Here is a 91970-nt window from a genome sequence, read left to right on the forward strand (position 1 = left end):
AGTAAAGAAAAACGTCACTTGAAAAAAAAATTGCAGCGGGAATTAGAATCAGCAGGGATTGACGGCGCCGACAGCATTGCCTGTACGTTATTAGATATTGGCATCTGCAAAAACCTTGAAACTTTGTTACCTTTGTTGCAAGACAGCACAAGTTCAAATATTTTACAAACTGCCTACGAATTTGCTACGGTACAAAAAAGCACTAAAAATATTACTACTGCGACCGATCGGGCAGCAAAAATCGTTTTTGCTTTGAAAAGCTACTCTCGTTACGACCAGTCTGGCTCCAAGGCGATCGCAAATATTACCGACGGCATTGATACTGTTTTAACACTTTATCAATACCAAATTAAACACGGTGTGGAAGTAGTCAGAAACTATGGTAATGATTTACCCTCTGTGCTATGCTATCCTGATGAACTTAATCAAGTTTGGACAAATTTGCTTCACAATGCTTTACAAGCAATGGGCAACAAAGGAGTGTTAAAAATTGATGTCAAATACCAAGATCGTGCAATATCAGTCATTATTACCGACAGCGGAAAAGGAATTCCCCCTGAGATTATGCCGAGAATTTTTGAGCCTTTTTTCACGACTAAACCTCCAGGAGAAGGCAGCGGTTTGGGATTGGATATAGTTAATAAAATCATTGAAAAACACCAAGGAAAACTACAAGTAGAAAGCGTGCCAGGGGAAACCAAATTTACCGTATGCCTGCCAGTATAACCAGATTTTTTGAGCGTTATTGGCCTCGATCCATTTTTTATCAATTAAATAGGAGTCAAATTTTATGCCGAAGCCAGTAATTTTGTGCGTTGATGATGAAATGGTAATTTTAAACAGTTTGAAGATTCAACTCAAAAAGGAATTTGGCGATGATTACCTCTACGAAGTCGCAGAAAATGCCGAGGAAGCTCTAGAAATTATCGAGGAAATTCAAGCAGAAGAGGAAAGCGATATTTTGGTCATAGTATCTGACTGGTTAATGCCTGGTCTTAAAGGAGATGAATTTTTGATTGGGGTTCACAAAAAATATCCTAAGATTGTGAAAGTCATGCTAACGGGGCAAGCCGACGAACTAGCAATAGAACGGGTGAAACAGCAAGCCAACTTGCACCGCTGCTTGTACAAGCCGTGGGATGGCCAAGAATTAGTAGAAACGATAAAATCGGGTTTGGCAAAAATATGAGTAATAAACCTGTAATTATTTGCGTGGATGACGAACCGATCATCCTGGAAAGTTTGAAGATTGAGTTAAAAAAAGCCCTGGGTGAAGAACACTTATTAGAAACTGCTGAAGGCGGCGAAGATGCTTTAGAGTTAATCGATGAGTTGCTGGCGGAGGGCTGCGAAATCGTGGCGGTGATTTCCGACTATCTGATGCCTCATATTAGAGGCGACGAATTGCTGAAGGAGATTCACAGAATTTCGCCAAAAACTATCAAAATTATGCTGACTGGGCAAGCAGACCTCGAAGCGGTGGCAAATACTATTAAATATGCTAAATTGTACCGCTACATATCGAAGCCTTGGCAGTCAGAAGATTTGAAATTGACTGTGAAAGAAGCTGTCAACAGTTATTTTATGGAGAAGCAATTAGCGGAACAAAATGCTCAACTCCAAAACCTGAATCAAGAATTGGAAACTTTAGTTGAGGAACGGACTGCACAACTGCGTTTGTCTGAGGAAAAATTTGCTAAAGCTTTTCGTTCTTCTCCCAATCCGATTACTATTATCAGGCTTAAAGACGGTCGTTATTTAGAAGTTAATGAGGCTTTCTGCAAGACAATCGGTTATTCGGCGCCAGAAATTCTCGATCGCACGGCGCTGGATCTGAATCTGTGGGAAAGCACGCCAGCCCGCACCAACTTGTTTGCAATGTTAGACGAAAAAAAATTTGTTCGCAACTACGAATTTGATTGGCGCACTAAAACTGGGGAACTCAGAACCGGACTGCTGTCTGCTGAAATTATTGACATTCACGGCGAAACCTGCGTGATTTCGGTGATTCAAGATATTAGCGATCGCAAATTAGCTGAAGAAAAACTCCGGGCGGTAGCGGCTTCTTTAGCAGCAGCGCAAAGAATCGCCCGCGTCGGTAATTGGGAATACGATTTCTCTGCCGATACAACTACTTGGTCGGAAGAATTATCTCATATTTTCGGTCTCGATGCCGCCCAGGCTGCGCCCACACTAACTGAGTTTCCGCAATACGTGCATCCCGACGACAGACAAAAATGGCAAACCGCGATCGACGCTGCTATTGCTAGCGGGCAATCCTACAGTTTAGAATATCGCATCCTGCGCCCGGAATCGACAATTGCCGCCGATAATTGCCCGTCACAGACAAGTGAAGGCGGCTTCATCCGTTACATCGAATCCAGAGGAGAAGCAGTTGTCAACGAGCAAGGGCAACTGATCAAACTGTTTACAACTTTGATGGATATTACGCCCCGCAAGCTGGCAGAAATAGGCTTAGCAGAGAGCGAAGAAAAATACCGCCATTTAGTGGAAACTTCTCAAGATATTATCTGGTCTTGCGATGCTGAGGGACACATTACTTTTATCAACCAAGCAGTAAAACAAATCTACGGTTACGAACCTGAAGAAATGATCGGCTGTTCTTTTAGCGACTTTTTGGCGCCAGCACAAATAGACCACAACCTGGAACTTCAGCAGCGGTTGCTGACGGGAGATGCTGTGCTTCAGTACGAAAGTATCGTCTTAGGAAAAGACGGCCGACAGATTGATGTCAACACGAAGGCGATCGCGCGCTTGGACGCATTCGGAAATATTACCGTCACCACCGGCACAACTAGCGATATTACCGAGCGCAAACAAGCAGAGATCGCCCTGCAAAAAGCTAAAGAAGAAGCCGACAGAGCCAACAGGGCTAAAAGCGAATTTCTCTCGAACATGAGCCACGAATTGCGAACTCCCCTCAACGCAATTTTGGGTTTCAGTCAACTGTTGTCCCGCGACGCCGCCCAGGGTAGCGACCAACAGCAATATTTAGGAATCATTAGCCGTAGCGGGGAACATTTGCTCGATTTGATCAATAATATTCTGCAAATGTCAAAAATTGAAGTCGGGCTGGTGACACTGAATAACAGCACCTTCGACTTGCACAAAATGCTGATGAATACGGAAGATATGCTGAAGCTGCAAGCAGAAAAAAAAGGGTTGCAGTTAATTTTTGATGCCACTCCCGACGTACCTCAATATGTAGAAACAGACGAAAGCAAGTTACGTCAGGTATTGATTAATGTGGTGGGAAATGCAATTAAATTTACCGCGGAAGGCGGTGTAAATTTAAGAATAAAACATGAGCTGTTGGCAAACACAAAAAATCTCGACATTTCGCTGAGCGACACTTGCTGCTTGTTCTTTGAAGTTGAAGACACGGGGGCGGGAATTTTGCCGGAAGAAATGGACAATGTGTTTAAACCTTTTGCTCAGACAGAAATCGGGAGAAAAGCTCAAGAAGGAACTGGTTTAGGTTTGCCGATCAGCAAACAGTTTGTGCAGTTGATGGGAGGAGAAATGACTGTGACTAGCAGCGTCGGTAGCGGCAGCATTTTTAGATTTGATGTGAAAGTTTCGCTCCCTAATGCACTGGAAATTCAGGTAGCTCAAACTGCTCGCCGCGTTGTGGGGATTGAGCCGGGACAGCCGGAATACCGCATTTTAGCTGTGGACGATCGCCTGGAAAGCCGTTTGCTGTTGGTGAGAATGCTGTCATCCCTCGGTTTTGTGGTGCGAGAGGCCGAAAATGGCGTTGAAGCTTTGGAAATTTGGTCGAGTTGGGAACCTAATTTGATTTGGATGGATATGCGGATGCCGGTGATGGACGGCTATGAAGCTACTAAACGGATTAAAGCGCATTTGAAAGGTCAAGCAACGGTGATTATTGCTCTGACGGCGAGTGCTTTTGATGAGGAGCGATCGGTGATTTTGTCTGCTGGGTGCGATGATTTTGTCGCCAAGCCTTTTCGGGAACAAGTGATTCTCGAAAAGATCGCTAAGTATCTGGGAGTACGCTATGTTTACGATCGAGAAGCTTCACTGAGTTCTGATGCTGTAACGGACGGTGATGTTTCTGCGATCGCCCAAACGGCCCCTTTGCCTTTGATGCTGAATGCTTCATTTTTTGCAGCTATGCCGGCGCCATGGGTGGATGAGTTGTACGCTGCGGCGGATGCGGTTGATAATGAGGAGATTTTTCGGCTGCTGTTGTCGATTTCTCCTGTGGATGCTGGTTTCCGCAGGGCGATCGCGGATTTGGTGAATAACTTTCGGTGCGATCGGATTATTGATTTGATTGAAGAGTTTAGAAATGTTTGAGAGAGTAGGGAGACGGGCGGGTAGGGGATGATTGATGCTTCAGCTCGATCGGCTGTTGGTAAATGCGCCTGCGGGCGATCGATTTATCCTGGATTATGATTGAAATCAGGACTTACCAAAGAACTGGGTAAAAGCCCCGTCTTTCAAGACGGCTTTTCTTGATTCTGGATATAGCGCTTGAGCACTTCTAGCGATGCACCTCCAACAGAAGTGGCAAAATAGCTTGGACTCCATAAAGCCTCTTTCCCGTAGGGCTTCGGGAAACCCCCTTGTCCGTATTTCCTGCTAGAAACGCCCTTAAGCGCATTCACTATGGCAGAAATAGATAGCTTGGGCGGATATTCAATTAAAACGTGAATGTGGTCAGACTCCCCGTTAAACTCTCTCGATCTGAAAATTCATCTTCTGAGCCACATCCTTAAACGAAGTCTCAATCACCGCAAGGCTTTCGCTAGTGAGTACAGACCTACGGTACTTAGTCACGCAGACCAAGTGAATCTTTAAGTCGGTAACACTATGCCTTTCTTTTCGCAAAAATTTGTCATTTTGAGCCAACTAATATATGATCGAGTAACAGACCAATTATATATTAGAAAGTGAAAGCTAGATACCAATTCGTGCGATTCGTTGATTAGTAAATCCCGGTAATCAGTCCGCAAATAACTAATCCAGTAAAACTTGACCCCTTGGTTAAGTGCTGAACTCTCAGATTGATGAAGGTGCAAGTCCTTCCCGCAAGATTCATGCGTGACTCCTGATCTGCCCACACCGACCAAGCTCAATTCTTGGAGAGTGAAGCTGGGAACAGGGCGCAATCAGACGGCTGTTATGGGCTGACACTGGCGCTAATAGGAAGTTCCTACGGTGAAACCGAGTCTAGAAAAGCAACCTATATCTAAGCAGGGCATAACGTAAAACCCTGACTTCATCAGAGATTAATCCCGCAGCATATGAATTGAATAGCTGCAAGAATCTAGGGAGTCTGATGGTTGAAGTGACTACACCTAACGGAACAATCAATCATCTGAGGGAACGAATAAAAACGACCTGAGAGTCATGGACACGTCGATTTCCATGTAGGTAAGATGAGATACGGAACTCTCTCAAGTCGGGTAGGATGCAAAGTAATTTTTGCAAGGTATTCAGAAAATATTCAACGGAGCAGAGCATGATTAGACACGGTGGCAACACCAGTGAATCTTGGAAAAATCTACCTTGGAAGAAATTCCGCAAAGATTTATTCCGCCTACAAAGAAGAATATTCAAAGCAGTTCGAGCAGGAGACAAGCGGAAAGCGAAGTTTTTGCAGAAGCTTATACTGAAGTCAAAAGCTGCTAGATTCTTAGCAATTCGACAAGTAACTCAGCTAAACGCGGGGAAAAGAACGGCAGGTATTGATGGTAAAAAATCCCTCGACTTTTTAGAAAGATTTCAATTAGAAACCCTACTAAAAGACCACGCAGGAAATTGGAAAGATCAAGGATTAAGAGAAATTCCAATCCCCAAAAAGGACGGAACAACTCGAAAACTCAAAATACCCACCATAGCGGATAGAGTTTGGCAGTGCCTAGCAAAATATGCTTTAGAACCCGCACATGAAGCAACTTTCCACAAAAGAAGCTATGGATTCAGAACAGGACGGTCAGCACACGATGCCCAACAATTCCTGTTCTCAAACCTAAACTCAAATGTAAATGGAATAGATAAAAGAGTCTTAGAACTCGATATCGAAAAATGCTTCGATAGGATAAATCACACCGCCATAATGGATAGACTTATAGCTCCTAAGAGCATAAGACAAGGAATATTCCGATGTCTCAAAGCCGGAGTCAATCCAGAGTTTCCCGAACAAGGAACACCTCAAGGTGGTGTGGTGAGTCCTTTACTAGCAAACATCGCCTTAAACGGAATTGAAAGTATTCACAGATTCCATGTAAATGGAACTAGGATTACCAGCAGAACCTCAGAGAGACACATTAATAGCCCTTCCGTTCGGTACGCCGACGATATGGTTATAATGCTACGACCTCAAGACGATGCAAACGAGATACTTGAAAGAATTGACAAATTTCTAGCAGAAAGAGGAATGAAGATAAGTGAAAACAAAACCAAGATAACCGCTACGACAGATGGATTCGACTTTCTCGGCTGGCACTTCAAGGTGCTAAGCGATGGAAGATTTAAAAGTTACCCCTCAGTGGATAACTACAAAAAATTCCGTTTGAAGGTAAAGAACATCGTAAATTGCTCGAACTATGGTTCTAAGGTAAAAGCCGAAAAGCTAGCACCAATAGTTAGAGGATGGAGAAAGTACCATAGGTTCTGCGATATGTCAGGAGCAAGGTTTTCACTTTGGTTCCTAAACCACAGGGCGCACACGGTATTTAATAAGGAAACAAAGAACACCCGCGAATCAAGTCTAAAACTTGTCAAACAGGCTTTCCCAGCAATTCCTTACTCCGAAAACAAACACATCATGGTCAAAGGTGAAAAATCACCCTACGACGGAGATTTAACTTACTGGAGTGAACGCAATAGTAAGTTATACAATGGTATAACCTCTAAAGCTCTCAAAAAGCAAAACCATTCATGTGGTCATTGTGGAATGAAATTTATAAGTGATGAACCTGTACATCTTCACCACATAGACAAAAATCATGATAACTGGAAGCCTAAAAATCTTCTAGCAATCCATGAAAGCTGTCACGACTATTTACACATGGGCAAAAGGGTAACTCCCTAAGAATATCGGGAGCCGTGTACACAGAAATGCGTACGCACGGTTCTAACAGAGAGGTGCTGGGGATAATACCCCACATCGACTCTACCCGCTTCTACCCCACAATTCAACAACAACAAAGCCTAGCTCAATTGTTTGGATGCTGTCGGGTAGTTTGGAATGATGCGCTAGCGTTGTGTAAAAACTCGCTAAAGCTGCCTAGCAGTGGGGACTTGCAAAAACTATTCATCACCCAAGCAAAAAAGACCGAAGAGCGACACTGGTTGTCCGAAGTCTCAGCAATCCCATTGCAGCAGTCAATTGCTGACCTAGGGATTGCCTACAAAAACTTTTTCAACTCTCTCAAGGGAAAGCGAAAAGGAAAAAAACTAGGTAGCCCTAGGTTCAAGAAAAAGACCAGCCAGCAATCAGCAAGGCTGACTCGCGGCGGTTTTTCCATCAACAGAGAAACAGTCTACTTAGCTCATATTGGAAACGTAAATCCAATCTGGTCAAGGAGTCTGCCTTCGGAACCTAGTTCTGTAACTGTAGTTAAAGACTGTGCCAACCGCTATTTCTTGAGTTTTGTAGTTGATGTCGAACCAGTCAGTCTTGAAGCTAAGAACCAAAGTATTGGGATTGACTTGGGAATCAAGACTTTTGCTTTCATGAGCGATGGCACGAAAGCTGAAAGTCCAAGCTATGTGAAGCTTGACCGTAAAGTCAGGAAGCTGCAACGGAAACTAGCCCGACAAGAAAAAGATTCTAAACGTCGGCATAGAACCCGAATTAAAATAGCAAAAACGCATAACAAGATTGCGGATACGCGCAAAGACTTTCTGCACAAGCTATCAACTAAGGTGGTAAGCGAAAACCAAGCCATCATTTTAGAAGACTTGAATGTGTCAGGAATGATGAAAAACCGCAAACTTTCTAGAGCAATTAGCCTTCAAGGTTGGCGACAGTTTAGAGTATTTTGCTCCGTCAAGTCCGTCAAGTACGACAGAGAATTTGTTGTAATTAGCCGCTGGGAACCTACTAGCCAAGTGTGCTCTGAATGTGGATACAAGTGGGGCAAGCTAGACTTAAAAGTGCGGTCAGTGCAGTGCATAAATTGCGGGGCCACACACGACCGTGATCAGAATGCCGCAAAAAACATAAATAAAGTCGGGATGGGGAATCGCCACGACTCTAAATGCACGTCGAGACGGAAGAAGACTACTTCGGTAGCATCTGTCGATGAAGCGTGAAGAATCCCCGTGCCTTTAGGCCGGGGAGTATTTCAAGAAGCAATAGTTTTTTATTCACTTATCGCCTAAGCTGTAGCGCATTTAAATTGTATATTCGGGACGGGCTAGAAGCCCATCCCACAAGAGTGTTTAAGCGATTTTTGACATACAATTTAAATGTAGGACAGCTTAGTCTCAAAAATCTGACCTATTGACTAATTAATTAACAATTCCTCAATCCTTACCCTCGCCCGCGACTTGTCCGAAGATCGTAGCCGAAGGAAGCCATTATAGCTCAATACGGTTTACTTAGGATTGTCATTGCGAGGAACGTTAGCGAAGCGATCTTTTATGAAAGCAATCGCAGAGTTGATTTTTCATAGCGCTCTACCCCCAAGGCGGTCTTAAGTAAACCGTATTGCATTATAGCCAATCTCAAATTTAAAAATGGAAAAATAGAAAATCTCAAATTCTTCATAAATCTCAGAAAGGCTATAAATACTTAGTTAAGGCTCTCTCTGCGGGTAGATTAACTAGGCTTTTTGGGTTGGTATGCCTAAGTTATGTAAATATAAAAGTAGTTAATTTGGGAGCGAGTGCTATAATGACGATTTGACAGGTTTTTTCACAATTTCTGCAATTTCCCAGTTAACAAAAAACAGCTAGTGATGACCAGCAATCAAACAGAAGAGAATAAGGGCAACATATTAATTGTTGACGACACTCCCGAAAATTTGCAAGTTTTATCAGCAACACTGTCGGATCGGGGTTACAAAATCCGGGGCGTAATTAACGGCAAAATGGCAATCAGAGCCGCGCGATCGGGTTCTCCAGATTTGATTTTACTAGATATCAAAATGCCAGAAATGGACGGCTACGAAGTTTGCACGCAACTCAAGGCAGATCCGAAAACATCAGAAATTCCAGTTATTTTCATCAGCGCTTTAGATGAAGTATTGGACAAAGTAACAGCCTTTCAAGTTGGAGGAGTAGATTATGTCACAAAACCGTTTCATGTGGCAGAAGTTTTAGCGAGAATCGAACACCAACTGACTATCCAAAGACTGAAAAAAGAATTGATGGATCGCAATACCCAATTGCAAAAAGAAATCATTGAACGCAAAAAAGCCGAAGAAGTCGCAGCCGCTGCATCGCTGGCAAAAAGTCAATTTGTTGCCAACATGAGCCACGAATTGCGGACTCCCTTGAACGCGATCCTCGGTTTTACCCAAGTCATGAGCCGCGACTCTTTGCTCAACAACGAAAATATCGAAAATCTCCGAATTATCAACCGCAGCGGTCAACATTTGCTGGAACTAATTAACGATGTTTTAGATTTGTCGAAAATAGAAGCAGGGATAATTGGGTTAGACGAACGCAGCTTTGACCTTTATCAACTGCTCGATACTCTCGAAGAGATGTTTCAAATCAAAGCTGAAATTACAAATTTGCAACTGAGATTTTTCGTGCAGGCGAATGTTCCCCAATATATAAAAAATGACGAAAAAAAGCTGCGCGTCTGCTTGATTAACCTGCTGGCAAATGCCATAAAATTCACTCCTGAAGGCGGCAGCATTTGGTTGCGTGCGAGCCTTGAAAGCAACCAGCAGCAACATGAATCAGCAATCAATCTTAACTCAAGGTCACCTGAAGAATGTGGAATTATTTTTGAAGTTGAAGACACAGGAGTTGGCATAGCAGCAGCAGAAATTGACAATTTATTTGATGCTTTTGTGCAAACAGAAGCTGGAAAAAAAGCGGCTGACGGTACGGGATTGGGTTTGACTATTACTAGAAAATACGTGCAGATAATGGGCGGAAATATTGGGGTGGAAAGTGTTTTAGATCAGGGGAGCAGTTTTAAATTTAATATTCGGGCATTTCCCGCTATTGAGTCTGAAATCAAAGTCACGACATTGCAGCGGGTAATTGGATTAGAAGCAGAGCAACCGGTTTATCGAATTTTAGCCGTTGACGACAACCAAGAAAATCGGCTGCTGCTAGTAAAAATGCTGCAACCAATTGGTTTTGAAGTCCTAGAAGCAGAAAACGGTCTCCAAGCTGTTGAACTGTGGGAAAGTTGGCAGCCTGATTTAATTTGGCTGGATACGCGAATGCCAGTAATGGACGGTTTGGAAGCTGTCAGACAAATTAGAGTTAAGGAGAAAGCAACTCAGGGCAGAACTGTAATTATTGCTCTGACTGCTAGCACTTTTGAGGAAAGAAAAGGCGAAATTATTGCCGCAGGTTGCGACGATTTTGTGCGGAAACCTTTTCAAGAACAAATCCTGTTTGATAAGATGGCTTGTTATTTGGGAGTGCGCTATATTTGTGAACAATTACCGGGAGTCCCGGTGGGGGCTTTACGGCGTTATTTTGTGGCGGAAAAACCAGATTCATTTTTTCTGTCGCTGCTGGCCGAGATGCCTCGATATTGGGTGCAGGAACTCTACGAGGCAGTTAATGATGTTAATGAAGAGCTGGCAATTGAAATTGTCGATCGCATTTCTGAAACAAATCCAATTTTAGCTGATGCTTTAAAAGATTTGCTGGCAGATTACCGACTCGATAGGATTCTGGCTTTAACTCAATTAATTTTAAAATAAATGGATAATAGGGAAATTAAAATATTGGTGGTTGACGACCAACCCAGCAATCTGCGGTTTTTGTCCGAGCTGCTAACAGCCGAGGGATATCAGGTTTACCGAGCTATTTGCGGTCAACTGGCGTTGAATGCTGCAATAGTTCACTGCCCCGATTTAATTTTGCTAGACATTAGAATGCCGCAAATGAACGGTTATGAAGTTTGTCAGAGGCTGAAAGCGACGGCCCAAACAGAACAAATTCCGGTGATTTTTTTAAGCGTATTAGATAATATTAATGATAAATTACAAGCTTTTCGAGTGGGCGGGGTAGACTATATTGCTAAACCTTTTCAAGTAGAAGAAGTTTTGGCGCGCATCGACAAGCAAGTCTGCTTGCAAAAACTGCAACAGCAATTAAAGGAGCAGAACGCTCAACTGCAACAGTCGCAATCGCTGCTGGCTAGTATTTTAAATAGTTCTTTAGACGGTGTGGTGGCTTATTCTGCTGTCCGCAACAGTCAGGGAAATATTGTAGATTTCCAATGGCTGTTAGTCAACCCTGCTGCCGAAAAAATTTCAGGTGACGCATTTAAAGCGCTCGTTGGCAAGCGTTTGTTGGTAGAAATTCCTCAAGTTCGTAACAATGGGTTATTTGATTTGTACGTTTCTGTAGTAGAGACCGGAGAAACTTTAGACCAAGAATTTTATTACCAACACGATCGAGTTACAAGTGCTTGGCTGCATATTGTCGCGGTCAAATTAAATGACGGTCTGGCCGTAACATTTCGCAATATCACCGATCGCAAATTAGGAGAAATTGCCCTGCGCGAAAGCGAAGAACGGTTCCGGGCGATCTTCGAGCAAACGGCAGTCGGCATCGCTAAAACCGCGCTCTGCGGTCGATTTTTGCGGGTCAATCCCGGCTTTTGTCAAATTGTCCGCTATGCAGCATCGGAATTGTTGCAGCTTGATTGGCAGGTAATTACTCACCCGGATGATATGGAAGCTGACAGAGAATACGTGCGCTTGTTGTTATCGGGAGAGATTGAAACTTTTTCTCGGGAAAAGCGTTTGCTGTGCAAAGATCGGGAAGTGTGCTGGGCGAATGTTACGGTTTCGGCAATGCGCGATGCTGAGGGGACGGCGCAGTATTTGATTTGTGCGATCGAGGATATTTCCGAGCGCAAGCTGGTACAAGAACTGCTGCAAGCGAGTTTAGAAACTCAAACCCGCTACTCTCAAGAATTAACTCGCTCTAATGCCGAACTAGAACAGTTTGCCTATGTGGCTTCTCACGATTTGCAGGCGCCTTTGGGCACGATTGCCGGCTACGCTCAACTATTAGAAAGGCGCTATCACAACCAACTTGATGCCGAAGGAAATAGATTTCTGGGCAATATTGTTAATTCTTGCGTGCGGATGCAGGGGCTGATTGATGATTTGCTGGAGTATTCGCGGGTAGGTCGCAGTCAGAAACGTTTCGATCTGATAGATTGCAATCAGCTTTTTGATGATGCTTGCGCTAATTTGCAGTTGGCGATCGCTAAAAATCAAGCTTCTGTTACTAGGGGCGATTTGCCAAGGGTAACAGGTGACAGTTTTCAAATGCTGCAACTGTTTCAAAATTTAATTGGTAATGCCATTAAGTACCGCAGTAGCCTGCCGCCACTCGTCCGGGCCCACGCCCAGCGTCAGGGGGATAACTGGGTGTTTTCGGTTCAGGACAACGGTATTGGCATTGCCCAACAGCACCACGGGCAAATTTTTCAGATTTTTCAGCGCTTGCACACTCAAAAAGAGTATTCGGGCACTGGTATCGGCTTAGCGATTTGTCAAAGGATTGTCGATCGCCACGGCGGCCGCCTTTGGATAGAATCAGAACCTGGTAGAGGCTCGATTTTTTATTTTTCTCTTCCGGTTCCCGAGTAAACTCAGCAGTTGGTCGGAGCAGTCATCAGTGATTTACTTTAACTATAAATATATTTATCGTTTCTTTACACAAATCCTCAAAAACTGTAGCATATTCACTGATGACAGTGAGCTAAAAATCCATCACGATCGATATATTAGCTCGCTCCTTTTACAACTTAAGAATCTGTGGTGCGTGCCAAATTTTTCAGTTTGTTTCAACTGCATCCAGAGCATCTGGCTTTGGTATGCAGCACTTTCTCTAGTAGTTTTCCCACAAGTAGTTGTGATGTGTTTGCAGCAAGCTGGTTCTCAGATAGACTGTCAAGTGAAACTAGCATGATTAGCAAATACCAGCAAATGATGCACAATCGCAAATTGCTGCAACACAAATTCAGCGCGGCCAGATGTGCCGCCCTATGGCAACAGATGCTTTGCAGGCGATCGGACACCCCTCCAAGTCCCGCCACCTCACAAAATCCTTTGGTAGTGAGACAAAGCCGTGAATTATAAACAGAAAAAGTTTACTATTTTAATCGCCAACGATGACGAGGACACGCGCTTTTTGGTGGCGGAATCACTGCGAGAAGTTCGATATTCAGTTAGAAGCGAATTTGTGGAAAATGGAGAACAGGTGCTAGACTATTTGTACCGTCGCGGTCAATATGCTGCAAGCAGCAACTGGCATCGGCCAGACCTCATACTTTTGGATCTGAATATGCCGAGGCTTGACGGGCGAGAAGCACTAAGCGCGATCAGATATGACCCCGATCTGCAACAAATTCCGGTGGTGATTTTAACCACGTCGCACAGCAGCGGAGATATCTCGCTGTGCTACAGATTGGGAGCAAATTCTTTTATATCCAAACCAGTCACTTTTGAGGGATTGGTTGAAGTAATGAAGACTTTATGTCACTATTGGTTTGAAATCGTTTCGCTCCCGTCCCCGGAGCTGTAAGCTTGAATGGAGGGCGAGAGCGAGAGGACAGAGTGTAGGGTGAATTTGAGAGAGGACATATCGCTCGGCTCGCAAGTATCGGTTTTTCAACTAAAAAGTTTGATTCAACTCGCTCGGAACGCTATTGTTCAATAGGGTTGGTTAGAGGCTTTTTTGTGAGGGCGAACCAATGCGAATTAATAATATCTTTATCTTTTGTTGCCTCTCGTTTTGAATTCCAGACTGTCTTATCCCAAGGGTATTGCGCTATAGTTGTGTTAACACGTAACCAATCTCTGAAAATTTTGTTGGTTGAGGATGACCTCGCAGATGCGACGCTGATCGAAGACCTTTTAGGGTCATTCAGCGACTCTCTGTTTCGCCTCCAAACTGTTAAGTGCCTAGAGATAGGACTCGCGTGTCTGGAAGCAGAAAATTTTGATGCGGTACTGTTAGATTTGTCAGTTGCAGACAGCTTGGGGGGAAGTGAGGCTCTGGCAATTTTGAAAGCCCGATCGCCCACGGTGCCGGTGGTGGTGCTGACGGATATTAATGATGAAAATACGGCGCTGTCGGTATTGCGATCGGGCGCTCAAGATTGTTTGGTAAAAGGCAGATTTCACAGAACTCTGCTGGTGCGCGCTATCCATTACGCGATCGAGCGCCAGCGCATCGAAGAACAATTGCGGCAGCAGGCTCTGCGAGAGCGGCTGTTGGGACAAATGATCGAACACATTCGATCGTCCATAGATGCCACCAGCATTCTCCAGAATACCGTCGCCGAAGTGCGCCAATTCCTCAAAACCGATCGCGTTTTAGTTTATCGCTGTCAGGATTGGGCGTCTCCACTGGATGGGGAACAGCAAAAAGGTGCGATCGTCGCAGGTGACGGTTTGCCAGACGGTTATATTGAAAACCAAAATATTAATGCTGCTTTGGCAGTGTCATGCTTTTTTTTGGTGGAATCTCAGTCAGTACAAGCAATAGCAGATATCAGCGCAGCCCCGTTGGCTGACAGTTGCAAAGAGTTGCTGGTAGATTGTGAAATTGCAGCGGTTTTAAGCGTGCCAATTTGGCAGTCTGGCGACTGGGAAACGGCAAACCAAAGACTAGAAGAAACTGTTTGGGAATCAGAAAAAATAGAAGATACAGCGGAAAATTATATCTTGCTGCCGGCTGTTGGTAAACCGCAGGTGCAGAGTTCAAGTGCGCCGGATGCTGCGGGTAAAAATGGCAATATTTTGTGGGGAATGCTGACGGCATATAATTGCAGCGGTGTCAGGGAATGGCAGGAGTGGGAAATAGATTTTTTACAGCACTTGGCGAATCAAGTGGCGATCGCGATCGAACAATCTCAACTTTACCGCCAGCTAGCAATAGCCAATCAAAAATTGCAGCAACTGGCAACTACTGACGGACTGACGGGGATTGCCAACCGCCGCCAGTTCGATCGCGTTTTGATGTTAGAGTGGCGCAGGTTGGCAAGAGAGGAAATGCCGCTGTCTTTAATTATGTTTGACATCGACTTTTTTAAACTTTACAACGACTTTTACGGGCACCTCGGCGGGGATGATTGTTTGCGTCAAGTTGCCGGGGCGATCGCCAGTTGTGCCAAGCGGGCTGGGGATTTGCCTGCCCGCTACGGTGGCGAAGAATTTGCTGTAGTGCTGCCCAACACCAGCGCTGCTGGCGCCAACGTTGTCGCCCGGAAAATTTGCGACACCATCGCCGACTTGAAACTGCCCCACGCGCGATCGTCGATCGGCCCCTACGTTACCCTCAGTTGCGGCATTGCGACGGTGATTCCTGCTGCCGAAGCATCTCCCGACACCCTAATTAGCAGCGCTGACAGCGCCCTTTATCAAGCCAAAAGCGCTGGCAAAAATCGCATTTGTCACGCCAGCAGCCAGTCGGAATCTTGCCCTTTAACCGCTTTAGGTTTGTAGTGAGGAATGCAAATCCTCTGATTTATGCGGACTAAAGTCCTCCGCTTTAGGTTTGTAGTTAGGAATGCAAATCCTCTGATTTATGCGGACTAAAGTCCTCACTACGAACCTTATCAATCACAAATTTTATTCTGCTGGCAATTGGCGGATCGGGATTTCGATCGCAAACTCCGTACCGCTTCCTAATTCTGAATTGCACCGCAATGTTCCTTGGTGTTTTTTAACTACAATTTCGTAACTAATAGCCAATCCCAATCCCGTGCCTTTGCCGACGGGTTTTGTAGTAAAAAACGGGTCGAACAGCCGCTGCTGCACTGACTCGGGAATGCCAGTACCGCTGTCGGCGATGCTAATTTTCACTCGTTCCCCAGCCACAACTTCCGTGCGAATATTAATTGTAGAAATTGACGAACTATCCCCGGCAGATTGATAATTTTTTGCTTTTTCTTCCATAGCATCGATCGCATTAATTAACAAATTCATAAACACCTGATTCAATTGACCAGAGTAACATTCAATGGGGGGTAAATTGCCGTACTCTTTAATTATGGCAATACCTGGTTTATCTCCGTGCGGTTTCAAACGGTGAGCTACAATCATCAAAGTGCTGTCAATTCCTTCGTGCAAATTAACTTGTTTAAAAGCTGCTTCGTCCAGCCGTGAAAAAGTCCGCAAAGACTTGACAATCTCCTGAATGCGATGCGCTCCTACAGCCATAGACTCCAGCAGGTTCGGCAAATCTTCTTGAATAAAATCTAAATCAATTTCCTCAAGTTCAGCCTGAATTTCCGAGCTAGGTTCAGGGTACGCTGTTCGGTAAAGTTCGAGGATTCTTAACAAATCAGTTGTGTAATCTTTGGCATAGCTGATATTGCCAAAAATAAAGCTGACAGGATTGTTAATCTCGTGAGCAACTCCCGCAACTAATTGACCCAAAGAAGACATTTTTTCACTTTGCACGAGCTGTGCTTGCGTATTTTCGAGGGCGTGATAAGCTATTTCTAATTGCGCTGCTTGTTCTCTCAGTTGCGCTTCCGATGTTCGCAGCGCCAATTCTGCTGCTGTTCGCTCCGTAACATCGACACCGATTCCCCAAAAATCCCAGCCGGGAACGGAAAAATCAGCAGAAACATTAGACCAAGCAATTGTTTTGACGCTGCCGTCATCCGCGATCATTTCTACTTCTAAATCTCGAAAATTGTGACCGAATTCGACAACTTTTCTAAAGATTTTTTGACGGTAGTTAAGATCGGGGACGAGGACTTGTATTGCTTGCAGGTTGCCGACAAGTTCTGGGGCGCTGTAACCCAGTACCTGCTCGCATTCTCGGTTCCAGACGATGATATTGCGATCGGCATCTACAGCGCTCAGCATTACTGGCATATTTTCGAGAATTAAGCGCAGCTTTGCTTCGCTTTGTCTCAAAGCTTCTTCCACCCGCGCCCTTTCTGTAATGTCAACGGAAACAGCAATTAATCCTACAACTTCTCCTTTTTCATCTAATATTGGCGTGCCGCGAGTTTCGTAAATGACCCGGTTTAATTCAGCACGCCAGGTTCTTTCCTCCCCTGCAAAAACCAAGTTAATATTTTCGATAATTTGCGGAAAATCTTTGTAAAGTTCGTAAACCGATAAGCCTACGGCTTCCCCCGCCTTAAATCCTAAAGGTTCTAAAGCTTTTCCTTCGGAAAGTGTAAATATACCGCGACGGTCAATGCAAGCCAAAACTATGGGTGCATTTTTGACAACGGCGCGGAGGCGTTTTTGGCTGACTTGTAGCGCTAATTCTGCTTGTTTGCGATCGGTAATATCGATGGAGGCTCCGAATATTTTTACAACTTCGCCTTCCTGGTTTTCCAAGACTTGTCCCCAACTAATCACATACCTCAGTTGTCCGTCGGAACGGTAAAGGCGGTGGTCAATTTCGTAGGGTTGACGGAGTGCGATCGCTTCGTCTATTGTTTGTTGAAAGCCTTCTCTATCATTGGGATGAATTTGCTGCCTAAATTCTGGATAACTTGGTGCTGGTTGTTCTGGTTGTAAACCCAAAATTCGTTTCAATTCATCTGACAAAGTAATCTCGCCCGTAGCCATGTCAAATTCCCAGTTTCCGATATGAGCAATTCTTTGACTTTCTTCTAATTTTCGCTGGTATTCTAATAGTTGATCTGCGGCTTGTTTGCGCTCGGTAATTTCTTTAGAATTGCAGATTATTCGATAAATTTTGCCTGTTTCGTCGGGCAGCGGCGTCAGGGTAACTAGCCACCAAGTATCTGCTCCTTGGAACTTCAGGCATCGTTCCCAAACAACTGAATTTTGCGATCGCACGCAATTGATATAACTTTCCCGCATTACGGCTCCGAGTTCGTCGCCAAATACGGCTTCGGGAGTTTTGCCGTACCACTCGCTCTCGTCTGGTAGCCCCAGAACTAGCTGGCCGAGAGGGTTGAAACCGGCATACTGAAATTCGCCGTCAGTACCGACATCCACAGCAAAAATTATTTGGTCAATACCGTCATAAATACTACGCAAAAATTGTTCTTGAGCGCGGAGTTGTTCTTGTACTTTTTTGCGATCGCTAACGTCTCGAATTGAACCAGCAAATCTCAGCGGCCTGCCATTTTCGTCCCAAAGTGCTTGTCCGCGAACGGCCAACCAAATGTATTCGCCGCTTTTTTTTTGCATCCGATATTCTATATCTTTGAACGGAATCTTTTGTTCTAAATGACCTGATATTGCTGCAAATACCCGCTCTAAATCTTCGGGATGAACTCGCGAGATCCAGGCGCCTAAAACATTTTCAAACTCGCTGCTTTCATAACCGAGCAATTCTTTGAATCGGGGCGACCAATACACCGCATTTTCTGGATTTAACGCGTCTTCGGGATTAATTGGCGCATCCCAAATGCCGTCAAAAGCAGCGCTGACTGCTAAGTCAAACCGATTTAAACTCGCTTCGAGAATTTTATGTGCTTGTTGCAGGGCGATTTCGGCTTTTTTGCGTTGCGTAGCTGCCGCCACGGCATCGCTAATATCTGTCGCCGTGCCGATAAATCCTGCCAATTCTCCAGCAGGCGTCAATTTAGCAACTGCTGTCTCCTCAATCCACCGATACTCGCCGTCAGCTCTTTTCAGGCGATATTCTCGCTTAAAATTAGAGCTGAAATTCCAAGCATTCAGATAGATTTGCTCCCAACAATCTAAATCGTCAGGGTGAATGTTTGTCCTCCAGCCCCGATCGCAAATTTCGGCTTCACTCAGCCCAGTAAATTCTGTCCACTGCAAATTAAAGTAATTGCAACCGCTCTCTGCATCTGCTATCCACAGCATGACTGGGACGCGATCTGCCCAGTCGCGCCAGCAATTTTCGCTCGCACCCGAGAAAGCGGCGATCGGCGCTTGTTTTGGCAGTTGAGTTTCACCTGTAGAATCGGTCATAACTTTACAAATGGTAAGTTGATAGTTGCTATTTTTGATATTATATTGCGCCGCAATTCAATATCAAAAAATTTCAGCTTTTCCAGACTAATATATCAAGCTGAGATTGATTTTTGCAAACGCCACTAAATTCACGCACAATCAACATAGGGCGGGCATTGCGCGCATAATAGATAGACCTGTACAAGCGCGAGCAGACTTGTTGGCGGCTCAATGTCGGGTGCGCGTTGAGTAGGTAAGGTGGCGATGAAAAGAGATGAAAATCACTGGGTTTAATCTGGTGCGTACCCTACACCCTAGGGGTGATAGATTGTTGACAATTTTGTTGCCAATTACCCATTACCAATTACCAATTACCGCACATTTGAAGTTGTAACAGTTACATTCGATCGCACTGGAATTTCAATCACAAACTCCGCTCCCTCTCCCAGTGTCGAAACACAGCTCAATCGGCCGCCGTGGCGATCGACTACAATCGAGTGAGAAATCGACAATCCCAAGCCCGTCCCCTTACCCACAGGTTTAGTCGTGAAAAACGGGTCAAATAGCCTCGATCGCACCGACTCCGGTATCCCCCACCCGTTGTCCGCAATAGATACCCTTACGAAGCCCGCAGCAGCCTCATAAGTCCGAATCGCGATCGTACTCGGATGCCGATCGCACTCCTCGATCGTCCGCCCCTTGTCCCGTTCCTCCAAAGCATCGATCGCATTAATCAAAATATTCATAAATACCTGATTCAACTCACCCGGAAAACATTCAACGTGCGACAATAGCTGGTAATCTTTAACTATCTCAATCGCCGGACGGCTGCTGTGAGATTTCAACCGATTTTGCAAAATCATCAAAGTGCTGTCAATTCCCTCGTGAATGTTCACCGACTTACTAGCGGACTCGTCCAACCGGGAAAAGTTTCGCAATGATTTGACAATCTCAACAATTCGCTCGGTTCCTACCTGCATCGAACTAAACAATTTCGGCATATCCTCAGCAATATAATCCAAGTCAATTTCATCAATTTTATCCAAAACTTCACGCGGAGCATCAGGACAGTAATGTTGGTAAACTTTAATCAATTCCAACAAATCTAAAGTGTAACGGCGAGCCGGACTGAGATTTCCGTGAATAAAGCTGACTGGGTTATTAATTTCGTGAGCAACACCAGCAACTAACTGACCTAAACTTACCATTTTTTCATTTTGAACGAGGTGAGCTTGAGTAGTTCTGAGTTTGTTAATCGCTGCTTCCAACTCTAGCGCTTTTGAACGTTCTCGCGCTTCCGATTCCTGCAACGCTGACTCGGCTTGTTTGCGATCGGCAATTTCAGTTTCTGCTTGATCGAGCAGCGTCGATTGCTGGATCGCGATCGCTAATTGCACGCTAATTTGTTTGAGACACTCCACCTCAATTTCCAGCCAGCGGCGGCGCCCCACGCACTCATGAGCAATCAACAGCCCCCACAACTTCTCGCCTTGCAAAATCGGCACCACCAAATTCGCTCGCACCTGAAATTGACTTAATAAATTAATGTAGCACTCGGAAAGACCAGCTTTAAAAATATCATCAATAGCTACAGTACGACCTTGTTGGTAACTAGAAGCATAGCCGTCTTCAAAACAGGTATCGTTAATACTCATTCCCTGAAGCGACAGCCAATTATCATCCACAGACTCAACAGCTACAAAACCGCTCCTATCAAGATTAAAACGATAAATAACTGTCCGATCGGTTTGCAAGAAATGCCGTACTTCAGCAACAGTTTTTGTCAAGATTTCTTCTAAATTGAGAGTAGAGCGAATGCGTTCCAGCATCCCTACCACCAGCCGTTCTCGCTTTAATTGCTGGCGCAATATCGCCTCGGCAAGTTTGCGATCGCTAATATCTTCAATCACACCAATTAAGTAGCTCGGTTCCCCAAACCCATCCCGCACCAAAGATACAGCAACATTAGTCCAAACAAACGAAGCATCTTGGCGAATAAAGCGTTTCTCAATTGAATAATTTAAAATTTCCCCAGCTAACAGTCGCTCGCTAGACTCGACATCTGCTCCTACATCTTCCGGGTGCGAAATATCCCAAACATTTCGCGCTTTTAGTTCCAATTCAGAGTATCCGACAATATTACAAAAGCCTTGATTTGCCTTCAAAATGTGACCGTCTGGCCACACTTTAACAATGCCGATCGCCGCTTGTTCAAATACAGCTCGAAATCGCTGTTCGCTTTCTTGCAAAGCAATTTCTGCTTTTTTGCGATCGGTAATATCCATTTCCGTACCAAACAGCCGCACCACTTTGCCCGACTCGTTTTTAACAGCTTGACCTTTACAATTAACGTGCCGGATATCTGCTGGTAAAAAATAGATGCGGTAGTCGATGTCGAAAGCTATCCCTTCATTCACGGCTTTTTGCAAAGCTCTTGTAACCCTTTCTCGGTCATCGACATGAACTTGCTCTAAAATTTCTGCCATAGTCGGCAGTTGATTCAATTCTCTACCGTAAATTAGAAACACTTGGGCCGACCAATTAACAATTTCGGTCTCAATATCAAATTCCCAATTCCCCATGCGGGCAATTTTTTGCGCGTATTGCAACTCCAGGGTAAGTTGTTGCAAAGATGCGATCAACTGCGTTTTTTCGGCTTCGGCCCCCACGCGGGCGCTGATATCTTTGTGGGTGCCTGTCATCCGCAACGGCGCACCCCACTCGTCGTGCTCCACTACCTTGCCCATCCCCAGAATCCACTGCCAATTTCCGGATTTATTGAGCATCCGAAATTCAAATTCATAAATCTCGATGTCACCATCAAAATATAAATTCAAAGATTCTCTTGCCTTGATTTTGTCTTCGGGATGCAGTAAATTTTCCCAAGCTTGGAAGTTGTTTTCAATTTCATTTTCTGCGTAACCGAGCATTGATTTCCACTGGTCGTCAAAATAAGTTTCGCCAGTAGCTATATTCCAATCCCACAGTCCCAAGGAGCTGGCTGAAACTGCCAACTGCAATCGCTCTTGACTGAATTTTAATGCGGATTCGGCGCGCTTGAGTTCTGTGAAGTCGGCGATAATTGCCATCATTCCTATGGGTTGACTGGCGCTATCTTTGATGCAGTCAGCTCGCAACAGAACTTCTTTTTTTTCGCCCTTTTTAGCCTTGATTTCAATTTCACCGCTCCATGACAAACCTTTCCTGAGTACCTTAAATAACTTTCTCAACTCTTGAGATTTGGCGTACATGACTCCCGGGCCGCCGACATTATTTAGTTCTTCAACTGTATAGCCGTAGCGCTGAATAAATGCTCGATTGTGATAAATAGAATAGCCGTCTAAATCTGCGATCGCGATCGCATCGCTAGCGCTGTCTACAGCTTGAGTTATCAAGCACAGAGTCATTTCGGCGTTTTTGCGATCGGTAATATCAAAAATCGCTCCATCCAACCACAAAACCAACCCTTCTCGATTGTAAGTCGCCCGACCTCTTTCCGACACCCAGCGCACCGCTCCGTCAGCCCGTACAATCCGGTATTCTAGATAGTACGGCTGTTTCGACTCTACCGCTGCTCGGCAGAGTCGATCGACCCGATCGCGATCGCCCTGATGAATAATGCTCGCAAAACTCAAGCCATTGTTGTGCAGAAAATCCCCAGCCCGATAGCCGCTAATCGCCTCAATTTCATCGCTAACAAACACCATCGTCCAATCAGCATCGTACAGACTGCGGCAGATAGCACCGGGAATATTCTCAATTAGCGATCGAAATCTGGCTTCGCTCTCCCGCAAAGCTGCTTCAGTCTGTTTTAAATCAGTAATATCCAGCACTATGCCTTCCCAAACAATATCCCCTTCCTGCCCTATTAGCGTCGGACGATCGACTCGTTCCGGTCTCGAAACCCCTCGCATCCACTTAAGTTTTCCCGACGGCACAATCGCGCGCCATTCATACTGCCACGGCTGCATAGTTGCCGCCGAAACAGCAACAGATTCCTCGAATTTTTGGCGGTCGTCTCGATGAAGCAAATTGAACATAATTTCGGGATTTTGCTGAACATCTTCAGGTGCCAATTCATATAAATCGCAAATCCCAGAAGAAACGTAAGGAAAAGACATTTGACCGTCAAGTGAGAGCCGAAATTGATAAATTATTCCCGGCAGATTGGCAGCAAGTTGTGCCACTCTAGCTTCGCTTTCCTGTAAAGCTAACTGTTTCCGCTTGTCCTGAGTAATATCTCGAATTATCCCCACCAGACTTTTACTGCCGTCAGTATTTTCAAACACAGTTTTTTTAGTAGACAAAATGTGCTTGGCAGCGCTGGCGTCCGTAAATACTTCCTCGCTCTCATTTTCTTGCCCCGTCGCAAACACTTGTTGGTCATTTTGCCAAAAAATCTCAGCTTCTTCTTTTGAAAAAAAGTCGTAATCTGACTTACCCAGCAGTTGCTCGCGCTGCTTGCCGATCAGCTTGCAAAAAGCATCATTTAAAAGTATCCAGCGGTGCTGTTCGTCCTTGACAAAAATTGGGTCAGCAACTGCATCGATCGTATAATTCAAAAAAACTTTACTAGCTTCTAGTTCTGAAACTGCTAAAACTTTCTCCGTAATATCGTTAATAGTTCCTGTCGTTCCCAGTGCCTCGCTGTTAGCGCCAACCCTCAAAACTTCCTGGACTTCCACCCAGCGAATTGTGCCATGTTTCGTAAGATATCGAATTTGATAGCAGCAGGATAATGCTGGATTTTTCCTCAGATTCCTAGAGCAATTTAAATATTGGTATTTGTCGTCAGCATGAATGTAACTCAAACAGGAAGTTCCTAAACTTTCCTCAACAGTAAATCCAGTAATTCTCGTCCAAGCCGGATTGAGAAAAGTCCAATCGCCCGCAATATTAGTTTCAAAAACAACTTCTTGGATATTGTCAACAACCTGCTGGTATTTTTCTAGACTTTTGTGACATTCGGTTTGCCGTTTGTGGCGGGCGATCGCACACTCGATCGCCCGCAGCAGCAGCCGACTGTCTGTCTCTGTTTTCACCAGATAATCTTGAGCGCCAGCCGCAATTAACTCCACAGCCAATTCTTCCTCGTCGGCGACTGTCAGAATCACGATCGGAATATTTATCCCGCAATCTTGCAGCCGGAAAAAAGTATGATTTTTGGGGCTATCAGGAAGTGAAAGGTCTAATAAAATTAGATCAAAAATTTGGCAGCTTAAAATTTCTCTAGCTTCCCGGAGGCAAACTACATTAGTCGTCTCAATAGATTTTCCCAGTCGGCTATCGGAGAGCAGTGCTTGAATTAGTTCTGCATCTTCCGCACAGTCTTCTACTAACATAATTTTCAAGCAACTAGGCGTTAAACTTGACTCAAAAACAAAGGTCATTTGGTTGTTTTTTATTATAAAAAAATTCAGCAGCCGATACAGCTATCTAGCTGATTTTGGGCGAACTTGAAACGCAGGCGAAGGAGTGCGCTGGATACTTGCAGAGCCTCCAGATTTATTTGTAGAATTGAGTTGTTGGTGGTAAGTTGCCGGCCTCGCCCCAAACCTACTGGCCCAAAATTATGACACTCTTACCGATATTACAAATCAACTCTGTTTTAAATCTACAACATTTGGCAGAAAAATAGCAAGGGGCAAGGCAAAACAGCGCGGATCGAGAATGACTAAAGTCCTGACTGCGAACCTAGGGAAATTACAGTGAATTTACGGAACAGGAGATTGTATCCGTTGAATTACTGAGAATTAACGCCAGTTTGTAGTGAGGACTTTAGTCCTTGCTTTGAGATAAAGAAGGACTAAAGTCCTCACTACAAACCTAATTATGAACTTAATTATAGTTGTACAACCCGACATGATTTTACTCAGTTAAGCCGATCGACTTTTCTGCTGTTTGGGAAGCACAACTGTAAATACACTACCTTGTCCGACATTGCTGCTAATGGCAATTTCGCCGTCAAAAGGTTTTAAAAGTTCAATGCAAGTATAAAGTCCGAGGCCTGTTCCTGTCGGTTCACCTTCGATTTTTTCCTCGCCTTTAGGTGGCTTTGAGGTGTAAAAAGGGTCAAAAAGTTTTGAGAAATTTTCAGGTGCTATGCCGCAGCCCGTATCTGCAATATCCATGTATATGCTCGATTCGTCTTGCCGAGTTACGATAGTTAGTTCCCGGCTTTTTCTTTCCCACATCGCATCCATTGCATTATTGATTAAATTATAAAATACTTGAGAAATATAGGAATAAATTAAGGGAATGCTCTCAATTTGCTCATCATAAAAATATTTTTTTCTAATTTTGTTTCTAAAATAAAGATTGCCTTCCAATAACTGAATTTCGCGCTGTACTAAATCGTTGATATTCACAGCCTGCAAATCTTGGTTTTGCTCTTTTCTGCTTTTCATCATCAGAGTATCCATGATCTGATTGATTTTTGTGACTGCTTGAGAAATATATTTAGTATAATTAAACAGCGATTCTTCTTGAATTTTTGTGGCTTGTGTTTCAATCAAATCGACGCTAGTCTGAATCACTTGCAGCGGACTTTTGAGGTTGTGAACCATTCCCTGGGTCAAACGTCCGATGATGGCTGTTTTTTCCTGGTCGATCAATTGCTTGGTTTTTTGTTCGACAAGTCTTTCCAGGTTGTGGTTGAGGTGGGCAAGTTCCAGGTTTTTTTCTTCGAGTTTTTTTTGCAACGTGCGGATTGTCAGGTGAGTTTGAATGCGGCTCAACACTTCTTCGTGCTGGAATGGCTTAGTGATGTAGTCAACGGCTCCTGTCTGAAAGCCTTTTACTTTATCCAGCGTCTCGGAAAGAGCGCTCATGAATACGATCGGAATGTCTCGGGTTGACGGGTTTGCTTTCAAACGCAGGCAAGTTTCAAAACCGTCAATTCCTGGCATCATGATGTCCAAAAGTATCAAGTCTGGATGGATGTATTCAATTTGCTCGATCGCACTTTCGCCGTCGAGAGCGACTAATACTTTAAAGCCGTAATTTCTTAACAGCTCGAAAAGTACGTCGAGATTGGTTTGGTTGTCATCAACAATTAGTATGATGCTTCTTTCGGAATTTTTATCGTTCATATTCAAGGGAAACATTAAAAAAATTTAGTTGTGAGCTGTCGGTTGTGAATTGAAATCGCATTCGGGCGATTTGCGGGGGTTCTCGAAACCTGATTGCTTCGTAGATGCTTCTATTTGCCACCGCGGTTGTAGGGCAATACTGTTGACTTAACAGTGTTTGTTTCCCGGATATCCGCCTCACATACCCCTTACTCTGCATCAAAAGCGGGGACGCAAGAGCAGGATCCTGTCCTCGTTTTTGAAAGGGGAGCAGGGATCGAACGGCGGGGGTATCCGGTTTAACCCAAGCGCATTGAGTTATCGACAATGAGAATTTGGGCGCGAGATTTAATTGATTTTAAGTTTTGTGTTAGCTACCGTTAATTTTAGGACAAGTGTTGCTTCAAAAAATCTCGAATTTGCTTGAGCTGAAATGTTTTAGCAAGTTGGCGCAAGTGATGGACGAAAGGCACTAATGTGGGGTCAGAATGTTCGAGTTTAGCTGTTTCCTCCAGAATAGCTTCTATATCGCCCATTGCAGCGAGTCTTAACAGCGCTAAGACCGACTCTGAGGCAGGAGATACCATCGTTGAGTCAGCAGCAGCAATGTCGGATGATGCTTTGGGAGTTTGAGGTTTTCGTTTTTTGGTTTCCGCTGGGTCTTCGTAAATCCATTCTAGTCTCAAATGCAGGCGCAATAATTCTAAAAGCTCGTTAGTTTGAATCGGCTTAGTAAGAAAATCATCACAACCTGCAAGTATGCTCTCTTGCTTGGTAGTCTCGTAAACACTAGCGGACAAAGCAAGGATAACCGCATCTTTTAATTTCGGCAACTGTCGCAGCCGCCGGGTAGCTTCCCAACCGTCCATTACGGGCATCAGCAAATCCATTAAAATTAGATCCGGTACAAATTCCTGTGCTTTGTGCAAGCAGTCTTCGCCGTCGGTGGCTTGTGCAATTTCAAAGCCCAAACGAGAAAGCAGCCTGTGCAGCATAGCGCGATTTACTTCGTGATCGTCCACGATCAGCACTTTGCGCTGGCCGCCGCTAAAACCGACAAGCCGGCGTTTTTCAGGTGCGGAGCGGATTTCGGAAGACTGGGCGACTGCGGGTAAGTCTAGATCCAACCAAAATGTGCTGCCTTGGCCGGGGGTACTTTGCACCCGAATTTGGCTCCCCATCATGGTGACTAATTTTTGGCTGATGGAAAGTCCCAGTCCGGTACCTTCGACGAAATTGTGACGATCGCCCACTTGATGAAAAGGCAAAAATATTTCTTCTAATTTATTGTCTCCGATGCCAATACCGGTATCTTCGACTTGAAAGCGAATTTTAGCAATTGGTAATTGCTGTTGATTTGGGGCTGTGGAGTCGGCTGTTGCTGCTGGGGCGATCGGCTGATGTTCCGCTGGTGGATTCAGCCTCAAATTTATCCTCCTGTCAGCCACCGGGGGCGTCAAACTGGAATTTATCGAGTTTGTTGCAGTTAAATTTTTAGCAAAATTCTCGACATAACCGACTTTAAATGTCACGGCGCCGCTCTTAGTAAACTTAACCGCATTACCCACCAAATTCATCAAAACTTGTCGCAGCCTTTTTTCATCAACCAACACGCAGCTTGGGATCTCAGATAGCGCCTCGTAATTAAACCGAATCCCTTTTTGATCCGATCGCATTTGAAACAAATCAACAGTACCTTTTACCAAACTCGGTAAATCCACTTCTGTGACAGACAGTTCCATTTTACTAGCTTCAATTTTTGCTAGGTCTAAAACGTCGTTAATGAGCGTCAGTAAGTGGTTGCAGCACTGGTGAGCGCTGTGCAAGCTCTCCTGTTGTTCGGGTGTTAAATTGCGATCGGATTTCAGCAGTTGAATGTATCCCATAATACCGTTCAAAGGCGTCCGCAACTCGTGGCTCATGTTGGCGAGAAAGTCGCTTTTAGCGCGGCTAGCCGATTCGGCAGCTAATACGGCTGATTGCAGGGCAGCTTCTGCTAGTTTGCGTTCAGAGATTTCGGTTTGTGCTTGTTCAAACAGCGTCGATTGCTGAATGGCGATCGCCAACTGCACCCCCAATTGTTTCAAGCAATCTGCCTCAATTTTTTGCCAGGGACGCGCAGCCGTGCAGTGGTGGGCAATTAACAGCCCCCACAATTTTTCGCCTTGCAAAATCGGCACTACCAGACTCGCTCTGACTTCGAGCTGAGCCAACAAACTCAAGTAACAGTCGGCGATACCAGCATTGTAAACATCTTCTGTGGCTCTAATTCTGCCATCTTGATAAAGAGGAACGTAGGCTTCCCCAAAACAAGGATCGTAAATTTCCATTCCAATAATTGAACGGGAATTATTATCAACCGACTCGACTGCGATAAACCCGCTCCAATCCGGTTTGAATTGGTAAATAACTGTCCGGTCTACTTGCAAAAACTGTCGTACTTCTTTGACTGCATTAGTGAGAATTTCTTCGAGATTCAGAGAAGAGCGAATGCGTTCTAGCATGACTAATGCCAACTGTTCCCGCTTTAATTGATGGCGCAAAAGTGCTTCCGATTCTTTGCGTTTTGTAATATCAGTAATTACTGCAATCAAGCCGATCGAATGGCTATTTTTATCTTTAATGGTGTCGGCTCGCACCAGAGCAGTAACAGCTTCGGCGCTCTTAGTACGCAGCGCAACCTCACCGCACCAAGAGCGACCTTTGCGAATGTTTTTGTAGATGTGTTTGTAAGTTTTAGGTCGGACGTAAAGGGCGGCACTATCCCTGAGTTCGTTGAGTTCTTCCACCGTGTAGCCGTAACGCTGAATAAAGGCTTGATTGTGGTAAATAGACCGCCCTTTCAAGTCAGCGATCGCGATCGCATCGCTGGTACTTTCCACGGCTTGAGTGACCCGCAGCAAAGCTAATTCTGCTGCTTTGCGATCGCTGATATCCGTCATCGAACCCACCATCCGCAGCGGGTTTCCGGCTTCATCCCAGACTGCTTGAGCGCGGGCGAGCACCCACTTGTAGCTGCCGTCTTTGCACTGCAAGCGGTATTCGGCTGCGTAATTGGGGGCTTGGCGATCGAGATAATCTTGGATTGTGGCTTGCACTCGATCGCGATCGTCTGGATGAATGCGATCGATCCATTCACTGTTGCTGCGGTCGATTTCACCCTCTGCGTAACCGATAATTTCTTGCCAGCGGGCCGATCTAAAAGCTTCATTTGTTTGAAGATTCAGATCCCAAATTCCGTCTTGATTGCCTTTAAGAACTAACTGCCAGCGTTCTTCACTTTGGCGCAATTCTTCTTCAGCTTGTTTGCGTTGAATGTGAGAACCCAACTGAGTCGCTACCGCCTTGACCAATTCTACTATACGCGGCTCCATAATCGATCGCTCGCGCTTGCAGAATAGTAAAACTGCCAGCACCTGAGAATTAGCGCGGATTGGCACTCCAAAACAAGCTTTCAATCCGACTGCTGCCGCGATTTGCGATCGGGCAAAAAATGAGTTATTGACTTCACAAACATCTTCAACCCATTCTATCTTTCGGGTTGACCAAATCCGTCCCGGCACTCCCAAGCCAGGAGCGAGTCGAATTTTGTTACTTTTGCGGCCAAAGCTATCTAAATCGCGATCGCTAGCGTACCAAGTTTTGCTGTGTTCCAAAACAGTACCGTTAGCAGCAGGTATCCAAGCTTCCCCAAAATTCCAGCCGATCGCATTGCACAGCAACCGCAGGATTTCAGGGAGGGCGCTGTGAAAATCTGCCGACTGACTAATTGCTTGACTTGCGGCCAACAACAGCTTAATTTCATCTTCTGCTTGCTTGCTTTCAGTAATATCAGTTCCCGTGCCGAGAATTTGTTTTAACTTGCCGTCTGCGGTTTTGGCAAACACAGTATCTCGGCTGACAATCCAGCGCCAAGAACCATCCCTGTGCCGGACGCGGTATTCAATTTCAAAGATATCCCCTTCTATACCCGTGGCGACTTGCTGTAAATAATCAGGCATTTTGAGCGCATCTTCCGGGTGCATTAAAGTTGACATCATCCACGGCCCCATTGCCTGAATTTCCTCAACTGTATAGCCAATAATCTGGTAAATAGAAGCATTTGCATAGATATTTTTTTGTTCTATCAAGTCGTCAACATACAAAATATTAGGACTTGCCTCAGCAATGCGATCGCCGAAGCGCTTGCTATCTTGCAACTCTGCTTCGGCTTTCTTTTTCGCAGCAATATCGCGAACAAGGCAAATTATTTCGCCATCCGGCAGCATTGTCAGCGACACTTCTTGAGGGAATTTTGAGCCGTCTCGGCGGCAGCCTAATGCCTCAGTGCTGCAATAACCTTGGCGGGCTAAAACAGGCATAATTTCCCGCTCGATCCTTTGAAGTTCTGAACCTTCATAAAATATTTTCCAACTTTTGCCCAACATTTCTTCTAGAGAACTGTAACCGTAGATTTTGAGCTTAGCTGCGTTGGCATAAATCACCTCTCCGCTGGGATTGACAATACCAATACCTTCGGAAGCCGCTGCCATGGCTGCGGCTTGTAGCTGGAGTTTTGACTCGAAACGTTTGCGGTTAGTGATGTCGCGGACGATCGCAATAATTTCGTCATCCGTGCTGAAGACAAATCTCGCTTCAAAATCGCACAGTGCATCTTTAACTGGGAGTTGATATTCGACTACTTGAATCTCGCCAGTATCGATCGCCTTTTGATTGCCAGACCAAATTTTTTCAGCAAAAGCAGCAGGCAGTATGTCCTGTGCTTTTTTGCCAATAAATATATTGTCCGGTACCAGCGTGTCGAGGTCTTTTGCGGGTTTAAAGTATACAAAAGTGCCGTCAGCGCGACAGCGAAAAATCATGTCAGGTATCGCGTTTAAGAGAGCGCGGTTAGTGGCTTCGCTCTTGCGTAATTCAGCTTCTGCTTGCTTGCTCGATGTAATGTCGCGGGCAACTGCATAAATCAAACCTTCTTCGGCAAATGGTGATACCGTCCACGACAGCCATTTATAAGTACCATCTTGGCAAAGATAGCGGTTTTCTAAGTTAATAACTGGGTTGCCATTTTTAAGTTCTTCTAATCTAGCTAGAGTTATTGCTCCGTCTTCGGGATGCAAAAAATATAGAAAAGGTTTGGCCATAAGTTGGGCTCGGCTGTAACCTAATAAATTTGACCAAGCGGGGTTCAAGCGTTTGAAATAGCCGTCAAAACCTGCAATGCAAAGTAAATCTAGGGAAATATTAAAAAAGCGATCGCGCTCTTGCTGAGTTTGTTTTAATTCAGTGACATCCATCACCAAACCATCCCAAACTATATCGCCGTTGGCTTGCTTCGAGGGTTTAGCGGCGCCTTGCAGCCATTTGACTCGCTCTGGCATAACTTGCCGCCACAGATGTTGCCACGCCTGCTGAGTCGTCGCTGAAGTTGCGATCGATCGCTGCAAGTCTGAGATGTCGTCGGGGTGAACAGTTGCAAAAGCCAAGCCAGCATCTTCTTCTATTTCTTTTGGGTGTAAATTGTAGAGTTGCCAACTGCCAGAAGAAACATAAGTAAAAGATGTTTGACCATCTACACTAAGTCGGTATTGATAAATCATTCCCGGCACATTATCCGTCATGATTTGAAATCGAGCTTCGCTTTCCTGCAACGCCATTTGCTGGCGCTTGTACTCGGTTACATCTCGCATTGTTCCGACCAACATTCTAGTGCCGTCGGCTTTGTTGAAAATACTTTTTTTAGTAGATATAATCCGTTTTCTTGCCGAAGAATCTGTAAAAATCTCTTCCGTTTCCTGAGGAATGCTTTTGGCAAATACTTGCTCATCTTGCTCTCGAAACAAATCAGCTTGTGCCGCGGGCAAAAAACCGTATCCCGACATACCTATCAGTTCCGAACGCCCTTTTTCCATCAATTCGCAAAAAGCATCGTTTAAGACAACCCACCTATGTTGCTCGTCCTTGACAAAAATCGGGTCAGGAGTAGCATTAATCGTGTGATTCAAAAACTCTTCTGATGCTTTTAAATCAGCTTCGTAGCGGTAGCGATCGCTCACGTCCAAAATTACTTTAACCATCCGGTCGATCGAGCCATCACGCCCGCGAATACAGCGCATAGAAACCCGAGTATAAACTATTTTACCGTCTTTTTTGCGCCACCTTTTGTCTAAAACATAGCCTTCGCTTTCCCCTACCAAAATTTTATTTAACTGCTCTAAACTGGCTAGTGAGTCTTCAGGAATGCCCCACCTCTCCCAATTTCCGTGCAAAAGTTCTTGGCGTTCATATCCGAGCAAATTGCACAAAGCATCGTTAACTTCCAACCACTGGCATTTTTCGGGTTCGGAGGGCAGATTTGGAGGAGCAATGATAGCAATTCCGACTAGGGAATTCTCGACTACCGAGCGATATTTTTGTTCACTTTTTTGCAAAGCTTGCTGATTGTGCTGCCGCTCGACTGCGTAGCGGAGCGATCGCATTAACACTTCGCTGTCGATTTTTCGCTTGACTAGATAATCCTGAGCGCCTGCTTGAATTGACTGCACGGCGAGTTGTTCGTCGTTGTGCGCTGTCAGTACCACGATCGGAGTATTCAGGCTGTATTCTTGCATTTTGACAATTGTACTTAAGTCTTGGCTGTCGGGCAGCGAAAGGTCTAGTAAAATTACATCAAAATGTTCGCCGACTAAAAGTTGCTGCGCTTTGCTGAGACGGTCTGTACAGCTTACAGACAGCCTTTGGCTACTCTGTCTGCTGACATTTGTTTCTAATAATAATTCTTCGATCAGATCGGCTTCGGCTTGATTGTCTTCGACCAAGAGAACTTTAAAGCCGTTTCGCTTTGCGGTCGATCTCAAAACTGATGTCATATACCTTTTTATTTGTCATAAGGCAGTCGAGACGACTATTATAGCATACAAATAATTGAACAACAAAAACCGCGATGGCAAAAAATAATTATTATTATTTAATTCAACAACTACAATGCTATACATAGACTGTGTTTGCGATCTTAGTTGGTAAATCTCATCAGAGGTTAAAATTTTACGGTTTTTATCACCTCGGTTTTTTGAGGGTACCCAAGTTGCTTGGCGTGGTTTTTTTTGGGCGATCGCCCCTAATGCTGAGTGTCCCACGCTCTAAACCGCCCCTTAATTGCCTTTAAACTACCAACACTTCTGCACAGCAACATCCTGCACCACCCGCACTCTCAGCCCCAAAATCGGCAGGAACAATGTTTGACCTTCACTTTTTCACTTCGGTTTTTCATGATAGCTTACAATCAAGAATTGGTTGAAAGCCTCTCCCTCCGTTTTAGGGAAAAATTAAAATCAGACTACTCATTACTCCTGTCCTCTTCCTTGCAGGTAGAGAGCCCCTCCTTCCATCAACTGTCAACTGTCAAGCGGTCAACTGCCAATTTTTTACTGTTTCCAACCAAATAAAAATTTACCAGCAGTATTGCAATTTAGAAAAAAAGTTATATTATTGAAAGAGAGGCAATCAAAAACTCTGCTGGATACAGCCTCGCGAAATATCGGATCAATTACGCAACAAAACGACATAAAAAAAATTACAGTGCTTGGTTGGCTGTCCTTAGTGCCGCCCAAAACCGATACACAGCTTGAAGAGAGAAGTCGCGAGCAGTCTCAAATTTTAGGCTGGGAGCGAGGAATCTGATTACTGCGCTGCAACGAAATCTCAAATAACTGACCTAAATGAGCTGAAATTGAAAGGAAAAAAGCCATGCTTGAAAAAATAGAGTTTCACCCAAAAGAAGTCTTAATTCCCAAAGAAAAAGCCTTAGTATTGTGGTTTAACGAAGTAGGCATCGCGGACATCCCGTTAGTAGGCGGAAAAAATGCTTCATTGGGCGAAATGATTCAACAGTTAACACCCAAAGGAGTCAGCGTCCCCAACGGATTTGCAACTACAGCACGTGCTTACCGCTACTTCATCGAGTCGGCGGGTTTAGAAGCAAAATTGCGCGAAATTTTTGCCGACTTAGACGTAGAAAACCTGCAAAACCTGGGACAAAAAGGCAAACAAGCACGGGCGTTGATTCTCGATACACCGTTTCCGCCAGAAGTGCAAGCGGCGATCGCCCAGGCTTACGATCGACTGTGCGATCGCTACGGGGACAGCACCGACGTAGCAGTACGTTCCTCCGCCACCGCCGAAGACTTACCAGATGCCAGTTTCGCCGGACAGCAAGAAACCTACCTCAACGTCCACGGCTGCACCAGCGTCCTCCAATGCTGCCACAAATGCTTCGCCTCTATCTTCACCGACAGAGCAATTTCTTACCGCCAACAGCGAGGTTTCGACCACTTGGAAGTCGCCTTATCCGTCGGCGTGCAAAAAATGGTGCGATCGGACTTAGCATCCTCCGGCGTCATGTTCAGCATCGACACCGAAACCGGTTTCAAAAATGCCGCCTTAATCAGCGCCGCCTACGGATTAGGAGAAAACATCGTTCAAGGAGCAGTAAACCCCGACGAATACTTAGTTTTTAAACCCACATTAAAACAAGGTTTTCGCCCAATCATCGACAAACGCCTCGGCACCAAAAGCATTAAAATGGTGTACGACATTGGCGGTTCCAAATACACCAAAAACGTCTCGGTATCCCCAGCAGAACGCGGCAAATACGCCCTTAACGATGACGAAATTCTGCAACTAGCAGAGTGGGCCGTACTGATAGAAGAACACTACTCCCAAGTGCGCGACACCTACACGCCGATGGACATTGAGTGGGCAAAAGACGGCAATACCGGCGAACTATTCATCGTCCAAGCGCGACCCGAAACAGTACAATCTCAAAAATCTGCTACAGTTTTGCGGAACTACAAATTGCAAGGTTCCAGCGCAATTTTGGCAATAGGGCGTGCCGTTGGCGAAGCCATCGGACAAGGTAAAGCCCATGTAATTTTAGACATTCATAAAATTGCCCAATTTGAAGCAGGAGAAGTTTTAGTTACCAACAAAACTGACCCGGATTGGGAACCGATCATGAAAAAAGCCAGCGCCATTGTCACAAATTCCGGCGGCCGCACTTGCCATGCTGCGATCATTGCTCGCGAAATGGGCATCCCCGCCATTGTCGGCACCGGCGACGGTACCCAAGTCTTGCAAAACAATCAAGAAATCACTGTTTCTTGTTCCGAAGGAGACGAGGGCAAAGTTTATGCCGGTTTAGTTCCCTTTGAAATTCAAGAAAGTGCGATCGACAATTTGCCCCGCACCCGCACTCAAATCTTAATGAACGTCGGCAACCCCGAAGAAGCTTTTGGTTTATCAGCAATTCCTTGCGACGGCGTAGGCTTAGCGCGGCTGGAATTCATCATCGCCAACCACATCAAAGCCCACCCCTTAGCACTGATTCACTTTGACGAATTGACCGACGAATCTGTCAAACGCCAAATTACCAAACTCACAGCACTTTACGAACACAAACCAGATTTTTTTACCGACAAATTAGCCTGCGGAATTGCTACCATCGCCGCTGCATTTTATCCTAATCCTGTCATCGTGCGGATGAGCGATTTCAAAAGCAATGAATATGCTAATCTTTTGGGAGGGCGGCAGTTTGAACCGAAGGAAGAAAACCCGATGCTCGGGTGGCGCGGCGCTGCTCGTTATTACGACCCGAATTACCGCGAAGCTTACGCTTTGGAATGCCTTGCATTGAAGCGTGTTCGAGACGAAATGGGCTTGACAAATGTGATTCCGATGATTCCGTTTTGTCGCACCCCGGAGGAAGGCCGCAAAGTGTTGGCCGAGATGGCAAAACACGGTTTAGTTAAGGGCGAAAATGGTTTGCAAGTCTATGTGATGTGCGAATTGCCGAGCAATGTCATATTTGCTGACGAATTCGCCCAAGTGTTTGACGGATTCTCGATCGGCTCCAACGACTTAACTCAGCTAACATTAGGATTAGACCGAGATTCTGCTTTAGTCGCCCACATCTTTGACGAACGCAATGAAGCTGTCAAGCGCATGGTGGAAATTGCCATCAAAGCCGCCAAAAAGTACGATCGCAAGATTGGAATTTGCGGCCAAGCGCCCAGCGATTATCCTGAGTTTGCTCGCTTCTTGGTTGAGTTGGGCATTGATTCGATTAGTTTGAATCCCGATTCGGTTTTGAAGACTTTGTTGGATGTTGCTAAGGTGGAGGCTTCCAGTGCGGTGATGGATTTAGCAGCCCTGGTTGCTAAGGTTTAACCGTTTTGGTTTTTGAGAGAAACCGGGTTTGTTTAAACGGTTCGATCGTTCCCAATGCAAGTCCTCTGATTTAGAGAGGACTAAAGTCCTCACTACGAACCTATTACGGGCTTGGTTGTTTTTGAACTAAACCCGGTTTCTCCTGTCTAGTTTTGTCAAATAACCTCGATCTGGTTCGATCGTTCGGAATGCGAGTCCTCTGATTTAAACAGGACTTGCATTCCGAACGATCGAATCTATTCACCGCAGCCCTCAACAGCCAACGCTTAACCCGCGGCTGGCATAGTTTGAGATTTAGCTGGGAACTTTCCCGATTAAAAACCGTCTGTCGGCTGATTATTTTAGGTTGGCGATCGTCTAAATTAAAAAAAATATTCCCCCACCAGCTCTAAAACTGTGCTATACCATTTTCAACAAAAGAATGCCACAGCAGGCAAACTCCCAACCCATATCCTGTAAGTCATTCCTAATTATTTAATCTCAAATCAAAAATCTTCAATGCGAAAATGGTGCTAACAGCTCTCCTGATTATTTTCATAGGTTTAGCTCCCTGGCTGCTGTCTTTGTGGGTGATGCGCTCGGCAAGCGGCCAAGCCCGCAACAGAATTGCAGCGGCCGGGATTGCGGTAGCAAATAGACCCCTGCGAACTCAACTACAAACGGGCGATCGCACCTACGTAGAAGGTCTCGGCTATCCGATCGGCGATATCACTTGCGAGTATAACGCCCGCTCTAATTACATTCGCTGCGCCGTCAATCCTTCTGGGCCCTGTCTTGATTGTCGCTACTACCAACCCCGAGCTCTTGACGTTTGCGGTAAAAAGATATAGGTTGTATTGGGGCTGGTATGTACGCGCATTTGCGGATCTAATAACCGATGAGTTAAGATGTACTTAAGTGTAGGGATTGTTGTTGGAACTTGTTCGGGACGAGCCTCGTCTAAACTAAGCATTTAAAACAAAATCGAGCAGTATTGCTGGGTTACAGTTGCCATAAATGGCGGATTGCGATAGGTGTTTTTCTAGTTGAGGACTCGGGTTCAGAAACCAGATTTAGATGATAAATCTTGGTTTGGTGGCTCGAAATCTAGAAATCGGGTTCCAAGTCTAGCCGTACATCCGGCAGTTAGGCAAATTGGCTAATAAAGATCGCAACGGGCTGACGGCAAAATCTGCTAGTAAATTTCTCTCAAAGATCATGAAAAATTCTGCATGAACAATTATTTCGAGCATTTACCTTAAGTAAAAACCCGCTCGAAGACTATAAGTAGACTGTTGGGGAAGTGGGTTATGGGCGATAGCAGTCTGTTCTGGCGATCGCAGCTCAATGCAGCCTCAAACCTAGATTGTTCTCTCATGACTCGACTGCAAGTCATAAATTTTTAAGACGCCTCGTCGATACAGGGTATGCCGATTTCGATTCAATCACGCGCGTTGGACACTGCGGGCCTAGTTATCTTACGGTATGCACTCCCTAGCAATCGTCTCTCTGATTAATGTGGTTGCTATTGCTTTCCAAGGTGGGCGCGTTCCTCACTTTCACAAACCGGGTTTGGGTTCTGGATCGAGGGCTGTAACGATTTTTTTTTCATCGATCGAACTCGGTTTCTGCATCCGGAAACGATCAAAATTTTTGCGGGCTAAAGTGCACTTTAGCGATCGACAGAAAACCTGATTTAGTAAAATTTTGATAATTCGTGCTATTGTCTGCTGTGGAATCTAACAGAGCCACCTGTCAAGCTCAACCTGCCAAGAAAACAAAGGCCAAATATCACCCGATAGATAGATTTTAGGAACTTAAAATCTCAAGCCTCAGCGCTGGCGCTGGCGATATTTAAAATGCTATCTAGTAGTAAAATAGCACATATTTATGCTGCGTTAAATCCGCGCCTCGCTATTTTTTGCATTCAACCTGTCGAGTCTATAACTCTGCGATTCAACCTGTTCAAGAGGTGATAATTATCATCTTGAAGTGGGTATATTATATACAATCAGCGAGGCAATTCAACCATGCAAAGCATCTGCAACAAACCAATTTTCCTAACCCAAAAACCCAAAAACTCCACCACAAGCATTGCTGGCGAAAACTCCCGAACTCAAGCAACTTATTGTTGTAGAGAAAAACCCATAAAAACAGCAAAAGCGGACTGGTGTTTAACGGGTAAAAATAATGGCGGGGGGGGAATTGGGCAGTGGGAGAGAGAATTTTTGCTAGCAAGCCAGCGTGCGATCGCCCCTGTGAAAAATATCCTGTTCCTCGATGGCGGAGTAGAGCACTACGACAGCTTAGCCAGAGGAGCAACAGCAGGTACAGAGGTATTTATACTCGACTCGACGCGAGATGGAGTCGAGCAAATTACTAGAATTTTGGCGGTTTGCAGCGATTTAGATAGCCTGCAAATAATTTCTCACGGTACAGAAGCAGCAGTGCAACTCGGGTCGATCGCCCTCGATGCCGAAAACTTAGAAGCCTACAGCCATTTGTTGCAGCAGTGGGGAAAAGCCCTCAGCGAGAGAGGACATATTTTGTTATTTGGGTGCAGCGTCGCAGCGTCCGAAAGCGGCGCGGCCTTCGTGCGGCGCCTGAGCTCGATTGTCGGTGCAGATATCGCAGCTTCCGACAACTTGACGGGGAGTGCAGCACTCGGCGGCGACTGGGAATTAAGATTTGTGACCGGGGAAATCAAGGCGAGGATCGCCATTGAACCATTCGCGATCGCAGCATACGCTGGCACCCTCGGCACATTAGTTAACGAAACTTTCAAAAACGCCACAGTCAGAGGGCCTTGGATTTACGGGGGAAACGGCGGTGCGCTGTTCGATCCGACCAACGGGCAGCCAGCATCGAGACAACCTGTCCCCGGGATTACCGGAGGCACAGTATCGGGGGTACTTCCGGCTTTGGGCGGGCGCAGTCCCGGCGATGGTGCTTTGCAATTAACTCCAGCAGAAAACACCCGGGAAGCCTTCGTCATCTACAACAACCCGATTTCTTCCACCGACGGCCTCAGAGTCCAGTTTGATTTTTTTTCCTACGGTTCCAGCGCGCAAACCAGGCTCGATCCGAACTACCCGATCGAGCCTCAGCCAGGGGACGGGCTGGGTTTTTTCTTCATTGACGGCACCGCCAGCCCGACCAGGACAGGGGGTTTCGGCGGTTCTCTCGGCTACGCTCAACGAAGCGGCGTACCCGGTATTTCCGGAGGTTATGTAGGGATTGGACTTGACGAGTTTGGCAATTTTTCCAATCCCTCAGAAGGGCGGTCGGGCCCGACGCCACCTGCGATTCCCGGCTCCGATATTGGTGCCTACAGACCTGATTCTGTAACGCTCAGAGGCCGTGAAGCCGACAATTATCAGTTTTTAACAAATACGATCGTTCCCTTCGGCATCGATAACATTCCCACGAGCATTACATCTAGCGGTAGTTTCAGCGATTTTAACTTCAGCAATACCTTCACGAGCGATCGCGATGCAGCCAAAAGATCCGTTCAAATTACCCTAAATCCATCTAGCGATCCGAGGAATCCCAACCGCCTCACCGTTGCCTTCGACACGAATTTTGACGGCACCTACGAGACTACAGTGATCGATATCCCCAACTTGGCAGCCATCAACGGTGCAGTACCGCCAATTTTCAAGTTTGGTTTTGGCAGTTCCACAGGAAGCGGCAACAACATTCACGAACTGCAAAACCTGGTAGTCGAGAGCATCAATCCTCCGAGTCTCTCGGCCGATGTGAGTACGATCAAAACAGGGCCGCAGTTCATCAAGCCCGGGAGCAGCATTACCTACACGATTACTACTGTAAACAACGGCCCAGCCCCCGCTCAAAACGTTCTGATTCAAGACGAAATACCTGTACAACTGCTGCTTCCGAACGGAGCTCCACCAGTGCTGAGTGCCTCGAACAACGGCACCTACGTCAACCAAACCAAGTCTGTTACTTGGCCGTTAATTCCGGTTCTCAATCCCGGTCAGACTCTCACTTACACCCTGACAGTTAATCTGCCGTCGAATTTAACTAGCAGCGATACTTTTTCCAACGTTGCATTCAGCAATAGCTCGACTTTTGACCCCAACCTGAGCAATAACAATAGCATTCTCCCGCCCGGGCAAGTCGATGGAGCCGGTCTGCTTCCTACCACGGTTACGGATATAGTTGCGGACTTAGTTACTACCAAAAGCGGCCCTGTGACTGCCCCGCTAGGCTCAACCGTCTCCTACACGGTGACGACGATTAACAGGGGGCCCGATGCAGCAGCAGACGTGGTGATCAGTGACAGTATTGTTCCGGGTTTAACATCGGTGAGCGTATCGGACAACGGTACCTACAACGCGCAAACCGGGATTGTCACATTCCCCACACTACCGGCGCTGGCAAATGCAGCTACTGCGACCCGGAATATCAGTTTTGTTCCCCCAATCAGCCTTACCGCCATCAGCAACACGGCTCGGAGCAGCTCGACAACTCCCGATCCGATCGCCACTAACAACAACGGTTCGCCCACCAACAAAGAAGGCACTCCCACCAACTCCACGGTGAGGACAACGCTTACACCCAACGCCGACTTGGCCACCACTAAAACCGGCTCTACCAACGCTACCCCCGGTAACCCGGTCAGCTACACGATCGCCACAGTCAACCTAGGCCCGAGTCCCGCACAGGCTGTAACCATCACCGACAGCATCGTTCCCGGGTTAACCGGAGTCACGGCATCGGATAACGGCACTTACAACGCAACTACAGGCGTTGTCACATTTCCACCAGTGGCGATCGCCAACGGCACTACAGCCACCCGGAGGATCGGCTTCACAGTACCGCTGACAGCAACTCTAGCGATTAGCAACACAGCCAGAAGCAGCTCCATCACTCCGGACTTAATTCCTGGCAACAACAACGGCACCAACCCCAATGCCAGCGTCACAACCACCATCGCTCCTAGGGCTGATGTTGCCACCCAAAAAACTGCTCCGGCGAACATCAATGCTGGCGGGACGCTCACTTATACAATCACTACCACCAACAACGGGCCGAGTGCTGCCACCAACGTAGTCATCACCGACAGCCTGATTCCCGGTTTAACTGGGGTCGCGGCGTCCGGCGGGGGAACCTACAACCCAACCACAGGCGTGATCGTGTTCCCGCCGATCGCCTCGATCGCCAGCGGCAGCAACCAGAGCCGCACCATCAGCTTTGTAGCGCCACCTACCCTGACGAGCATCACCAACGTTGTCTCTAGCCGATCGGACACTACTGACCCCAACGACACCAACAACAACGGCTCTATAGCCGCACCGCCTGGTGGGTCTGGGGGTAGAGTCATTACGACGATCGGTGCCCAGGCTGATGTTGTCACCCAAAAAACAGCTCCGGCGACCATCAATGCCGGCGGGACGCTCACTTATACAATCACTACCACCAACAACGGACCGAGTGCCGCCACCAATGTAGTCATCACCGACAGCCTGATTCCCGGCTTAACTGGAGTTGCGGTGTCCGGCGGGGGAACCTACAACGCAGCCACAGGCGCGATCGTGTTCCCGGCGATCGCTTCTATGGCCAACGGCAGCAACCAGAGCCGCACCATCCGTTTTGCAGCGCCACCCAACCTAACGAGCATCACCAACGTTGTATCGAGCCGATCGGATACTCCTGACCCCAACGACACCAACAACAACGGCTCTATAGCCGCACCGCCTGGTGGGTCGGGGGGTAGAGTCGTTACCACAGTCGGTGCAGCCCGCGCTGACCTGGTTACATCCAAGCTCGGCCTCACATCTGCTACAGCAGGCAGTCCTGTTACATATACTATAATTACCTCCAACAACGGGCCGAATGCTGCGGAAAACGTAGTGATTACAGACAGGATCATTCCCGGCTTAACATCCGTCAGGGCATCGGATAACGGCACTTACGATCCAGTGACAGGAATTGTCACCTTCCCAACAATTCCCAGCTTAGCCTTCGGTAGCAGCACCAACCGGCTGGTGACATTAGTAGTTCCGGCAACGGGCACCATCAGCAATACTGCCAGCAGCCGATCGACTACTTTAGACCCACAGCTCACCAACAACAATGGTTCTGAATCTCGCGCCACTGTCACCACCACCGTCGCCACGCAGCCAACACCCAACCAATCTCCATCAGCTACCAGCGGCAACGCTGCGCTACGGCCCAACAGCGCTGTCAACATCACCGGACTCGGAGGCACAGACTCAGACGGCACAGTGCAGTCCTTCACTATCAACACCCTGCCGCCCGCCAATCAAGGTGTGCTGTTCTTGGGCGACCCCGCAAACGGGGGAGTTCCCGTCACAGCAGGTCAGACCCTGACATCAGACGAAATCAAGCAGTTATTTTTCAAGTCGGCTGACAATTTCACAGGAGCGAGCTTTAGCTACAGCAGCAGGGACGATCTCGGTGGTACCAGCCCCGGGGCCACTGTTTCTCTGGTGTCGTCGCCGCTATCCAACCAGCCGCCGATACCTGCAAACACCAGCAAGACACTGCCGCCAAACAGCACAGTTAACCTCCAAGGACTGACGGCCACAGACCCCGACAGCTCGATCAACTTCTTCACCATCAACACGCTGCCGCCCGCCAATCAAGGTGTGCTGTTCTTGGGCGACCCCAGCCAGGGAATCCGGGTAACGGCAGGTCAAAGACTCAGCCAAACTCAAATCAACCAGCTATTCTTCCAAGCCACGGGCGAATTCACCGGCACCAACTTTACCTACACCGCCACAGACAGCCTCGGCGCCATCAGTCCAGCCCCGGCTACAGCATCGCTGCTACCGATCGTACCAAACGCCAACCAGCCGCCTGTCGCCAACAACACCAGCGTCGCTTTATCGCCAGGACAAAGCGTTAACATCCCCGGCCTCGGAGGCACCGACCCCGACGGCACGGTAGTTTCTTTTACCATCAACACCTTACCCCCGGCTAATGAAGGCATTCTGTTCTTAGGCGCTCCCAGCCAGGGAATCCGGGTCACGACCGGTCAAACCCTAACACCAGAGCAAATTTCCCGGTTGTTCTTCCAGGGGGCCGGCAATTTCACAGGGGCAAACTTCACCTACAGCGCTACAGACAACCTCGGCGCCACCAGTGCGGCAGTTGCCACGATCTCTGTCATTGCCATTAACCAACCGACACCAACACCCACACCCGCGCCAGTACCGACACCCACACCCGCGCCAGTACCGACACCTACACCCGCGCCAGTACCGACACCCACACCCAACCCCGAGCCAGTAACCACACCCACACCCAACCCCGGGCCAGTAACTATACCCAACCCCGGGCCAGTAACCACACCCACACCCGCACCAGTACCGACACCCACACCCGCACCAGTACCGACACCTACACCCGCGCCAGTAACCACACCCACACCCCCACCAGTACCGACACCTACACCCGCGCCAGTAACCACACCCACACCCCCACCAGTACCGACACCCACACCCGCGCCAGTAACCACACCCACACCCCCACCTATTTTCGGCGCAGTACCCGAACCGGATACCGGCTGCGGTTGCGACCCCCTGCCCGAGCAGCCTGCCTTCACATTTGTCCCACCCCAGCGTTCGCAACTACTCAACTTCGAGTCGAGCATCCCAGACATCACCGACATCCAAAACACGATTTTAGGGACTCCCGGCAACGATTTCTTAACCGGCAACGACTCTAACGAATTGTTGGTTTCCTTCACAGGCGACGACACAGTGTTAGGTGAAGGCGGTTCAGACATCGTGTTTGGCGACCAACAGCCAGACTTCATCGCCTCGGGTAAAGGCAACGATATCGTTTACGCTGGGAAAGAAAACGATGTAGTCTTCGGTGGGAAACAACAAGATAGGCTCTTTGGCGATCGCGGTTCCGACACATTGCACGGCGATCGCGGTGGCGATACCATCGTCGGCGACAACGGCAACAACATCGACCTGACTGGTAACGACGGCGACTTGATTTTCGGAGGTTCCGAAAGCGATTTCATTGCTGGAAATCAAGGCAGCGACACGGTTTACGCGGGCAAAGACGCAGATATCGTCGCCGGAGGCAAAGCAAATGACCTGATTTGGGGCGACAAAGGTTCTGACACTCTCTACGGCGATAGCGGAGACGACTCTTTGTTCGGTGGCGTTGCCAACTCACTCGATGGCGACCCCAACGGGCAGGATTTGCTGTTTGGAGGCGACGGTAACGACTTGCTCAACGGCCAGCAAGGTGACGATACTTTGCGAGGCGGTAACGGCCGAGATTTGCTGTTTGGAGGCAAAGGGGGCGATCGAATTTTTGGCGAAACCGGGTCGGATACTCTCTACGGGAATCAAGGTTCTGACACGATTCTCGGTGACTACGGCACCGAAAATAACATCACCATCGCTACGGAGGAAAGCGACTTAATTTTTGGCAACGACAGCGGCGACATCATCGGTGGCGGTAGCGGTAACGACAGTATTTTTGCCGGCAAGGGTAATGACTTGATGTTTGGTGGCAAAGGTAATGACTTGATGTTGGGCGAACTCGGTTCCGACACGATTATCGGTGGTGAGGGAGACGATTCGCTTTACGGCGGCTTGCAAAATCAATTAGTCAGCGATGTTAACGGCCGCGATTTGTTGTATGGGGGCGAGGGTAACGACTATCTCAACGGTGGCGAGAGTTCCGACTCTCTCAGCGGTGGTTTTGGTAACGATACTCTTAACGGCGGTAAGGATGACGATTTGCTGCACGGAGATGCGGGCGACGACTTGATTTACGGCGATGATGGCAGCGATCTGATTTGTGGCGATAGCGGCAACGATACCATTTTTGGCGATCGCGGGGAAAACCAGATCGGCCCTGTAGGCGCCAACGGCCAGCAAGACTGCATTAACGGCGGCAGCGGCGATGACCTTTTATACGGCAATGAAGGTCAAGATACCCTCAACGGTGATGACGGTAACGATACTCTCTACGGAGGGAAAGATAGCGACATTCTCAACGGCGGCGCAGGGGATGACTTGCTGTTTGGTGACGGTGGAGACGATACTTTAATTGGAGGTACTGGGAGCGATCGTTTTGTGTTAAGTAGCAACAGCGGTATCGATACTGTGATCAATTTTGCAGTAGGAACTGACAAGTTTGTCCTGGCTGGCGGCTTGAGTTTCGACTCTTTGCGCCTTGACTCCACTGCTAACAGTTATGTCCTGAAAGTTGCTGCCACTGGCGAGGTTTTGGCTAATATTTTTGGGGCTGACAAACCGATTACTGCTAGCGATTTTTTGATGGTTTTCCCCTAATACAGAACTCGTAAGCTGTTGCGGCATTTAAATTGTATATCAAAAAACCATCAAAGTCTTGTGGGGTGTCCCGCCCGCCCTGAATATGCAATTTAAATGCGCGACAGCTTAATGTATGTGAGGTACACCTGAGTAGGGACACGGCCATGCCCAAAGCCGTGTCAACAACCAGGTCAAACGTAGTCAGAGACTGCTGTTTGGCGGTTTGGCTCTTAACCCCCCCTAACCCCCCCGATGCTTTGGGGGGGGATAAGAATCTTCTCTTTCGTCTGCCTTAATAAGGGGGATGCGCGGGGGTTATAGGCCAATACGGTTTACTTAAGATGGTCATTGCGAGGAACGAAGCAATCGCAATGTCTATTTATCATCGGTTTTCCATGTTGTTATTTCTTAAGTGAACTGTATTGGGTTATAGGCTTGGCTCAAAGCGAGATTTATCATGACTTTTAGGCGATTGTTGACATGACGAAAGGCAATACCGCGTCCCTACAGGACTCTGGAACCTGCCCAATAAACCTGCAATCTGCGGTAGGAAATTTTCGGGCTTTTGTTGCAAACATCTCATCCTAAAAAAAATAGCGGCGGTACTTATTGCTCCGCAAATTAATCGGTTTGCCATGCTCAACACAACTTTGTCTAATACCATTTTTATAAAGTACCGCTACACAATTACCCCCCCCACCCCCCCTTACTAAGGGGGGGCTAAGAGTTCATTCATAGCACATCTTTAAAAAAATGGTATAAGGGAATTAAAACTACTTTAATACCTTCGATAATATCCAATTGTCTTTGACTGACAAACTTGACATTTTTAGCAAAGTATAGGTGAAAACAATTGGTAAAAATATCCGGTTTTTTGAGCCAATTCTACGGCAGCATTGAAACGAACGCCTCGGATTTCTATAGTGTCCGAGCCATGAACCGCAGGTTCCATAGGTTCGTAGTGCGGACTTAAGTCCGCAGCTTGAGAGCGGACTTAAGTCCGCACTACGAACGGGAGAATGAAAAAGTTGTCTATAATTGGTAATTCTATTTGATGTTGTCTGAATAGACGCTATTTTTTGTTAAGCACGAAGCCCGATCGCCCTAATTTCCATTAAGTTAAAAAATTTATCAAGCCGACTCTCAATTTTAGTGCTGCGGGCGAGCAATTACCAGAGCCGAAGGCAAAGTTGCTCTCATGTCTTGAGAGATATCTGCAATACCAAGCGCGTTGCACCGACACAGCTATTAGTTAATCTGCCTCGATAATGTGCGGTTTGTCGATCGCAAATTTAGCTTAAACAGTAAGAAGCCTCACGTCTCACCCGAAGGGGAGCGTGAGATGAATTGCGCGTGAGCGTTCGGGACAGTCCTCTGACCAATATTGAGCGTAAGCGAAATTAGGGAAGAGGACATGGAGGAAACGAACAAAATATTAATCTTCCGGGGTTTGTTGATTTTCAATATATTTTCGTAAAGTTGAAACCGTAACACCCCCGCAGCTTGCGACAAAGTAAGAACCATTCCAAAAAACATCTTTGCTGTAAAAACTTTCTAGGTGTTCCGTGAATTCTTGACGCAGCTTTCTTGAGGATACAGATTTTAAATTATTAACAAGCTTACTCAACTCTAAGTCAGGGTGATACTGAAAAAGTAAATGTACATGGTTGTCCTCGCCGTTAAACTCAACCAATTTACAATCCCATTTAACAAGTAGTTCTTCAAAAATCAGATTCAAGCGTTCCAGCATTGAGTTTGTGAACGCTTTTTTTCTGTATTTTGTGGTCAATACAAGATGCACCTTAAGGTCACTGACAGAACGCCCCTTTGAAACAAAATCATTTTTCATAACTTTTCTGGAATATCTTAAATAATTGGTGTATCGTAAAATAGTAACACTGATTTAATAAGGTGGTGATAAACAAGTGCGGACAGCTTACCAGTACAGACTACGCCCAACAAATCAACAAGCGCATAACATAGATAGATGGTTATCTATGTTATGCGCTCAATATAATTACTTGCTGGCTGATAGATTCAACTGGTATGAGCAAAATCGTTGTCCTATCAACGTTTGCCCTCTTGTCTGTCACATTCCAGAATTACGAGACAACCCAGATTATTATAGTCAAAAGAAAACACTACCAAGTCTCAAAAAAACTCATCCTCATTACGGTGAAATATATTCACAAGTTTTGCAGGATATTGTTAAAAGAGTTAAGGTAACTTTTGACAGATTTTTGAAAGGTGATAGTAACGGAAAGCGTAGCGGTAGACCGAGATTTAAGTCTCGTGACCGCTATAGAACTTTTACTTATCCCCAAATGAAAGATGGATGCTTGCAGGGTAATTTAATTAACCTTCCGATGTTTGGCAAGGTTAAAATTATTTTGCATCGTCCTATCCCTGATGGTTTTAAAATCAAAACCGCCTCCGTAACTAAAAAGGTTGATGGTTATTATTTAACACTCAGCTTGGAAGACGCTACAGTTCCAACAATTAAGCCGGATTTTAACCCGGATTCAATAATTGGTATTGATGTTGGTTTAAAAGAGTTTTTAACAACTTCTGAAAATGAAACTGTTGCTATTCCTCAACACTATCGCCAGGCACAAAAACGATTAAAGGTTATTCAAAAGCGTGTATCTCGCAGAAAGAAGGGTAGCAATCGTAGACAAAAAGCGGTAAAACAACTAGGTAAACAGCACAAAAAAGTTGCTGATAAACGCAAAGATTTTCATTTCAAAACTGCGAACAACTTATTGAAAAAATATGATGTTGTGGCGGTTGAAGATTTGAATGTTAATGGACTAGCGCGTACCCGATTGGCAAAGTCTGTACTTGATGCTGGATGGTCAAGCTTTCTGTCGATACTAACGAACAAAGCCGAAAATGCTGGGAAAGTTGGTGATCCCAGTTAAAGCGTCTGGTACAAGTCAAGATTGTTCTAGTTGTGGTGTTAAAGTCCCTAAAAAGCTGCATGAACGCTGGCATGACTGTCTTAATTGTGGATGTAGTCTTGATCGCGATCATAATGCTGCGATCAATATAAAAAATAGAGCGGTAGGGCATTCCGTTCTTAAAGCCAAGAGCCTCCTAAGCAATAGCCGGATTGTCTTGGAAGCCTACACTTACTGCGAAGCAGAAGTGTAGGAGATGTCACGCAATAAGTCTACAGATTACCTTGTCGGCAAACAGCCAATCCTACCTCAGGTGGCTGAGACTTACCTATATTGCGGTTCTCACTCTCCATGAGGTATACCAGATTCTGCGATCGGGTTGAGAGCACTAGCGAGAGTTTTTACCTGCATAAACCTGAAAAAGTCTAGAGGCACAAGCAATTACGAATTACCACGCTTCGACTCCGCTCGCAGGGTAAAATTACTAATTACCAATTACCAATTACTAATTAGCTTCAAGTTCCTCATCTTTCTCATAAAGGCTATATCTGTTGACATCCAGCATCAGACAGAATCTGTTAACTTCAGATTGCAGATGCCTCAGTCGCCATTACCAATTAATGGTAAACTTTCAGCGTCAAGCCTGCAAAACCTGTGTCCGCAAAAATCATCCTGAAAGCTAGTTAAAATCTCCACTTTCCCGCAGCAGCCATGCCATACAAAAAATTACCGCCGAAATTTTGGCCTCCCTTACAAATTTTACCCTTATTGTTAGGCTCTGTGTCGATCAGTCTGAGCATCGCAACAACCGCCGCCATCGCAGCAGCGCCTTCTCCACAGCAACAGGCTAATGCTTCTACAGCCACCACAAGCTGGCAATTCGATCCGGTGACAAATCAGCTACAAATTACTCTCCCATTCGGCAGCACTCCCACGTATTCTCTACTCAATCCGTCTCAAATTGCTGTGGATTTGCCGAATACTGAGCTCGGAGTTGATGCTACTCAGCTATACCCGCAAGGCAGCGTGCGTTCTGTGGGCGCGAGTCAACTTCGGCCTGGAACTGCGAGAATTTTGGTGAATTTGGCTCCTGGTATCGCTTTTAACGGCGAACAAATTCAATTTCAAAAAGTCGGCCCACAAAATCGCTGGGTGTTGCGTCCCTCTTTAGAACCAGCTTCGCGAGCTGCACTTTCAGAAACTCCACCCCAGCCTGGAATGCAAGTATCTCAAAATCAACCGCCAACAGATGCTAGCTCAACTACTGCTCCACAGCCCGATCGAGCTGATGTTGTTCCACCGTCGAATTCGCCCACAAATTCGGCGCAGACACCTGCGGAAAACGACCAAATCCGACCGCTAACAGTGCCTTTAGTAAGTGTTCCCCTGAACGAACGGCGGGGTGTAAGAGCTGCTGCTGTAACCCGCCTAGCTCCTCAAAATACGGAGACCGCTGCACCAGAACAGCGCACGCTTACGTTTGGGGAACCGCTTCCGGACGATCGCCCGAACTCTAGAAACCAGGCCGTGCGTGGGGCGAATCTGTTGTTAGCGGCGGGAGAAAAGCTGAGTTTGTTGTATCCGGGCGATCGGCCTTTGCGCCTGGAAGGCAAACCCAGCCGGCAGGAAGTGCTGCTGTTGCAAGGGGGAATTCTCGACAGTCGCGGCAATACGATCGTACCTGCAAATACGCCGGTGATCGGCCGATTTGAAACTACTAACCTCGGCAGTAGATTTGTGGTGGAAGCGATTAGTCTCAACGGTCGCAATATCCCGGTCTCGGCGGGATCGCAACCGCTGGGAGGACGGCGGCCAGAGCCGCGCGATCGCAGTGTGTTTCGCAATAGCGGTATTGGTGGTTTAGCTTTGTTCTTGCTGAGCGGCTTTTCTGGTATCGGTTTGCTGGCGGGAGCGGCCGCCGGTGTAGCGACAAGTTACGCGGCTGCTCCTCAACCGGCTACTATTCAACCCGGCCAAATTTTTCAGGTTGAGTTAACTGAGGATGTGGGTTTTTGAGGGAACCAGTCAGAAGTCTGCTTTCAAACCCGGAACTTGAATCTACTGTTGAAATGGAGTAGGGACTTAAGCACAGCGTAAGTGCCTACCCAAAATATTTGCTTGATTCAAGGATTTAGAAATTTTGACCTTCAGTAGCTGGAGCTGTCGAACCCGGTTGGTTGAGGAACAGGTTTTTAGCGCCGTCGTTTTGGTAGATACAGTTAATTTCCGGTTGGCCTTCCAACGGGCCGGTGAAGCCGAAGGTGTTCATGCGGTTTTTGCACTCGCGCACTTGGTTTTGGTTGATGAGTTTCCGCTGTTCGAGAATTGCCCAGTTGTTGGTTCGCAGGACGCATCCGGGGCGCATACTCGGCTGCGAAATGTAGACGTTGAACGGGTTGAGGGTGACGTAGAGGCGCATATCTGTCACCATGGCGCTGGCTCCAAACTGCACGCAAAGTTCGGGGTTGGGAGCGCTGCGATCGATAAATTCGCGAGATGCTACGTTTTCTGGGCTAATTGTAGCCGTGGAGCTAAAGGCAATGCCGATCCCAATTCCTAGAATAAAGACTGCTGTTAAAATCCCTAGGGTGGCGGAATTCAGGAAAGATGGTTTACCGGACTGAGGCTGGCGCCGCGACTGCGGGCCCGAGCCGGAGTCTTCGTCTCCCCGGAAGGGGTCGCCGCCGAATCTATCGTTGTAGGAGTTGGGTTTGCGTTTCATATCAGGTGCCGTCAGTTCTGGGGACTCAACAGTTAGTAGTTTATTTTTAACCGATCTTGCCTTTCTAATATTATGGCGCTAGGAAGGTGGTGGCTGCGCGATCGGCTGTTCACCTCCGTGCGTTTGGTGTCCTGCGCCAGACAGGGCGCGAGCGATCGGCTGCCTTGTCTGAAGTTTGAGATTTCAATAAAATAACTGAAAGTGAGATACTCTTGCACAGCGGAGCAATCCGGCTCAAGATTATTGACAAATTTTAACATCCTACAAGTCAGGAGGTATAGATTAGTGTCTGTCGAAATTATTGAAAAGCGTTCCACAGTCCGCAAAGTGGCACCGCGCTACCGCGTTCTGCTGCACAACGATGATTTCAATCCGATGGAGTACGTGGTGCAGACTTTGATGGCGACGGTACCGAGTCTGACTCAGCCGCAGGCTGTGAATGTGATGATGGAAGCCCACACGAATGGGTTGGGACTGGTGATTGTTTGCGCTCTCGAACACGCTGAGTTTTATGCTGAAACGCTGAACAATCACGGATTGAGCAGCACCATTGAACCTGACGATTAGAACAGTAGATGCCGTCCCAGGAGTTCGCGCAGTTGATTTGTGACTCCTACCCAATACTCTCATATCAAAAAGCCAAGGGTCGAGCCCTTGGCTTTTTGATATATTGAATGCGGTCGATCGGGAAACTTGAATAGCAGAGGTTTTTCGGAACTGACAGAAGTGCTTCGGAGCTAGGTCAATCAGCTACGCGAGCTCTCCTGGCCAATTCCCGCTCTCCCATCTCCCATCTTTAATCCTAGGAAATTAATAACGTCCGCCGCCGCCGCCGCCGCCACCGCCGCTGCGACCAAATTTGCCTGGGCCGCCGCCGCCCCGGTTGCCGCCACCCCGGCCGCCTTCATCTTCGCGGGGCTTGGCTTTGTTAACTTTGAGATCGCGACCCATCCACTCTGCTCCGTCGAGAGCAGCAATCGCTGCATCTTCTTCGGCATCTGTTGACATTTCTACAAAACCAAAACCGCGGGGGCGACTGGTTTCTCTGTCGGTAGGTAGATGTACTCGCTTAACGGTTCCGTATTCGGCGAAGACGGTGGTGATGTCTTCTTGGGTAACTTGATAGGATAAGTTACCGACGTATATCGACATGAGGAATAACTCCAAAAATTAGACAGTGCAAAGATTTCAGTTTCGGAGAGTCCCCTGCCGATACAGAAGGGCAAGTTTTTAAACAATTCTGTAGCAATGAACAAAGCCTGCAACCGAATCTGATACAATTGGGATTTTAACACAGAACAAGGTCTTTTGAGTAGCTTTCAGCAGTTAATTAGGTCGCCACAATTAAATGTGAAACTTTTAGGGTATTCTGACAGCCGATTTCTGGCTGTGATGTTTTGGTAAGCTGGAAGCCTAGAAAGTTGTCGCACCGACCCGCTACCGCAGGAAAGACACGTCTACTTTGCCAAAATTCGTACTCAAAGCTAGATTCAGGTTTTCTAGGGCTTTGACTAACCACACCACGCCTTCTCGGGTACAGAATTCGTAGTGACCGAACAAAATTGCCAGCCGTTTTTCTAGATAGGGCTTGACTTTGCTGCAAATTAGCACGATTTTTAGCAGCAAACCTGTGGTTTGGGTCGGCCCAAGGTTTGAGATTAGGTCGATGAAGACAAAGTGGTTGGGCCGCGCCGGACTCTCTACTACTAAAAAGTTTAGTAACTGGCTACAAGTTCTCATCGTCAGAAATTCGTTTAATTTCTGAGACTCGCTATCTGGTAAAGTAGATTGTAGTTGCTTATACAATTTTTCGTTAAATTGACACTTGCCGTAGCGATCGTCCGTGACCGATGAAATCAGGTATTCGTACAAGTCGTCTTTAAAGGAGCCGTAAGATTGATTTGTGCTGGCGTTGGTGAAGCGCCCCGCTAGCTGTCTGTAGGTATCGGCTCCTTCTACTTTGCCCACAAATTGCTTGAGGGCAAAGAACAGTTCGGGATCGCTCAACAGCGTCGGGTTTTTTATAGGTTGTATATTTCTGCCGAAGGAAATTGAGGTTTCCCGGCGGGCGACTTGGGCTTTTCTCACTTGGTGAGCGACGTATTGCGAGAGGTCGATTTCAAATTGCTGCTGCTTTTGAGCTTGGATTTTTTGAATGATTTTTTGCTGTTCGTAGTTGCTGTCGTCGCTCAAGAGGCAGTGTTTGTACAGGTAAGGGTAACGGGGAATTAAGGTTCCCAGGGCTAGGGTGGCTGGAATTTTGCTGTTGCTGCTCTCTTCGTTGCTGTGGGTGATGACTTGGGCTAAGCGTTTGAGGGTGAGATACTGTTCGCTTTGGGTAAATTGATTTACTAATTGCACGATCGAGCGAGCAGGTCGCGATCGACTGTATCCTAATGCTATTTTGGGGGCTTCTTCAAACAGAGAGATTAATTCTGGAATGGCGGCTTGCTTGCTGGGGTAGGTTTGCCAGCGGTTGATCAGGATGTGGCAGCAGCGGTTGAGGATGTATTTGAATTCTTGTTCGGCGTAGGGTGAAGCTGCTATTTTTTCGAGGGCGCCAGCGACTGCCCGATCGGGATATTCGGTGCTGTGGATAAACAAACTGCGAAATCTACCGATCAATTCGATCGGCTGCTCTACTTGTACCAACTCTAGCCAGTGGTTGTAAAGTAGCTGTTCTTCTTCGTGGCTCTGTCTGTTGTAGTCGTTCACTGTGGATTAACCCTCCGAGGGATTGAACAGGAGCTTTAAGCGCCATTGGTTTGATGAATTGGCAGATGAAGCACCACAATTGAGTCAACCGAGCTTCTCGCCGGACGAGGCTTAGGGGTGGAAGCGGTCAGCACACACAGTCGATCGATATTTTTGGGTTAATTACACTAATTACCAACACTAGCATTACATAAATTGTTACTAATTCGCAACTGCTAAAATGACGATACTTTTTGTAAAGTATTGGTAAAGATTGTGGGTAAGTTCGATCGGATTTGTGGCTGGGCGGACGATCGAGTATTCGGATTTTTAATGTCCATCCTAGCCGGCAGCCCGCGAACGGTTAAATGTGAGGTCGGGCGCGGTAGGATTAGCTGTGAAAATAATTATTTGAAATGTGAGTGCCGGTCATATGGTGTGTCGCGTCAGTATCGCCCAACTTGTGGAAATTTTAACTCTACCTTTGCCTGCCGTCTCTGAGGGCATTTTGACAGCTTTGGGGACAGGTATTGCCACTGACACGCGCACTCTTGAGGGCGGGGAAGTATTTCTGGCGCTGCGGGGAGACAATTTTGACGGACATCAATTTGTGGCAAAAGCCCGGGATTTGGGGGCGATGGTGGCGATTGTCGATCGCGATTGGCAAGTAGAAGTTCCCAATTTTCCGCTGTTGCGCGTTGACGATACTTTAAAAGCTTACCAGGCGATCGCCCGTTGGTGGCGCGATCAATTCAGTATACCGATCATTGCTGTTACTGGTTCTGTCGGTAAAACTACTGCTAAAGAATTAATTGCGGCGGTTTTGTCAACCAGCGGAAATGTTCTGAAAACTCAATTCAACTACAACAATGAAATTGGGGTGCCAAAAACTCTGTTAGAACTTTCGCCAACCCACAATTATGCTGTGATTGAAATGGGAATGCGCGGACTCGGTGAAATTGCCCTGTTGTCACAAATTGCGCGTCCTACTGTGGCGGTAATTACTAACGTAGGAACGGCACATATCGGGCGATTGGGATCAGAAGATGCGATCGCTCAAGCTAAGTGCGAGCTATTAGCCGAAATGCCTGCTGATAGCATTGCTATTCTCAATCACGATTCTGACAGATTAATCGCAACTGCGCCGCAAGTTTGGCACGGAAAAACTTTGAGTTACGGTTTAGAAGGCGGGGATTTGTGCGGGGAATTACTTAATAATGATACAATGTTGGTAGAAGGTGTGGAATTGCCATTGCCGCTGGCTGGACGGCACAATGCTGTAAATTATTTAGCAGCTTTGGCGGTAGCAAAAGTTTTAGATATTGATTGGGCTGTTTTACGACAAGGTGTGTCCGTGCAGTTACCGGATGGACGGGCGCGCCGCTACGATTTACCGCAAGATGTTGTGATTCTAGATGAGACTTACAATGCGGGTTTAGAGTCGATGTTGGCGGCCCTGAGACTGTTAGCCGATACTCCGGGAAAACGCCGGATTGCAGTGTTGGGGACGATGAAGGAATTGGGCGAAAGGGCGATCGAATTTCACCGACAAGTAGGAAAGGCGGCGCGGGATTTAAACCTCGATGCTTTGTTTGTGTTTGCTGATTTTGAGGAAGCGGCGGCGATGGCTGCGGGTGCGGCGGGCGTACCTTTTGTGCAGGTGGAAGATATTGCGGGTGAGGATTCTCACGCAGATTTAACTAGCCATTTGATGGATTTTGTCACGGCGGGCGATCGTATTTTATTTAAAGCATCTCATTCCGTCGAGTTAAATCGAGTTGTCCAGAAGTTTCGCGCTGATTTTCCAAGCAAATAAATTGTAATCAGCTTCGTAGTGAGGACTTCAGTCCGCATCCAACTAGAGAGGACTAAAGTCCTGACTACAAACCTATGTTTTCGATGAGGTTCGTAGTGAGGACTTCAGTCCGCATCCAACTAGAGAGGACTAAAGTCCTGACTACAAACCTATGTTTTCGATGATATGATTTAGTTAAAAAGTGCGATCGCTACGCCCCGGCTCGCGCCTACGAACTCTTCACCCAAGTAGTACCATGACTTCTAAAACTCTCAGTCCCCCCGAACAAATAGTCGAACTATCGAATATCAGTTGGCAAACCTACGAAACTTTGCTTGCCGAACTCAGTCATAGGCGACTCCGGCTAATATATAATCGTGGAAATTTGGAAATTATGACACCTTCTCCTGAACATGAACATTTCAAAGAAGTATTGGGTCGATTTGTTGAAACCTTAGCCGAAGAATTAGATGTGAGAATTGAGCCTCTTGGTTCTACTACATTCAAACGTCCTGAACTTCTTGGTGTAGAACCAGACAAATGTTTTTACATCCAGAATGTTAGTGCAATTAAAGGCAAAAAAAGACTTGATATGAGTCAAGATCCGCCGCCGGATTTAGTGGTGGAAATTGATATTACCAGCAGATCCGACAGTACGTTGCAAATTTATGCCCATCTGGGAGTGCCGGAAGTTTGGATTTATAATGGTTCGCGGCTCAGAATTAACAGATTGGAAGATCGAGGGTATGTAGAGTGCGATCGCAGTTTAGCATTTCCAACTGTGGCTATTTTAGAAATTGTCCATTTTCTGGAACAGGCGGAAACAATGGATTATTTGGAATTAATTAAAGCATTTCGGAATTGGGTAAAGGGGCAAATTAGTTAAAACCTCAAATAATCTTAACTTTAAATCAAGTTATTCCCTCGATCGCTCTAACGGCTCGATTTCGATATCTGGAGCAATCTCAATGGCTGCAATTCTGGCATTCTCAACTATCGTATTTCCCATCATTGTATTGTGTACTGCCTCAAACTTAGATTCGGCTTCCGAAATTTCTTCGTAGTGTACAATCACATGATAATATTTATTAATTGGTTCTCCAGAATCTGAAATTTCCACGGCAAGCGAATCTATATTCTGAGATTCTTCGGCTTTCTCGCGATACTCGTCGGCTAAATGTTCTAGGGCGATCGCGATTGCGTGTTCTTTTGTTTGTCCGTAAAAATTCATGGTATCATCAGGGCGATCGCTCAGAGATGACGAAATCTGACAAAGATACTGCCCGTTTGATTGAGCGCAAACGTCGATCGCAATTGTACCAGCAGTGCGATCGGAATTTATTTGAGTCATAAGCTGTTCGGCATTTAAAAGACGATAGTAGGGTGCGTCAGTCCATAAGCGTTTCCCTTGTCCAGTAAGTATTATAACTGACGCACCCTACAAGGCTGAAACTGTCATGGCTGAAACTGAATTTGACTCCTCACCCACTCCCGAAACAACCGCAGCAAAGCCTTTTCCTTGGTAGTCCTTCTCAATTCCAAAAACCGCAGCATTTCAGACTTCAGCAGAAAAGGAAAGGTTGGAGAAACCTCGCACTCTGCGTATTCATTGCCTTCTAAATGATAGATGATTAAACGATTGCCATCGTAGCGCCAAACTTCTGGTACGCCCAAACTTGCGTAAAGTTCGAGACGGTCGAGCGAACTGCTGGTAATGTCAATTTCAATAGCTAAATCTGGCGGTGGATCTTCATTGAGATCGATTTGTTCTTTATTCCAGACAGCATCTTCATTCTGAATATAGTAACATTTATCAGGTTCTAACCCGCGTGCCAAATCTTGGCGCTTGCAGGTTAGTGAACCCAGGCTGCAAATGTCAACATTTAATTCATCAGTTAGAACTTCCACAAAATTCCCTAATAGTTCTCCAGACTTTTCGTGGGGTGCTGATGGAGTCATAATTTCTAAGTTTCCGCGATCGTAAGTCAGGCGAATTCCCGGCTGTTGGGCTAACTCATTCAGCAAGGATTCGTAGGTTTTCCAGCTAATGTTATTGAGCAGAATTTTGTACTTTTCGTGGGGTGCTGATCGAGTCATTATTTCTAATTTACCTCGATCGTAAGTCAGGCGAATTCCTCTCTGTTGTGCTAACTCATTCAGCAGGAATTCGTAAGTTTTCCAGCTAATGTTATTGAGCAGAATTCCGCTACTTTGATTCTGGATTAGGGTGGCTGTCATGGCTACCTGCTTCGGTTTTAAATTATTGATTGTATCTTAGCAAACATGATATTTGACTTATTTTATAAATCTGCGATCGCCCGAAACCGCAAATTAACGCAAATCAACGCAGATAAAATTAACAGTCGTGGACGCACCAAAGTCAAAGAAACCGGGTTTTTCACGAAATTCTTCGCCGCAGCGATTAGATCATGGAAAAAACCCGGTTTCTGGCTACCTTTTCAGGCAGTGCGTAGGCGCAAGCCGGGGCGAAGCCATCGCACTATTCGATCGCACTTACAGTCAACACACTACTTAGCAGCTTGACGCTCTTTCGCGTCCTTGATTACTTCCTCAGCAATGTTGCTCGGACAAGGAGAATAGTGCGAGAAAGACATGGAAAACTGGCCACGCCCAGAAGTCATGGTACGCAAATCGCCAATGTAGCCAAACATTTCGCTCAAAGGCACATCTGCCTTAATCCGCGCGCCTGTTTGTCCGGTTTCCTGAGCTTTCATCATGCCCCGGCGACGGTTGAGGTCGCCGATGACATCGCCCATGTGATCGTCTGGGGTGAAGACATCGACATTCATGATCGGTTCCAGCAACTGAGGCCCAGCTTTGGGAACCGATTGGCGGTAGGCGGCTTTTGCAGCAATTTCAAAGGCCATTGCTGAAGAGTCAACGGGGTGGAAACCTCCATCAACTAGGGTGAATTTCAAGTCTAAGCAGGGGAATCCAGCCAAGACGCCCACATCGATGCAGCTTTGGAAGCCTTTTTGCACGGCTGGCCAATACTCTCTCGGTACGCTACCGCCAGTTACTTTGGACTCGAACACGAAGCCGCTTCCGACTTCACCAGGCTCGACGATATAGCCGATTTTAGCAAATTGACCTGAACCACCAGATTGCTTCTTGTGGACGTAGTTGTCTTCGAGGCGCTTGGTGATTGACTCGCGGTAGGCTACCTGCGGTTCGCCAACTTCTACTTCCACGCCGTGGGTGCGTCGCAGAATGTCCACTTTGATGTCGAGGTGCAGTTCGCCCATGCCCTTGAGGATGGTTTCGCCGCTTTCTTCGTCTGTCACCATGTGGAAAGATGGGTCTTCTTGTACCATCTTTGTCAGGGCTGCTCCCATCTTTTCTTCGCCTCCTTTGATTTTCGGTCTCACCGAAATGGAGATGACTGGCTCTGGGAACACCATTGGCTCTAGGGTTGCCGGATTTTTGGGGTCGCAGATGGTGTGTCCGGTGCGGACGTTCTTCATCCCGACGATCGCAATAATATCGCCTGCTTGAGCTGAGTCAATTTCTTCGCGAGAGTTGGCGTGCATTTCTACCAAGCGGCTGATGCGCTCGGTTTTGCCTGTGGCGGTGTTGAGTACGGTGTCGCCTTTAGATATTTTACCGGAGTACAAGCGGGTAAAGGTTAATGCGCCGAAGCGATCGTCCATAATCTTAAACGCTAGAGCGCGCAGAGGTTTTTCTGGATCGACGATCGCAAAATTGCCTGTTTCTTCACCGTCGAGATCCACCTCGGGCTGTGGGATAACTTCCATCGGATTCGGGAGGTAGTCAACGACTGCATTGAGTACCAACTGCACGCACTTATTCTTAAACGACGAACCGCAGTAAGTCGGGAAAAATGCCAAGTCGCGAGTACCTTTGCGGATGCACCGTTTGAGGTCTTCAATACTCGGCTCGTTGCCTTCGAGGTACTGTTCCATCAGGTTATCGTCCTGCTCGACGGCCAGTTCGATCAACTGTTCGCGGTATTTCTCGACATCATCCACCATATCGGCAGGAACATCGGTAATTTCGTAGTTCATCGGATCGCCCGATTCATCCCAGATCCAGGCTTTGCGGGTCAGCAAATCGACTGCGCCGCAAAACTTTTCTTCAATGCCGATCGGCAAAACCATTACCATTGGTTTAGCTGCAAGGATTTTATCGACTTGGCCAACAACTCGGTAAAAATCTGCTCCCGTGCGATCGAGCTTATTGATGTAGACAATACGAGCAACTTTAGAATCGTTAGCGTAGCGCCAGTTAGTTTCCGATTGCGGTTCAACTCCACCGGAACCGCAGAACACACCGATGCCGCCGTCGAGCACCTTCAGAGAACGGTAAACCTCGATCGTAAAATCGACGTGTCCGGGAGTATCAATGATGTTGAGCTGATGCTCGTTCCAGAAACAGGTAGTAGCAGCGGATTGAATCGTAATACCGCGCTCTTGCTCTTGTTCCATGAAGTCAGTCGTCGCGGCCCCTTCGTGAACTTCACCGATTTTGTGGATTTTGCCTGTCAGTTTCAGGATTCTTTCAGTTGTAGTGGTCTTGCCAGCATCTACGTGGGCGAAGATGCCAATATTTCGATAACGAGTGAGATCTTTCATAATTACTGTTGAGATTAAATGCGACGAACCGTCGGCGACCACCTGCAAGCGTGACAAGCGAGGAATTAATTCTGCCTTACCAGCCTGTACGGGCTGGATTTCATTTTCCCTGTTTTTCGCAGGACTATCTTAATTTTGACACTTCTGGGTCATTCCTGGGAAGGATTCTTGGGTCAATAAGTGGCCCAAGCCTGACAACTCATAAAAATACCCTATAACTAGGGCAAAATTCTCTCAGAAAGTAGGTTGGGCTGAGGCACTCACATCCAACAAATTAGTCTGCGCAACCCTTTGCTCAACCTGATATTTCGCACCATTCTCAGCAAAAGCTTATACGGCGGGTTTCTTGACTAAAAATAGAGGATTTTAGTTGAGTCTGTCACAAGAAACCTGATTTCTGACACTCATGTCTAATGTTAGTCAATTTAACATAACATAAAATAGCGGAATTTGTGTCATCATAAACCGACATTTTATACTTTTGTCGATCGGGTTTGTAGTGAGGACTTTAGTCCGCATCAAATTTTGCGGACTAAAGTCCTCACTACAAACCTATTTTGTTGTATTTGCTTAAAACTTTGAATTTCCGTTGCAGAAACCTGTTTCTTCGCTCGCGAGTGAGTAAGCTTTGCGATCGAAACCCAATTGCTGCGTCCAGAATTTTCTAAGTCAAAATCGAGCCGCTTATCATCCGCCGATATTTTATACTTTTGTCGATCGGGTTTGTAGTGAGGACTTTAGTCCGCATCAAATTTTGCGGACTAAAGTCCTCACTACAAACCTATTTTGTCGTATTTGCTTAAAACTTTGAGTTTCCGTTGCAGAAACCTGTTTCTTCGCTCGCGAGTGAGTAAGCTTTGCGATCGAAACCCAATTGCTGCGTCCAGAATTTTCTAAGTCAAAATCGAGCCGCTTATCATCCGCCGATATTTTATACTTTTGTCGATCGGGTTTGTAGTGAGGACTTTAGTCCGCATCAAATTTTGCGGACTAAAGTCCTCACTACAAACCTATTTTGTCGTATTTGCTTAAAACTTTGAGTTTCCGTTGCAGAAACCTGTTTCTTCGCTCGCGAGTGAGTAAGCTTTGCGATCGAAACCCAATTGCTGCGTCCAGAATTTTCTAAGTCAAAATCGAGCCGCTTATCATCCGCCGATATTTTATACTTTTGTCGATCGGGTTTGTAGTGAGGACTTTAGTCCGCATCAAATTTTGCGGACTAAAGTCCTCACTACAAACCTATTTTGTCGTATTTGCTTAAAACTTTGAGTTTCCGTTGCAGAAACCTGTTTCTTCGCTCGCGAGTGAGTAAGCTTTGCGATCGAAACCCAATTGCTGCGTCCAGAATTTTCTAAGTCAAAATCGAGCCGCTTATCATCCGCCGATATTTTATACTTTTGTCGATCGGGTTTGTAGTGAGGACTTTAGTCCGCATCAAATTTTGCGGACTAAAGTCCTCACTACAAACCTATTTTTCGGAATTCTCTAAGTCAAAATCGAGCCGCTCATCATCCGGCGATATCTGCGATCCAGTTCATCCCGCACCACCGGCCACTGATTCAAACTTTCATCACTCTCAATCACCATTTGAGCCGCCGCCCTCGCCAACTCCAAAACTTCCTGATCCTCCACCAAACTCGCCAAAGCAAAATCCGGTAAACCCGACTGCCGCATTCCCAAAACCTGACCGGGGCCGCGCAATCTCATATCCATTTCCGCAATAAAAAAGCCATCCTGAGATTGTTCTAAAACCTTCATTCTCTGCATAGCTTCCGCAGTTTTGGAACCAGGCATTAACAAACAATAAGAACGGCTTTTGCCCCGACCGACTCGCCCCCGCAACTGGTGCAATTGCGACAGTCCAAAACGCTCCGAATTTTCAATCATCATTACCGTTGCATTCGGCACGTCTACTCCGACTTCCACCACAGTCGTAGAGACTAAAATATCAGTTTCTTTGTCGCGAAACTTAGTAATTGCCTGATCTTTGTCAGCACTGCTCATCCTACCGTGGAGCAAACCCACCTTAAATTCAGGAAATATACTTTTTTCGAGTTTCTCTTTTTCCTCAATTGCCGATCGCACATCCAACTTTTCCGACTCCTCCACCAGCGGCAGCACCACATAAACCTGATGCCCATTCGCCACTTCCCGCCGAATCAAATCGTAAGCCTGGAGGCGTTCTTTTGCCGACAGAACCGTCGTTTGAATCGCCTGCCTACCGGGGGGAAGTTCATCAATTTGACTCACGTCTAAATCGCCGTGCAGCGTCAGTGCCAGCGTCCGGGGAATGGGAGTTGCAGTCATCGTCAAAACGTGAGGAGACTCGCCTTTTTGCTGCAATTTAGCACGCTGCTGCACGCCGAATCTGTGCTGTTCATCAATTACTGCCAAACCCAATTTATGGAAATTCACCGTATCTTGAATCAGTGCGTGAGTTCCAACTAAAACTGGCAATTCTCCACTTTCTAACTGGCTGTAAATTTCCCGGCGCTTTGCTACTTTTGTTGAACCAGTTAACAGTTCGACAGACAAGTGCATCAAATTAAACCAACCTACCAATTTGCGGTAATGTTGTTCTGCTAAAACTTCCGTCGGTGCCATTAAAGCGGCTTGATAGCCGGATTGAATTGCTGCTAGCATGGCGACTACGGCGACTACGGTTTTGCCCGCGCCGACATCGCCTTGGACTAATCTGTTCATCGGTTGCGGCGAAGCCAAATCGTTGAGAATATCGTTAATTACTCTTTGTTGAGCATTTGTCATCGCAAAAGGCAAAATTTCATAGAAATCTTCGATCAATTTGCCGCCCGGAAGGATGATTGCACTAGCTTGAGCTTTTCTTTGGGTTTGGCGCCGCTTTAAAAGTCCTAATTGCAGGTAGAAAAATTCGTCAAAAACTAAGCGGCGGCGGGCGGCGGATAGACAATCCCGATCGACTGGAAAGTGAATATTTGCCACCGCATCGGCTAAACCCATTAAGCCGTAACGCTCGCGCAAGTCGTCTGGTAGCGATTCCGGTAACAGTTTCGCGGCGCCAATTGCAGCTAAGATCGATCGCCTGACTGAACCTGCATCTACCCCTTCCGTCAGCGGATACACCGGTATCAGACGCCCGACTTTCATAGATTCGATCGCACCGCCGGAGTCATCTAATACTTCTAACTCGGGATTTTCTAAAGTAATGCCATATTTACCCTGCTTCACCAACCCCGAAGCAGCCAGCACCGCACCAGTACAATACTCGCGCTTTTTGAATTCTTGCCAACCGCGATTGCTGTAGCGAGGCCCGGCAAAAAAGCGGCTAATTTTGATTTCTCCTGTGCTGTCTTTTAAAATTACTTCTAATATCGTTAACTTCTTATTTTTCGGGCTAGAAAAGCAATTGCAGCGCTTTACTTCGGCGATTAAAGTGACAGTTTCTCCCGCTACTAACTCGCGAATTCGTACTTGCTTTGCATAGTCGATGTGATTGCGGGGATAGTAATAAAGCAAGTCGTATACGGTGTCTAAACCGAGTTTTAGCAAGCGGTTCCCGTTGGCCGGGCCGATACCTGTCACACGCGGTAACGGTTGATCGAGAGTCAAGCTAGGCGGTGGAGGTGCTGTATTCAGAGGTGCGGTTCGGGGAACAGAAACGGCTGGAGTGCTTGAATCGGCAGCATTTTCTGGTCTGACTTGTATTGTTTGTTCTTCCCAAACTTGCTCTAGTTGTCGGAGGAAACTGACTGTAATGGCGATCGAATGTTGGCGCTCTTCGATATCTTTCTGAGGATAGATGTCAAATTCGGCAGCTAGTTGTCTGGCGCGATCGCGCGCAGAACCAGCCACGACACCTGCCAACTGTCTCAAGCTGAGGCCGAGAAACTCGCTGAAGCGGTATTGACTGCCTTGGATGTCATTAAATCCGCGATCGGCTTCTACTGAAAGAGCTTTATGCAATCGCTGCCATTCGGGTTGGTTATTAGTCATGCTTAATAAATTTGTGATTTTATGTTTTATATTTTATCCCATTACCAATTCTCTATTCGCGAGCGTCCGGCTCGCACCGCAATTGTCATACTAAATCCGGGTTATTTACCGCCTTGATAATAGCGGTAGTGCGTCGCTACTGAATCTTTGCTGACTAATGACTACTGACTAATGAGGGCGGGCACGGGGGCACCGCCCCTACCTACTGACTAATGACTATTGACTACTGACTACTGACTAATGACTACTGACTACTGACTAATGACTAATTAATCTTCAAACCAACTCGATCGCCAAGCCGACTCAGCTTCCACCACAGCAAGTTCCCGCTGCTTTTTCTGGTAATCGCGCCCAAGGGAGTTCAAACGTAGAGAGAGGTTGCGAATTTGCTGGCGCCAAGCGGAGGTTGCCCCATCAGCAAACTCTATTTCCGACAGCCGCATTTTAATAGCTGTAAGGTGCAGGGCCCTAGGATAGGGTGTTTCTGACAAGTTTTGGGGTGCTGGTGAGGCATCGGTTTCAATGATTAAGTTTAATAAGTTAGGTGGGCCCGCAACGCTGTCGCCTGAGGATTCAACTTGAGAAGCAGCTTCTAAAACCGGTTCTGGCAATTGACTGGGCAAGATTCCGTACTGTTGCAGCAAGCGGTTTGTGTCGCGAGACAGCAGGTTGATCGTTTGGGCGATCGACTTTTCAATACTATTTTGCCAGCGCGCCAATTTTTCCGGGGAATTGGCGCTTTCCAACTGGTAATCTTTCTCGGGAAATTGATAATTAATTGTGGGAAATTCGATGTCTTCCTCCATGTCTTCTTCGATGTCTTCTTCGATGTCTTCTTCGATGTCTTCCTCGATGTCTTCCTCGATGTCTTCCTCGATGTCTTCTTCTGCCTGTGATTTAGTCGCCAGACATCGCAAATTTTCTTCAGATGCGGCAGCCAAACGCCTGACAGACTGCTGCATTTTTTGCCGCCCGTCTAAGGACAACTTGAGAAACGATTCCGGCACCGATTGAGTGCACAGGTGATAGCACGCCAAAATTAACTGCTGCCGCGCCGCTTGTCCCAAGGCAGTTAGATAACCCTCGTAGGTGCTGCGAAACTCCAAAGTCAAGGCTGCTAAAGCCTCTTCGAGTCCTGCCAAATCTTGCTCTATACGCTCTCTTGCTCCCACCATATCTCCCGTATAAAATTAAAATAGGACGATCGGCAAAACCACCCGATTTCTGCGACAAATTCTCTGATTGTCAAGTGTATTCTGGTTAAAAACCGGGCATAAGTTTCAACAATCGCCTCAAACCTGTTTATTTTTTTGATCTCTCGTTTATAGCCGAGACTCGATCGCCCTAAATTCCCCTTCTTAAGGGGAACTTTAACCGCTTCCGGTCTTAATAAGGGGGACTTTGACCGCTTCCTGTTCCCCCCTTTTTAAGGCTACGGTGTACACACAACTTTAAAAACTAACGTCAGAGCCTTTCGATCCCCCTCGCATCCCCCTTAAAAAGGGGGACTTTGAGAGATTTTTGTCCGGTTCCCCCCTTTTTAAGGGGGAGTAGGGGGCAAGCTAAGGGGGGATCTCAGGACTTGTGTGTACACAGTAGCTTTTTAAGGGGGGCTAGGGGGATCTTACCTTAATCGCCAAACAGCAATTTCTGATTGCATTTGACATTAAATTCACACTGGAAACTGGGTTGTTAGCAGGCAGTTGATAAGTCCTGTAAAAAACTAAAAATTAAAAATGCAAAAAAATCATGTTTTCACATTTTTAATTTTCAATTTTCAATCTAAATTTTCGATTATTGAGCTGCGCCCATTTGAGCTGCCACTTCATCGGCAAAGTTAGCTTCTACTTTCTCGATGCCTTCGCCCAAAACAAAACGCACGAAGCGGCGGATTTGGACATTTTCGCCAATTTGGGCGATCGTTTGTTTTACCAACTCTTCCACCGAGATATTCTGATCTCTAATAAAAGGCTGATCCATCAAACACAACTCTTTCATGCGCTTGTCAATTCTGCCTTGAACAATCTTTTCTTTGATATTGTCCGGCTTGTTGCCCAAGTCATCTTTGCCCATTTCAATTGCCTTTTCTCGTTCGACAATTTCAGCGGGGATATCTTCAACTTTCACGTATTCCACATTTGGGCAAGCTGCAATTTGCATCGCAATATTGCGTACTAAACTTTGGAATTCTTCGCGCCGTGCCACAAAATCTGTTTCGCAGTTAACTTCCACCAACACTCCCACGCGGCCGCCCGTGTGAATGTAGCTGCCTACAAGTCCTTCTGAGGCAACCCGTCCTGCTTTTTTGTCAGCCCCAGCCAGACCTTTTTTCCGCAGCCACTCGATCGATGTTTCCATATTACCTTCGTTGGCAGCGAGGGCTTTTTTGCAGTCCATCATCCCCGCGCCGGTTTTGTCGCGCAGTTCTTTAACAAGTTTTGCAGATATGTCCGCCATCTTCTTTAAGTTCCCAATCCAAATTAGTTATTAGTCGTTAGTCATTAGTCGTTAGTCATTAGTCGTTAGTCATTAGTCATTAGTCATTAGTCATTAGTCACTAATTTTAATGTTAATGATTAGACCAGAGTGAAGAAATACCAAGTGCGCCTGAGAGCGGACGAAAGTACGTGTAGCACCATAATTAACTATGACTCTGACATTGTGGAATCCTTTTGTCAGAAATCTACTAATGACTGAGACTAATGGCATTTACAATTAAAAATTAAAAATATCCAACTAAAAATTGTTTTTAATTTTTAATTGTAAATCTTTAATTTTTAATTGCCTGGTGTCAGATGCCCGCAATACTAGCTTTCGGTTTCTTCGCCGTCAGCGTCGGATTCGTCGGGATCTACATAATTGGGGTCATCCAATTCTTCGATTTCGCCATCATATTCGCCGCCTTCATAACCACCTTCGTAGTCGTAGTCTTCGTCAGCGTCGCCGCCTTGTTGACCGTGACGACCTTCGTAGATGGCATCAGCTAACTTGCCGACAATCAGTTTGATCGATCGAATAGCATCGTCGTTTGCTGGAATTGCAATGTCAACCAAATCAGGGTCACAGTTGGTATCCAACAGAGACACGATCGGAATTCCCAGCTTTTGGCATTCCAACACAGCATTATACTCGCGGCGTTGGTCTACCAGCACCACTCCGTCGGGAATCTTACGCATAGATTTAATCCCGCCCAGATACTTCTGGAGTTTTGCCATTTCTCGGCGCAACACCGAAGCTTCTTTTTTCGGCAACAAATCCAGGGCGCCGATTTCCTCGCGGCGTTCCAAATCCTTGAGGCGCTCGACGCGGGACTTAATCGTTGTCCAGTTGGTGAGCATTCCGCCCAGCCAGCGCTGGTTGACGTAGTAAGCGCCGCAGCGTTGAGCTTCTTGGGCTACGATCCCGGCAGCTTGGCGCTTGGTACCGACGAACAAAAACTTTTTACCTTTTTCCGAGGCCACTCTCATGTACTCGTAGGCGTCTTCCATAAGCTGAGCGGTTTGCACGAGGTCGATGATGTGAACCCCGTTGCGCTCTGTGAAAATGTAGGGAGCCATTTTCGGGTTCCACCGACGGGTTTGGTGTCCGAAGTGAACCCCTGACTCTAACATTTGAGCCAAACTAACTACTGGCATTGTATTTTTAACTCCTGTATTCGGGTTAATCCTCCACCCGGTCGTATTTCTAAGGGTTTGCGCCCTTGAAACACCCGAAAACCCGGATGTGCGAATTGAAACAACTTTTCTAGTTTATCACCAGAAGCACGAATTTTTATGACTGTCCGCTCTGGCGAAGGTAGGGTTATCCGTGGGGTGGGGGGTTTGGTGCGCGCCGCTTCGATCGAGATTCAGTTGTCGGGCTTGCTGTGGGGGGCGCGCGCTACGGTTAAAGTTAGTCGATCGCGTCTTCAAAACGCACAATCGAGGCCTCAGGTTGCCAAAGGCTTTGTTAGCTTGTGAGAGAATGGCCTTGGTGCGCCTCTGGTGCTTCGTCAGTTCGATCGAGCTTTTATCGATTTTGTTCGATCGGCAATTCTGCCGGCTTTAGGGCCGCACCGTCGCTCCGCGAAAAACCCAAAGCTAAAAATGCCATGCCCATCCCCATTCTCGTCTTGCTGGAAGTTCTAATTGTGATCGCACTTTCCCGACTTGTCGGTTTAGGATTTCGAGCGATCAAACAACCTCAAGTCATTGGAGAAATTGTAGCAGGAATTATGCTCGGGCCTTCTCTCCTCGGTTTGGTTGCACCAGATTTAGGAGCAGCACTTTTTCCAGCCGAGGCCGTTCCTTTCCTCAACGTGCTGTCAGAGGTAGGGCTGATATTTTTCATGTTCTTGATTGGTTTAGAACTGAATCCCAAGTATCTCAAAAACAATTTAGATGTAGCAATTTTAACATCCCACGTCAGCATTTTAGTGCCGTTTTCCCTGGGAAGCTTGCTAGCGCTGATGCTGTACCCGATCGTTTCAAATAATAGTGTTTCCTTTACAGCCTTTGCCCTATTTTTGGGGGCTGCGATGTCAATTACTGCCTTTCCGGTGCTGGCAAGAATTATTACAGAGCACAACTTGCAGAATACAAAATTGGGGACGCTGGCCCTGACTTGCGCTGCGGTAGACGACGTGACGGCGTGGTGTTTGTTAGCGGTGGCGATCGCGGTTACGCGCACTAACTCGATGGTTGGGGCTTTACCGACAATTTTTGAATCTATAGTTTACATCGGTTTCATGCTGACGGTCGCCCGCTGGTTTTTGCAGAGGCTTTCCAAGCACTACAACCGCACCGGCAGGTTATCTCAGTTAGTGCTGTCCGGAATTTACATGGGAGTTGTAGCATCGGCTTTAATTACTGAATGGATCGGCATTCACTTAATTTTCGGTGCATTTCTGTTGGGTGCTGCCATGCCAAAAAATGCCGGACTCACCAGAGAATTAGCTCAAAAAACCGAAGATTTCGTACTGATATTTCTGCTGCCCATCTTTTTTGCTTACAGCGGTTTGCGGACTCAGATTGGTCTGCTCAATAGTCCCGAATTGTGGTTGCTGTGCGCGGCTGTTTTAGGAGTAGCAATTATTGGCAAATATTTCGGCACTTACACTGCTGCTAGAGTCTGCGGCATCAGCAACCGGGAAGCTTCTGCCCTAGGTTGGATGATGAATACTCGCGGTTTGACTGAACTAATTGTGCTGAATATCGGTCTTTCTTTGGGGGTGATTTCGCCGCTGCTATTTACGATGTTGGTGATTATGGCATTGGTGACAACTTTTATGACTTCGCCACTGTTGGAGTGGACTTATCCCAAACGCTTAATTCGGTTAGATATCTCAGAATTTAGCTCTGATGATTCAGAATTAAAAGATTTACCAATTGCTAAAGACAGCGAAGAAAATGCTAAAAAAATTCTACCCACTTACCGAATTTTAGTCCCAGTTGCTAATCCAACTACGCAGAAAGGTTTGCTGCAACTAGCGGTAGCGCTGGCGCAGCCTGCTGCGGGGATAGGTGGTAACGATTTACAATCAGCGGCGGTTCATCCTCTGAGTTTGATAGAATTAAATGAGGATTACGCCTTTGAAAGTACGCCCGCAGAAGCCGATCGCATTATTCAAGAGCGCCGCTCGAAATTATCAGAATTGATTGAGAGTTTGGAATTGCCAGATGCGAAAAAATTCGTGCATCCGATCATTCGGGTTACTAAGGATGTAGCGCGGGAAACGGCGCAAATTGCGGAACTCGATCGCGCGGATTTGATTTTGGTAGGATGGCACAGGCCGACTTTTAGCAGCAACCGTTTGGGAGGGCGCGTCGGCCAAATTCTCAGCAGTGCTAAGGTGGATGTAGCCATTTTCGTTGACAGAGGCCGGGAACGGTTGAATAATTTGTTAGTGCCTTATGCAGCAAATATTCACGACGATTTGGGGTTGGAATTGGCACTGAGACTGTTAGTTAATAGCGAGCAACGCCGTTTGACTGTGCTGCGGGTGGCGGTAGACGGGATTGAGGGAAATGAGCTGAGTTACGAGTTTCAGCGAGTGATGGAGCAGTTGCCGCCTGAGGTGCGATCGCGCATTGAAACTCCGATTGTGGAGGCTGCTGAGCCGATTCAAGCGGTGATTGCTGCTTCTGCTAATGCCGATTTGACGATCGCGGGTACGAGTCGGGAGTGGGGAATTGAGCGCCAAACTCTGGGACAGTATACTGATGAGTTGGCGGTGCAGTGTCATTCTTCGCTGCTGATTGCGCGGTGTTACGTGAAAGTGCGATCGCATTTGGCTTCGGTACTCACTCCCAGCAGTCATTAGAAGAAAGAAGGAAGAAGGAAGAAGGAAGAAGGAAGAAGGAAGAGGGAAGAAGGAAGAAGGAAGAAGGAGATTGGGAGAAGTGGAGAATTGGAGAATTGCCCAATTCCCAATTCCCAATTCCCAATTACCGATTCCCAATTCCCAATGCTCAATTACCGATTACCAAAAAAACAAGATTATGAATCATTTAAGTCTCAAATCCCTGGCATTTTACGGGATTGCGATCGGCTCGGTTTCGCTGCTGTTTAAAGTGGTAACTGCTTACGGCGAAACAAATTTAAAGGCAGCTCCGGCAATTGCCGGAAGTTATCGCTTCGATGCTAAAAGTTTGCCGGAATGTCTGAAATCCGATTCCTTGGTGTTGACAATCGAGCAATCGGGTGTTTATTTGAGGGGTAGTTTGCGATCGGGTATCGGCGAGGGTGAGGGCGAAAAAACAGAGGAAAAACCTCCTCTAGCTGGCAAGTGGGAAAATCAAGGGTTGAGCTTGTCGGGTGTGGTTCCTAATTTGCCAAATTGCAGTGGCTCCCCAGTAACTGGTAAAAACAGTTTTGTTAAACTGCGAGGAATTGTAGAAAAAGACAGGCTTAAGGGAAAAATTAGTCTGAGAGATCGGGCGGCGGCTAGTGATTTTACGGCTGTCAGAGAAGCGACGGCAAAAGTTCAGAAGAAAGAACAACATTAAAGGTGTTGATTTAATGGATGTTTTGCAAAAATAACACGGCTAAAATTAGGCTGTTGCTGACAGTGTGGGAGATGACGATTGCCCCAAATTGGGTACTTACTTTGAACAACTTTTTCGCCGGAGCGCGGCGGGTGAGGGAAAACGACCGTTTGAACTCGCGTGTGACAGCAGCTTTTTTATTCCGGCCCACCAAGTTGTCTAACAGTTCTAATGCTTGCCACTTGCCGATCAAAGTAACTGCCAATATGCAGGCGGCGATCGCAGTTAGGATTGCGTAATAATCCTGCTCCCCGCCCAATAAAACATAATCGATCAGCCGTTCCCGCAGCTCTTTGGAAAGCACGCTTTCAAGCCCAAAAAAAACTAACCAACCTATGCAATTGCACGAGAGATTGAGGATGGCTGCATATTGAACGCTGGTTTTGGGGTCGAGTTTCAGGAGTTTTTGCAGAAACCACGATTCGATCGCGATCGCCACAAACAAAACTAAAATTTGCACCAAAACAGTCCGAAATGGGAAAATAGTTGCAATCATTAGTCTTACTCCTACGTCTGCTTCCCGATCGTACTTGATAGACTACCAAACCGCTGTATGCCCGAGCCCCTCTCTGAAGAACGATCGCGACTATGCCCACACTTAAGCCACTAGCTGCTAAATTAAAGTCAGAATTAGAACAGAGCGATAAAAATAAAGTATCCCAGGAGGTCTCTGGTTCAGAATTTGTCATGCCCGAGACCCCGGATAACCGTATAGTTTGTTTGGAATGGATATTGCCGTGATCTTAATGCCGTCAGAAACTTCGCTTACCGAGTCAAACCCGTTGATTTTAGACAGTTTGCCAGATTTGTCGCCGAATGATGGCGGGTGTCCCCGCCGGGCCAGATTGCAAATTGACTTGATGTTGTTGGCGATCGAGGCCTTGTATCTCGGAGGTGCGGAAGAAATGCTGGCAGTCTCAAAGGAGCTGGAATTGGAGTCAATTATCAAAAATCGGGTGGTTCTGTGGCTGATTCGCAATACTAACCCGCTGAGACGCTATACCCAGCGCCGCTCCCTGACAGTCGTGGAGGCAAAGGCGTTGGTGGCGATCGCCTGCAATATGGCGCGCAAGCTAACGGCGACAATTCGCCAGTTGCTGCTAGATTCGCAACAGTTGCGATCGAGAAATCTCCCCCTCAGCGAGAACTTACAGCTTTCTGAGTATTTAGAACGCTTTCGAGCTCACTTTCGATCGCGCATGAATCCGAAGCGATCTGTAGTTGCAGCTTACAATTCTGACGACAAGCTCAACGAACTAGCTTTGAACTTGTTGAGCAAACTGCTATTTTGTACGGGTACAGCAGGAATGCAGCGCTTCTGGGTTAGCCTGTTTGATGGAGAAGTTGAGTAAAAATGACTATTAGGCGTCAGTACAGTCTGCCAAATTGCACCCTGGTTCTTGAAGGGTTGAGCGATGGATCGGCAGCCAGCCAGCTAGAGATGCGGCCGGTGCTTTCGATATTAATGAGCGCTGAATGCTATGTGACAGGCCTCGGCGAACCCCTCAGCGGGGGACGAGAGTTTTTTGAAAGTTTGGTGAGGGCTGTTAGCAGCTACGCTCAAGAATTTATGAGCGGAGTGCATTATCCCGATCGCTACGGCCCGAATTTGGGCATGGTACAGTTGCACAGAATAGACGGGAATTCGCACCGTTTGACAGTTCTACCCGCCGGATCTGGCACCGCCACCCAAATCGATCAAAAAACAGAACTGTCGGCAGAGGTAGATTTGACGACGGTACAGCTATTTGACTTAGTAGAGGCGATCGATCAATTTTTTGCTGACACGCAAACGCTGCCGGAATTGTCACTGCAATTAACCCCAATTTCCAAGCGTTATATCAAGTCTGCCGAACCGTTAGCGAAGCGGAGTTTGCCTGCGGTGGTAGGGGTGTCGAGTTTGGCTTTGGCCGCGATGGCGTTTTTCTTAGTGCCGGTGCCAGAAGTCCAACGCCCGAGAGATCCGGTGCCGCAGCCCAATCCGGCCGGCAAGAATCTCGGATCGCCGAGTTCGGGTCCCTCAGGTTCGCCGAATCCCAATCCTGCCCCTCCTGCTGACGGTTTGCTACCTGGGAATAAAATTCCCCAAACCGCACCAAATTCGCCAACGCCGAGTCCCGTGCCAACTGCGGAAGCTTCCCCTGCTTCGCCCTCTGCCACACCGCAGTCGAACACTTCGCCCGAGGGCACGCCCTCTGCCTCGCCGCAGTCGAACATTTTGCCCGAGGGTACGCCCAGTCCTGTTTCCGAAGCTTTGGCCAGCCCTGCCGCTGCCGCCGTGCCGATTAGCGATCCGGCCCAAATTGAGCTGTTGAAGGGCAAACTTTCGCAGCAAATTGACGGAGTTTTGAAGAATCAGCCGGCAGTGGCTGCGGAGTTGGTTTATCGCGTCAGCGTGGCTAAAGACGGGGCGATTGTCGGTTACAAGTCGGAGAATTCCGCAGCAGCCGATCGATCTGCCGATGCGCCGTTGTCGGATTTGCTTTACAAACCGATCGGCACTAGGCCGCCCGAGGAACCGCTGGCTGATTTCCGAGTAGTTATTGCACCGGGCGGTACTGTTGCGGTGACTCCTTGGTAATGGTTGGTAGAAGCGGTTCGTAGAAAACCGGGCGGTTAGAAACCGCGTCTACACAGACAAAACCCGCCTCCGCGGGTTGAAGAGTACACGGTTAAAATCGCCGGATCTTATTAATTATCTTTAGTCCGCGGAGGCGGACTTTGTTTGTGTAGACGCGGTTTCAACCGCCGTCTTTTTGTTCGTTTGTGTAAACCTGGTTTCAACCGCCGTCTTTTTGTTCGTTTGTGCAGACGCGGTTTCAACGGTACGTCCGATCTCAAAGTCCTGTTGGTGCGATCGGCTCAATCTCTGCATCGCATCCCCCAACTTGATTGGTGCGAATTATCCACAAAAATGATCCCTGTTTTAAGAGGATTTTGGCAATTTCATCTTGGGTGCGTCTCGGCAACATTGTGCGGTAACTCATAGCAGCTTTGAGCGAGTTCGCGATCCCCGCAAACAAACCTTTTTTTATTTCCGAATCAATCCCCGCCAATCTCGAATTTTTGCGCCAATCTGGACGGACAACACCCAGGGGAATTAAGACTTTTTCTAAACTCTGTCCTAATGCTACTAATTGCTGAAATCTTTGGGTTTGCGCGGCGGCGGGATTTGTTTTCAGCCAGTCTTGAATCTGAGGATTTGACTCGATTTCGGCAGTAATTTTTTTAATTGTCGCGTAAATTGCCTGACTGGAATCTTGGACGCAAGAAGTTGCTGGCGTAACTAAACTGGCGCCGGTGCCGTCTCCGCTGCGGTAGCGCGCCATCATGATATCTAGTTGCTGGTTTAATTCGGTTAAAGGTGACAAGGTGATGCCGTCAAAATCGTAGTCGCAACACACGCAATCTAATTTACAGATAATATCGCACACCGGGCGATCGCCCAACCAGCCGCGCTGCAAGTCTCCCATGTAACTTTGCCATTTGCTCGCACCTGCAACAATTCCGTCGGGATTGTGGGCGTAAACTTGTTTGTATTCTATGTCAAAACGCAGTTCGCTCGTAAAGCGATCGCGCACCACTTTTGCTACTCCAAAAGCAAAATGTCCGGTAACAATTCCCAGCGGTGCCGGTTCGCCTTTTTGGCCACCGATACCGCCGAAACTGTGAATCACGATGCCAATATCTCCTTCTTGCCAAGGGGAGATAGAATTGTTTTCTGTAGCATCATTTGGCATCAACAATACTCTTTTACCTTGTCCTTTTTGCGCCCTGGTATTTAACCAGTTTTGCTCTTGTAAATAAGCGAGAGATTTTTGTAACCCGAAATGTGTTTCATCTGGGATTAATTGGGCAACTTTGCGGGGTTCGATTCCTTGGACTACAAAAATATTATCTTCGTCTCTTTCGCCGTAAATGTACCAGCCATCTGGATTTAAGGGCGATTGTTCAATTTGGTGATTGGTAGACCTCGCTATCCCATTTTTGTCTGGCTGTACTTGGGGAATCCGAATGATTTCGGCGGCGCCGTCAAATTGTTGGGATGTTTTGCTGAAATGCCGGACAATAAATTTGTCGCTGTCGGGTTCTGGGCGCTGTAAAATTGAGACTAAGGCACAGAAACGGCCGATAATTTGTACTGGTTCGCGATCGATAATTAGTTCCTGTTTGTCGCTGCTGCTGTGATTGATGGCAATCACTGGCCTGCGGAGCATCACAGTCAGGCTGTCTTCAAGTCGGCTCCCCGCTAGAGTTTCTAAAGGGCCGACATTTCGCCAGCCGTTCAATCTCACTGGATGGATGTTGCCTGATTTTTGACTTTTTTTAGTTTTTTTTGTAAACTTAATATCTTGACTGACGGCGTGGACAAAAAACTGAACTGGGCGATTTGTACTCCATTTCAAAAAAGCTGTTTTGCCTATAAAATTTTGATATTTTTTTGGGGCATTGATTACTTCTACAAACACCGTATCGTAGGGTTGGCGCTGATCGTTTGCAGGCAAAATCAAGCGCCCGTGCCAAAGAGCGATCGGCTTGTAGAGATGGGCAACTGCTGCTGCATCTTCGCAGATCATCTGCGGCTCAATTGCTGCTGAAATTTCTGTTTCTACTCGCAAAAAATCAGCAGTATAATTCGCCTCACTTTCTACGAACTGTGGCTCTAAAAAAATATTTTCATGCTCGGCAATATTCGCACTTGATTTACCAGCATTTTTTTTTAACTTAAGTGTCAAAAAATAGCGGGTTTCCTCCAATTGTACCTGCAACCAATTTAGTAAAAGTCGCAGAAAAATAAAAGCTGAAAGACTGAAAATAACAGCGAAAGCTGTCAGTCCCAGAGTCAAAAGAAATTGCTCTAAAGATTGACCGGAAAGTAAAATAATTTTGGGCCAGCTCGAAGAAATTGAAGAATATGCCACCATAATATCTAAAAACGAGTTTTAGGTTCGATCCAGTCTGTGCTGGCTTGAGTGCCAAAAACTAGGGGTTTGTCTTCGCTGACAGCTACGGTTTGGCCGGTCATATCGACGGCGCAAAGAGGCCAAGATCGATCGCCCAAATGACCGGCACGGAACAGAACTTGTCCGGGGCAAACTTGACTCCAACCCAACAATACAGCATGGGTGTAAAGACTGCGAGCCGGAGCAACGGTATAAGTGTAATTATCATTTTTATCCCAAATGACCGCGTAGTCGGACATATCGGAAGAGTTGAATAACGCTTCAAATTCGCGGGCGAGAACACGGGAACCCTCTTGATTCCAAGAAACAGGCACTAAAATCGCGATCGTCCCGGACATATCTGTGTCATCGCTAGCATACATTCCGCTTTCCGCCAGGGGCGAAGCAGCCACCACTGTTTGCAGTTCCCCAGTTTTGAGATTTTCCACAAACATCACGCTGCTAACCCGACACCGCGCCAATTCCGGCTGTACTTGCAATTCAATTCGACTGTAAGCCGCGTATTGGCCGTTAGTTGAAACAAGGGAAGGACTCCGATAGTAGCGGACACCTGTGCCGGCATTTGAACTCACCTTAGCGTGAGTCTCGTTAATCCATTCCCAAGGCACGGGATAGGGACTATTTAAAGGGTCAGTCATCGTTTTTTTCTAAAAGTTCTACATTATTATCTAACAAATTTAGGACTTCCACGCAGGGGACGATAAATCCGGTTTCTACCTCGATGCTGCGCCGCCCAACCCCTGATTTGGAAAAACCGGGTTTCTGTTTTAGATTAGACTTGAATGGCATTCATTCGCTCTTCTATCTTGACAATTATCTGCGTTGATCTGCGTGCATCTGCCTGACATCTGCGGTTTCTGTATCAATCAAAGATTTAGGCAATTCAAGTCTAATGTAGATTTGTCTTTCAATCTCAAATCCAAAATCTAAAATCTAAAATCTAAAATCCGATAGGTGAGATAGTATCGAAATTAATCAGGTATGTGTACCGAGAGGGAGGAACCATGACGCGATCTTTTAACGAAAAACCTTCAATCCCCCCAACTCGCGCCTCCAAGTCGCGGGGAAAAGGTTTGCTTTTACTGTCACTGATATTTCGACTGCTGCTGCTGGGCGTAGGTAGCGGTTTTGCGTGGGTGTTGGGGATGGCGATCGCCCAAATTTATCCCTCACCCGCCACAGAAATGCCGATCGCCGAGAGATTGCTGCGCGTAACTCAAAATTTGACATCCAGCCCAAAACGCGCGCCAACAACGCCAATTCCCGCGCTTCCTGCACCAACCGTTACACCAACAACTCCCCAGTCCACAATCAATCCCGCCCAGAGAGAGAAATTCCAGGGAGATTTGAGAAAATTGCAGGGCGAACTCAACGCACTAATTGGCCGCACAGCGGCTTTGGAGAGTCAGTTGGGCACCAGCCGCCCGACGGAAACTTTAGAAAAGCGGTTGCAGTTGATGTCGCAGCAATTGGCTGCAACATCAACTGCAAGCGCTTCTCCTCTGGCTTTACCCGCGCTGAGTCCGGGAAATACCAGCGTGCAGCCCCAGAATACAAGAAATCCAGTGTTTGCGGGGGATGGGCTGATGGTAACTCTCCCCAGCGATGTTTTGTTTGATACTGGTAGCATTTCTCTGCGGGCGGGAACTAATACAATTTTGGACAATTTGGTGGCCGAGTTGCGAAATGACGAGGGCGCGACGGTGCGGGTGGCGGGCCACACCGACGACGCGGGAGAAGAGGCGGACAATCGCAATGTATCGTTTGCGCGAGCTCAGGCTGTGGTGCAGTATTTGTCTGGTGTGCTCGGCAAGAAGTATCATTGGGTGGCGATCGGCTACGGGGAAAGTCACCCTTCGGTGGATAATACTTCTGATATTAATCGGCAGCGCAACCGCCGCATTGAAGTGGCAATTAGTCCTTAGTCATTTGTCATTAGTCACCGGACTTGTATAGCAGTTCTCACAAAGCAAAATTATTTGTAGGGTGTGTCGCCATCAACAATCTCTAAATTTGACAAACAATCTCAGGGCGACGCACCTGATACAATATTTGAGGAAACAAGCCTTAAACGAGTTTGGTGTTTTGGAAAATAATATCAATCAATGGTAGGGTGCATTTCACTTTGGCAAATATGTTTGTAGGGGCGAAGCATGACCGCAGTCAACCGATTTTAGATTTTAGATTTTAGATTTGAGATTGACCCCACGGATCAATGCGGGGGCTTGAGGATTTTAGATTTGAGATTTTGGATTGATTCCACGGATAAATCCGGGGGCTTGTATCACCTTTGAAATTCTTGGTCAATATGGGATTGCAACTAATAACTTATATGCGGTCATGCTTCGCCCTCTTCAAAAGTGAGATGCACCCTAATGGTAGAGGTGCGTCGCCCTGAGATTGTCGATATTGAGTTAGAAATTTTTCATAGCGACACACCCTACAACTATTAAAAACTAAAATCCTCTCCCCCTCACGCTGAAGGCGTCAAAGGCGGCAAGTCAGAATTATTTTTAGCTTGATTGATTGTTTCTCGATATTCGCTCCTCAGCTTCGGTTTTAAATACAAGTTTTCAATCAAAGCCGCCACTCCCGCAAACCAGGGCGGCACAATTACAGCCCCAATAATTCCCAATACTTGCACGCCTCCCAAGACAGACAGCAATTGATATAAAGGATGCACGCCAACCGAGGAACCAACCAGCAACGGATCTAGCACGTAAGTTTCTAAGTTTTGGATAAATACAAATAACAGCAATACCCACAACAACACCCATCCACCCTTGGCTAAGGCAACGATTAAGGCTGGTACTGCGCCCAAAACCGGGCCGATGAAGGGAATTAGATTTGTCACACCTGCGATCGCACCTAAGCCCAAAGCAAACTCCGGCATTCCCAAAAAACTCAAACCTGCGGTAATAAATATCCCTAAAATCCCCGAAACTAAAACGCGCCCGCGAATGTAACTTCCCATTCTTTGGCCGATGGGCGTGGCTTGGGCGGCGAGTTTTCTATCCCAAGGTTTCGGGAAAAACTGGACTAAACTTTTAATTAACGTGTCGCTGTCGGCCACCATGTAACCGGAAATAAATAATGCTAAAACTAGACTGAAGAATCCGCCGAGAATGCCTCTAGTTAAACTGTACGATCGCAAAACCAGTTGTTGACTCGATCGAATCAACCAATTAGTCAGCGATTGAGTATCCAGCAACTGATTCACCAAAGCAGGCGCATCATCGGTGAGGCGACTCAACAGATTAGTCGCTACGGCTTCCAAACTTTCGGCGTACAACGGTAACTGCCGCAGCAGTAACTCGATTTGTTCGATGACTGTCGGCCCGATTAACACTACCGTCCCGCTGAATCCGCCGATCAGAGTTAAATAAACCAGAATCACCGCTAGCCACCGGGGAACGCGCATGGTTTCTGCCCAATTGACGATCGGGACGATCGACGCGGCGAGCACGACTGATATCATCAGAATTACGAGCAGGCTGCGTAATTGCCACAGCAGCACGAGCAGCAAGGATGATGCTACAATGAGCAGCAAGTTTGGTATAGAAATGGTAATCCGCTGTTCTGACATGATTAACTAATTATATTGTTGCCGATGTCTGACCCTTGATTTTATAATAAACGATATGATATAAATAGTGTAATTAAAATCTTGAAAGTGCCTTGTGAAAACTCTTAAAAGTTTTGTGGGGTGGGCCGAAGAGCCCGCCCCAATATGCAGGTTAGTAAATTAAAAATTAAAAATTAATCATGTCACAATCTTCAACCCAAAATTTATCCGCGATTTCGTCTATCAAATCACCAACCCTGTTTTACGAATGGCAAAAATATCGCTGTGCTTATGATGTTTATCAACCAACTACTGCGACAGAAGATAGCATCCCTTTGTTATTAATTCATCCCATAGGAGTTGGATTGTCAAGAGTATTTTGGCAGAGATTTTGCGAAACTTGGTACAAATCAGGTAACACAAATCCGATTTACAATCCCGACCTTTTGGGCTGCGGTGATTGCGAAATGCCCGCTGTGGCTTGCTATCCTAGCGATTGGGCGGCACAGTTGCAGTTTTTCTTGGAGACTGTAGTAAAAAAACCTGCGATCGTCCTCGTGCAAGGTGCTTTACTGTGTGTAGCCTTGGAATTAGCCAAAATCCAGCAAGAAACTGGTTCTAATTTAATTCGCGGATTAGTCCTTGCGGGGCCTCCAGCCTGGGCGGTGATGAACAAACATTCCACAGATAGAGAGCAAAGAATCGTCTGGAATTTGTTAGACTCTCCGTTAGGAAACGCTTTTTATCGCTACGCCAGACGCACTGAATTTTTGCGTTCTTTTTCTGCAAAACAACTGTTTGGCGATGCGGCAAATGTTGACAGTGAATGGTTGGATGCTTTGCAGGCTGGGGCCGCCAATCCTGACAGCCGTCATGCCGTTTTCTCGTTTTTAGCCGGATTTTGGCGGCAAGATTATAGTACCGCGATTCAACAGTTTATGAATCCAGCACTCGTTATCGTGGGAGAAAAAGCTTCAAGCATTAGTCAATCGGGAAAGAAAGAGAAACCAGAGGAAAAACTAGCGCAATATTTGGCTAACTTTCCCAAGGCTGAGGGCTTATTAATGCCGGGGCGCAATGTTTTACCCTACGAATCAACCGCAGAATTTGTCGGGGCGGTTGCCGAATTTGCGAAGTTAAATAAATAAAAATTCATTCGTTCGTAGTACGGACTTCAGTCCGTCCCAAAGGACTAAAGTCCTCACTACGAACCTGAGTTTGTAGTACGGACTTCAGTCCGTCCCAAAGGACTAAAGTCCTCACTACAAACCTGAGTTCGTAGTGCGGACTTCAGTCCGTCCAAAAGGACTAAAGTCCTCACTACGAACCTGAGTTTGTAGTACGGACTTCAGTCCGTCCAAAACGACTAAAGTCCTCACTACGAACCTGAGTTTGTAGTACGGACTTCAGTCCGTCCCAGAAGACTAAGGACTAAAGTCCTCACTACGAACCAATTTTTTAACCGCGATGCCAAATCGTGATACCATCCTTTTGGTCAATCAAAGTAACTCCCTGATCCTTAAGTTCATTGCGAAGCCGATCGCCCTCAGCGAAATCCCTAGCAATCCTGGCATCCTTCCGCTGCTGAATCATCGCCTCAATTTCCGCATCAGTCAAGCCACCAACCGCATCATCGCCGTCAGCTTCCGGCTGAACTTCCAACCCCAAAACCCCCGCCAAACCGACCAAAGTCAGCCACTTTTGCTGTAACAACTCCGGCGCAGTGTCAGTTTTGCCTTGATGCACCAAAACATTGCTTTCCTTACCCAATTCCTTAGCCAATTCAAACAAAACAGCTAAAGCAGCCGGAGTATTGAAATCATTATCCATCGCTGCTTGGAATTCCTGCACAGCTTCGGTATCTGGTGCGGTTTTCTCAACATCCCAACTCAGTTTATCTGCATATCGGAGTCCAAAAAGCAAGCCTTCATTGATCGTATTCCAGCCATTTCTAGCAGATGCGATCGCATCTTCGGTAAAATCTATCTGACTGCGGTACTGCGCCATAAACACAAACAGCCTCACCGCCATCGGTTCCACCGCTTTTGACTTATCGCTTTGATTCTTACTCCCCTTAACAAGGGCAGATTCATTGTCACTCTTACTCCCCCCCTTAGCAAGGGGGGGCTGGGGGGGGTCAGATTCTGAATCGCCCGACCAATTCCCCTCCAACAAATCGCGAATAGTAATAAAATTGTACAAAGACTTCGACATCTTTCTGCCATTAACAGTCACAAAAGCATTGTGCATCCAATAATTAGCCAGAGACTTACCAGTCGCGGCTTCAGATTGAGCAATTTCGTTTTCGTGGTGGGGAAAAGTTAAATCGGAACCACCGCAGTGAATATCAATAGTTTCTCCCAAGTAATCGCGCACCATCGCCGAACATTCAATGTGCCATCCGGGGCGACCTTTTCCCCAAGATGAATCCCAAAAAGGTTCACCGGGTTTAGCACTTTTCCAGAGGGCGAAATCTGAGGAATTTTGCTTTTTTTGAGCTTCTATTTCGGCGGTTTCCAATCTGCCGCTAGCCCCGGCTGCCATTTCTTCCAACTTGCGGCCGGAAAGTTTGCCGTAGTTGTCAAACTTGCGAACGCTGTAGTAAACGTCGCCGCTGTTTGCGTAAGCAAAGCCTTTGTTTTCTAACTCGTGAATCAGCCGTTTGATGCCGTCTATCGAGTGCGTGGCGCGGGGATATTCATCGGCCCTGAGAATATTTAGCTTGTCCATGTCGGCAAAATATTCGTCGATGAAGCGTTCGGCTACCGCTTCCATTGTGGAATTTGTCTCGCGGGCTCTGTTGAGAATTTTGTCATCAATATCGGTAAAATTCTGTACGTAGCGCACCGAGTATCCGCGCCACATCAGATATCGGCGCACCATATCCCACACAATGTAAGCGCGGGCGTGGCCGACATGGCAGTAATCGTACACCGTAACGCCGCAGCAATACATCCGCACCTTTGAGGGTTCGAGGGGCTCGAAAGGTGATTCACGGCGGGTCAAGCTGTTGTAAAGCGTTAGAGGCATGGGATTTGAGATTTGGGATTCATGTACCTACCTACTTATTGTATTGCGGTTGGTGAATCTTTCGGTGTTATTACCAAATACGATCGACTCGGCGGTTGAAACCGCGTCTTGTCACACAAAGATTAACCCGGCGGTTGAAACCGCGTCTTGTCACACAAAGTCTGCCTCCGCAGACTAAGAGATAATTATCTAGGATTTAGAAGGATTACCAAACATCTGTTAAATCTAAGACAAATCCCGGTAATATATCTCCCCCGGATAAAGTCCTGGGATTATTTAATATTTCCACATCCTGATTTTGTCTGTATATCTCAACTTTCTGGTTTTTGCGATCGATTAACCAACCCAAACGAGCTCCATTTGCGATATATTCTCGCATTTTTTATCGCAATGGTTCCATGTTGTCAGATTTAGAACGCAATTCTACAACAAAGTCTGGACAGAGGGGAGCAAAGCCTTCTTGTTCTTTGGGTGTGAGAGTTTGCCACCGTTCTAATTTAACCCAGGAAGCGTCTGGGGAGCGATCGGCACCATTGGGCAGTTTAAAACCGCTAGAAGAGTCAAATGCTACTCCCAGCTTGGTTTGGCGATTCCACAGCCAGAGTTGTCCTTCAATATCTAGGTTTCGATTGCCTGTCTCACTTCCAGTGGGTGCCATAATGATTAATTCTCCTGTAGCAGTTCTCTCTAGCCTTAAGTCACGGTTAACGGCAGCAATTTGCTGGAACTGTTCGTGAGTTACTTTGAAGGTTTGAGGAATGGTAATGGTAGTTTTGAGCATACTGTGCGGCCTCGCGATCGGCTATTACCTATTCTATTATGTCACAAAAGCTTGCAAAGTTATATCGGCTTTTTCAAGTAACTTTGTACTAATCATACAAAGCTTTTCTATTCCTTCGTGATAAAATTATGAGATATTGCGTAGCTGAAATACATAGGAGAAAAAGATCGTAAATAGCATACCTCAACTACTTCCAGAAGAAGCCACTATCGGACGCTATGATCGGTTGCTAAAAACTGGACAGGCGATAATCTAACATCGATTTATCGCCGTCAGGGACTTTACAGCCCAGAGATTAGACGCAGCTTACAGGAAGTTATCCGGTTGAATAAGTTAGTTTGGTCGAGAATTTTTGACAAGGAAGGTAATAGCTGATGAAAGAAAATATCTGGATCAACATTTTAGAAAAAAATAAATTAATGCGATCGCCTGATGAAGTGACAGCTTTTGAAAATGCTTTAGCCTCACTTGCCAATTATCCTCAAGATGAAGATTTGCAAAATTTACATTTGATTTTAGACGATCGCTGTGAACAGCCAGAAGTCATGTTTGGTTTGATTCATTTTCTAGAATCTTTTGATGTATCAGCACAGATTCAAGCATTTGTTACAGTTGTACCGCAATTAATGCTCGTTGCTTCGGAATGGACGAGAATCCTTCACAGCCGCATTTTGAATGATGATGATGCTTGTCGTTTGTATCTAGATATTTTGCATTCATTGAACTCCCAAGAACCTAATTTTGTTCGTCAATTGCTGGAAGAAAGCGCTAGTTACCATTTAAACCAGCGGGAACCAAAATTAGAGTTAGCTAGGTAAGGACGTTTTTAGGCTACAGCAAAATCTGTCAAAGGGCGATCGTCTGGATGGTGAAAAGCCAAAACTATATCACTTTGAGGAACTCCTTCCTTTAACAGTTCGTTGGCGATTCCTTCTTCAGTCCAATCTTCTTCTATCCAAATCTTATTATTTTTAATCTGGATGTGAACTGTGATTCCTCTGACTCTTTTGTTTTGTTGCCATCCTACCTGAAACCAAAGATATTGACCGCGCTGATCGTCAAAGGCTAGAAGCATCTCTGTGTTGGCTGCGGTTTGGTTGGCGATCAGGCGATCGTACTCGCTCAAAATCTTTTGGATTAGGGCGCGATAGTTTTCTATTTTATCCATTGTCTAATTACCTCCGATTGGATCTCGACAACTATAATTTTAAAAGGCATATAGCGATTCTCAAAAAAATGAAGTATTGACCGACTCAATGCCTCAATCCCCGAATCTAAAATCTAAACCTGTACCTCACCTTTTTGACAAAGACATATCTATTCTGAACGATCGCCCTCACCCTCCAAACTCATCAAAAGCCCACTATCACAATTTATCATCAAACCCTGACATTTGCTTCAATACCGATCCCCCGACTCCCTAAATGTCATGATTTTTTGACAAATTGATCCCCGAATCGCCGAAAATGCGTATAAGTACCCATGATTCAGGCAAAAGACCCCTTGACCAGACCGGGAATTGTCTGCAACATTAAGTCATGACAAAGCGATCCCAAAGAAATGCTTTGATTGAGCAACTCTGGGAGTCAGATAGCGCGTGTGCTGCCGGCACAGCGTTGCTAGCAGCACCGATCGCACTCGCACAATCGATCTTGTCAATCAAGAATCGATAGATAAAGTTTTATTTAGAACGGTGCGCGCAGAAGCCCCCAAGTCAAAAACCCCGATCGCAATTGGGGACAAGACAAGCTAAAAACCAGCAAGGCTTCATAGGTTGGAGAGTTTCAGAAGCTCATTACTACTTGAATTTAAAAGAGTTTCTAACTCAAAAAGTCAACATATTTGTGTTGAAGTAAAAAATCTAACCCGCCATCCCAAATTAGTGGAGAACAAACTCATGGCAAAAGAACGCCCACCATTAGAAGAGATGACTTTGCGACAACTCCGCAGAGTTGCTAGCGAATGTGGAGTCTCTCGCTACAGCCGGATGCGGAAATCGCAACTTCTGGCATCAATTCAAGAAATTCAGCGCAACAAGTTTTCATACAGTCCATCTCGCAAACTAGAGGCACAAGAAGCAGTGGAAGCAGCAAAGTTTGAACTAGGTCAAGAAGATAGAACAGGCGGTTCGTTGTCGTCTGTAGATGAAGGTTTAGCAGATTTGCCCAACGGTTACGGTGAAAGCCGGGTTGTTTTGATGCCCCGCGATCCAGAATGGGCTTACACCTACTGGGATATCCCCAACGATCGCAAAGAAGAATTGCGCCGCCAAGGTGGACAGCAACTCGCCCTCCGGATCTACGACGTTACAGATGTTAACCTCGACATCCAAAGCCCCCACAGCATTCAAGAATATCCCTGCGACGAACTGGCGCGGGAATGGTACGTGCCAATCCCCGTTAGCGATCGCGATTATGCGATCGACATCGGCTACCGCTGTGCAGACGGCCGTTGGTTGGTGTTGGCGCGATCGGCAGAAGTCCGCGTCCCGCCCATCTATCCTAGTGACTGGATTGAAGACCAATTCATCACCCTCGACTGGGAAGAAGACTTGCGCGGCCAAACCTTCGCCGAACTGGTTCCCCCAGCCAAGAAAATGGCAAAAGCCACCAACGGCGGTTACAGCACCGGCAACGCCATCTACGAACAAATCTTCGGCATGGCAGAATCGGCAGAATCGATGCGCGTAGCAGGTTCGATGTTCGGTTCCATGCAGCACGTTGCAGGTTCGATCCAGCAATCCGCAATCCACGAACAAGCTTTGAGTTCCTACGTATTCCCCTCCGGTGTCGGAATGTGGGCTGGGGCCGGAATCTCTGCCCTCACCGCGTCAGGTGTGGGTATGTCCGGCCTGACTGCCTCAGGTGTGGGTATGTCCGGCCTCACTGCGTCAGGTGTGGGTATGTCCGGCCTCACCATGTCCGGTGTCGGGCTCTCTGGCCTCACCATGTCCGGTTTCGGTATGTCCTCCGGTGTCGGTATGTCGGGAGTTGGCTTTGCCGCCCCGATGCGCCCCCGCCAATTCTGGTTAGTTGCTGATGCTGAATTGATCGTCTACGGCGCCACCGAACCAGACGCCACCGTTTATGTAGGCGGACAACCAATCAAACTGAATGCTGACGGCACTTTCCGGTTCCAGATGTCTTTCCAAGACGGCTTGATCGACTATCCGATTTTTGCAGTAGCAGCAGACGGCGAACAAAACCGCGCTGTCCACATGAAATTCGAGCGCGAAACCCCTGAACGTCGCACCAATACTAAGGAAGATTCTGTTGTGGAATGGTTGGGCTAATCCTAAATGTCGATCGCGATCCCGGTAGGTGTTTGGGTTTGTGCCAATTTTTTAACCATCACAAGGCCTACCCGGAGCAAATGGCGATTTGTTAGGGTTAGTTTCAGACAACAACCCATAACACCCCCTATACACCGTTCTCCTATTTTGAGGAGCGGTGTTTTTTGTATGTTAGAAGAAGGAAGAAGGAAGAAGTAAGAAGAATGATTTATTTGTAGGGTGCGTGAGGGCGAGAAATCTTTACATCCACACAGCGAGACTATCATTCACGCACCGCCCCAACGATTGAATCATGCCCATATCAAATACCAGCGGCAACGATATTTGATAATACTCTCAATATCTACCTATAGATAGATGTTAACTCAAATTACAATCAACCCGTTAGCTAAAAAATTGCACTTTTGACTCCCGGAGTATGAAGTAAGCTAAAGTTTACTTAAATTTTCATTGCACAAACTCGCTAAATCCCGCGAAACATAACAAAGCGAGTTATGAGATAAATAAGGCGATCGCACAGCCAGATCTCAAAAGCAAATGCCAAAAATAAATTCCCCGCCCCAGCGAAGGCAAAAGCGCCCCCGTCTTTTCGCCTTATTCACTGTCATATTAGCCGCCGTCTTGCTGTTATTCATTCTGCCCGCACTGACTCAGCAACCAGTTGTGCTCACCATGTTAATGCAAGGCCAAGACATTGCTAACTGGAAACCATTTGTCAAAGAATTTGAACAGAAAAACCGCGATATTCGCATCAACCTCGTAGAAGGCCCCTTTGACTCAAACCTGGTAGAAAATCTTTACACATCTGCCTTTCTTTTAGGCGAGTCGCCCTACGACATCATCAACATGGATATTGTTTGGGTTCCCAAATTTGCCGCCGCAGGTTGGGTAAGGGATTTAACGGACAGAATTGGGCCCAAACAACTTGCAAAATTTATCCCAGGTAACGTAGAAGGCGGGCGATATCGGGGCAAACTTTACCGAATTCCCCACGCTTCCGATGCCGGAATGCTTTATTACCGCAAAGACATTTTAAAACAAGCCGGAATTCCCGCGCCGAAAACCTTTGAAGAGATGGTGAAAATATCTCAAAACTTGCAGCAACAGGGAAAAGCAACTTGGGGTTATTTGTGGCAAGGTAAACAATATGAGGGAGTATCTGCGATGTTTGTCGAAGTGCTCTCAGGTTTCGGCGGTTTCTGGGCCAACCCTAAAACTTTTGAAGTTGGGTTAGATAAACCGGAGGCAATTAAAGCAGTGGAATTTCTCAAAAATACGATCGCCTCTGGCATCTCTCCACCAGGTGTTACTACCTACGGCGAAGAAGAAACCAGATTATTATTTCAAAACGGTAAAGCGCTGTTTTTGCGAAACTGGCCCTATGTTTGGAAGCTAGCCAATACTGAAGGATCTAAAGTTAAGGGTAAAATTGCGATCGAGCCAATGCTCAGCAGTATCGGTAAAACAGGCGGTTCCTGCTTGGGCGGCTGGGGCTGGGGAATTTCTAAAACCTCAAAACATCCAGAACAAGCCTGGAAAGCAATTAAATACCTCACCAGCGAGGCAACCCAGCGCAAATTTATTTTAGAAACAGGTTTAATTCCTAGTTACAAATCCCTATTTACTGACAAACAAATAGTCGCCAAATATCCTCACTATCCGCAATTACTCAAAGTAGTGGAACGATCAGCTTTACGTCCGCTCATAGCACAATACGCTCAAGCTTCTGATATTTTACAGCGCTATTTGAGTTCGGCTTTTACCGGGAGAATGACTGCGGAACAAGCAATGAAAGCGGCGGCTAGCGAAACTCGCAATTTATTAGGCAGTTTGAAACAACCTAAAGAATAGAACCCGCCGAATGGAATTCGGGGCTACAAAAACAAAGTCCGAGCTCAGAGGGACTGGAAGAATAGCCGTAGGGTGCGTCGCCATTCAAAATCCGTCAATAAAAATCGATAATCTCATAGCGACGCACCTGTGGCATAGCTCGAAGTAAAACAATAAACCCGCCGAATAGAACCCGCCGAATGGAATTCCGATGCTCCAAAAACAAAGTCCGAGCTCAGAGGGACTGGAAGAATAGAATAGAATCTTAAAATATGCAATTAGATAAGATGCGACAGCGCGAACAAAGAACCGGATGGATATTAGTAGCACCAGCATTGATAATTTTGCTGCTAGTATTTGCTTACCCAATTTTGCGCGCGTTTTGGCTGAGTTTATTCACCCAAAATCTCGGTACTGAATTGAAACTGGTTTTTTCCGGTTTTGCTAACTACAGTCGAATATTAGGTGACGGGCGTTTCTGGCAAACTTTAAGCAATACCACAGTGTTTACTCTTGCCTCTGTTGTGCTGGAATTAATTCTCGGCATGGGCATTGCTTTAGTTTTAAATCAATCCTTCACGGGGCGCGGGATTGTCCGCACAATTTCCCTGCTGCCTTGGGCGCTGCCGACTGCGCTGATGGGTGTAGCTTGGGCGTGGATTTTTAACGATCAATACGGCGTAATTAACGATATTTTGCTCCGCTTGGGATTGATTCAAAAGAGCATTAGCTGGCTGGGAGATCCGACTTTGGCAATGATGGCTGTAATTACGGCTGATGTGTGGAAAACTACGCCGTTTGTTAGTTTGCTTTTGTTAGCCGGATTGCAATCAATTTCTGCGGATTTGTATGAAGCGCACGCTATTGACGGCGCGAGTAGTTGGCAGAGTTTCCGTCAAATTACCTTGCCGCTGCTGATGCCCCAAATTGTGATTGCTTTGCTGTTTCGATTTGCCCAAGCTTTCGGCATTTTCGACCTGATTCAGGTGATGACGGGAGGGGGGCCGGCGGGGGCGACGGAGACGGTTTCTATCTACATTTACAGCACGGTAATGAGGTATTTAGACTTTGGGTACGGGGCGGCTTTGGTGGTATGTACTTTTTTGCTGTTAGTGGCCGCAGTGGCGATCGCCAGTTACCTATTATCCAGAGCCCGCGCTAGTCAAATTTAGATTTGTCGCCCGCACACCCCAGAAACCGGGTTTCTTCGTAAATTTCTCGCGACTCGTCGAATAAACTCGCAGAAACCCGGTTTCTTGCCCCACGCACCCAAATCCCAGAAACCGGGTTTCTTCCTATATTTCTCGTAACTCGTCTAAAAACTCGTAGAAACCCGGTTTCTTGCCCCCTGCCCGGGCTCCCGTGCCCACGCTACAACGATCGCATATTCCAGAAACCGGGTTTCTTCGTATATTTCTCGTGACTCGTCTAAAAACTCGTAGAAACCCGGTTTCTCGCCCCACAATCGTATTTCTTGAAACTATTGTGGGGTGGGCATCTTGCCCGCCCCCAACAATCAATCTCAACACCGAACAATCCAGCCAAGTTCCTTTCATGGGTACAAATTATGTCGATCGCCCGCGAACAACCTACCACAAAACCCTTTAACATCCGGCAATTAATCTTACCCCTATCAGCGATACTAATTGTCGCATACTTCCTCGCGCCCATCATCTGGCAAGTGCTGACATCCTTCAAAGTAAACGCCGATATCTCAGCCATTCCCAACGTCTACATTCCCACCCGAATTACGTTTGAGCATTACCTGTCATTGTTCCAGCGCCGCCCATTTGCACTTTACATCTTAAATAGCGCTTTTGTTTCCATCACTTCCACATTGCTGTGTTTAGCCGTAGGAGCACCCGCCGCTTACGCTTTAGCCAGGTTGCGGCTGTGGGGCGAGAGAATTATTTTAGCAACTGTGACAATTGTGACCCTATTTCCGGCAGTGTTGCTATTTTTGGGACTCCTGGAAATTGTCAAGGCTTTGGATTTAGGAAATAATTATTTAGCCTTAATAATTCCCTACACCGCCATCAATCTACCACTGACAATTTTGGTAATGCGGAGTTTCTTTCAACAATTACCAAAAGACTTAGAAGATGCAGCCAAAGTTGACGGATATAACACCTTTCAAATGCTGTGGCAAATCGTGCTGCCGATGACATTTCCCGCCCTAGTCACAACCGGAATTTTGACATTTATTTCAGCTTGGAACGAGTTTATATTTGCACTGACATTTATGACTCGCGAATCTCTCAAAACAATTCCCGTAGCCACAGCTCAACTCAGCGGCGCCTCAGTCTTTGAGATTCCCTACGGCCCGATCGCAGCAGCCACCGTTTTAGGAACATTACCCTTAGTTTTTCTAGTTTTAGTATTCCAGCGGCGCATAGTTCAAGGTTTAACTGCCGGGGCAGTCAAGGGATAATTTGTAACTTTAAATAATCCTAGCATCCTAAACACTTCCTTCTTGATTCTTGCTTCCTTCTTGATTCTTGATTCTTGATTCTTGCTTCCTTCTTGATTCTTGATTCTTGATTCTTGATTCTTCCTTCCTTCTTCCTTCTTCCTTCTTCCTTCTTCCTTCTTCCTTCTTCCTTCTTCCTTCTTCCTTCTTCCTTCTTCCTTCTTCCTTCTTCCTTCTTCCTTCTTCCTTCTTCCTTCTTCCTTCTTCCTTCTTATAAAAATCATGTCAAAACTGCAACTAAAAAACCTCAATAAAACCTACAGCCCCAAAGTTGTACCGGTAAAAGACATTAGCTTAGATGTCAGCGAAGGCGAATTTTTGACCTTGCTGGGGCCGTCTGGATGCGGCAAATCTACCACGCTGCGGTTGATTGCAGGGTTGGAACAGCCGACAAGAGGCGAGATTAGAATTGGCGATCGCGATGTGACATATCTCAGACCGGGCGATCGCGATATTGCAATGGTGTTTCAAAGTTACGCGCTCTATCCGCACATGACAGTGTTTGATGATTTAACCATCTACCAATGCTTTTAGCCATTACTAACCAGATTTCTAGATATATTCTAGGTATTTAACCTATTTAGTTCATCCTAGCCGTTGAGCTAGCTTAATGTGTAGGTGATAAATTTCTAGCTAATTTCTAGGTAGCATCCATCAAATATCGCT

At 46.6% G+C, this 91970-nt stretch carries 57 protein-coding genes and 3 pseudogenes (1 of these 60 cut by a window edge); 33 read left to right on the forward strand and 27 right to left on the reverse strand.

Annotation, left to right across the window (positions count from 1 at the left end):
- The 3 genes from QZW47_RS09330 to QZW47_RS09340 form a co-directional block, all read left to right on the forward strand.
- Positions 1-726: the final stretch of a CBS domain-containing protein gene (locus tag QZW47_RS09330; RefSeq protein WP_293126370.1), read on the forward strand. It extends 1830 nt beyond the left edge of the window; 726 of the gene's 2556 nt are visible here — the last part of the coding sequence; its start codon lies beyond the left edge, outside the window; its stop codon occupies positions 724-726.
- Between the two features lie 64 nt (positions 727-790).
- Entirely contained in the window at positions 791-1189 is a 399-nt protein-coding gene (locus QZW47_RS09335) for a response regulator (RefSeq protein WP_293126372.1), read from the forward strand.
- Positions 1186-4344 carry a PAS domain S-box protein gene (locus tag QZW47_RS09340; protein WP_293126374.1) on the forward strand — a complete coding sequence of 1053 codons (3159 nt, stop codon included), beginning with the start codon at positions 1186-1188 and terminating at the stop codon, positions 4342-4344. Before QZW47_RS09335 ends, QZW47_RS09340 begins: the two co-directional genes overlap by 4 nt.
- 143 nt (positions 4345-4487) lie before the next feature.
- On the opposite strand, the pseudogene tnpA (QZW47_RS09345) reads toward QZW47_RS09340, so the two are convergent.
- A pseudogene (gene tnpA, locus QZW47_RS09345) lies at positions 4488-4878 on the reverse strand (IS200/IS605 family transposase).
- A 634-nt stretch (positions 4879-5512) separates the two neighbouring features.
- Here tnpA (QZW47_RS09345) and QZW47_RS09350 point away from each other — a divergent pair.
- The 7 genes from QZW47_RS09350 to QZW47_RS09380 all read left to right on the forward strand — a co-directional run bounded on the left by QZW47_RS09350 (position 5513) and on the right by QZW47_RS09380 (position 15668).
- Positions 5513-7087 (forward strand): reverse transcriptase domain-containing protein, encoded by a 1575-nt coding sequence (locus QZW47_RS09350; RefSeq protein WP_293126376.1) that lies wholly within the window; start codon positions 5513-5515, stop codon positions 7085-7087.
- A gap of 26 nt (positions 7088-7113) precedes the next feature.
- Positions 7114-8313 carry a transposase gene (locus QZW47_RS09355; protein ID WP_293126378.1) on the forward strand — a complete coding sequence of 400 codons (1200 nt, stop codon included), beginning with the start codon at positions 7114-7116 and terminating at the stop codon, positions 8311-8313.
- A 647-nt stretch (positions 8314-8960) separates the two neighbouring features.
- A complete protein-coding gene (locus QZW47_RS09360) occupies positions 8961-10898 on the forward strand; it encodes a response regulator (RefSeq protein WP_293126380.1) in 1938 nt (645 codons plus the stop codon).
- Positions 10899-12806, forward strand: coding sequence for a PAS domain S-box protein (locus tag QZW47_RS09365; protein ID WP_293126382.1), 1908 nt, complete (start codon positions 10899-10901; stop codon positions 12804-12806).
- A gap of 171 nt (positions 12807-12977) precedes the next feature.
- Entirely contained in the window at positions 12978-13298 is a 321-nt protein-coding gene (locus QZW47_RS09370; RefSeq protein ID WP_293126384.1) for a hypothetical protein, read from the forward strand.
- On the forward strand, positions 13288-13743 hold the full coding sequence (locus QZW47_RS09375; RefSeq protein ID WP_293126386.1) for a response regulator: 456 nt from the start codon (positions 13288-13290) through the stop codon (positions 13741-13743). The genes QZW47_RS09370 and QZW47_RS09375 overlap by 11 nt, the downstream gene beginning before the upstream one ends.
- A gap of 254 nt (positions 13744-13997) precedes the next feature.
- On the forward strand, positions 13998-15668 hold the full coding sequence (locus tag QZW47_RS09380) for a diguanylate cyclase (protein ID WP_293126388.1): 1671 nt from the start codon (positions 13998-14000) through the stop codon (positions 15666-15668).
- Positions 15669-15794: 126 nt separating this feature from the next.
- Here QZW47_RS09380 and QZW47_RS09385 read toward each other — a convergent pair whose 3' ends face one another.
- The 4 genes from QZW47_RS09385 to QZW47_RS09400 all read right to left on the reverse strand — a co-directional run bounded on the left by QZW47_RS09385 (position 15795) and on the right by QZW47_RS09400 (position 33024).
- The gene (locus QZW47_RS09385) at positions 15795-19106 is read right to left on the reverse strand and encodes a PAS domain S-box protein (protein ID WP_293126390.1); all 3312 of its coding nucleotides are present in this window, start codon (positions 19104-19106) and stop codon (positions 15795-15797) included.
- Between the two features lie 353 nt (positions 19107-19459).
- Positions 19460-24478 (reverse strand): PAS domain S-box protein, encoded by a 5019-nt coding sequence (locus tag QZW47_RS09390; protein WP_293126392.1) that lies wholly within the window; start codon positions 24476-24478, stop codon positions 19460-19462.
- A gap of 486 nt (positions 24479-24964) precedes the next feature.
- Positions 24965-26194 carry a hybrid sensor histidine kinase/response regulator gene (locus QZW47_RS09395; RefSeq protein WP_293126394.1) on the reverse strand — a complete coding sequence of 410 codons (1230 nt, stop codon included), beginning with the start codon at positions 26192-26194 and terminating at the stop codon, positions 24965-24967.
- A gap of 350 nt (positions 26195-26544) precedes the next feature.
- Positions 26545-33024 (reverse strand): PAS domain S-box protein, encoded by a 6480-nt coding sequence (locus tag QZW47_RS09400; RefSeq protein ID WP_293126396.1) that lies wholly within the window; start codon positions 33022-33024, stop codon positions 26545-26547.
- Between the two features lie 877 nt (positions 33025-33901).
- Here QZW47_RS09400 and ppsA point away from each other — a divergent pair.
- Entirely contained in the window at positions 33902-36379 is a 2478-nt protein-coding gene (gene ppsA / locus QZW47_RS09405; RefSeq protein ID WP_293126398.1) for a phosphoenolpyruvate synthase, read from the forward strand.
- 506 nt (positions 36380-36885) lie between these two features.
- Positions 36886-37209 carry a DUF6464 family protein gene (locus QZW47_RS09410; protein WP_293126400.1) on the forward strand — a complete coding sequence of 108 codons (324 nt, stop codon included), beginning with the start codon at positions 36886-36888 and terminating at the stop codon, positions 37207-37209.
- Positions 37210-37485: 276 nt separating this feature from the next.
- Here the strand turns inward: QZW47_RS09410 and QZW47_RS09415 are convergent, their stop codons facing one another.
- Positions 37486-37611 carry a hypothetical protein gene (locus QZW47_RS09415; RefSeq protein WP_293126402.1) on the reverse strand — a complete coding sequence of 42 codons (126 nt, stop codon included), beginning with the start codon at positions 37609-37611 and terminating at the stop codon, positions 37486-37488.
- Between the two features lie 777 nt (positions 37612-38388).
- On the opposite strand from QZW47_RS09415, the gene QZW47_RS09420 reads away from it, so the two are divergent.
- Entirely contained in the window at positions 38389-45669 is a 7281-nt protein-coding gene (locus QZW47_RS09420; protein ID WP_293126404.1) for a DUF4347 domain-containing protein, read from the forward strand.
- A gap of 1417 nt (positions 45670-47086) precedes the next feature.
- Here QZW47_RS09420 and tnpA (QZW47_RS09425) read toward each other — a convergent pair.
- The gene (gene tnpA, locus QZW47_RS09425) at positions 47087-47500 is read right to left on the reverse strand and encodes an IS200/IS605 family transposase (protein WP_293126406.1); all 414 of its coding nucleotides are present in this window, start codon (positions 47498-47500) and stop codon (positions 47087-47089) included.
- A gap of 76 nt (positions 47501-47576) precedes the next feature.
- On the opposite strand from tnpA (QZW47_RS09425), the gene QZW47_RS09430 reads away from it, so the two are divergent.
- The 3 genes from QZW47_RS09430 to QZW47_RS09435 all read left to right on the forward strand — a co-directional run bounded on the left by QZW47_RS09430 (position 47577) and on the right by QZW47_RS09435 (position 50567).
- Positions 47577-48572: a transposase gene (locus QZW47_RS09430; RefSeq protein WP_366930831.1), complete on the forward strand. Its 996-nt coding sequence runs from the start codon at positions 47577-47579 to the stop codon at positions 48570-48572.
- A complete protein-coding gene (locus QZW47_RS30120; protein WP_366930832.1) occupies positions 48544-48804 on the forward strand; it encodes a zinc ribbon domain-containing protein in 261 nt (86 codons plus the stop codon). The genes QZW47_RS09430 and QZW47_RS30120 overlap by 29 nt, the downstream gene beginning before the upstream one ends.
- Before the next feature lie 458 nt (positions 48805-49262).
- Positions 49263-50567, forward strand: a complete 1305-nt coding sequence (locus tag QZW47_RS09435; RefSeq protein ID WP_293126408.1) for an AMIN domain-containing protein — start codon at positions 49263-49265, stop codon at positions 50565-50567.
- A 115-nt stretch (positions 50568-50682) separates the two neighbouring features.
- Here the strand turns inward: QZW47_RS09435 and QZW47_RS09440 are convergent, their stop codons facing one another.
- Positions 50683-51273 (reverse strand): DUF3172 domain-containing protein, encoded by a 591-nt coding sequence (locus QZW47_RS09440; RefSeq protein WP_293126410.1) that lies wholly within the window; start codon positions 51271-51273, stop codon positions 50683-50685.
- A gap of 285 nt (positions 51274-51558) precedes the next feature.
- On the opposite strand from QZW47_RS09440, the gene clpS reads away from it, so the two are divergent.
- Entirely contained in the window at positions 51559-51840 is a 282-nt protein-coding gene (gene clpS / locus QZW47_RS09445; protein WP_293126412.1) for an ATP-dependent Clp protease adapter ClpS, read from the forward strand.
- 243 nt (positions 51841-52083) lie between these two features.
- Here clpS and QZW47_RS09450 read toward each other — a convergent pair whose 3' ends face one another.
- Together QZW47_RS09450 and QZW47_RS09455 are read right to left on the reverse strand one after the other, a co-directional pair.
- Positions 52084-52425 carry an RNA-binding protein gene (locus QZW47_RS09450; protein ID WP_293126413.1) on the reverse strand — a complete coding sequence of 114 codons (342 nt, stop codon included), beginning with the start codon at positions 52423-52425 and terminating at the stop codon, positions 52084-52086.
- A gap of 285 nt (positions 52426-52710) precedes the next feature.
- A complete protein-coding gene (locus tag QZW47_RS09455; RefSeq protein ID WP_293126414.1) occupies positions 52711-53988 on the reverse strand; it encodes a hypothetical protein in 1278 nt (425 codons plus the stop codon).
- A 412-nt stretch (positions 53989-54400) separates the two neighbouring features.
- Here QZW47_RS09455 and murF point away from each other — a divergent pair, with 412 nt between their 5' ends.
- Together murF and QZW47_RS09465 are read left to right on the forward strand one after the other, a co-directional pair.
- Positions 54401-55783, forward strand: coding sequence for a UDP-N-acetylmuramoyl-tripeptide--D-alanyl-D-alanine ligase (gene murF, locus QZW47_RS09460; protein ID WP_293126416.1), 1383 nt, complete (start codon positions 54401-54403; stop codon positions 55781-55783).
- Positions 55784-56018: 235 nt separating this feature from the next.
- Entirely contained in the window at positions 56019-56648 is a 630-nt protein-coding gene (locus QZW47_RS09465; protein ID WP_293126418.1) for a Uma2 family endonuclease, read from the forward strand.
- A 30-nt stretch (positions 56649-56678) separates the two neighbouring features.
- Here the strand turns inward: QZW47_RS09465 and QZW47_RS09470 are convergent, their stop codons facing one another.
- From QZW47_RS09470 to rpsB, 7 genes are all read right to left on the reverse strand, one after another.
- Positions 56679-57113, reverse strand: a complete 435-nt coding sequence (locus QZW47_RS09470) for a hypothetical protein (RefSeq protein WP_293126420.1) — start codon at positions 57111-57113, stop codon at positions 56679-56681.
- A gap of 104 nt (positions 57114-57217) precedes the next feature.
- Positions 57218-58000: a Uma2 family endonuclease gene (locus QZW47_RS09475; protein WP_366930833.1), complete on the reverse strand. Its 783-nt coding sequence runs from the start codon at positions 57998-58000 to the stop codon at positions 57218-57220.
- A 290-nt stretch (positions 58001-58290) separates the two neighbouring features.
- Positions 58291-60375 (reverse strand): elongation factor G, encoded by a 2085-nt coding sequence (gene fusA, locus QZW47_RS09480; RefSeq protein ID WP_293126422.1) that lies wholly within the window; start codon positions 60373-60375, stop codon positions 58291-58293.
- A 1485-nt stretch (positions 60376-61860) separates the two neighbouring features.
- On the reverse strand, positions 61861-64347 hold the full coding sequence (gene recG, locus QZW47_RS09485) for an ATP-dependent DNA helicase RecG (protein ID WP_293126424.1): 2487 nt from the start codon (positions 64345-64347) through the stop codon (positions 61861-61863).
- A 269-nt stretch (positions 64348-64616) separates the two neighbouring features.
- On the reverse strand, positions 64617-65522 hold the full coding sequence (locus tag QZW47_RS09490; RefSeq protein WP_293126426.1) for a hypothetical protein: 906 nt from the start codon (positions 65520-65522) through the stop codon (positions 64617-64619).
- A 619-nt stretch (positions 65523-66141) separates the two neighbouring features.
- Entirely contained in the window at positions 66142-66804 is a 663-nt protein-coding gene (gene tsf / locus QZW47_RS09495) for a translation elongation factor Ts (RefSeq protein ID WP_293126428.1), read from the reverse strand.
- A 350-nt stretch (positions 66805-67154) separates the two neighbouring features.
- A complete protein-coding gene (gene rpsB / locus QZW47_RS09500; RefSeq protein WP_293126430.1) occupies positions 67155-67982 on the reverse strand; it encodes a 30S ribosomal protein S2 in 828 nt (275 codons plus the stop codon).
- A 138-nt stretch (positions 67983-68120) separates the two neighbouring features.
- Here rpsB and QZW47_RS09505 point away from each other — a divergent pair, with 138 nt between their 5' ends.
- Genes QZW47_RS09505 through QZW47_RS09520 form a run of 4 tightly spaced genes read left to right on the forward strand, consistent with a single transcriptional unit; the run spans position 68121 to position 71333 of the window.
- Entirely contained in the window at positions 68121-68306 is a 186-nt protein-coding gene (locus QZW47_RS09505; protein ID WP_293126432.1) for a hypothetical protein, read from the forward strand.
- On the forward strand, positions 68303-70648 hold the full coding sequence (locus QZW47_RS09510; RefSeq protein WP_293126434.1) for a cation:proton antiporter: 2346 nt from the start codon (positions 68303-68305) through the stop codon (positions 70646-70648). The genes QZW47_RS09505 and QZW47_RS09510 overlap by 4 nt, the downstream gene beginning before the upstream one ends.
- Positions 70591-70830 carry a hypothetical protein gene (locus tag QZW47_RS09515; protein ID WP_293126436.1) on the forward strand — a complete coding sequence of 80 codons (240 nt, stop codon included), beginning with the start codon at positions 70591-70593 and terminating at the stop codon, positions 70828-70830. The genes QZW47_RS09510 and QZW47_RS09515 overlap by 58 nt, the downstream gene beginning before the upstream one ends.
- The gene (locus QZW47_RS09520) at positions 70827-71333 is read left to right on the forward strand and encodes a hypothetical protein (protein ID WP_293126438.1); all 507 of its coding nucleotides are present in this window, start codon (positions 70827-70829) and stop codon (positions 71331-71333) included. Before QZW47_RS09515 ends, QZW47_RS09520 begins: the two co-directional genes overlap by 4 nt.
- A 10-nt stretch (positions 71334-71343) precedes the next feature.
- Here QZW47_RS09520 and fraC read toward each other — a convergent pair whose 3' ends face one another.
- Positions 71344-71868: a filament integrity protein FraC gene (gene fraC, locus QZW47_RS09525; RefSeq protein WP_293126440.1), complete on the reverse strand. Its 525-nt coding sequence runs from the start codon at positions 71866-71868 to the stop codon at positions 71344-71346.
- A 229-nt stretch (positions 71869-72097) separates the two neighbouring features.
- Here fraC and QZW47_RS09530 point away from each other — a divergent pair, with 229 nt between their 5' ends.
- Positions 72098-72724, forward strand: coding sequence for a DUF3038 domain-containing protein (locus tag QZW47_RS09530; protein ID WP_293126442.1), 627 nt, complete (start codon positions 72098-72100; stop codon positions 72722-72724).
- Positions 72725-72726: 2 nt separating this feature from the next.
- Positions 72727-73953, forward strand: coding sequence for a DUF4335 domain-containing protein (locus QZW47_RS09535; protein WP_293126444.1), 1227 nt, complete (start codon positions 72727-72729; stop codon positions 73951-73953).
- Positions 73954-74209: 256 nt separating this feature from the next.
- Here QZW47_RS09535 and QZW47_RS09540 read toward each other — a convergent pair whose 3' ends face one another.
- From QZW47_RS09540 to QZW47_RS09550, 3 genes are read right to left on the reverse strand one after another with little or no spacing between them, the layout of a single operon-like run.
- Entirely contained in the window at positions 74210-76297 is a 2088-nt protein-coding gene (locus QZW47_RS09540) for an abortive infection protein (protein WP_293126445.1), read from the reverse strand.
- A 5-nt stretch (positions 76298-76302) separates the two neighbouring features.
- Positions 76303-76974, reverse strand: coding sequence for a hypothetical protein (locus QZW47_RS09545; protein WP_293126447.1), 672 nt, complete (start codon positions 76972-76974; stop codon positions 76303-76305).
- The gene (locus QZW47_RS09550) at positions 76967-77125 is read right to left on the reverse strand and encodes a hypothetical protein (RefSeq protein WP_293126449.1); all 159 of its coding nucleotides are present in this window, start codon (positions 77123-77125) and stop codon (positions 76967-76969) included. The genes QZW47_RS09545 and QZW47_RS09550 overlap by 8 nt, the downstream gene beginning before the upstream one ends.
- Positions 77126-77340: 215 nt before the next feature.
- Between QZW47_RS09550 and QZW47_RS09555 the strand changes: the two genes are divergently transcribed.
- Positions 77341-78261, forward strand: a complete 921-nt coding sequence (locus QZW47_RS09555) for an OmpA family protein (RefSeq protein WP_293126451.1) — start codon at positions 77341-77343, stop codon at positions 78259-78261.
- Positions 78262-78809: 548 nt separating this feature from the next.
- On the opposite strand, the gene QZW47_RS09560 is transcribed toward QZW47_RS09555, so the two are convergent.
- Positions 78810-79922: an AI-2E family transporter gene (locus tag QZW47_RS09560; protein ID WP_293126453.1), complete on the reverse strand. Its 1113-nt coding sequence runs from the start codon at positions 79920-79922 to the stop codon at positions 78810-78812.
- A 179-nt stretch (positions 79923-80101) separates the two neighbouring features.
- Here QZW47_RS09560 and QZW47_RS09565 point away from each other — a divergent pair, with 179 nt between their 5' ends.
- A complete protein-coding gene (locus QZW47_RS09565; RefSeq protein ID WP_293126455.1) occupies positions 80102-81049 on the forward strand; it encodes an alpha/beta fold hydrolase in 948 nt (315 codons plus the stop codon).
- Between the two features lie 310 nt (positions 81050-81359).
- Here the strand turns inward: QZW47_RS09565 and cysS are convergent, their stop codons facing one another.
- Positions 81360-82931 (reverse strand): cysteine--tRNA ligase, encoded by a 1572-nt coding sequence (gene cysS, locus QZW47_RS09570; RefSeq protein ID WP_293126457.1) that lies wholly within the window; start codon positions 82929-82931, stop codon positions 81360-81362.
- Positions 82932-83136: 205 nt separating this feature from the next.
- Positions 83137-83712 (reverse strand): annotated as a pseudogene (locus QZW47_RS09575) (Uma2 family endonuclease).
- Between the two features lie 374 nt (positions 83713-84086).
- Here QZW47_RS09575 and QZW47_RS09580 point away from each other — a divergent pair.
- A complete protein-coding gene (locus QZW47_RS09580; protein WP_293126459.1) occupies positions 84087-84530 on the forward strand; it encodes an Imm30 family immunity protein in 444 nt (147 codons plus the stop codon).
- 8 nt (positions 84531-84538) lie between these two features.
- On the opposite strand, the gene QZW47_RS09585 is transcribed toward QZW47_RS09580, so the two are convergent.
- Complete coding sequence (locus QZW47_RS09585; RefSeq protein ID WP_293126461.1) at positions 84539-84880, reverse strand: XisI protein; 342 nt, start codon at positions 84878-84880, stop codon at positions 84539-84541.
- 368 nt (positions 84881-85248) lie between these two features.
- Entirely contained in the window at positions 85249-85371 is a 123-nt protein-coding gene (locus QZW47_RS09590; protein WP_293126463.1) for a hypothetical protein, read from the reverse strand.
- A 238-nt stretch (positions 85372-85609) separates the two neighbouring features.
- Here QZW47_RS09590 and QZW47_RS09595 point away from each other — a divergent pair, with 238 nt between their 5' ends.
- The 4 genes from QZW47_RS09595 (at position 85610) to QZW47_RS09610 (ending at position 91265) form a co-directional block, all read left to right on the forward strand.
- Positions 85610-87004 (forward strand): DUF4912 domain-containing protein, encoded by a 1395-nt coding sequence (locus QZW47_RS09595; RefSeq protein ID WP_293126465.1) that lies wholly within the window; start codon positions 85610-85612, stop codon positions 87002-87004.
- 537 nt (positions 87005-87541) lie between these two features.
- Positions 87542-88855: an ABC transporter substrate-binding protein gene (locus QZW47_RS09600; RefSeq protein WP_293126467.1), complete on the forward strand. Its 1314-nt coding sequence runs from the start codon at positions 87542-87544 to the stop codon at positions 88853-88855.
- Between the two features lie 251 nt (positions 88856-89106).
- On the forward strand, positions 89107-90006 hold the full coding sequence (locus tag QZW47_RS09605; RefSeq protein ID WP_293126469.1) for a carbohydrate ABC transporter permease: 900 nt from the start codon (positions 89107-89109) through the stop codon (positions 90004-90006).
- Between the two features lie 395 nt (positions 90007-90401).
- Positions 90402-91265 (forward strand): carbohydrate ABC transporter permease, encoded by an 864-nt coding sequence (locus QZW47_RS09610; protein WP_293126483.1) that lies wholly within the window; start codon positions 90402-90404, stop codon positions 91263-91265.
- Here QZW47_RS09610 and QZW47_RS09615 read toward each other — a convergent pair.
- Positions 91232-91528, reverse strand: a complete 297-nt coding sequence (locus tag QZW47_RS09615; RefSeq protein ID WP_293126471.1) for a hypothetical protein — start codon at positions 91526-91528, stop codon at positions 91232-91234. The genes QZW47_RS09610 and QZW47_RS09615 overlap by 34 nt on opposite strands.
- Here QZW47_RS09615 and QZW47_RS09620 point away from each other — a divergent pair.
- Positions 91527-91817: pseudogene (locus tag QZW47_RS09620) on the forward strand (ABC transporter ATP-binding protein); the annotation flags it as partial. The gene QZW47_RS09615 and the pseudogene QZW47_RS09620 overlap by 2 nt on opposite strands.
- Positions 91818-91970 lie beyond the last annotated feature (153 nt).

This window comes from Microcoleus sp. bin38.metabat.b11b12b14.051, from assembly GCF_013299165.1.
Classification (GTDB): Bacteria; Cyanobacteriota; Cyanobacteriia; order Cyanobacteriales; family Microcoleaceae; genus Microcoleus.

Coding starts and splice junctions, on each gene's coding strand:
- QZW47_RS09335 (WP_293126372.1), top strand. CDS start 791: ATGCCGAAGCCAGTAATTTTGTGCGTTGATGATGAAATGGTAATTTTA.
- QZW47_RS09340 (WP_293126374.1), top strand. CDS start 1,186: ATGAGTAATAAACCTGTAATTATTTGCGTGGATGACGAACCGATCATC.
- QZW47_RS09350 (WP_293126376.1), top strand. CDS start 5,513: ATGATTAGACACGGTGGCAACACCAGTGAATCTTGGAAAAATCTACCT.
- QZW47_RS09355 (WP_293126378.1), top strand. CDS start 7,114: ATGCGTACGCACGGTTCTAACAGAGAGGTGCTGGGGATAATACCCCAC.
- QZW47_RS09360 (WP_293126380.1), top strand. CDS start 8,961: ATGACCAGCAATCAAACAGAAGAGAATAAGGGCAACATATTAATTGTT.
- QZW47_RS09365 (WP_293126382.1), top strand. CDS start 10,899: ATGGATAATAGGGAAATTAAAATATTGGTGGTTGACGACCAACCCAGC.
- QZW47_RS09385 (WP_293126390.1), bottom strand. CDS start 19,106: ATGACCGATTCTACAGGTGAAACTCAACTGCCAAAACAAGCGCCGATC.
- QZW47_RS09390 (WP_293126392.1), bottom strand. CDS start 24,478: ATGACCTTTGTTTTTGAGTCAAGTTTAACGCCTAGTTGCTTGAAAATT.
- QZW47_RS09395 (WP_293126394.1), bottom strand. CDS start 26,194: ATGTTTCCCTTGAATATGAACGATAAAAATTCCGAAAGAAGCATCATA.
- QZW47_RS09400 (WP_293126396.1), bottom strand. CDS start 33,024: ATGACATCAGTTTTGAGATCGACCGCAAAGCGAAACGGCTTTAAAGTT.
- ppsA (WP_293126398.1), top strand. CDS start 33,902: ATGCTTGAAAAAATAGAGTTTCACCCAAAAGAAGTCTTAATTCCCAAA.
- QZW47_RS09410 (WP_293126400.1), top strand. CDS start 36,886: ATGGTGCTAACAGCTCTCCTGATTATTTTCATAGGTTTAGCTCCCTGG.
- QZW47_RS09415 (WP_293126402.1), bottom strand. CDS start 37,611: ATGCTCGAAATAATTGTTCATGCAGAATTTTTCATGATCTTTGAGAGA.
- QZW47_RS09420 (WP_293126404.1), top strand. CDS start 38,389: ATGCAAAGCATCTGCAACAAACCAATTTTCCTAACCCAAAAACCCAAA.
- tnpA (WP_293126406.1), bottom strand. CDS start 47,500: ATGAAAAATGATTTTGTTTCAAAGGGGCGTTCTGTCAGTGACCTTAAG.
- QZW47_RS30120 (WP_366930832.1), top strand. CDS start 48,544: ATGCTGGGAAAGTTGGTGATCCCAGTTAAAGCGTCTGGTACAAGTCAA.
- QZW47_RS09435 (WP_293126408.1), top strand. CDS start 49,263: ATGCCATACAAAAAATTACCGCCGAAATTTTGGCCTCCCTTACAAATT.
- QZW47_RS09440 (WP_293126410.1), bottom strand. CDS start 51,273: ATGAAACGCAAACCCAACTCCTACAACGATAGATTCGGCGGCGACCCC.
- QZW47_RS09450 (WP_293126413.1), bottom strand. CDS start 52,425: ATGTCGATATACGTCGGTAACTTATCCTATCAAGTTACCCAAGAAGAC.
- murF (WP_293126416.1), top strand. CDS start 54,401: ATGGTGTGTCGCGTCAGTATCGCCCAACTTGTGGAAATTTTAACTCTA.
- QZW47_RS09465 (WP_293126418.1), top strand. CDS start 56,019: ATGACTTCTAAAACTCTCAGTCCCCCCGAACAAATAGTCGAACTATCG.
- QZW47_RS09470 (WP_293126420.1), bottom strand. CDS start 57,113: ATGACTCAAATAAATTCCGATCGCACTGCTGGTACAATTGCGATCGAC.
- QZW47_RS09475 (WP_366930833.1), bottom strand. CDS start 58,000: ATGACAGCCACCCTAATCCAGAATCAAAGTAGCGGAATTCTGCTCAAT.
- fusA (WP_293126422.1), bottom strand. CDS start 60,375: ATGAAAGATCTCACTCGTTATCGAAATATTGGCATCTTCGCCCACGTA.
- recG (WP_293126424.1), bottom strand. CDS start 64,347: ATGACTAATAACCAACCCGAATGGCAGCGATTGCATAAAGCTCTTTCA.
- QZW47_RS09490 (WP_293126426.1), bottom strand. CDS start 65,522: ATGGTGGGAGCAAGAGAGCGTATAGAGCAAGATTTGGCAGGACTCGAA.
- tsf (WP_293126428.1), bottom strand. CDS start 66,804: ATGGCGGACATATCTGCAAAACTTGTTAAAGAACTGCGCGACAAAACC.
- rpsB (WP_293126430.1), bottom strand. CDS start 67,982: ATGCCAGTAGTTAGTTTGGCTCAAATGTTAGAGTCAGGGGTTCACTTC.
- QZW47_RS09505 (WP_293126432.1), top strand. CDS start 68,121: ATGACTGTCCGCTCTGGCGAAGGTAGGGTTATCCGTGGGGTGGGGGGT.
- QZW47_RS09520 (WP_293126438.1), top strand. CDS start 70,827: ATGAATCATTTAAGTCTCAAATCCCTGGCATTTTACGGGATTGCGATC.
- fraC (WP_293126440.1), bottom strand. CDS start 71,868: ATGATTGCAACTATTTTCCCATTTCGGACTGTTTTGGTGCAAATTTTA.
- QZW47_RS09530 (WP_293126442.1), top strand. CDS start 72,098: ATGGATATTGCCGTGATCTTAATGCCGTCAGAAACTTCGCTTACCGAG.
- QZW47_RS09535 (WP_293126444.1), top strand. CDS start 72,727: ATGACTATTAGGCGTCAGTACAGTCTGCCAAATTGCACCCTGGTTCTT.
- QZW47_RS09540 (WP_293126445.1), bottom strand. CDS start 76,297: ATGGTGGCATATTCTTCAATTTCTTCGAGCTGGCCCAAAATTATTTTA.
- QZW47_RS09545 (WP_293126447.1), bottom strand. CDS start 76,974: ATGACTGACCCTTTAAATAGTCCCTATCCCGTGCCTTGGGAATGGATT.
- QZW47_RS09550 (WP_293126449.1), bottom strand. CDS start 77,125: ATGCCATTCAAGTCTAATCTAAAACAGAAACCCGGTTTTTCCAAATCA.
- QZW47_RS09555 (WP_293126451.1), top strand. CDS start 77,341: ATGACGCGATCTTTTAACGAAAAACCTTCAATCCCCCCAACTCGCGCC.
- QZW47_RS09560 (WP_293126453.1), bottom strand. CDS start 79,922: ATGTCAGAACAGCGGATTACCATTTCTATACCAAACTTGCTGCTCATT.
- QZW47_RS09565 (WP_293126455.1), top strand. CDS start 80,102: ATGTCACAATCTTCAACCCAAAATTTATCCGCGATTTCGTCTATCAAA.
- cysS (WP_293126457.1), bottom strand. CDS start 82,931: ATGCCTCTAACGCTTTACAACAGCTTGACCCGCCGTGAATCACCTTTC.
- QZW47_RS09580 (WP_293126459.1), top strand. CDS start 84,087: ATGAAAGAAAATATCTGGATCAACATTTTAGAAAAAAATAAATTAATG.
- QZW47_RS09585 (WP_293126461.1), bottom strand. CDS start 84,880: ATGGATAAAATAGAAAACTATCGCGCCCTAATCCAAAAGATTTTGAGC.
- QZW47_RS09595 (WP_293126465.1), top strand. CDS start 85,610: ATGGCAAAAGAACGCCCACCATTAGAAGAGATGACTTTGCGACAACTC.
- QZW47_RS09600 (WP_293126467.1), top strand. CDS start 87,542: ATGCCAAAAATAAATTCCCCGCCCCAGCGAAGGCAAAAGCGCCCCCGT.
- QZW47_RS09605 (WP_293126469.1), top strand. CDS start 89,107: ATGCAATTAGATAAGATGCGACAGCGCGAACAAAGAACCGGATGGATA.
- QZW47_RS09610 (WP_293126483.1), top strand. CDS start 90,402: ATGTCGATCGCCCGCGAACAACCTACCACAAAACCCTTTAACATCCGG.
- QZW47_RS09615 (WP_293126471.1), bottom strand. CDS start 91,528: ATGATTTTTATAAGAAGGAAGAAGGAAGAAGGAAGAAGGAAGAAGGAA.